This window comes from Caballeronia sp. LZ043 (genome assembly GCF_031451075.1).
GTDB lineage: Bacteria > Pseudomonadota > Gammaproteobacteria > Burkholderiales > Burkholderiaceae > Caballeronia.
On the sequence record NZ_JARUXT010000001.1, the window covers coordinates 2,607,577 to 2,716,489 of the forward strand.

Genomic DNA, 108,913 nt, shown 5'->3' on the forward strand with positions numbered 1-108,913 from the left:
GAAACCGGTCGCTCACTCAACGTACTGACGATGATTAATCCGTCCTAAGACAGATAAACCTTCCTCTGATACTTCGTGTGAGACTCTTGATACTTTTGCTATTACCGATTCAAGGAACCGGCCGCACCCGCATCAAGCGCCCACACTTATCGGCTGTTAGTTTTTAAAGAGCACATCGCAGAACAGAACCACTGCACTTCCGTCTTGCGTCGCTGCATCAGCAGCAGAGAAACGAGATTATGAGGAATCTTTTTCTCCTTGTCAACACTATTTTTTGGCTTTCGCTTCAAAATTTGCCGACTTGGAGGCCGCCCGTTTCGCAGCGGCCCAACGTCTTGCGACGAGGGGCTGAATAGTAGGCCAAGCAAACGCGGATGACAAGGTGATGAAGCAACTTTTTTGCAAACGCTTCATTTCTGCGCCGGTTTGGCAGTGCTCATGACGAATTCAGGCGGGACCGCAGCGGCCATCGCGGCATATCCCGCGTCGCTCGGATGAATGTGATCGCCGCTGTCGTACCGCTTCTGCAACGCCGTCGGGTGCACCGGGTCGCGCAGCGCCTGATCGAAGTCGATCACGCCATCGAACGCGCGGCTCGCCCGGATCGACTGGTTGACTGCCGTGCGGATCGCCTCCCGCTCAGGCGGCAGCGAGGCCGGCGTCAGCGTCGCGCCATAAATCTTGACGCCGCGCTGGTGCGCCTGCGCAATCAGCCGCTGGTAGCCGCGGACCAGCGCATCGGCGTTGACTTCCGTATGGGGCGCGTCGCAATCCAGGCCGGCATGCGCTGGCATCGCCATGAAATTGATGTCATTGATGCCGATCAGCAGGATCACCGCGCGCACGCCCGGCTGACGCAAGGCATCACGCTCGAAACGGCTCACCACGGCTTCCCCGTAGCAGGGCGAGTTGCTCAGCAGCCGATTCCCGCTGATGCCCGCGTTCACGACCGCCGTCTGCGAGCCATCCTTCCGCGCGATCTGCCTCGCGAGCGCATCGGTCCAGCGGCGATTGGCATTGAGCGACGAGCGCATGCCGTCGGTGATCGAATCGCCGATCGCCACCACCGCGTGCGCCGACGCGTTCTCCACCGCCACATTCGTCAGCCACGCGTACTGCGTGAACCGCGTGCGGAACGCGCCGGCGGAACTGTCGTCGGCATGGTTGCCAGGCGTCGAAACGTAATTCACCTGGCTCGCGATCCGATGCCACGCGACCAGTTTCTGGTCCTTCCCCACAAACATGCTCACGGCTAGCGGCTGCTGCGCATCGACGGCGAAATCAACCGGATCGCTCGTGATCTGGGCGCCCGGCGCCACGGTCACGCTCTTTTGCCCGCCGAACAGCACCGGCCGCGCGCTGCCCGGACGAAGCGCCGCGCCGCTGCCGCCCGCCGATCGCGCGACACTCATCGCGTCGACCACCAGCGGCTCCGTCCCGAAGGTATTGCTGATACGCAGGCGCACCCGCTTGCCGTCGGCCTGGGGATAGACGACCTGCCGAACGGTCCGTCCGCCAACCTCCGGCGCGCGGTACAGCGGCGGCAAGTTCGCCAGTTGCGGAATGGCCTGCAGCGCCGTGCCCCACGCGCTGACCCAGTGCTCGCCGGCGGACGGCTCGGCGGTGTCGGCGGCGAAGGCGTGCGGAACGAAGAGGGATTGCGCGAGCAGCGCAGCCGCGCAGATCGCGGTGAGAACAGGGCGTTTCATTCGGCGAAGGCGTGCGGAAAAGGATCGATTGTGCCTGAAGCGCCGGATCCGCCACGGCGCGATTCGTGCGAAACCTTCGCCTGCGGGAACGGAACGTCCGGTTTGGCCTCACAATGCAGCCAGTTCATTTTTCGCCGTCCGCTCCGGACGGCTCGCAGGCTCATCGATATGCAATCAAAAACCACTGTTCCTCAGCGACTCGACTGGGAAGAGGACGGCGAAAGCCGCTCGGCCCACTGGCGATCGGAAAGCGGCAACTCGCCGCCAAAACGCGTGGTCATCGGACATGACCAGATGACCGCCGATAACGCCTACCGGCTCGCCTGCGAAGGCACGGCAATCATCTGGCGCGGCGACTTCCAGAACGCCCGGCAGCTTCTGCAGGCGATGGCGCGCCGCATCGACAACAAGCCGCGCAAGGCCAGGAAAGCCGCGCCGGAAACCTCGCCGGTCGATACCTTCAATCTGCACCGCCTCGCCCAGTCGCAACGCGCCCGCACCCTGGCGATGCTCGTGCTGCCGCTCGACGAGCACTACGCCATTCCGTTGCGCCGCGCGCCCGACGTGCGCGAGGCCTGCGAGGAAGCGTACGGTCCGGCATCCGGCGAGGGGTCGGTGGTGTCCTTGCGGGAAGTGCTCGGGCTGGTCGGGGCGCACGAGTGGCGCAAGAAGGGCGTCGAGATCGCGGCGCTCGGCGCGCGCATCCATCCGTGGTACGGCGTGTTCTCGCCGGTGCGTGGCGAGTACGTCGAGCTGGTCGCGAACCAGCCGTTGCCGTCGCGGGAACTGGCCTTCGATATCGGCACTGGCACGGGTGTGCTGGCCGCGCTGCTCGCCCGACGCGGCGTCGAGCGCGTGGTGGCGACGGAACTCGATGCCCGCGCCCTCGCCTGCGCCCGGGAGAACGTTTCGCGGCTCGGACTTGGCCGTCAGGTCGAAGTCACGGAAGCCAATTTATTTCCCGCCGGCCGCGCGCCGCTGATCGTCTGCAATCCGCCCTGGCTGCCCGCGCGCCCGAGCGCCGCGATCGAGCACGCGATCTACGATCCCGACAGCCGCATGCTGCGTGGTTTCCTCGACGGCCTCGCCGCGCATCTCACACCTGGCGGCGAAGGCTGGCTGATCCTGTCCGACTTCGCCGAGCATCTCGGACTGCGCACGCGCGCGCAGTTGCAGGGATGGATCGATGCCGCCGGCCTGAAGGTGGACGGACGCATCGACGTGAAGCCGCATCATCCGCGCGCCGCCGACAAGACGGATCCGCTGCACGCCGCGCGTGCCGCGGAAGTGACGTCGCTCTGGCGTCTTGTGGCCGCCTAGTCTCATCTCCTGGCGGCTTCGGCGCTCAGCCGCGCCCGGCCAGCCAAGCGAGCGCGCCCTCGCCGGCGACGAGACCGCTCGCGAAACACGCCGTCAGCAGATAGCCGCCCGTCGGCGCTTCCCAATCGAGCATCTCGCCCGCGCAGAACACGCCGGGCAACGCGGTGAGCATCGAGCGCGCGTCGAGCGACTCGAACGCCACGCCGCCCGCGCTGCTGATCACTTCGGCGATCGGCCGCGGGCGCAGCAGGTGCAGCGGCAGCGCCTTGATGCGCTCGGCGAGGATGTCGTGATCGGCGAATTCGTCTTTGGTCAGGCACTCGCGCAGCAGCCCCGCTTTGACTCCGGTCAGGTGCAGCCGGCTGTGCAAATGGCTCGACATCGACCGCGCGCCGCGCGGATGCAGCACTTCGTCCCGCACCCGTTCGGCGGAAAGCTGCGGCACGAGATCCAGCAGCACCGTCGCGCCCTCGCCTGCGCTGGCGGCAATCCGCTCGCGGATCGGCGCCGACAGCGCGTAGATCAGACTGCCCTCGATGCCCTGCGCCGTGACCAGGCACTCGCCGACGCGCCACGCGGTTTCACCATCCGTGCCCGGCAGACCGAACGCGACCGACTTGAGCGGCTCGCCCGCGAAACGGCTGCTGAAGTGCTCGCTCCAGCCGACATCGAACCCGCAGTTCGACGGCAGAAACGGCCGCACCTCCACCCCGCGCGCCGCGAGCAGCGGCAAAGCGCCGCCGTCCGAACCCAGTTGCGGCCAGCTCGCGCCGCCGAGCGCGAGGATCAGCGCATCGTGACGAACCTGTTTCTCGCCGGTGGGCGTGGCAAACCGCGACGCCGACACGCCGTCTTCCGCCCAGCCGAGCCAGCGATGACGCATATGGAACGTCACACCCGCGCCGCGCAGCCGATGCAGCCAGGCGCGCAGCATCGGCGCGGCTTTCATGTCGGTGGGGAAAACGCGCCCGGAACTGCCGACGAAAGTCTCGACACCCAGTCCGTGCACCCACGTCCTCAGCGCGGCGGCGTCGAAACGCGCGAGCAATGGCGCGATATCCGGCCGACGGGCGCCGTAGCGCGAGAGAAACGCCTCGGCGGGTTCGGAATGCGTGAGGTTCATGCCGCCCTTGCCCGCCATCAGGAACTTGCGGCCGACGGAAGGCATGGCGTCGTACACATCGACACGCGCGCCGCCCGCCGCGAGCGCCTCGGCAGCCATGAGCCCGGCCGGGCCGCCGCCCACGACCGCGACCGCGACCGCGACGCCGCTCGATTCGATGTTGTCGGCTGAAGACATGCTGGATGGTCAAGAACGAATAGGAGCGACATTGTCGCACCCGGGCATCGGGACGCTTCGCGCTGCCCCCCGGCCGCCCCGCTTGCCGCTCGTAAGTCATTAAATAACAAAAAAGAATTTGGGCGCTCCCGCCCGGCCCAGTACGATCCCGCGATTCGTTGCATCAACAATCTTTTTCAAAATCAGACCGACCATGTCCGTATCCCTCGCGCCCGAGCCCGCCTCGACCAGCGCCTCAGCCCGCGCCGCCGATCCGCGCCCCGTCATCGAAAGCGCCGCCGATGTCTCCCGCCTCGTCAACCACGGCGCCGCCGTCGGCAGCGATGCACGCGTGGTCGTCGCGATCGCGCTCGGCGGCATCTTTCTCGATGCGTACGATCTGGGCGCGCTCGCCTTCGGCATGAAGGACATCGCGCGGGAATTCTCGCTGACCCCGACCGGCGCCGGCTTCGTCGCGTCCGCGATCACCTTCGGCGCGATCATCGGCGCGTTCCTCGGCGGCTATCTCACTGACAAGATCGGCCGCTATCGGGTCTTCATGGCCGACATGTTCTTCTTCGTCGTCGCGGCCATCGCCTGCGCGCTCGCGCCCAATGCCTGGACGCTCGGCGGCGCGCGCTTCGTGATGGGGCTGGGCGTGGGCATCGATTTGCCGGTCGCCATGGCCTTCCTCGCCGAGTTCTCGCGGCTGCAGGGCCGCGGCAACAAGGCCGCCCGCGTCGCGATGTGGTGCCCGGTCGGGGACGCGGCGATCAGCATCTCGTATCTGCTCGTGCTCGGCCTGTATGCCGTCCTGCCTGCACACAACGCCGGCTGGCTCTGGCGCCTGATCCTCGGCTTCGGCGCGGTGCCGGCGATCGCGATCATCGTGATCCGCAGCCGCTACATGAGCGAATCGCCGGTCTGGGCGGCGAACCAGGGCGATCTCAAGGGCGCGGCGGCCATCCTCAAGCGTTCGTACGGCATCGATGCCCGCGTCGCCGACACGCCCGTCGCCCCGCCCAAGGCGCGCCGCGCGACGTGGAGCAACTACGGCGCGCTGCTGCGCGGCGTCTATCTACGCCGCACCGTGCTCGCGACCGTCATCGCGATCGCTTCCTCGTTCGCGTACAACGCCGTCGCGTTCGGCCTGCCGGTGATCATCTCGAGCTTCCTCGCCCAGTCGATGCTCACGACCATTCTTGCCTCGCTCGCGCTCAATCTCTGCTTCGCGTTCGCCGGCGGCCTGTTCTCGGTGCGCACCGTGCCGAAATACGGCGCCTGGAAGCTGTCGGTGGTCGGCTACGCGTTTCAGCTGGCCGCGCTCGTCGGGCTCGCGATCGTCGGCAAGCCTTCGAGCGGCGCCGAAGTCGTGCTCGCCATCGGCTTCCTGGCCGCGTTCCTGCTTGGACAAGGCGTCGGACCGGGCTCGCACAGCATGACTTTCGCGTCGCTGAGCTATCCGACTTCGCTGCGCGGCGTCGGCGTCGGGTTCAATCAGACCCTGATGCGCGCCAGTTCGACCGTCTCGCTGTTCCTGTTCCCCGTGCTGTCCGCGGCGCTCGGCACGAAGGTGTTCTGGATCATCGCGGTGGCGCCGCTCGCCGGACTCGTCGCGCTGTTCGCGGTGCGCTGGGAACCGTCGGGCTATGACGTCGACGCCGAAGACTTCGCCGCGCAACAGGCGCGCTGAGTCGGCAGCCTCTTCTTCTGCTTTCCGAGCGGCGGCAATCGCCGCCGCTCATTCGTCTCCGCTTTTCTCTCCTTCCGCCGTCCCCCCTTTGCGTCCGCACCGGCGCATCCGCCTCATCCCTCCCCACGCATGCGGATTTACCCCAGCCCGTTCGGAAAAATCATTCACCGACCGTCCGGTCGGTTTATAATCTCCCCACTGCGATTTCCTTGAGCGCGAGTGCCGCCATGTACACCCAATCCCTCGATATCCCCAGTCCCGCGCCGGATGCCTCGTCCGGCAAGCCGCCCGCCTCGTCCGATCAAAGGGCGGACCAGACCCGCTTCGACGCCGTGATGCAGGCCGACGGCAAGATCGAGGCGCAGGACTGGATGCCCGAGGCGTATCGCAAGACGCTGGTGCGGCAGATTTCCCAGCATGCGCATTCGGAGATCATCGGGATGCAGCCCGAGGGCAACTGGATCAGCCGCGCGCCGAGCCTGAAACGCAAGGCGATCCTGCTGGCCAAGGTCCAGGACGAGGCCGGCCACGGCCTCTATCTCTACAGCGCCGCTGAAACGCTGGGCGTCTCGCGCGATCAGCTGGTCGACGCGCTGCACGCCGGACGCGCCAAGTATTCGAGCATCTTCAATTACCCGACGCCCACCTGGGCCGATGTCGGCGTGATCGGCTGGCTGGTCGACGGCGCCGCGATCATGAATCAGATCCCGCTCTGCCGCTGCACGTACGGGCCCTACGCCCGCGCGATGATCCGCATCTGCAAGGAGGAGTCGTTCCATCAGCGCCAGGGCTTCGACGCGCTGCTCGCCATGATGAAAGGCACGCAGGCGCAGAAGGATCTGGTGCAGCAGGCGGTCAACCGCTGGTGGTGGCCGGTGCTGATGATGTTCGGCCCGAGCGACAAGGATTCGATCCACAGCGGGCAGTCGTTCGCGTGGGGCATCAAGCGCATCTCGAACGATGATCTGCGCCAGAAGTTCGTCGATGCCACCGTCGAGCAGGCGCGCATCCTGGGCGTCACGCTGCCCGACCCGGACTTGAGATGGGACGAGGCGCGCGGTGCGCACGACTACGGCGCGATCGACTGGGACGAGTTCTGGCGCGTCGTCAACGGCGACGGTCCGTGCAACAAGGAACGGCTCGCCACGCGCGTGAAGGCGCACAACGAGGGCGCGTGGGTGCGCGAAGCCGCGCTGGCCCACGCCGAGAAGCAGCGGGCGCGAACTCAAAAGCAAGCGGCCTGAGCCGGACGACGAGAAACAGGAGATGGAACGATGAACAAGGAATGGCCGATCTGGGAAGTGTTCGTGCGCAGCAAGCAGGGACTGGATCACAAACATTGCGGCAGCCTGCACGCGCCGGACGCGGGCGCGGCGCTGCGCATGGCGCGCGATGTGTACACGCGCCGCCAGGAAGGCGTGAGCATCTGGGTGGTGCCGTCGGCGGCGATCACGGCGTCGGATCCGGCGGACAAGGGCGAACTGTTCGAGCCGGCGGGCGACAAGATCTACCGTCATCCGACATTCTTCGTGCTGCCCGAAGAAATCAACCACATGTAAGGGCGCGGGACATGACTCAGGAACATCTCGCCTACGTGCTGCGCCTCGCCGACAACGCGCTGATCCTCGGCCAGCGCAACGCCGAATGGTGCAGTCACGGCCCGGCGCTGGAGGAAGACATCGCGCTGGCGAACATCAGCCTCGATCTGATCGGCCAGGCGCGTCTGCTCTATTCGCACGCGGCGACGCTCGACGCCGCGCTCAACGGCGCCCGCAAGACCGAAGACGACTACGCCTACTTCCGCACGGAACGCGAGTTCGCCAATTACACGCTGGCGGAGCTGCCGCACTTCGGCCCGCTCGCCGGCACCGCGCGCGCCGAACGCGACTACGCAGTGACGATCGTGCGCAACTTCCTGTACTCGGCGCTGATGGCCGAGGTCTGGACGGCGTTGCAAACCTCGGGCGATACCCAGCTCGCGGCGATCGCGGCGAAGTCGCTGAAGGAAACGCGCTATCACCTGCACCACGCGCGCGACTGGCTCGTGCGCCTGGGCGACGGCACCGACGAATCGCATCGGCGCACGCAGGCGGCGCTCGACTACCTGATGCCGTACACGCGCGAGTTCTTCGCCACCGATGCCATCGAACAGGCCGTGGCCGATGCGGGCATCGCGCCGCTGGCCAGCGCTTTCGAAGCGTCGTGGCGCGCGCAGCTTGCCTCGGCGCTGGAAGAAGCAACGCTCGTAGCGCCCGCGGAAGTGCGTCATGTCTCCACCGGCAAGCAAGGCACGCACTCGGAACACATGGGTTATCTGCTGGCGGAAATGCAGAGCCTGGCGCGGCAGCATCCCGGAGCAAGCTGGTAATGAACGCCGCCAGCGTCCCCGCCCGCGCCGACATGAACGCGACGATCCAGCATGCGTGGTCGGTGCTGGAAGCGGTGCCCGATCCGGAGATCCCGGTGGTGTCGATCCGCGAACTGGGCATCCTGCGCGACGTGCGTCAAGGCGGCGACGGCGTGCTCGAAGTGGTGATCACGCCGACCTACTCCGGCTGTCCCGCGATGGGGCAGATCGCGGAAGACATCGCGCTGGCGATCGGCAATGCCGGGCTGGGCGCGCATCGCATCGAGACGGTGCTGGCGCCGGCCTGGACGACCGACTGGATCACCGAGGAAGCACGCGACAAGCTGCGGCGCTATGGCATCGCGCCGCCATCGGGGAGCTGCGCCGTCATGGAGAAGCCGATCCGTTTCGTGCCGCGCGCCATGCCGCGCACGAAGGAGACGGTCGCCTGTCCGCGCTGCGGCTCCACGCACACGGAGCAGCTGTCGCAATTCGGCTCGACGGCCTGCAAGGCGCTGTATCGCTGTGTGGATTGCCGCGAACCGTTCGACTACTTCAAGCCGTACTGAACCGCGGCCCTGATTCAATCTGATTTCATTGAAAGCGAGCCGATAACGATGGCGACTCCGCAATTCCACCCGCTGCGCATCCGCGACGTGCGCCCCGAAACCGCCGATGCGTTCACCGTTTCGTTCGACGTCCCGCCGGCCTTGCGCGACGCGTTCCGCTTCACGCAAGGGCAGTTCGTGACGCTGAAGACGCATATCGACGGCGAGGAGACGCGCCGCTCCTACTCGATCTGCGTCGGCGTGACCGACTATGACCGCGACGGCGAACTGCGCATCGGCATCAAGCGGGTACGCGGCGGACGTTTCTCGAACTTCGCGTTCGAGACGCTCAAGCCCGGCCATGAGATCGACGTGATGACGCCCGACGGGCGCTTCTTCACGCACCTGAACGCCGATCACGCCAAACAGTACGTGGCGTTCTCGGGCGGCTCGGGCATCACGCCGGTGCTGGCGATCATCAAGACGACGCTCGATACGGAGCCGACCAGCCGCTTCACGCTCGTCTACGGCAACCGCAGCGTCGACGCCATCATGTTCGCCGAGGAACTCGAAGACCTGAAGAATCGCTACATGGAGCGGTTCGCGCTGTATCACGTGCTGTCGGACGACCTGCAGGACGTGGAGCTGTTCAACGGCGTGCTGGATCAGGCGAAGTGCCAAGCCTTCCTGGAGACCTTGCTCTCGCCTCAGGACATCGACGAGGCCTTCATCTGCGGCCCCGGCCCGATGATGGACGCGGCCGAAGCCGCGTTGAACGACGCCGGTGTGCCGCCGAAGCAGATTCACGTCGAACGGTTCGGCACGCCGCTGCCGCAGGCGGGCGTGCCGCCGGTCGAGATCACGGAGAACACGCCGGCGGCGGACCTGGAACTGATCATCGACGGCAAGAAACGCAAGCTGCGCCTGCCGTACGAAGGCGTGAGCGTGCTGGACGTCGGCCTGAAGGCGGGACTGGCGCTGCCGTACGCGTGCAAGGGCGGCGTGTGCTGCACGTGCCGCGCGAAAGTGCTGGAAGGCGAAGTGAAAATGGACAAGAACTACACGCTCGAACAGCACGAGATCGATGACGGTTTCGTGTTGACCTGTCAGTGTCATCCGCTGAGCGAGCGCGTGGTCGTGAGTTTCGACGAACGCTGATCCGGGTTGAGTGCAGGCATGAGCGGTCTGTCGCGCATCGGGGCGGACATGCGGCCGCCGGACGGGAGTCGATTCGCGTAAACTAGGATCGCTCTCTTCGAGCGTTCCCTCAGTTTTCCGGCATTCCGACACCCATGAACACGATTCACGTCGTCAATGGCGACAGCGCGGCGCAGTCCCTCACCGAAGCCCTGCTCCGCGCGGAACGCGCAGACCGCGTCGTGACGCTGCGCGACGATCTGGCGGTCGGCCCCATCCGCGACGTGGACGATTCCGCGCTCACGCGCGCCGCGTTCTGGCGCCAGGTCCTGAACAGCGCGATGGATTTCGAGGAGCAGCTCGAGGAACAGCTCGGCGTGCTCGATCGCCTCACTCGCGGCGATGCGCAGGTCGTCGTATGGCATGGCCAGAGCGCCGCCGATCAACTGACGCTGCGGCGCACCGCTTTCTATTTGCGCAACGTGCCCCAGCGCCTCAACGAGGCGAAGCTGTCGCACGACGATCTGCAGACCGGCGCGGAAGACGGCTCTTCCGGCTCTTCCGGATTTGTTGGACGCCCGGACCGCGCGACCGCTGTCGGCATGTTTTCGCCGAAGCAGTTGCTCGCGAAGCTGCCGACCGCCGCGCCGATTTCCGTGCTGCGCATCAGCCGCCTTGCGCTCGAATGGCAGGAAGCGAAATATGCCAGCGCCGAAACGCGCCGGCTGCGCGACAACATGCTGGTATCGGGCACCTGGCTGGACGTCGACGAAGCGCTGCTCGATCTCGCCAGCCCCGAATGGCAACCGTCACGGCGGATCGCGGGTGCAGCGATGGGCCAGCGTTTCGACTTCCTGCTCTCCGATTCCGTCGCGTTCTGGCGCCTGCGCGAACTCGTCGTCGCAGGGCGGCTGAAGATTCGGGGCACGCCGTCCGACATCGCCCAGGCCGAATTGCGCCGCTAAAGCGCATCTGCAATCTGCATCGAAGCGGCATAAAAGCGGCATCGAATCCATAAGAACGCACCATCACGACACATGGCCCGTACCAAAGCAGCCGATCACGAATCCCAACGCGAACAGATTCTCGAACTCGCCGCCGCGAAATTCGCCCAGACGAGTTACCCCAGCACGTCGATGGCCGATCTGGCCGCGGCAAGCGGCACGTCCAAGGCCCGTCTCTACCACTATTACGAGAGCAAGGAAGCCATCCTGTTCGATCTGCTCGACCGCTACACCAAGCGGCTGATGCTGATCATCGCGGAAGTGGAAGGCGCGAGCCAGCGGCGCGGTCTCGGCGAGCGCGAAGCCTTCGCCGATCTGGTGCGGGCGTTCCTCGCCGAATACGAGACCTCGCATAGCCGCCACGTCGCGCTCCTCAACGACGTGAAATATCTGGAAGAAGCACAGCGCCAGATCGTCCTGGATCGTCAGCGCGATATCGTTGCCGCGTTCGCGCGCCAGCTGGCGCGGGCGTATCCGAAGCGCGCATCGCGAGACAACCAGACCGCGCTCACGATGATGGTCTTCGGCATGATCAACTGGACCTTCACCTGGCTTAAACCAGGCGGCAAGCTCGGCTACCGCGAGTTCGCCGATCAGGTCGTGGACATGATCGAGCATGGCCTGGGCGGTCAGCCAAACGTTTGATTGCTGCGAAGCAGCATTTCGACAGCAAGCATCGTGGTGTTCCGCCAACGTCATGTAAATCATTGATTTTTAAAGACTAAATCGAATTTTAGCATCCGTTTAGAACGGCTCACCTAGTCCGATTTAGGGGTTTTCCCGTACTCGCTTCCGCGGAATCCGTTAAAATTTGTCTTGCTTTGCAGCATGCTGCATGACGAATGAAGGAGAAACGCCGTGGAACTGACCCTCAACCGCACCGCCGAGCAGATCGTGCCGAACGATCCGCCGCTGACTGACGCGCGTCCGCCGGTTCTCGTCCGCGAGCTTTCTTCCGCCGATCGTGAGCGCCTGCTCAGCCACTTCCTCGCCCTAGAAGAAGATGACCGTCTCCTGCGCTTCGGTCAGGTGGTCCCCGATCACGTGATCGAGAACTACGTGCGCAATATCAATTTTTCGAACGACAAGGTATTCGGCGTGTTCGGCGATGCGCTGGAACTGATCGGCGTCGGCCATCTGGCCTATCTGCCTGCCGAAGGCGACAAGCGCACCGCGGAATTCGGGGTGTCGGTGCTGGAAAGCGCGCGTGGGCGCGGTGTCGGTTCGAAGCTGTTCGAGCGTGCCGCCATGCGCAGCCGCAACACGCACGTTTCGGTGCTTTACATGCACTGCCTGTCGCGCAATTCGACGATGATGCACATCGCCCGCAAGTCGGGCATGAAGATCGAATATGCGTATGGTGAAGCGGACGCCTATCTGTCGCTCGCGCCGGCCGACCAGAACAGCATCATGACCGAGATGCTGCAGGAGCAAGCCGCCGTATTCGACTACGCCATCAAGCGCCAGGCGCATCGTGCGTCGCAGATGTTCCAGGCGTTCATGCCGACGGCGGACGCGGCCTGATTCCAGACCGCATCGCTTATCGCACGCAAGGGCGGCTCCGGCCGCCCTTGTGCTTTTCGGCACGGGTCAACGCAGTGGCAATGCGGTCGTTTCCTTGATTCGCTCGAGCGAAAAGCTCGACCTGACATCGATGACCGACGGATGGTGCAGCAACTGCTCCTGCACGAAGCGGGAAAAGTCCTCCATGTCGCGCACCTGCACCCGCAGCAGAAAGTCCATCTCGCCCGTCATCGCGTCGCAGGCAACGACTTCCGGCCAGGAGCGCACTGCTTCGCGGAACAGGTCGCCGTGCGTCGGCGTCTTCGGGATACCCGCCGCGGCCTGCGTGCCGCCGCGCTTCTCGAGCCGCACGTTGATGTAGGCCAGCAGGCCGAGGCCAAGCTTCTTCGCATCGAGCAGCGCCACATAGCCGCGAATCACGCCGCTTTCCTCCAGCCGCCGGATGCGCCGCAAGCACGGGCTCGGCGAAAGATTGACGCGCTCCGCAATCTCCTGATTGGACAGCCGGCCGTTTTCCTGGAGGATCGCCAGAATGCGCCGGTCTATCGTGTCGAGTTCGGAGTCCGATTCTGCTTCGGCCATTTTCTGGCTCCTGTCTGTGTTTTCCCGGCATGAACTAGCGCAAGTCTATGAATTGGCGATTTGTTTCGCAAGTTTTTGCCGCATCGCCATGACTAAACTGTCTCCACGTCGCGCATTCGCGCAGAACGAATTTCCGGAGACACCGCATGATCGCAACGACCTGGGAGAATCCCGTCGGCACCGACGGCTTCGAATTCATCGAGTACACCGCGCCGGACCCGGTCGCGCTCGGCAAGCTGTTCGAGCAGATGGGCTTCACGGCCATCGCGAAGCACCGCCACAAGGACGTCACGCTGTATCGCCAGGGCGACATCAACTTCATCGTGAACGCCGAGCCCGACTCGTTCGCGCAACGCTTCGCCCGCCTGCACGGCCCGTCCATCTGCGCGATCGCCTTCCGCGTCGCCGATGCCGCCAAGGCCTACCAGCGCGCGCTCGAACTCGGCGCCTGGGGTTTCGACAACAAGACCGGTCCGATGGAGTTGAACATCCCGGCCATCAAGGGCATCGGCGATTCGCTGATCTATTTCGTGGACCGCTGGCGCGGCAAGAACGGCGCGCAGCCGGGCAGCATCGGCAACATCAGCATCTATGACGTCGATTTCGAGCCGATTCCCGGCGCCGAGCAGAATCCGGCCGGCCATGGCCTGACCTATATCGATCACCTGACGCACAACGTCCATCGCGGCCGCATGGTCGAATGGGCCGAGTTCTACGAGCGGCTGTTCAACTTCCGCGAGGTGCGTTACTTCGACATCGAGGGCAAGGTGACGGCGGTGAAGTCCAAGGCGATGACCTCGCCGTGCGGCAAGATCCGCATTCCGATCAACGAGGAAGGCTCGGAGAACGCCGGACAGATTCAGGAATATCTGGACGCCTATCGCGGAGAAGGCATTCAGCACATCGCGCTCGGCACCGATGACATCTACACGACCGTCGACGGCCTGCGCAGCGCGCGCATTGCGCTGCTCGACACCATCGACACGTATTACGAGCTGGTCGACCGGCGCGTGCCGGGGCATGTGGAGTCGGTTTCCGAGTTGAAGAAACGCAAGATCCTGATCGACGGAACCAAGGACGAAATCCTGCTGCAGATCTTCACCGAGAACCAGATCGGACCGATCTTCTTCGAGATCATCCAGCGCAAGGGCAACCAAGGCTTCGGCGAGGGCAACTTCAAGGCGCTGTTCGAATCCATCGAACTGGATCAGATGCGCCGCGGCGTGCTGAAGGACACGACAGGCGGCTAAGCTGCCGCGCAATCGAGCCACTGGCAACGTCAAGTAAAAGGGGCATGAACCTGAGTGGTTCATGCCCCTTCGTCATTTTCAGCGATCCGTCCCGGCGGACGAATCCCGCGAGCGGATCAGCCCGCCGTCTCGTCGTCGCTGCTTTCCGATGCGCGGCGCTTCTCAGCGCCTGCCTGAACGGACTGAACGCGCGCCTGCGCGACCTGTGCAACCGACGACGCCCCGAATGGCGACGCACTTTGCGCCCGCGCGCCGACCGGCGCGCTGATCGCGAAAAAGGCGGTCGAGACCATCAAGAAATTCTGAATGTGGCGTTGTTTCATCGTTATCTCCTTCTAACCGCATATGTACTGCTTGCTTCCGGGTGAAAATGCGCGCACAAGGAACGGCGCGAAAATACCGGAAGCGCCATTTTAGACATGATTGAACAGCAGGGTTCCAAAGCAAGGTCGGTTTTACATGCTGTAACAAAACCTTCCCGTTTGCCGCCAAATCGTCAAGGATTTGACGCAAAGCGCTGCTAGTTGAGTAATTTCAAACGGGTTTGCCCCAGTGCCGGAAAAACCGTCGCATCGGCACACTGGAAGTCGCGGCCGAGCGTTCACAAGACGCGGACGGCCCGAAACATGCTTTGGTGATCCCAAACCTCGGGTGGAGGAAGACACATAATGAACGCCCCGCTAGACGCAGAACAAAGAGCTTCGCTAGAAGCCGCGCTGAAATCCGTCACGCTAGACGACAAATACACGCTCGAACGCGGCCGCGCGTACATGAGCGGCATCCAGGCGCTGGTGCGCCTGCCCATGCTCCAACAGGAACGCGACAAGGCCGCCGGCCTCAACACGGCCGGATTCATTTCCGGCTATCGCGGTTCTCCCCTTGGCGGTCTCGACCAGTCCCTCTGGAAGGCGAAAAAGCATCTCGCCGGCCATCAGGTCGTATTCCAGCCGGGCGTGAACGAAGACCTCGCCGCCACCGCCGTATGGGGCTCGCAGCAGGTCAATCTTTACCCGAGCGCCAAGTACGACGGCGTGTTCTCGATGTGGTACGGCAAGGGCCCCGGCGTCGATCGTTCAGGCGATGTCTTCAAGCACGGCAATTCCGCGGGATCGGCGCGGCACGGCGGCGTTCTGGTGCTCGCCGGCGATGACCACGCCGCGAAGTCGTCGACCCTGGCGCATCAGTCCGAGCACATCTTCAAGGCGTGCGGCCTGCCGGTGCTGTTTCCGTCGAACGTGCAGGAATATCTCGACTTCGGCCTGCACGGCTGGGCCATGAGCCGCTACTCCGGCCTCTGGGTCGCAATGAAATGCGTGACCGACGTGGTGGAATCGTCTGCTTCCGTCGATATCGATCCGCATCGCACGCAAATCGTGCTTCCCACCGATTTCGCGATGCCCGAAGGCGGTCTCAATATCCGCTGGCCGGACCCGCCGCTCGTGCAGGAAGCGCGTCTGCTCGACTACAAGTGGTACGCCGCGCTGGCCTATGTGCGGGCAAACAAGCTGGACCGGGTGGAGATCGATTCGCCGCATGCGCGCTTCGGCATCATGACCGGCGGCAAGGCCTATCTCGACGTGCGCCAGGCCCTCACCGATCTCGGTCTCGATGACGCCACCTGCGCGCAGATCGGCATCCGGCTGTACAAGGTCGGCTGCGTCTGGCCGCTCGAAGCGCAAGGCGCGCATGAATTCGCGCGCGGTCTCGAGGAAATTCTGGTCGTCGAGGAAAAGCGCCAGATTCTCGAATACGCGATCAAGGAAGAGCTCTACAACTGGCCGGACGCCCAGCGCCCGCGTGTCTACGGCAAGTTCGACGAAAAAGACGGCGCGGGCGGCGAATGGTCCGTGCCGATGGGCAACTGGCTGCTGCCCGCGCACTACGAACTGTCGCCGGCGATCATTGCGAAGGCCATCTCCACGCGTCTCGAGAAATTCGATCTGCCCGCCGACGTGCGCGCCCGCATCGCGACGCGGCTCGCGGTGATCGACGCGAAGGAAAAGGCGCTGGCACGGCCGCGCGTAGAAGCTGAGCGCAAGCCGTGGTTCTGCTCCGGCTGTCCGCACAACACTTCGACGAACGTGCCGGAAGGCTCGCGCGCGATGGCCGGCATCGGCTGCCACTACATGACGGTCTGGATGGACCGCAATACGAGCACCTTCAGCCAGATGGGCGGCGAAGGCGTCGCGTGGGTCGGACAGGCGCCGTTCTCGAACGACAAGCACGTGTTCACCAATCTCGGCGACGGCACCTACTTCCATTCGGGCCTGCTCGCGATTCGCGCGGCGATCGCGGCGAAGGTGAACATCACCTACAAGATCCTCTACAACGATGCGGTCGCAATGACGGGCGGCCAGCCCGTCGACGGCGTCCTGACCGTGCCGCAGATCACGCATCAATTGGCGGCGGAAGGCGCGGCGAAGATCGTCATCGTCACGGATCAGCCGGAGAAATACACCGCGACGACCGGTCTCGCACCGGGCATCGACGTGCATCACCGCGACGTGCTCGACGACATCCAGCGCCAGTTGCGCGAAGTGCAAGGCACATCGATCCTGATCTACGACCAGACCTGTGCGACCGAGAAGCGCCGCCGCAGGAAGCGCGGCGCGTTCCCCGATCCGGCGAAGCGCGTCGTCATCAACGAGGCGGTGTGCGAAGGCTGCGGCGATTGTTCCGTGAAGTCGAACTGCCTCTCGGTCGAACCGCTGGAAACCGAATTCGGCACGAAGCGGCAGATCAACCAGTCGACCTGCAACAAGGACTATTCGTGTGTGAACGGCTTCTGTCCGAGCTTCGTCACCATCGAGGGCGGGCAGTTGAAGAAGCCGAAGGCGACGAGCGTCGGTGCCGATGCGATGCCCCCGGTGCCGACACCCGAACTGCCCGAGATCGCGCGGCCATACGGCGTGCTGGTGACGGGCGTGGGCGGCACGGGCGTCGTGACGATCGGCGCGCTGCTCGGCATGGCGGCGCATCTGGAGCAAAAGGGCGTCACGGTGCTCGACGTCACCGGTCTCGCGCAGAAGGGTGGCGCGGTGATGAGCCATGTGCAGATCGCCAACCGTCCGGCCGACATTCATGCAACCCGCATCGCGATGGGCGAGGCGGATCTGGTGATCGGCTGCGACGCGATCGTGACGGCGAGCAACGAATGCGGCTCGCGGATGCAGCCTGACCATACGCGCGTCGTCGTGAACAGCGCGCAGACGCCGACCGCCGACTTCATCAAGAACCCGAACTGGAGTTTTCCGGGCGCGAGCGCGGAAGCGGATATTCGCGCGGCGGCGGGCCAGCATGTGGCGCTCGTCGATGCGAACCGTTTTGCCGTCGCGCTGATGGGCGACGCGATCTACACCAATCCGTTCGTGCTCGGCTACGCGTGGCAAAAGGGCTGGGTGCCGTTGCGGCATGAATCGCTGATGCGCGCAATCGAGCTGAACGCCGTGCAGGTCGAGAAGAATCTCGCCGCGTTCGAATGGGGACGCCGCGCGGCGCACGATATCGACGCTGTGCAGCGGCTCACGCAGGGACAGCGCGGTATGGACAGCGCAGCGGGCAAGGTGGTCGCGCTGCACACGCCGAAGGCGCTGGACAGCCTGATCGAAAAGCGTCTCGACTATCTCGTGAAGTACCAGAACAGCGCGTATGCATCGCGTTATGGGCGGATCGTCGCGGAAGTGCGCACGGCCGAAGCGAGCCTGGGCATGGGCGACGGGCAGTATGCGCTGACGGAAGCCGTCGCGAAGAACCTGCACAAGCTGATGGCCTACAAGGACGAATACGAAGTCGCGCGGCTGTATGCGGACCCGGCGTTCATCGAGAAAGTGAAGAGCAGCTTCGAAGGCGACTGGAAGATCAAGATGCATCTCGCGCCGCCGAGCACGTCGAAGAAGGACGCGCACGGGCATCTGGTCAAGAAACAATACGGCCCGTGGATGATGTCCGCGATGCGCGTGCTCGCCCGGCTCAAGTTCCTGCGCGGCACGGGGCTTGATCCGTTTGGTCGTACCGAAGAGCGGAAGATGGAGCGAGCGTTGATCGGGGAGTACGAGGCGCTGGTGCGGGAAATCATCGACGGGCTCACGGTCGAGAAGTTGCCGCTGGCGATCGAACTGGCGAGCCTGCCCGACGCGATGCGCGGTTACGGCCACATCAAGGAAAACAACGTGAAGGCCGCGAAGGTGAAGTGGGAGAAGTTGCTGGCGCGGTGGCGCAGTGGGGAAGGCGGTGAGACGCGGCAGGTGGCGTGAGGGGATGGAAGGTCGGCTGACCTTCCTTCTCTGACCTGACTCCCGTGCTGCTTGGCAAGTCATATCGAATTTAGAGCGTCTCAAGAAGGGACGCGCCGCGAAAAGCATCATGCTGGCGGGTCTGCGCGGGGTTGGCAAAACCGTCTTGCTGGACCAGATGATGAGGGACGCCATTGGCGAAGGCGGCCTTCTGGCGATAAGAATCGAGGCTCCCGAGGGACGCTCTCTACCCGCCCTGCTCGCGCCCAAGCTTCGGCTGGCTCTGCTCAAACTCAGCCAGATCGAGGCGGCGAAAGACTACGCCGTGCGCGGCTTGCGCGCTCTCGCGGGTTTTGCCAGCAAGCTTAAAGTGACTTACGGCGATATCGAAGTCGGCCTCGACTACGATATCGAGCCAGGTCCCGCCGACAATGGCGATCTGGAAGGCGATCTCACGGCCCTCCTGGAACAAGTTGGAATCGCCGGGAAAGCAGCAGATTCCCTCGTCGCGATCTTCATCGACGAGTTGCAGTACGTCGAGGAACAGCAATTGGCTGCGCTGATTTCCGCGCTGCATCGATGCGCGCAGTCGCAGCTTCCCGTCACGGTCATCGGTGCCGGACTTCCTCAGCTACGCGGCCGCATGGGCGAGGCAAAGACCTATGCCGAGCGTCTCTTCGATTTTCCTTCCATCGGACCGCTGGGTGATATCGACGCACGGGACGCCATCGAGAAACCGATTCACGACGAGGGCGCGGAGATTACCGAAGACGCGGTGCAGCAGATCATCGCGTTCACGCACGGCTTTCCGTACTTCCTGCAGGAGTGGGGAAAACATGCGTGGGATGTGGCGCAGAAGAGCCCGATTACCAAGGACGACGTCGAGAACGCCTCGGCCACCGCAGTGGCGGATCTGGACGAAAGCTTCTTCCAAGTCCGTTTCGACCGTCTCACACCGGCCGAGAAGAAGTACCTGAGAGCCATGGCCGAGCTGGGGCCAGGACCGCATCGATCGGGGGAAATTGCCTCGGTGCTGGGCCGTGACAGCACATCGCTTGCGCCCACTCGGAGCAACCTGATCGTGAAGGGAATGATCTGAAGCCCCACTCACGGCGATACGGCCTTTACCGTTCCGCTCTTCGACGAGTTCATGACCCGCATCATGCCGGGTCACGAATGGAAGGGCGACGCGTGACTCCTCGCGCGTTCCTTCCCACCAAACAAAACGGCGATCCGGTCACCCGGATCGCCGTTTTTCACCTCACCTCACCAAAACCCAACCGCCTTACTTCGCCTTCGCGACGCTCGCATTCGCGCTCGCCACCGCGGTCATGTTGATGATCCGCCGCACGGTCGCGGCCGGTGTCAGGATATGCACCGGCTTGGCGGCGCCCAGCAGGAACGGTCCCACCGTCACACCCTCACCGCTCACCATCTTGAGCAGGTTGTAGGTGATGTTCGCCGCTTCGACGTTCGGCATGATCAGCAGGTTGGCTTCGCCCGTCAACGTCGTGCCCGGGAACGACGCCTTGCGCACCGCCTCGGACAACGCGGCATCGCCGTGCATTTCACCGTCTACTTCCAGCGTCGGCGCGCGCTCGGCAATCAGCTTGCGCGCCTCGGCCATGCGCTTGCTCGACGCGCTCGGCACGCTGCCGAAGTTCGAGTTCGACAGCAACGCCACCTTCGGCTGCACACCAAAGCGCTCGATTTCGCGCGCGGCGAGAATCGTCATGTCGGCGAGCTGCTCGGCGGTCGGCGATTCGTTGACGTAGGTGTCGCTGATGAAGAGATTGCGTCCTTGCAGCATCAGCAGGTTCATCGCCGCGAAGTTGTTCGCGCCTTCCGCCTTGCCCAGCACCTGATCCACGAACTTCAGATGGTCCTGATACGTATCGATCAGGCCGCAGATCATGCCGTCCGCGTCGCCCGTATGGATCAGGATCGCGCCGATCAGCGTGTTGAACTTGCGCAGCGCGGCCTTCGCGCCTTCAGGCGTCACGCCATCGCGCGCGGCGATCTCGTGATACGCCTGCCAGCTCTTCTGATAGCGCGGATCGTCCTCCGGATTCACGATCTCGAAATCGATGCCCGGCTTCAGCTTCGAGCCCATCTTCTGCAGACGCATTTCCACCACCGCCGGCCGGCCGACGATGATCGGCTTCGCAATCTTCTCCAGCAAGACGAACTGCGCGGCGCGCAGCACGCGCTCGTCCTCGCCTTCCGCGAACACGATGCGAGCCGGCGCGGCCTTCGCCGCCACGAACACCGGACGCATCACCATGCCCGTGCGATACACGGTCGCGCCGAGCGTCTCGCGATAGGCGTCCATGTCCTTGATCGGACGCGTCGCGACGCCCGAGTCCATCGCGGCCTGCGCGACAGCCGGCGCGATCTTGATGATCAGGCGCGGATCGAACGGCTTCGGAATCAGATACTCCGGACCGAATTCGAGCGAGTGACCTTCATAGGCCTTCGCGACTTCATCGCCCTGATCGGTTTCTTCCGCGAGTTCGGCGATCGCATGCACGCACGCGAGCTTCATCTCTTCCGTGATGGTGGTCGCGCCGACATCCAGCGCGCCGCGGAAGATGAACGGGAAGCACAGCACGTTGTTGACCTGGTTCGGATAGTCCGAACGGCCCGTCGCGACGATACAGTCCGGACGCACTTTCTTCGCCTCTTCCGGACGGATTTCCGGTTCCGGATTGGCTAGCGCGAGGATCAGCGGCTTGTCCGCCATCGTCACGACCATCTCCGGCTTCAGCACGCCGGCGCTCGAACAGCCGAGGAAGACGTCGCAGCCGTGCATGGCATCGCCGAGCGTGCGCGCGTCGGTGCTCGCCTGATACCGCTCCTTCGATGCGTCCAGATTGCCGCGGCCTTCATAGATCACGCCCTTCGAGTCGATCACCAGCGTGTTCGACTTCTTCAGGCCGAGGTGCACCAGCAAGTCCAGGCACGCAATGGCCGCCGCACCCGCGCCCGAGCACACGAGCTTCACTTCGTCCAGCTTCTTGCCGACCACTTTCAGGCCGTTGAGAATCGCCGCCGACGCAATGATCGCCGTGCCGTGCTGATCGTCATGGAAGACGGGAATCTTCATGCGCTCGCGCAGCTTCTTCTCGATATAGAAGCATTCCGGCGCCTTGATGTCCTCGAGGTTGATGCCGCCGAGCGTCGGCTCGAGCATCGCGATGGCGTCGACGAGCTTGTCCGGATCGGTCTCCGCCAGCTCGATGTCGAATACGTCGATGCCCGCGAACTTCTTGAACAGACAACCTTTGCCTTCCATCACCGGCTTGGCCGCGAGCGGGCCGATATTGCCGAGACCGAGCACCGCCGTGCCATTCGTCACGACGCCGACGAGATTGGCGCGCGAGGTGTACTTCTGCGCGTCGAGCGGTTCGTCGTAGATGGCCATGCACGCGGCCGCGACGCCCGGCGAATACGCGAGCGAGAGATCGAGCTGGTTGGACAGGGGTTTGGTCGGCGTGACCGAGATCTTGCCCGGACGCGGATTCTGGTGATACGCGAGGGCGCTTTGCTTCAGTTGTTCGTCCATGATTGACCTGAGACGTTGGAAATTATTTGAACAGGGTTCACACTGCCGTCGACCGCTACCGTGAATGCGGGAATGTGAATCGATGGACCAGGTTCACAGGCCCGACGCGCCGGATAGGCGCAACATGCTGCTGGCCGGATGGGACGAGCAGACGGAGCCTTCGGAATTTTTTGGACGTTCAGTGTACACCCCGCTTTTGAAATGACGCGATGCAACCTTTCAGCGGGTGTTCCGGCGCCTGCCGTGTCCGTTTCGTCGGATTTGAGCGGCCAGGCGCGCCTTCTGGCGGAGTCATCCGGGAGGCCGTCCGTTCGGCCAGGGTCCTCGCCCCGGCACGCCGCCTCGGGTAAAATCTCGGGCTGGCTCCGCAAGGTTCGGGACTCGGGCGTCACAGCGCTTCGTCCCGCCGGTGCGCGCGGCACACGTCAACAGCCCGTCGTCGAGCGGTCCTGTTGCACCGAACCCGCACCGAACCCGCGCCGAACCCGCGCCGAAGGCCCTCACGGCCGCCTCCACGCTCAGCAAGCGTCATATCAAGTCCAAGGATTCGCCCATGACAGGCTTCGATCGCCAGACGATCTCCGACACCACCGCCAAGATGCTCCTCGAAGTCCAGGCGGTGCACTTCAACGCGGAAAAACCGTACATCTTCACGTCCGGCTGGGCGAGCCCGGTGTATATCGATTGCCGCAAGCTGATCTCCTACCCGCGCGTGCGCCGCGGCCTGATGGAAATGGCCGAGTCGACCATCCTGCGCGACGTCGGCTACGAGCAGATCGACGCGGTCGCGGGCGGCGAAACGGCCGGCATTCCGTTCGCCGCGTGGATCGCCGACCGCCTGATGGTGCCGATGCAATACGTCCGCAAGAAGCCGAAGGGCTTCGGACGCAATGCGCAGATCGAAGGTTTGCTGACGGAAGGCCAGCGTGTGCTGCTGGTCGAAGACCTGACGACCGACAGCCGCAGCAAGATCAACTTCATCAACGCGCTGCGCACCGCCGGCGCGACCGTGAATCACTGCTTCGTGCTGTTCCACTACAACATCTTCAAGGAAAGCGTGTCGGTCTTGAAGGACATCGACGTCGACCTGCACGCGCTCGCCACGTGGTGGGACGTCCTGCGTGTCGCCAAGGAGCAGGGTTACTTCGAAACCAAGACGCTGGACGAAGTCGAGAAATTCCTGCATTCGCCCGCCGAATGGTCGGCTGCTCACGGCGGCGCGACCGCTGCTCCGCAATAAGCGTTTCTATTTGAAGGCTGCATAAAAGCAAAAGCCAGGCAAAAGCTGCTGGCAGAAAAACGCCGAAAAAAAGCCGCTGACTGACTCAGCGGCTTTTTTATTTATTTCGCGATACCGCGCTTACAGCGTGTGCGAGCTTGAAATCGGAGTATCGTCGATACTGCCGTCGCCGGAATAGGCCGAGAGATTCATTAATCCGTTGCTCTGTGCATATTGAAACAATTCGGAATCGCGTTCGATGCCGAGTTTTCGCATGGCCGTATTCTTTTGCGTGCTGATGGTCTTGATACTGCGCCGTAACTGCGCGGCGATTTCCGTAATGGTCATGCCCGAGACAAACAGGCGCACGACCTCCAGTTCGCGTTTCGACAGAATCACGCCGCGCTGCTGTCCGTTCGTGGCGAGGCCCATGCTGTCGAGCGCTGCCTTGACGGACGGACCGAGATATTCCTGGGCTCGCATCACGTGCTGGATGGCCCAGCCGATGTGGTTCATGTCGTCGGCCTTGTTGATGATGGACATGACGCCCACCTCGCGCAGACGCTTGAGCAGCGCCGGATTCTCGAGCATGGTCAGCACCACGAGCTTCACGCGCGGAAACTGCCGCCCGATATAGCCGAGCAGCGGCATGCCGTCGCCGTACGAGCCGCCGGGCATGGCGAGATCGGTCACGAGGACGTCGCAGGGCGTCTTCTGCAGGAGCTGGATGAGTTCGGTCGACTGGCGCGCCTGGCCCACAACATCGATTTCGGGAAACTTGCTGAGCGCCTGCGTGGCGCCAAACAAAATCACTGGATGATCGTCTGCAATGATGACGGTTATTCGCTGGCTCATTCAAATCTCCCGTAAATGGATGGTTTGCGTGCCGCGCGAATTTGCATCGAATTATTCATTTTTTCATTCAAAATGTTCGGAAAAGACCGGCCTCGCCATCCCGCTCGCTTTCCGCCCAAAAGCAAACAAACCCAGGCCACTGGCTAAGTCTCAAGCGATAAAGGCTTTAAACCTTTGTTGCAATGTTAAACTGCAACCTGTCAAGAAGCGCATCCATGAGACAAAAAACGTCGTTTCGGTCAGCGAATCGCAGATTAACCGCAACGATTTTGAAAGGAGTCCGGCCCATGCGCCTTACTGGTCGAAGCGGGGAATCGAGTGGCCTGGTCGCATCTGTCCTTTTCATCCTCGGCGCTGCTGCGGCGCTGCCTTTTTCACGCGCAGCGGCGGCCGACGCCGGCTTTACCGTGACCAGCACGGATCTCGCGCCGGGCAAGCCGATCGGGCGCGATCTTCTGTTCGACCAGGCCGGCTGCACGGGCGGCAACCGCTCGCCGCAGATTTCCTGGCGCGGCGCGCCGGCGAACACGCGCAGCTTCGCGGTGACCATCTTCGATCCGGACGCGCCCGGGCGCGGCTGGTGGCACTGGGCGGTCGCGGGCATTCCCGGCGGCACCGAGCGCCTGCCGAACAACGCGAGCGCATCGGGCGTGCTGCGCAAGATGGGCGCGATCGAAGCCCGCAACGACTGGGACACCGACGGCTACGGCGGCCCGTGCCCGCCGCCCGGCAAGGCGCACCGCTACGTGGTGACGGTGTACGCGCTCGACAGCGACGACCTGCGGCTGCGCCAGGGCACCCCGGCGCTGATGTTCGAGCATGAGATCCGCACGATGGCCATTGCCACTGCGCAGCTGACTTTCAGTTACGGCCGCTGACCATAGCGTTCGCGAACCGTGCGGTCGCCCCGGTAAGCCTTCGGCCGACTTTGCTAGACTGGCCGGAACCCTTCCCCACCGATCTCCACCGTCCGGCGGCGTCACATTCCGGCAAGGCGCGCTGGCGCCCTCCCATGCATGCTGACCGCCGGCTGGCCGACGTGGACAGACACAAGGCCATCATGCCGACTATTGCCATCGTCTATCACAGCGGCTACGGCCACACGAAAAAGGTTGCCGAAGCCGTGCTCGCCGGCGCGACCGAAGCGGGCGCGAGCGTCAAGCTGATCGCCGTCGCGGATCTCGACGACGCCGCGTGGAACGACCTCGACGCCGCCGATGCCATCGTCTTCGGCGCGCCCACGTACATGGGCGGACCGTCCGCCGACTTCAAGAAATTCGCCGACGCCAGCTCCAAACCCTGGTTCGCGCAGAAGTGGAAGGACAAGATCGCGGCGGGCTTCACCAATTCCGCGCACATGAACGGCGACAAGTTCCTGACCATCTCCTACTTCGTCACCCTGGCGATGCAGCACGGCATGATCTGGGCCGGCACCGGCATGATGCCGTCGAACACGAAGGCGGCCACCCGCAACGACCTGAACTTCATCGGCGGCTTCACGGGCTTGCTGACGCAATCGCCCGCGGACGCGTCGCCTGATGAAGCGCCGCCGCCCGGCGACCTCGAAACCGCGAAGGCATTCGGCGCGCGCATCGCGGCCGTGACCGCTCGCTGGACCGGCAATGCGTCCGCCTCGGAAAGCGGCGGAAGCGGCGGAAGCGGCGGACATGAGGCAGCCTCGGAATCGCCTTAAAATAGCGGTTTTGCGGCGAGCGGCCGCACGAACCAGCGAGATCGAGATGACCACGAAAGTATTTGTCGACGGACAGGAAGGCACCACCGGCCTGAAGATTTTCGAATATCTGTCGCAACGCCGTGACATCGAGGTGTTGCGCATCGAGGATGCGAAGCGCAAGGACGTCGAGGAGCGCCGCCGCCTCATCAATGCCTCCGATGTGACGTTCCTGTGTCTGCCTGATGTCGCGTCGCGCGAATCGGTTTCACTCGTCGATTCCGGCAACACGCGCACCGTGATGATCGACGCGAGCACCGCGTTCCGTACCCAGGACGACTGGGCCTACGGCCTGCCGGAACTGGCGCGCGCGCAGCGCGAACGCCTGCGCACGGCGAAACGGATCGCCGTGCCGGGCTGCCATGCTTCAGCATTCGTGCTGTCGGTGCAGCCGCTGGTCGCGAGCGGACTCGTCTCCGCCGATTTCGATGCCCACGCCTACTCCATCACCGGCTACAGCGGCGGCGGCAAGAAAATGATCGCGGAGTATGAAGCGGGCGGCAATGAACTGCTGATGAGTCCGCGCGCCTACGCGCTCGGCCTGACGCACAAGCATTTGCCGGAGATGTCGGTGCGCACGGGACTGAAGCGCGCGCCGGTCTTCACGCCGATCGTCGGTCCGTTCCTCAAGGGCTTGGCCGTCACGACGTACTTTTCGCCCGACCAGCTCACGCGTCCCGCCAGGCCGCAGGACGTGCGCGACGTGCTCGCCGAGTACTACAACAACGAGCCGTTCGTCCGCGTGATGCCGTTCGACGCCGACAGCAACCTCGACGCCGGTTTCTTCGACGTGCAGGCCTGCAACGACACGAATCGCGTCGATATCTTCGTGTTCGGCAACGATGAGCGCTTCGTCACCGTGGCGCGGCTCGATAATCTGGGCAAGGGCGCGTCGGGCGCGGCGATCCAGTGCATGAACCTGGCTATCGGCGCTGACGAAGAAGCGGGTCTCGCGCGCTGATTGCCGCTGCGGGATGAGACAAGGCCGGTCCACTTCAATGTGGACGGGCCTTTTAGTTGTCTGGTGCGTAGCAGCATCAAAGGCCGCAGATAAAAAAAGCCCGCCGAGTTGGCGGGCTGAATCCATATCAGTGGAGACATGGAGGAGACAGGAGCGACTATACCGGCGCTTATGATGCAACGCAACATACGCTGTTGCGCCGGTTCCACAGTCCTGCCTTCACGGCTGTGTCATCGACAGGATGAATTGCAGCTGATCCGCAGCAATCGGCTTGACGAGATGCACGTCGAAACCGGCGTCGAGCGTCATCTCGCGATGCTGCGGTTGCCCCCAGCCGGTCAGCGCCACCAGCATGATCGCGTGGCCGTGCGGCAAAAGCCGCAGCTCGCGCGCCGCCGCCAGACCGTCGACCATCGGCATGCCCAGATCCAGGATCACCACATCCGGCGCGAACTGCGCGGCCACTTCCACCGCCTGCGCCCCGTTTCCCGCCAGCGCCACTTCGTGACCCATCGCGGTCAGCAGGTTCGCGAGGCCAGCGAGCGCATCGTCGTCGTCATCGGCTATGAGGATGCGCTTGCTCACGATGGCCTCAGCGTGTTCCGGAAATTTCGAGTTTCAGCCGGTTCGACCCGGCTTGCGCCGCCGTAATGCTGGTGCGCGCACCGCGTGCGCCGAGGTAGAAATGCTGGCGGGCGGGCGAATTCTGATCGTGCGTCGCGTCCGGAAGACAGGCCGCAATGTCCGCCGCAACGCCCTGCAATGCATCGGCGCTCGCGCCGCCATGCGGCGTCCAGGTGCAGCGATAGTTCGACTGCGACGCGGCGCACTGCGCGTCGTCGCCGTAGGGCAATGCGATGGGACGGCCATCGAGCGCCGACAGCGACGCGAAATTGGGCGCGGCGGCCACGATGCGCTTCAGCGCGCTACAGGGACTGGGCGAGTCGTCCGCCCGGGCGGTCGAAGCCAGCGCAAGCGCGGCGCCGGCAAGCGCGAGCAGCGTTACGCGTCGGACAGTGGAATGCATCAGGCGTCTCCTTTTTATCTGTTCTTGTTGGGTTCGCCGCCTACCGGTGGACGAGCGCCACTATCCGCCCGGCGAAAGCGAATGTCTGTTCGAAGCCGAATGAAGCATGCCTGTTGGAGCAAATCGTGCACCCGTTCGAGCAGACGATTGGTCCAGCAACACTCAGTGGCGCACCAGCGCCATCATCGCGCCGAAGCCGACGAACACCCCGCCCGTCAGACGGTTGAAGGCCTGCGCGACGCTCGCGCTCCTGAGCCGGTCGCCAATGCGCGCACCCAAGCCCGCATAGACCGCGTACCAGCTCACCTCGATGACCGCGAAAGTCGAAACAAGCACCGCGAATTGCGGCAGAACGGGATGGCTTGCATCGATGAACTGCGGCAGCAGCGCCGCCGCGAAAAGGATCGCCTTCGGATTGCTGCCGGCTATGAAGAAGCCATTGCGAAAGAGCCCGAACCGACGCGGCGAATGGACGGTCTGCCCGGCGCTGTCAGTTTCGTCGCGGATCTCGACCACGCCGGTTTTCGCGCGCCAGCTTTTCACCCCGAGCCAGACGAGATAAGCCGCGCCGAGCATGCGCAAGGTATCGAAGAGACGTGGCCAGGCTTCGAGGAACACCCCCAGCCCCGCCGCCGATACCGACAGCATGGCGATCAGCGCGGCGAGACAGCCGGCCATCGTCGCGGTCGAGCGTCTGAGGCCGTGACGCGCGCCATGCGTCATCACGAGCAGCATGTTGGGGCCGGGAATCGCGGAGACGACGAATACAGTGGCGACGAACAGCCACCAGACATGCAGGTTCATTGCGGCGCAGCGGAAGAGGGAAAGGGATCCGCATTATGCCGTCCGCGAGAAGCGGCGCAAGCAAATCCCGAAGACGCGCTGTCCGAGTGAAAAAGCCAGCCTTCAGCGTCCCGCCCGACGCGCCGCCACCTGACCGAGCACGGCGAAATCCTTCTCGCCGTCGCCGTGCGCAAGGGCATCGACGAGGTTGTCGCGCACGACGCTTGCCACGGGCAGCGGCACATTGACAGCCTCGCCGGCGGCGATGGCCAGGCGTACATCCTTCAAGCCGAGCCGTGCCTTGAAGAGCGCCGGCTCATAGCGCTGCTCGGCGATCATCTTGCCGTAGCCCGCGTACACCGGTCCCGGAAACAGTGAATTCGTGATGACATCGAGCAGGGTCCGGGACGCCACGCCGTGGCCGGTCACCAGCGCGGCCGCTTCGCCGAACGACTCGATCGCCGAGGCCAGCATGAAATTCGCCGCGAGCTTGAGCACGTTGGCTTGCTGCGGTTCATCGCCGACGCGCCAGGTCTTCTGGCCGAGCACGTCGAGCACCGGCTGCACGCGATCGATCGCGTCAGCCGCGCCCGCCGCAAGGATGTTGAGCTTGCCTGCCGCCGCGACGTCGGGCCGCCCGAGCACGGGCGCGGCAACGTACGCAATGCCGTGCTGCGCGTGCAGCTCCGTCAGTTCGACGGCGAGCGCCGCTGAAATGGTGGCCATGTTCACGTGCACGAGCCCCTTCGGCGCGCGCCGCAACAAGGCGCCGTCGACGAGCACGGAACGCAGCGCGTGATCGTCGGCCAGCATGGAGAACGCGGCGTCGCCGGCGAAGGCCTGTTCAGGCGTATCCACCACCGATGCACCCTGGTCCGCGAGCGCACGGGTCTTGTCGCGCGAACGGTTCCACACGCGCACCGTGTGCCCGGCCTTCAGCGCGTTGCTCGCCATCGCGCCGCCCATCTCGCCCAGTCCGATAAATCCGATATCCATGTTCCATGACTCCTTCGTGGCCCGTTTCGGTTCGAGCCTCAGTTAAGCACATCGACCGGCAGCGCGCCGGAGCGCCCGATGCGATACTGCCCGCATGGTCGAGGCGCGCTTTCACTTTCACGGCGAATTGAACGACTTCCTCGCGCGGCCGCAGCGCGGGCGCACGTTCGCGTGCCAGTTCGCGCCGACGTCCTCGGCCAAGCATGTGATCGAGGCGCTTGGCGTGCCACACACGGAAGTGGGAGCGATCCTGAGGAACGGCGGGCCGGTGGGCTTCGACGCGCAGATCGAACCGGACGATCTCTTCGAGATCCATCCGGCGAGGCGCGCGGCAACGGACATGGCCAGTGGCGGACTGCTGTTGCGCCCGCCGCTGCGTGCCGCCGATCTGCGCTTCATCGCCGATGCGCATCTCGGTGGTCTCGCGCAATTGCTGCGGCTCGCCGGTTTCGATACGCGCTACGACAACAACTTCCCCGACGAGGAAATCGAGCGGCTTGCACAGGCGGAGAGCCGCATCGTGCTGACGCGCGACCGCGAATTGCTCAAGCGTCGCACGGTGCTGTACGGCTGCTATGTGCGCGCGTTACAGGCCGACGATCAATGGCACGAGCTGGCGGACAGGCTGGCCCTGGCGCCGCACGCGCGGCCGTTCCGGCTGTGCCTGATGTGCAATGCGCCGTTGCGTCCGGCCGGCCCGGGCGAGATCGACGGCCGTGTGCCCGATGGCGTGCGGGAGCGGCATACGCGCTTTGTCACCTGCGACGTATGCCGCCGCGTGTTCTGGGAAGGCTCACACTGGCGCCGCATGCGGGCGCGCATCGACGCACTGGCCGACGCGGACCGTTAACGGTCACGACGCTTTTCGCGGGTTGCCACTGCGTGTTCCGTACAATACGAGACTTTGGCAACAAACCGCCCCGGAGCATCGCGTGAACAAATTCCAGCTGGAACAAACCAAGGCATTCAAGCTTGCCAACGACCTCAAACAGGGCGGAAAGAACCGCATCGGTGCCGCTGACGAAGCAAAGCTGGATCGCCGCGAACAGCGCAAGCTCGATCAGGCCAAGGGTCTCGTGCCGTTCGCCTGCAAGCTGGACGAGAAGCTCGTCAAGCAGTTGAAGGAGCGCGCGGAGGCCCACGAAGGCGACATGACCGACATGCTGGCGGAATTGCTGGTGAAGGCGGGGCTCGAACGATAAGGTCCGGCGCGGTTGCGGACGCTAACTGTCTTCGTCTTCACAGCGCCCGCGACAGCTGTAAATCAGAAGCTGCGCGTCCGTGACGTGATAGACGAAGCGATGCTTCCCGTCGATGCGACGCACCCACGCCTTCCTGTAGCGCAACGGTTCCGGCTTGCCCTGTCCTGCGAACGGGCTGCGGCAGCACTCGTTGATCAGCCCGGTCACTTTTTCGAAGATCTTCGCGTCCGACACGCGCCAGGCATGGTAGTGATGCCAGCTTGGCTTCGAGAACTGAATGCTGCGCGCCATCATCCGGCCTGCCCGGAGCGTCTGGCGAACAGCGTTCCGAGAAAGCCGGCGAACGCGGTCTTCAGTCCTTTCGCCTGGCCTGCGCTTCGCGGCGCGTCAGATTCCACCGTAGCGCGTGACCTCGTGGTCGAACCATCGCCCTGCAAATCTTCCGGAGAGAGCAATATCTCCTCCGTATAGCCAAGCGACTCGAACCACGCAAACGACTCCTCGATCAAGCGCTTGTCCAGCTCCCGCTCCGCTTCTTCCACGCGCCATGCGATGCGCGCCAGCGCCTGCACCGACATCACGACGAGTTCTTCCGATTCGAGCAGCGGCAGGGTTCCCCATTCGCCCAGCCGATCAGCCGCACGCGCCGCTTCGTACTCGCGCTCGATCAACTCAACCGTCCTGACCATGTCCTGCCCTCGCACGTGAATCGCACATCGACGGGCACAGTATCACCGGCGGCCGCCTCAGCGCGCCACCTGTCCGAACGGCCAGCGCTTTTTCAGACGCTTCCCTCTTTTTCGATCACCAGAATGCGCGCCTCGCCGACCGGTTCGGCGCAGTGTTCGTCGCCGGCCTGCGCGTGGAAGATATCTCCGGCGCGCAACGTGAGCACGCGTTCGCCCTCGGGACCGCGCACATGCATGCGCACTTCGCCCTGCATCACGGCGAACACTTCCTCGCCGTCGTTGACGTGCCACTTGTAGGGCGTGTCGGTCCAGTGCAGCCGGCACGAGGTGCCGTTCATCACGCAGATGTCGAGCGCGCCCCACGCGCGCTCCGCCTTGAACTTGCCGCTTTCGATCACTTTCATTCGATACCGCCTAGCGATTGAGATCGCGCGCTTCGTCGACATCCGCGTGGCGCGTCGCGGGAATGCACGCCACCGCGATCAACGAGAGCGCGAGTCCGCCCATCACATAGAAGGTGGGCGCGAGTTGAGAGTCCGTGACGCGGATCAGCCAGGTCACGATGAACTGTCCGAAGCCGCCGAAGATCATCACCGCGATGTTGTACGCGAGCGAGAGTCCGGTCGAGCGGATGTGCGCGGGAAACAGCTCGGCGATGAGCGCGCCGAACGGTCCATAGTAGCCCGAGAGCGCGATCGACAGCAGCGCCTGAACGATCACGAGCCGCAGCACGCTGGGCTCGGCCGCGAGCCACGCGAACAGCGGATAGATCACGACGAACGTGATGCCGAGCGACCACAGCGACAAACCCTTGCGCCCGATGCGGTCCGACCACGCGCCCGCGATCGGCGACAACACCGTCAGCAGCAGATTGCCGACGATCAGCGCCGTGAACGACTGGCCGAGCGGCAGCTTCAGTTGCTTGACGGCGAAGGTCGGCAGATAGGCGATCAGCACATACACCGTCACCGTCAGCGCGACCACGGCGCCGAGCCCGCACAGCACTTCGCGGCCATGGCTGCCGAAGACCTCGCCGAGCGTCGCGCGCCGCGCGGTCTTGCGCGCGTGCAGGAAGGCTTCGGTGTCGGACATGCTGCGGCGAATGTACAGGCCGATCGGACCGATGATCAGCCCGAAGATGAACGGCACCCGCCAGCCCCAGGCATCGAGCGCCTGCGGAGACAGCCCGCGCGTGATCGCCGCGCCGACGAGCGCACCGAGCAGCAGCGACGCTGCCTGGCTCGCCATCTGGAAACTGCCATAGAGACCGCGCTTCGAGAAAGGCGCTGCCTCGATCAGCAACGCGGTCGAGCTGCCGAACTCGCCGCCCGCCGAGAACCCTTGCAGCAGCCGCGCGAACACGATGACGAGCGGCGCGCCGATGCCGATTGCCGAGTACGGCGGCGCGATGGCCAGCAGGAAGATGCCCAGCGTCATCAGGCCGATGACCAGCGTCAGCGCCGCCTTGCGGCCGGCGCGATCCGCATAGAGGCCCAGCACGATGCCGCCCACCGGCCGCATGACGAACGCGACGCCGAACGTCGCGGTGGTCAGGAGAATCGAGGAATAGTCGCTCGCGCTCGGGAAGAACAGCCGCGCGATGACGACCGTCATGAAGCCGAAGACCGTGAAGTCGTACCACTCCAGTGCGTTGCCGATGACAGCCGCCGTCACGGCGCGCGCGTTCAGTGGTCTGGCGGGCATGCGTTCCCCTGAGGTCGATGGTTGCGATGATTGCCATGGATGCGGGCGTCATGCGTCGGGCTGCGGCTGCGGTTGCGGCTTCGAAACATGGCCCCGCTGGTCTCGTGCCGTCCGCGTTTTGTTGCACCGATTCGCACGCGCGGCTGATTTTTCCTCGCGAGTGTAAAGACGCCTTAATCCGCGATCAAGCGAATCGCGCACACGAAAAAGCGCGCCCGGACTTGCGGCCGGGCGCGCTTCGGTTCGCAGCACGGGATGTCGCGAGGCGTATTACGCCTTCTTCACATAGGCGCTGCACCAGCCCTTCGACGCAACCTGCTTGTTGCTGAACATCGGGCACGGCGCGTAGGCGTCGGTCGGCTTGCCCTGATAGAACTGGCAGTTGCCGCAGTCCTGCCCGGCGGCATATTTCGCGTACTTGGCCTTGTCCACCTTGCTGGCGTCTTCCTTGTAGCCGAGCGCCTGTGCGGTGGGATCGCTCTCCGTAACCTTCGCCGCATCCGCGGCGAACGCGGTGCGGGCGCCGAGCGCGAGCGTCGAGGCGACGCCCACGCTGGTCAGAATGAACGTGCGACGTGATGTCTTCATGGTGACTCACTCCATGGTGTATTGGGGGTTGCGCCGTTCTTGGCGACGGCGACAACCGAGCATAACAACCTGGAAGCGGGTCGAGGACCTCAAATGCCGGAGATAAGAATCGACGGAAAGGCGTCCGTAATCTAGCGCGTCATGTCGGCCACGCGCTCGCCGATCGCAAGCGATGCCGTCAGTCCCGGCGACTCGATGCCGTACAGGTTCACGAGCCCCGGCACGCCATGCGCGGACTTGCCCTGGATCATGAAATCGGCGGCCGCCTGGCCCGGTCCCGAGAGCTTCGGCCGGATGCCGGCGTAGGCGGGTTGCAGCGCATCGTCGGGCAAGCCCGGCCAGTACGCGCGGATGGCGGCATAGAACGAGTCGGCGCGGCGCGGATCGACGTCGTAGTTGAGCGTCGGCACCCATTCGACGTCCGGGCCGAATTTCGCCTGGCCGCCGAGATCGATCGTCAGATGAACGCCCAGGCCAGCTTCGTTGGGCATCGGGTAGATGAGCCGCTCGAAGGGCGTGCGGGCGCTCACGCTGAAGTAGTTGCCCTTCGCGAAGTAAAGTGGCGGCACGTGACGGTCATCCAGGCCGCGGATCGAACTTGCGATTTCGTTCGCGTGCAGGCCGGCGCTGTTGATCAGATAAGACGCCCGGAAACGCGCCGGCGACGCGCCGCCCGTCTCGACGATGAAGCAGCCCTCGCGCGCATCGATGCTGGTGACCGGCGTATGGAACACGACGTTCGCGCCGTGCTGCTCGGCCTCGCCTTGCAGCGCGAGCATGTATTGATGACTGTCGACGATGCCGGTGAGCGGCGAGAAGACCGCCTCGACGCACTCCAGCTGCGGCTCCATTTCCTTCGCCTGGGCGGCGCTGATGCGCACCAGACCCTTCACGCGGTTTTCGGTGCCCTTGTGCTCCAGCGCCGCGAGTTGCGGCACCTGGTTACGCGCCGTGGCCACCAGCAGCTTGCCGCATTGCCGGTGCGGCACGCCATGCGCGCGGCAGAACTCATACAGCATGTCGCGGCCGCGCACGCAGAGTTCGGCCTTCAGCGAGCCGCGCGGGTAATAGATGCCTGCATGGATGACTTCGCTGTTGCGCGAACTCGTGCCGATGCCGATCCCCTCCCCCGCCTCCAGCACGATGACCTCACGCCCGCGCAAGGCCAGCGCGCGGGCGATGGCCAGTCCCACTGCGCCCGCGCCGATGACCACACACTCGATCCGATCCATGTCTTGTCCGTCGCACATTCCGTCCTGGCTATTCTACGTTCGGGACTATTGCGCAATACACAACAAACCCACACGACTAGGATCGTTTTCCGGTGCAATTCGGAAAAAGGCAAGAATCTGGCCGCCAAATGTCGAAATTGCCAAGTTTTTGGAGCGTTTTTGGCAATTTCGCCATTTTCGACTTTTCAGAAACCCATGGCTTTCTTGTGCGAATGACGGTCGAGCTGGATGTCGCGCGCCTCGACGTGATGCCGGCCATCGATACGTGCATTGCCGAATGCATTCAGCATCGCCCGCCGCATGCCGCGCGGCGACGCCCGCGTGAGCGCGTCGAGCGGCGCATCCCCGAGGGTTTCCGGGAAGCGCGCGCCCCATGCGTGTGCCTCGCGGATCTCGGCGTAGATCGCCTGAGCGATGCGACGCGCACCGTCCCGGTCGGGCGGCGGAATCTCGTACACGTTCATGCGGTTCAGCAGCGGCTCGGGAATCGCGCGCGCGTCGTTCGCGGTGGCGATCCACACCACGTTGCCCGCGTTCACCGGCACTTCGGCGAATTCGTCGATGAAGCTCTGCGCCGTGTCGTGCTCCAGCAGCGCGTACAGCGCGCCGAGCGGATCGTATTGCGCGTCGCCGGTGGCCTTGTCGATTTCATCGACGGTCAGCACGGGGTTTGCATAGCTGCCGTTCACGAGGGCATCGAAAACCTTGCCGGGCTTCGCATTGCGCCATTGCGACGAGGCCCCCGACAGGATCCAGCCGGCCGTCAGCGAACTCATCGCTACATAGTGAGACGTCGTGCCGAGCAGCCGCGCCAGTTGTTTCGCGAAATGCGTCTTGCCGATGCCCGGTTCGCCGAGCAGCAGCATGGGCATGAGTTCGAGCCGGTCATCGGTTTCGAGACACAGCGCGATCTGCTTGCGGATGTCGTCGAGCGGCTCCTCGAAATTCGGCAGGCTGGCCGCGAGGTCGTCGATGGACGGCATGCGGTTCGGCTTCACGCAGAAGCGCAGATTGCCTACCTTGAGCATTTTTTCGTAGGTGGCGCGCAAGGCTTCGCTTGCGCCCTCGGACAACTCGTTGAGCGCGGTCTCCACGTCGTCGAGACTGTAGACCTTGCTGAACGATGCCACCGCGAGTTCCTGTTTCACCACGGCCGTCGTCATGTCGCACCCCGTCTTTGTTCTGGTCGGTGAGTCCAGTGTAGCGACGCCAAAAGGCCGCGCAAGCGAGCAGTCTCGCGCGTGTGCTGCCAATCCAAAGCACAGGGCTTCACCGACAGAGCCGCGTTTTGCGTGGGCTAGTATCATCGTCGGGATCGCGCGGCGGGCGGGTTCGAAACATGCTCTTTCAGGTGCCGGGGTTGAGCGATGTACAGGTCAGCCCCACGTGCGTGTTTCAGCGGCGCGCTGAACCGGCGCCGTGCCGCCGTGTCAGAGGAAGTTGCCGAGGAACGCCGATCCAGCGGCCGCCCGCCGGGCGCGCCGCCATCCGAACAGTCCGCGCGCAGGAGCCGCTTTCAATGCCTACAACGATACGAACCGCCTTTGTACAACTCGCGCTTGCGACAGGAGCCGGCCTCGCCGCCTTCAGCGCCTGCGCGCAGAGCACGGCGCCGCAGCCGGTGCAGTGGGAACTGCAGGTCGTGCGCGACGGGCAGCAGATCGACAGCTTCTCCGGCACGACGAACGTCGGACAGGCCCGCACGGAAACGCATCACAACAAGGTGCAGAACCGCGTGGGCTGCGCGGATCAACCCGCGGGCGAGATCGATCTGCAACGCACGCTCACCGTCTCCCCGACCCACGCCAGCGCCGATGACATCACGCTCGCCATCGACGCCCAGGAAACCCTGCAGGACGACAGCACGCGCGCCTCGCCATCCGGCTGCAAGCTGCCGCCGGTGCCGCGTCAGGTGAGCGGCGCGCATCCGGGGCTCGTGCTCAAGCCGGGCGAATGGGGACAATGGCAGATCATCGACAGCAATCCGTCGCTCGCCTACCGGGTGCGCGCGACGCTCCCCGCTTCCACGGCGGCGCAATGACAACCGCGGCGACATGGCTTCCGGCGCGCCGCACGAGATACAGAACGCATGCGAAACCCAGAACATCTTCCGCCCGGCCCGTCCGCTGATCCGGCCACTCCGGATTTCACGGCGGTCAGCTGGAACCTCCACAAGGGCCGCTCGCCGCTCGGCTTGCGCGCGTGGAACGCGATGCAGCGGTGGGTGCAGACCACCAACGCAGACGTCTATTTTCTTCAGGAAGCGATGGCGCGGCGCATGCCGCAGCCGATGCTCGCCACCGGCTTCGGCAATCCGCTGAACGCGCCGCTCGACGATGTCTGGCATTGCCAGGCCACCGAAATCGCCACCGCGCTCGAGTTGCAGATCGCTCTGGGGCCGAACGTGTTCAAGCCGTCGTGGCGGCACGGCAATGCGATCCTGTCGCCGCATCCGCTCGATCTGTCGGGGCGCTGGGATATCTCCGCGCATCGCTTCGAACGGCGCGGTTTGCTGGTCGCGCGCGCGACCTTCGCCGGCCGCGCCATCACGCTGCTGTGCGCGCATCTCGCGCTGACAAGACAGGCGCGCTTGCGGCAGATGAACTGGATCGCGCACTGGATCGCGAAGGAAGCGCCCGAAGGACCGCTCGTGCTGGCGGGCGACTTCAATGACTGGCGCAACGACTCCACGCCGCTGTTCGCCGAACTGGGCATGCAGGAAGTGGCGAACATGCTGGGGGAATCGGGCCGTACGTTTCCGGCGTTCTCGCCGGCGCTCGCGCTCGACAAGATGTTCGTGCGCGGACTCAAACCAGTCGAATGGCTCGTGCCGACGCAGGATACCGCGTGGCTCTCCGATCACCTGCCCTACATGGCGCGGCTGCGCGTGGACTGAGCGCGGCGCCTCGATCCGAGGTTACTTCCGCTTGCCGGCGAGCGCGGCTTCGATCTCCGCAATGCCGACAGGCTTGGTCAGATGATGATCGAAGCCGGCGGCCAGCGCTTCCTGACGGTCGGCCTCGCCACCCCAGCCCGTCAAGGCGAGCATCAGCACGTGCTTGGTCACATCGCGCTTCCTCATCTCCCGCGCCACCTCGAGTCCGCTCATGCCAGGCAAGCCGATATCGAGCACGACCACATCCGGCGTGAAGTCGTCGATGGCGGCAAGCGCGCGCGGGCCGTCGTGCTCGGTGCGCACTTCGTGTCCGAGTGCTTCGAGCAGCATCGAGAGCGCGAGCGCCGCGTCGAGGCTGTCGTCGACGAGCAGGATGCGGCGGCCTTGCATCGCGCCGCCGTCCGCTTCGGCGATGGTGTTCATGCGAATTCCCGTGATTCGTCGTCGCGCGAGGCACACGCTTCAGCGCTCGCGCAACTATATTGAGATAGTGCGGGGACTGTAGCACAGCGCTTTCGCGCCACAGAATGGCGGAGCAATCCGGCGTGCGCGGGCTCTGCTATCGTGATTGCTTCACGAGCCGCCGTCCTTGCGCATCCTGTCATGTTCGATCTCTTCGACGACATCCCCAAGCCCGATATCGCGTGGCATCCGGACTGGATCGAGGCCGACGCCGCCTCCGACCTGATGGGCGCCCTGCTCGACGAAGTCCGCTGGCAACAGGACACGATGACCACGCCCGGCGGGCGCGTGCCGCTGCCGCGCCTGACCGCGTGGCAAGGCGAGCCCGATGCGGTGTATGTGTACTCGGGCATCCGCAACGTGCCGCAGCCATGGACGCCGGCTGTCACGCAATTGCGCGAGCGCGCCGAAGAGGCCTGCGGCGCGCGCTTCAACAGCGTGCTGCTGAACCGTTATCGCGACGGGCTGGACAGCATGGGCTGGCACGCCGACAAGGAACGCGAACTCGGTCCTGAACCGGTGATCGCGTCGGTGAGCCTGGGCGCGACACGCACCTTCGAATTCCGTCACGCGCGCACCCATGCCACGCATGCGCTCGTGCTGTCGCACGGCAGCCTGCTGGTGATGCGCGGACGCACCCAGCTCGAATGGGTGCATCGCGTGCCGAAGGAACCGGGCGCGCGCGGCGAGCGCATCAATCTCACCTTCCGCTGGGTCGATGCGTCGAAGCGCAAACCCAGCCGCGCTTAGGGCCGCTTCGCGACGAAATCGATCTCCACGAGCGCGTCCCGCGCAAGCCCCGTCACGCCGATGCAAGTACGCGCCGGCAGCGGCTTCGGCAGGAAGTAGGCGCGGTACACGGCGTTCATCGCGTCGTAGTCGCGCTTGAACTCGGTCAGGAAGATGCGCACGCTCACGACGTTGTCGAGCGTCAGGCCAAGGCCGCCGAGCACGAGAATCAGGTTGTCCATCACGCGCCGCGTCTGGGCCGCGACGCCTTCGGGCAGCGGCGCGGCGTCGTCGTCGGGGTCGGTCGGCATCTGGCCGGTCAGGAACACCCAGCCATCCGCCTCCGCGGCATGCGAGAAAGGACCGACCGGCGTCGGCGCGGCATCGACCATCGTGAACTTGGGCAGTTGCGTCACTTCTTCTCCTGAACGTCTGTTGGGTTGCGTCGGGTGGCGGAGCCTCGAACCTTAGCGCGCCAAAATTGGGCATGAACGCTCCTGCCTTACCGCCGCGTCAGCTTTGATGCGAAGATGACCGGAACCCCGTGCCTCCATCGAACGCTCCATGCTTCCTTATCCCATCCTCGCCGACGCGCTGATGCGCATGCTGACCGCGATGTTGATCGGCTGCATCATCGGCATCGACCGCGATCTGCACGGCAAGCCGACCGGCATGAAGACGCTCGGGCTCGTGTCGCTCGGCGCGTGCCTCGCGACCATGTGCGCACAGGGCTTTTCCATGACGCTCTCCGACGACGCCGACGTCTCCCGCGCGGTGCAGGGCATCGTGACGGGCGTCGGCTTTCTCGGCGCCGGCGTGATCCTGCAGAATCCGCGCGAGAACCGCGTGCGCGGCCTCACGACGGCGGCATCGATCTGGGTGACCGCGGCGGTCGGCATCGTGTGCGGACTCGGCGTGTGGAGCGTCGCGTTTCTCGCGATGCTGCTGATGATCCTGCTGATGGTGTTGGGACGCGTCGTCGAGAAGCGTCTGTTGCGGCGCTGGATGAACAAGCCGGAACACGAACGCAGAAACTACGACGACGTCGGGGAAATCTGAGCCGCGCGCGGCAGGTCTTTCCCTACCCGTCGCAGGCCTTGCCGCTTACCAGCCGTGACGTTCGTGCCAGCGATCTTCACGGCGCATCTCATGACGCCAGTGACGTTCGCGCCATTCGTGACGACGCCATTCGCGTTCGCGCCAGCGCTCGTGCTCCCGATAGCCGGGACCATAACCGTAGTAGCCCACCGGTTCGGCGGGCTGCGCGTACACGGGCACGCCGACGCCAACCGCTACATCCACATGCGCATTCGCCGCCGCCGACATCGCGAGCGCCGCAAGCCCCGCCAGTCCGATTGCCGTACCCAGAAGTTTCTTTTTCATATCGCGTTCTCCTTGCACCTCGTGCCGGGTGAGTCAGGAGCAGTCTAAGAAGCGCTTCGCGATACAAGTGCTACGGGTCTGCCAGAAAGGTAACGTCAGGTAACGGTCAACCGCTGGTCAGGTGACGCGATGGGTTTCAGCGTGACCTAGCGCACGCGCTTGCCGGACGCATCGATGACGACTTCGCCGTCCTCTTTCGTGAACGGCCCCTTCTGCGGCTCGGGCAGGATATCGAGCACGAGCTCGGACGGACGGCAGAGCCGCGCGCCTTTGGGGGCATCGACGAAAGGACGGTTGATGAGGATCGGATGAGCGAGCATCGCGTCGATGAGCTGGTCGTCGGTGAGACTGGCATCGTCGAGACCGAGCTCCGCGTACGGCGTGCCTTTTTCGCGCAGCGCCTCGCGCACCGACAAGCCCGCACGCGCGATCAACGCGACCAGCGTCTCGCGCGCGGGCGGATGGGTCAGATACTCGATCACGGTCGGTTCGATGCCCGCGTTGCGGATCAACGCCAGCGTGTTGCGCGACGTGCCGCACTTCGGGTTGTGATAGATGGTGACGGTCATGATCGAGAAATCCTTGCGTTCGTGAGAAGGGGTGACGCCTCGCATTCTAGAGCCCTCGCGCGCGGATGACATGCGCGCCACGTCAGCGACAGGCCCCCGACTCCCTTCCTGCGGCATGATCAATTGTCCTGTTCATTCGCCGTTGCGCGGCCTATAACAAATTGTGCAACGACGAAGCACGCCGCCTTGACCGGCGAGCATCGGCGCTCCGTCTGCATCGCACCCGCGACATGCCGCGCGCGAGGTGGATCGCATTCGAACCGCGCCAGACATCATCGCGGCGCCACGCGCAGCCCGACCAGAACCGGCGCCGGGGCCTTCAGCAGCACGGGCGAAGCATGGCAGATCAGGACACGTGGCACGTTCTGTGCGGAGCATCGAACCGCAACAGTGAACAGCGCCGAGCAGCCAGCCTGCATCCCGCCGACAGGCGACAGGCCGGCGACAAGCGAGCGCGCCTTTTCCTCAAGGAGTCGACATGAAATCACGTATTGCCATGGCGGCGCTGGCCGTCTCGTTATTCGCCACTGCGGGCCTGGCGTCTGCCCAGCAGTCCTATTACCGTACGGCTCAAGTGCCGGGTCAGGCCACCGCCGATACCTGGAGCGATCCGAATGCGCCTCAGCAGAGCGCCATGCAAGGTCAGTCCGACGACATGTCGTATGGCGGCGCGCCGATGACACGTGGCGCAGCCGGCGCGACGACGATGGGCACGATGGACAGCTCTGCATCGAAGCCCTGCACACGCGGACCGCAGTGCAATATCTTCTTTGGAAACTGAGCCGGCACGAACGTCCGGCAACTGCGTTAGCATCAGGTGCATGAACACTCGCCCGGCCTGAGCGGCCGGGCGTGTCCCTTACTCTTCCAAGGGTCGCCCACATGCACCGCGAAGAATTTCTCGCGCAACTCTCGAGCGCCGGCTATGACGAAGTCGTCACGGTCACGCGCGATCCGGACCGCGCACTGGCTCTGCACACGCATCCATTCGAGGCACGCGCCCTGATTCTGTCGGGCGAGGTCACGATCCGCATCGGCGACGACGCCCACACCTATCGCGCCGGCGACATCTTCCATCTCGCGGCACACACTGAGCATTCGGAGACATACGGGCCCGAGGGCGTCAGCTATCTGGTCGGACGCAGGTAAGCGGAGCGGAACATATCGATGGCGACACGCAAGCAGACCTCGAAATCTAAAGGCGGGCGCATACGCGTCGGCATCGGCGGATGGACATTCGAGCCATGGCGCGGCACGTTTTATCCCGCCGATCTCGTGCAGAAACGCGAACTCGAATATGCAAGCCGTGCGCTGACCAGCATCGAGGTGAACGGCACGTTCTATGGCTCGCAAAAGCCCGCGAGTTTCATCAAGTGGCGTGACGAGACACCCGACGATTTCGTCTTTTCGCTGAAAGCGCCCCGCTACGCGACCAATCGACGCGTTCTGGCCGAAGCCGGCGACACCATCGAGCGATTCTTCGGCAGCGGCGTGCTCGAACTGGGCGACAAGCTGGGCCCGATCAACTGGCAATTCGCGGCGACCAAGCAATTCGACCCTGAAGATTTCGAGCGCTTTCTCGAACTGCTGCCCGCGAAGCTGGACGGACGCACGATCCGACATGCGGTCGAAGTCCGGCACGAGAGCTTCTGCGATCCGGCCTTCGTCGCGCTGGCGCGCAAGTATCGCGTTGCTGTAGTGGTGGCCGGCGATTCGAAGTATCCGCAGATCGCGGACGTCACGGCGCCTTTCGTCTATGCACGCATCATGGGCACCACGGAGAAGCAGGCGAAAGGCTACGCGAAAGCAGCGCTCGACCGCTGGACCGCGCGTGCGCAGTCGTGGGCGGCGGGTGCGGCCCCGGACGACTTGCAGACCTTCGGCAAGCCGCCGCCCAAGGCCGCCGCGCGCGACGTGTTTCTCTACGTCATCAGCGGCCACAAGGTGCACAACCCGGCGGCCGCCATGGCGCTGATCGAACGCCTGAACAAATAGGCTCAGCGCACGAGCGACGGCTTCTTGTTGTCGAAGGTCCAGTTCGGGATCAGATACTGCATCGCGACGCCGTCGTCGCGTGCGCCGAGGCCGTGCTCCCGGTACAGCGCGTGGGCCTTCTCGACTTCGTCCATGTCCAGTTCGACGCCCAGCCCCGGCGCCTGCGGCACCTTCACCTTGCCGCCGACGATCTGCAGCGGATCGCGCGTCAGGCGCTGGCCGTCCTGCCAGATCCAGTGCGTGTCGATGGCCGTGATCTTGCCCGGCGCCGCTGCGGCGACGTGCGTGAACATCGCGAGCGACACGTCGAAGTGATTGTTCGAATGCGAACCCCACGTCAGGCCCCAGTCGTTGCACATCTGCGCGACGCGCACCGAACCCTGCATCGTCCAGAAGTGCGGATCGGCCAGCGGAATGTCCACGGATTGAAGCTGGATCGCGTGGCCCATCTGGCGCCAGTCGGTGGCGATCATGTTGGTGGCCGTCGGCAGGCCGGTCGCGCGGCGGAACTCCGCCATGACCTCGCGGCCTGAGTAGCCATTTTCCGCACCGCACGGGTCTTCGGCATAGGCAAGCACGTCATGCTGGTCGCGGCACAACCGGATGGCTTCCGCCAGTGACCACGCGCCGTTGGGATCGAGCGTCACGCGTGCTTCCGGGAAGCGTTCGGCCAGCGCCGTCACCGCTTCGATTTCCGCATCGCCGGCCAGCACGCCGCCCTTCAGCTTGAAATCGTTGAAGCCGTAGCGTGCCTGGGCCGCTTCGGCAAGACGCACGACCGCCTCCGGCGTCAACGCCACTTCGGTACGCAAGCGCTCCCAGTCGTCCTGACCATCCGCGCCCGATGCATACGGCAGATCCGTCTTGTTGCGATCGCCGATATAGAACAGATAGCCGAGCATTTCCACTTCGTCGCGTTGCTGGCCCTCGCCGAGCAGCGCGGCCACCGGCACGCCGAGATGCTTGCCGAGCAGGTCGAGCAGCGCGGCCTCGAGCGCGGTGACTGCGTGAATCGTCGTGCGCAGGTCGAAGGTTTGCAGGCCGCGTCCGCCCGCGTCGCGATCCGCGAACGCCGTGCGCACCGCGTTCAGCACCGCCTGCATGTTGCCGATCGACTGCCCGACCACGTGCGCGCGCGCATCGTCGATGGTCTTGCGGATGTTCTCGCCGCCCGGCACTTCGCCGACGCCCGTATTGCCCGCGCTGTCCTTCAGGATCACAAGATTGCGCGTGAAGAACGGGCCGTGCGCGCCCGAGAGATTCATGAGCATGCTGTCGCGGCCCGCGACCGGGATGACGCGCAATTCGGTGACGGTCGGTGTGGCGTTGGGCTTGACTGCTTGAGTGGACATGATCGTGATCCTGAGAAAAGAAGGGTTGCGCGTTCGGCGGGTAGATTCAGTGCGCGGCGCGCTGCGTTGCATGTGCGCCGGGCGGATGATCCGCGCGGCGGTTGCGGGTGAAGAAGGCCGCCGCGGCCGCGATCAGCGACGCGACGCCGAGCGCATACAGACCGCCCGATACCGAGCCCGTGTGTTGCTGGAGATAACCGAAGGTCGCCGGCGCGAAGAAACCGCCGAGATTGCCGACCGAATTGATCAGCGCGATCACGCCCGCCGCAACGCGCGCATCGAGGTAGCCCTGCGGGATCGGCCAGAACAGCGACGAAGCGGCCTTGAAGCCGATCGCCGAGAAACAGATGGCGACGAACGACAGCACCGCGTTGCCGGTCGTCGACGCGAACAGGCCGCAGGCCGCGATCACGAGCGCCGTCGCGAGCCACGCCTGCTGGAAGCGCCAGCGCGCGGACAGCAGCGCGAAGCAGTACATCGCGATCATCGCGATGAGCCACGGAATCGCGTTGAACAGTCCCACCTGGAAGTCGCTCAGGCCGCCCATCTTGCGGATGATCGTCGGCAGCCAGAAGGTCGCGGCGTAGATCGTCAGCTGGATCGCGAAGTAGAGGATGCAGAACAGCAGGATCTGCGGATCCTTCAGCAGCTTGATGGCGGGCACGTGCGCGCCGGTCACGGCCTCACGCGCGGCCTGCTCGGCGGTGAGGGTCCGTTGCAGCGCGCGCTGCTCGTCGGCGCTGAGCCAGTGCGCGTCGCTGATGCGCGATTTCAGCAGCATCCAGCTCACGCCGCACAGGAAGATGGAGAACGCGCCTTCGATCAGGAACATCCACTGCCAGCCGTGCAGGCCGAGACCGCGAATCGACAGCAGTCCGCCCGTCACCGGTCCCGACAGGATCGAAGCGAATGCCGAGCCGCCCTGGAAGATGGCGATGGCCTTGCCGCGTTCCTTCTGCGGCAGCCACTGCGTGAAGTAGTACACGACGCCCGGGAAGAAGCCGGCTTCCGCGATGCCCAGCAGGAAGCGCAGCACGTGGAACGAGGTGTCGTTCCAGACGAAGGCCATCGCGCCCGCGACGATTCCCCACGTGCCCATGATGCGGGTGAGCCACGCGCGCGCGCCGTACTTCTGCATCAGGACGTTGGACGGCACCTCGAACAGCGCATAGCCGATGAAGAACAGGCCGCTGCCGAGGCCGTAGGCGGCCGCGCCGATGCCCAGGTCGGTCTGCAGGTGCGAACTGACGAAGCCGACGTTCACGCGGTCGATGTAGTTCGCGATGAACATGATGAGGAACAGGGGCAAGACGTGGCGCTTGACCTTGGAACTGGCCGATTCGAGGGCCGCGTCGGGACTGGCGAAGTCGGTGTTCAACGGAATGTCTCCTGATCGCACCGCGTGGTACGTTGTCTGATGACATTTTAGGATCGATGCCCTCGCGACGCTAGCGCGCGTTTACCCGCTACCCCACAAACTACTGTTTATAAGGGTTTTAAGCCTTCTTGCGCGCTCATTATCGGTGGATTTGATTGCACAAGCTAAGACGTCCGATGACCTCATGACCGCATCGAGGGAGCCGTCAGAAACGACACTGCCGGCCCAAGGCCGGCAGTGTCGATGATGCGAAGGAAGAGACGACGCTTACTTCTCGCCCTGCCCGATCTCATGATTTGCCATGATTTCCAGCGCGCGCACCATGCCCGAGTGATCCCATGCCTTGCCGCCATGCGCCGCGCACGCGTTGAACAGCTGCAGGCACGTCGACGTGTTCGGCAGCGCGACGCCGAGCGACTGCGCAGTGGAAAGCGCCAGGTTCAAATCCTTCTGATGCAGTTCGATCCGGAAGCCCGGATTGAACGTGCGCTTGGTCATGCGTTCGCCGTGGACTTCGAGAATGCGCGACGACGCGAAGCCGCCCATCAGCGCGGTGCGAACCTTCTCGGCATCGACGCCGGCCTTCGACGCCAGCAGCAGCGCCTCGCCCACCGCCTCGATGGTCGCCGCGACGATCACCTGGTTCGCGACCTTGCAGACCTGCCCGGCACCGACCTCGCCGATCAGCGAGACGTTCTTGCCCATCATGTCGAACAGCGGCTTGACCTTGTCGAACGTGCCCTGCGCGCCGCCGACCATGATCGTCAGCGACGCCGCCTTGGCGCCGACTTCGCCGCCGGAGACGGGCGCATCGAGATAATCGGCGCCCTTCTCGCGCACCTTCGCCGCGAATTCGCGCGTGGCGATGGGCGAGATCGAGCTCATGTCGACGACGATCTGCCCGGCCTTCAGTTTCCCTGCGACGCCGTTCTCGCCGAACAGCACTTTTTCGACGTCAGGCGTATCCGGCACCATGATGAAGATGACATCGGCCTGCGCGGCCACTGCGGCGGGCGAATCGCACGCGCTGGCGCCCGCCTGGGTCAGGTCGGCGGGCACGCCGCTGCGCGTGTAGGCCGCGAGCGCCACGCCGTTCTTGAGAAGGTTGGCCGCCATGGGATTGCCCATGATGCCCAGTCCGATAAAGCCTGCCTTTTGCATGTATCGCTCCTTGATGTCGATGCTTCGATGCCGGTTCGCCGAACCTGCTGCTCACTCGGCTAACTCAGCTCATTCGGGAATGAAGTGTTTGCGCACGCCCTGCGCGGCGTTCCTGAGCAGACCCAGATCGGCGCACACGGCGACGAGCGTGCTGCCCATCGCGAGGTAGCGCTCGGCCTCTTCGCGGACGGGCGTCAGGATGCCGCTCGGCTTGCCCGCGGCGCGCGCGCGTTCGAATACGTGTGCGATGGCCGCCTGCACGTCGGGATGATTCGGGTTGCCGAGATGACCGTAGGACGCCGCGAGATCCGACGGGCCGACGAACAGCGCATCCACGCCCTCGACCGCGGCGATCTCGTCGATTGCCGCCACCGCCGTGCGGCTCTCGATCTGCACCGCGACGCACATGTTGTCGTTCGCCTGCTCGAAGTAGTCCGGCACCGTGCCGTAGCGGTTGCCCCGATGCCCGACCGATACGCCGCGCACCCCTTGCGGAGGATAACGCGTTGCGGCCACGGCGCGCTGCGCGTCGGCGGCGCTGTCGACGAAGGGGATCAGGAAATTGACCACGCCGATGTCCAGCAGCTTCTTGATGGCGATGGCATCGTTGGCCTGCGGCCGCACCACGGGCGCACTGATGCTGTCCTTCAGCGCCATGAGCTGCGGGATCAGCGTGAGCGGGTCGTTGGGGGTGTGTTCGGCGTCGAGCAGCATCCAGTCGAAGCCCACCACGCCGATGAGTTCCGTGGCAATGGGACTGGCCAGCGACATCCAGCAGCCGATCAGCCGCTTGCGCTCGCGCACGGAAGTCCGGAAGGCGTTGGGCAGGGCCTGGTAGGGCGAGGATGACGACATTGATGCCTCCTGTGACGGCAGCGACACGATAGGAAACCGGTACGTCTGAATGGCAATGTCATCAGACGTCTTAACACAGAGTACCGTTTAAACTTGCCCCTGTGACAGGCATGTAAACCCTAACCACCTATGTCCATAAGGCTTAATGGCGTAACCATGTGATCTTTCAATTGTACGATGTCTAATAACATTCAAGCTCAAGGCTGTCTGCCACCGCTGGTTTGACCAACCTGCTGTCACGCGGGATGATGCGTTGTCGGACATCTCTGGATGCCTGCTCCCGTGCGGCTCGTCGTCGATGAGCGTCGTCTTGCCGCCAGCCGCTTGCGGATGTCCGACCACGCATCCACTCCCTGTTTCCAACCGCGAATCGCCATGCCCAGCCTCACCGATAAAGTCGTCTCCACCCTGTTCGAGGATATCGAGCGCGGCGTCCTGCGCCCTGGCGACAAGATTCCCACTGAAGTCGCGCTGATGAAACAGCTGTCGGTGAGCCGCTCGGTCGTTCGGGAAGCGGTGTCGCGCTTGCAGGCGGCGAATGTCGTCGAGACGCGCCATGGCATCGGCACCTTCATCCGAGCACCTGAGGAACGCGAGGCGATGCGCCTGAAGGACGCGGACCTGTCGAGCCTGCTCGACATCATGGCGATCATCGAATTCCGCATCGATCTGGAAGGCGCGGCGGCAGCGCTCGCCGCAGGCCGGCGCACCGAAACTCATCTGAAGCAGATTTCAGCCGCGCTCGGGCAATTCGAGGCGCAACTGGCGAGCGGCAGCACCGATGTCCTTCAGCACGACGTCGAGTTTCACTTGCAGATTGCACGGGCGAGCGGCAACCGCTACTTCCACGACGTGCTGAGCCAGATGGGACGCGGCGTGAGTCCGCGCACGCGTCTGGGAAAGGCGGAGATTGCGGAACTGGATCAGATCGAACATTTGCGTCATGTGCTTGCCGAGCACAAGGCGATCTACCAGGCGATCGTGCGACAAGACGCCGAGGATGCGCGCGCCGCGATGCGCATGCATCTGAGCAACAGCCGTGAACGCCTGAGACAGGTGCATGGTGCGGCGTGAAGGCCGCGCCTGTTTTGAGCAGCGCCCTCTGCTTCTCTAAGTAAACAGAAGAACGTGTATGTATACGTGGTAGTAGTTAACAAGCCCCGCGCATTTCAGTGGACAACTCTCGCCGGCCGTTTCGCGTCAGTGACTTAGCAAGTAAACAAGTTCGGTATATCGCGGCCGGTTGCGGCGTGAACCCGGAACAACTTTCGGCTCGCCCGCGTTTACGCCGAGTTGTTCAGAATCCGCAAACAGTCAGTGCCATGACGTTTCAACAAGTTTGTCCACAGATGCGGCATCCGGCGACCGGCGGCGCCAGATGCCCGATAAAGCCATCGATGCCGTCGATCAGTCGACGGATGCGTCGCAGGTCTGTTTGAACGACGCCGCTTTTGCGGGCCGCTCGAGCGAGGCGAGCCGTTGCAGGATGACGAGGCCCAGCACGGCAAGCCCGAGTCCCAGCGTGAAGTCGGCCTGCACGCCGGCGCGATCGACGAGCGCGCCGCCCACCGCCGAGCCCGCGGCGATAGCCACCTGAATGATGCTCACGAACATCGCCGAGCCGGCTTCGGGCAGGTCCGCGGTGCCGCGCTGGATCCAGACGCTGAAACACAACGGCAGCGCGCCGAAGGCGACGCCCCACAAAAGCATCCCCGCCGTCTCGCCGATGAGCGAGTGTTCGAGCAGCAGCATCGACGACATGGCGCCGAGCAGCAGCAGGACCATCACGGCGACCGACTTCTTGAGGTGATTCGAGACCGCCATCGACATTAGCGCATTCGAGAAGAAGCCGATCAGCCCGAAGCCGAACAGCAGCAGCGTGATCGCGCTGAGCGAGAAGTCCTGTTCGAGCAGCGGTGCGATGTAGGTATAGGTCGAGAAGTGCGCGCCGAATACGAGCGCGACCATCAGCATGCTCAGACGCGTATGCGGGCGTGAGAGCAGCGTCCTGAAGTCGGCGACGCGCAGCGCCGATGCCGACGGCAGCGCAGGCACCAGCAGCGCCTGCGCGAGCAGCGCCACCGCGACCAGGCCGGCGGTGGCTGCGAACGACATGCGCCACGAGGCAAACGACGCGATGAAGGTTCCGAGCGGCACGCCGATGACCGTCGCGCAGGTCACGCCGGTCAGGATGATGGCCGTGGCCCTGGCTGCGTCCCGGCCTTGCACGAGTCGTGGCGCGGCCGCCGTCGCGAGTGTCCAGAAGCCGCCCAGCGCGGCGCCAAGCAGCGCGCGCCCGGCGAGCATCAGCGCGAAGTTCGTGGCCATCGCGCACACGATGTTGGACAGCAGCAGCACCGCGGTGAGCAGCAGGAACACGTAGCGGCGGTCCATGCGGCCGGCGCTGACGATGAGCGTCGGCGCGAAGATCGCGGCCATTACGCCGGGTGTCGTGATCATCAGGCCCGCGACGCCGGGCGACACGCCGAGATCCTGTGCGATCTGCGGCAGCAGGCCCACCGGCAGGAATTCGCCGGTGACGAAGGCGAACGCGCTGACCGCCACGGCCAGCACGGCGAGCCATTGACGCAGCGTCGTCGAGCCTCCTTCGGAAGAGTTTGAAACAGCGGGTGGTTCGATTTGCATGAGGACACCAATGCCAGATTGAAGTCGGACACTTTAGGCGCGGTACGGCGCGGGAAAAAGCATCGAAGCTTGAACAGAGATACCGGCGCGGCTGAACAATGCCGGCGCGAAGGGAAGAAAACAGAATGCGGGCGTGCGAGCCGCGGCATCGGCGGCTCGCACGTTCCGTCAGTGCGGCGAGGTCAGGTCAGTCAGGTCAGGACTGCACGAAGGCGAGCAGATCGGCGTTGAGGACGTCGGCGTTCACGGTCAGCATGCCGTGCGGATAACCGGGATACGTCTTCAGCGTGCCGTTTTTCAGCAGCTTGATGGACTTGAGCGCCGCATCGGCGTAGGGCACGATCTGGTCGTCTTCGCCGTGCAGCACCAACGTGGGCACGCTGATCGACTTGAGGTCTTCCGTCTGGTCCGTCTCCGAGAAGGCCTTGATGCCCTCGTAGTGGGCCTTGGCGCTGCCCGTCATGCCCTGGCGCCACCAGTTCTGGATGACACCTTGATGAACCGTCGCATTCGGGCGGTTGAAACCGTAGAACGGGCCGGCCGGCACATCGAGGAAGAATTGCGCGCGGTTGTCGGCGAGCGCCTTGCGGAAGCCGTCGAATACGTCGAGGGGCAGGCCTTCCGGATTGGCTTCGGTCTTCAGCATCAGCGGCGGCACGGCGCTGACGAGCACTGCCTTCGCGACGCGTCCCGCCGGTTCGCCATGCTTCGCGACATAGCGCGCCACTTCGCCGCCGCCGGTCGAGTGCCCGATATGCACTGCGTTCTTCAGGTCGAGCGCTTCGACGACCGCGAAGGCATCGGCGGCGTAGTGGTCCATGTCGTGACCTTCGGAAACTTGCGACGAACGTCCGTGCCCGCGCCGGTCGTGCGCGATCACTCGATAGCCCTTTTGCACGAAGAACAGCAGCTGCGCATCCCAGTCGTCCGAAGACAGGGGCCAGCCGTGATGGAAGACGATGGGTTGAGCGTCCTTCGGGCCCCAGTCCTTGTAGAAGATCTCGACGTTATCCTTGGTCGTGACGAACGGCATGATGAACCTCGCTGGTTGGAAGAAGGTGGAACACGACGTTGTGCCGATGCGCGACGGCGGCACAGGTCCGACGAGCATGCGAATGGATCAGAGGAGACAACCGGCGTTCAGCCGGACTTCACGGATTGAGCGCCGGCGATGAACCGCCGGGGAATTGCATGAGGCGGGTATCGGCCGCGAAACGTCAAGCTATGCGTCCGGTTTCGTCGCCCGAGTAGAACAGTACACGTTTGCTGTGTCGACTGGATGGATCGCCCGTCGGTGAATGGGGTTGTCGACGCGCGTCTGACGCATCACGCCGGTCTCCCCGTCACGACGACCGTGTTGGCGATGCGGTCATGCAAAGCCTGTTTGCGTGGATTGAACCAGATCCAAAAAAAGCCCGCACCGAACATGGCAAAGGTCAGCAGATAGCCGACGGTGCGCAGGATGGACTGGCGCGGCGTCATCGGCTCGCCGCTGTCCGCATCGACGATCCGCAGTTTCAGCACGTGCTTTCCCGGCGAGGTTCCCCAGACGGTCCACAGCACGCCGGTAATCAGTATCGGAACGCATTGCGCGAGCATCAGCCAGAGAAACATGTCGGCGGCGAGTGCATCGGGTGACAGCGGCATCGTGTCGAGCGAGGGTCCGAGGGGGACGAACAGCGCAATGAGCGTCCACCACAGCGAATCGATGAACAACGCGCGGCCACGCTCGGACACCGTGGCGAGGCGCATGGGGAAGGAATCGGGTTGGTCGGGCAACGGGCGTCCTGGGATAAAGTCACGCAATCATCCGATTTGAGCACACTCACGTGAAACGGAACCTGAAAGCGGGCATCAGGCGCGCGATGGCTGCGGCGTTCATCGCGCTGGCTGGAAGCCAGGCGGCGGCGTCGGACTGGAGGCTGATCGCGTCGAATCCGTCGTTCGATCTGTTCGCCGATGCATCGAGCTTCGTCGGCGGGCCGGTCAGCCGGGCGTGGGTGCGCTTCGAAGGCAAGCCGCCTTATAAGGAATTGAATGGCCGCGTGCAGGTGAAAGGGATGGAACGATGGTCGATCGATTGCGCGGGCAGGCGGATCGCGACGAGCGACTACACGGGGTACGGCGCCGACGGCGAGCCGGTGGTGAGCGAGCCGGGGTCGGCCGATGATTTCCGTGACATCCCGCCGGATTCGGTCTGGGATGTGGCGGCGGAGAAGATCTGCGGAGCCGAAGGAATGGAGTGAAGTAACGACGCCTCCGCAAACCTGAAGCGCATAAAGGAACGGCCGCACGGTTCATGGCTCAGGACCAGCCGCCGCCAAGGGCCTGAATCAGGCCTACGGAGGCTGTCAGCCGTCGGGTGCGCAGGTCCAGCGACGAGATTTGCGCATGGAGTTCGGTGGTCTGCGCCGTCACAACATTCAGATGACTCACTGCCCCATCCCGGTAACGCGACATCGCGAGCGCCAACGTCGATTGCGCCGAAGCGAGGGCCTCGTCCTCGTTTCTGGACGCGTCCCCGAGGTGGTGCAGCAAAGCCAGTTCGTCTTCGACTTGCTGGAATGCGGCAAGCACCGTTTCGCGATAATTGGCGCCGTTCTCCGCGAGCTTCGCGCGTGCAACGGCCACCGCCGCACGTCGTCTGCCGCCGTCGAACAGCGTGAACATGAGCTGCGGTCCGATGGACCAGATCTCGTCGGGTGCGGCGAGCCACGGCGAGAAGGTATCGCTCTGATAACCGCCGTCGAGTTCTAGCGTGACATCAGGGAAGAATGCTGCCTTTGCCACGCCAATGTTCGCGTTGGCGGCGGCAACGCGTCGCGTGATGCCCGGATTGATGTCCGCCTGGCCGCCATCCGGGGCCGATCCTGCCGGTTGCGTTGCTGCAACCATGGTGTCTTGCGCTTGCGGCGTCACGGCCTGGGCGAATGCGGGAATGACAGCGGATGCCATGGCGGCGGCGATGACTTGCACGAGCTTTTTCATGAATCTCTCCAGGGAGGGGTTACCCGTCCAGACAAGCGGATTGCCTGCTGTCGGTATGGAGAGACTACGGATTCGCCACTGTGCGAATTGCCCGAAAACCATGAAGAGTTTTTTATCTTTCGCGTCACGCACCGGTTTCTTTCCGCTGCATCGAATCCAATTCGCCACGCATCACCGTTTTACGAAGATCAGTCTTCCCGGAATTCGGAACATTGATGTTGAAGGTTCCTTGATCTGCCACCGCGCCTGGCAGACTGGTTCGTACGCGATTTCCGCGTGCCACACGCCGCCCACGAAACCAATCTCTTGCTCGGGGTGCAGAAGGATGAAGAAAACGATGGTGGCCGCCACACTGCCCGCTTTGATGATGATGTGCGGTGTGGTCCATGCGCAGAGCAGCGTTACGCTGTACGGCCTGATTGACGAAGGTCTGGATTTCACGAGCAACGCCAACGGCCATCATGCTTACCAGATGGTGAGCGGCGACACGATGGGCAGCCGCTAGATATGAATTACGCATGCTCATCATTTCACTGGAGTGGAGTGACGGGCTGGGGTCGCTGGATGAGCCGCAGTCGAGAGGACGACTGAGACAGCTTGAGTCTCATAGGTGACTGTGAGGAAGCTGCGATTGGTGTTCACCTGGCTTTGCCCCACAGGCTCGGAACGACTTTTGTTAGCTTCTCCGAGTAGTTGAATCAACTGGTCTTTTTCGCTCTTCGAACAGTCCACACAAACTCGAGCGCCCTCCTTGTCGCTCCCATCCTTTAGCCCAGATAGGAAAAACGCACGCATTAGTTCGGCGGCTATCGAGTCGAGCATAGCCATAGGGCTCCTTTCGCACGTTTGTTTCTGCGTGGTTGCTGGACATCGGTTGCGCAAGAAATTGATTCCGGCTAACTCAGGGTTAGCAGATGGAAGCAAGCGCATTGGCGCGCAAATAAGAAATCGAAATGCCTGCAACGATGCTACGAAACAGAGACGGCGAGATTGCGCCTGATACAAACGTTTGCTAATGTTTCTGGATGAAAAGCCTTTATTCAGCCTATTTGCTGAACGCTTTATAGGAAAGATTGACCAGCTGCAGTAGTTGAATCATGTAGGTCTGACTCTTGTACGTAGATTGACTTGGATGAACATCTCGTCATCCAACACCTCATACAGGGCGCCAAATGTTCACGCTGGTCAGGAAGCTCGCTCGACGACGTCCGGCCAAAACGCGCAAGCTACTATCTCGACGCGTTCGAGCCACGATTTTTTCTTTCCTTTTCATCTTAGCCGGGCAGTGGTCTTCGCCGGCAACGGCGACCGAAGGTGCGCTTGGTCGACCGGTCGCTGGCACGAGCGTCTTGTCAGGCATCGGCCTCGTTCCTCCCGAAAACATAACGATTGTCAGCCTGCAGCAGCTCTACATCGACGGGTCAATCAGTGGCAGTCGGCAGGTACCTATCGCCGGCAAGGCCTCCTTAGGCATTGACGGCGAAGTCGCGCTGACGCTTGCATCGCTCGTTCATGGGTGGGGCGGATCAGGGGGATGGAATTTTGCATCCGGCATCACGCTCCCGTACATATGGACGAAAGTTACGGGCAGCTTTGCAGCCGGACGATTCGCCAGTTCGACCAGCGACCGGGCGTCGAACCTCTACGACATGTATTTCACGCCGATTGAGGCGGGCTACAATCTCTCTGAAACGGACCATATCTCACTGAGTTTCAACTTCTGGGCGCCAACGGGCAAATATGATTCGAACGCGCTGGCAAACCCTGGATTGAACAACTGGACCTTTATCCCGCAACTCGCTTACACCAAAAGTTTCCCTGAATACGGCCTTGAGTTTGATGCAGTTGCAGCGGTTCAGTTTTACACGCGCAATCACGACACCGACTACCAAAACGCTCCGCTTTTTACGCTGGACGTGATGGGCCTGAAGAAGTTTTCCAATGGAGTCGGCCTCGGGCTCGTCATGGGCACGGTTCAACAACTTGGGAATGATTCTGGTCCGACTGCTGACCGTCTAAACGGCTTCGTGGGACATGACTTTGCGCTCGGCCCCATCGTTACCTACGACACAAAGCTGGGTGGAAAGGCGCCGTTCTCGGCGAGTCTTCGGTGGGTACCCACTATCACCAGCACCAACCGGTTGAAGAGCACAAGAAGCTTCATGGCAACGGCGACACTCATCTTCTGAGCTGCAGCCGTTCTCTATACGCAAGGTTTTGAGGATTCCCTGATGGACTTCAAAGGCTTCGTCGGCTTTTCGTCACTCGTTGTTGTAATCGTCTTCGCCGGCTGCGCGTCCCCAGCTGGCTCCTCGCCGTCAGTCAGCGACACGCCCGCGGTTGCCGCAAGCGCGCCGCAAGCAGCATCCGCAACGCCTGCGACGCAAGAAGACACGACGACCAACGTAGCACCTTACGACCAACAGGCAGTTGGTGCTCTCTCACAGATGGGGGACTACCTACGGTCCCTGTCGCAATTCGAGGTCCGTGCTGATTCATCCACCGACCTCGTGCTCGACAATGGCCAGAACGCAAGCTATCTGCATCACACAGTCATCAAAGTCAGAAGACCGAATCGACTGCGCGCCGACATATCTGGAAGTCGTAGAGACAGAGGCATCGTCTATGACGGACGAGACTTCGTCATCTTCAACACGGGCGACAAGTATTTTTCTCGAAATCCAGCTCCACCTACGATTGATGGCCTCGTCCAGGAGCTTGCCACGACCTACAACATCGAAACACCGCTTGCCGACCTTTTTTACTGGGGCAATGGCAAGGTGGACGACCTTGCATTGACCTCAGCCCAGAATTTAGGGCTTGAGCGCGTTGAGGGTCATTGGTGCACGCACTATGCATATCGACAGTCCGGCATCGACTGGGAGCTGTGGATTGAGAAAGGCAGCCGCCCGTTACCTTGCCGCATGGTCATCACAGATGTGAGTCAAGCGTCTCGCCCTCGTCACGAGGTCACCTATCAATGGAATACCCACGTTTCCTTTGGCCCCGGCACCTTCATGTGGCGACCGCTCGCCGGTTCCCATCAGATTGAATTGAAGCCAGCCACCGGCTCGCCTCTGCAGGAGGCGCAATGAAACGTACCTTCCGTCTGACGGCACTCTCCCTGATCGTGGTTCTGCCGTTGTCGTCAACGACTGCTCTCGCATTCCGTGGGATGGCACGTACCAGCGTTCACCCCATGCCGCACGGCAATTTCGAAGGTGGGCATGCACCTCACGGGGCGCCGCCGAGTGGGCAACTTCATGGAGCGCCGCCGCCAGGACCGGCCCCGCATCCTCCGGGGCCAAGCCCCCAGCCTGGCCCGAGCCCGCAGCCGAACCCTCATCCTCCGGGACCGCCGCCGGGGCCACACCCGCCTGGACCGCCGCCGCCGGGGCCAGGACCGCATCCGCCAGGACCTCCGCCCCCGCCGCCGTCCCATTATTGGGGGGGCTGGTACGCGGACCCCGTCGCTGTTGGCGTAGCGGTTGGTGTCACCACGGCACTTGTCGTTGGTACTGCCGTAGCGACGCTGCCTACGAGCTGCTCGGCCGTCGTCGTCAATGGCATCACTTATCAGCATTGCGGACCGAACTGGTATCAGCCGCAATACGCAGGGGCGACTGTGCAATACATCGTGGTTAGTCCACCGCGATAAACCGGACCAGTGAACATAAAAAGCAGTCAACTTCCGAGGGCAACACGTGGCTTATTCAAAGGTGCGGTGGTGGGGGGTGTTCACGCTGGCGCTCGTCGGCGTGAGCGCGCGAGACGCTGGCGATAAAAGGTTCAGGAAATTGCTGGTGTTCTGCAGCGAGCCGCCGAACACCGACGGCTCGTCACCTATCAACGCTTGCACTCACTCTTCAAACCAGGCGATTCACTTACAGAGCGATATCGCTTGCTGCACGATGCGGCCGATTCCCTTTGCGATTGCGCGCGCCCCGATTACGGCTGTTTGATGGCGCTGGTTAACGGCTTGCCGGGCGAGGACTTCTTCCAGCGCTTCAAGCACAACAGGCCGCACGAGTTCGAAGCAGTGATGGTTATGCGGCACCGGGGCGCTCAACGGTAAAGCGCCGTCTTGTTGCGGAGGCTGAACGAAGACGAGTCTTTCAACATGCGGCCACAACTAAGTTGCGAACGAATTCTTTCCAATCATCACCCGGCAGAGTTTGACGAAGGCGGGGGAGGCGAAATGACGAAACATGAACGGCTTGTCCTCCTCAGTAACAGAGTTCTGGGCGAAACCCTTTGGTTGCCAGATGATGTCGCGCAGGGGCTGACTGAAGAAGCGATAGCGGAGGCGCAGAGTGAAACCACCAACGTGCGCTTCGTCATAGACGCTGAAGCGGAAGTGGGCGGACGGAACCGTTTTGTCTCAGTTGTCTCACCCGATATTGAACTGCCTGCTAGCGACTCAGACCACAATGACCAATGACCGGAGATGGAAAAGCATGATGCTCAAGCGTGTCGCCGTCGCCTTGCTGACAATGAACCTTCCATTCGCTGCTCTCGCACAAAGCGCGGCCGAGGACGCCAACAAGAGCAACAACCCGCTGAATCTTGCCGCGTCGTTCAACATCCAGAACTTTTACACACCAAGTCTCTTCGGCGTAAGCGGTCACACGAACGATTTTTTGCTGCGTCCGACTATCCCCGTCGGTCCTAACAGTCTTATTCCGGTGCCCGAGATTTTCCGATTGACTGTACCTGTGAGTACAAGACCTGACCCATCTGGCGGATACAACACGGGCTTGGGCGACATCAATTTGTTCGATATCTTTCTCCTTCACGGAGGAGAGACACAAATCGGCGTCGGACCACTTGTGACGCTGCCCACCGCAACGGACCGAACACTCGGCACAGGCAAATGGCAGGCCGGTCTCGCTGCAGTCGTGGTGAACGCAAACAAGCAACGACTTCTGGGTGCCTTGGTTCAATGGCAACACTCGTTCGCCGGCCAAAGTGACCGGCCGACCGTGCAATCCTTGACCACGCAGCCGTTCATCATCTGGAACTTCCCAGAAGGCTGGTACCTCCGCTCAACCGGGACGTGGACGTTCGACCTCCAACACGGCAGCTACTACATTCCGGTAGGCCTCGGCGGAGGCAAAGCCTGGAAGGGCGGCACAACCATCTATAACTTATTCGTCGAACCGCAGTATTCCGTAGCGCACTCGGGCAACGTCCCGAAATGGCAGATTTTCGCTGGCCTGAACATGACCTTTGGAAAATGACATGAATCGCGCACTCAAGAAGATTGCTTTCGCCACATTCGCCACCGCCGCTACGCATATCGCCGTTGCTCAGACGGGCCCTGCCCAACCATCGCAATCGGCTGCGGCGACTACACCGGGCCCTGTGCCCGGTTATGTGATGTCGGAGGCATATGCCCGGTCTATCGCGCGCACACTTTACGTTTGGGCGTGGCCCATGACCAACGTTTACAACCGCTTGCTGGCTGCGCGACAAGTCAAGGAGCCTGGCTTGAACGAAGGAATTGTGCCGCTCGGGCCGCCCAATCAACTCTCGATGCTACACGACTACATGGAGCCAGCGGAGCGCTTTGTCGCCTGTCCTAATCAGGACGTCGTGTATGGGTCGGCGACCTTGGACCTCGACGCATCGCCTGTTGTTGTGCAGGTGCCCAACTTCGGAAGCCGTTTCTGGGTGTTCCAGGTTGTCGATACACGAACCGACAGCTTCGCCAATCTTGGCAAGATGTATGGGACGAAGCCGGGCTTTTATCTACTCGTTGGTCCGAACTGGAAAGGCTCGGTGCCGAAGGGCATCAGCAAAGTGTTCCGCTCGCCCACGTCGACGGGCCTCGTGATTCCGCGCGTGTTCATGGACGACACGCAAGAAGACCGCCAGGCAATTCAACAAGTCATCAACGGCATTGGCGTCTATCCCGCAAGCGAGTATACCGGCAAGCCAAAAGCCACCGATTGGTCGAAGTTGCCTACCATCAATCAAAACGCCGGCAGTGGTGAAGGCGAGATTCGCTTTGTCGATCCGGAGAAATTCTGGGATGAACTTCCGTTGGTCCTGAAGGCAGCGCCACCCATGCCTGGAGAAGCCTCGCTTTACTCGCAGGCGAAGGGCCTCCTGATGGCCGCGCAACAGGACCCTGCAATCAAGGCCGCGATTATTGACGAGAGCAAGAAGGCAGAGACGGAAATCATTTCACCGCTGCTCAACTTCAACAGCTTCGGTAAGCCGCTTGCTAATCACTGGAACACCATCAGCAATGGCGCTGCGTTCGGCACCGACTACTTCACGCGTACGGCGGTTGCCAGGTCGAACATTCTCGTGAACAAGAGTAACGAGACCAAGTATTTCTACCTGGATAACGATGCTGGGGGGCAACGGCTGAATGGCTCACACGCCTACACCGTCACGTTTGCGAAGGGCTCGACGCCGCCCGTCAAAGGCTTCTGGTCGCTGACGCTTTACAACGCTCATCACTTCTTCGCGCCGAACGACATCAAGCGCTATTCGGTCGGGACAAAGAACAAGGACCTCAAGCTCAATCCGGACGGGACGCTGACCGTCTACATCCAAAGCACGCCACCGGAGGGCGACAAGCGAGCGAACTGGCTACCTTCTCCCGCGAATGAAGACTTCTCATTGTATGTGCGGGCGTACTGGCCGGAAACAGCGACCTTGGATGGGACGTGGAACCCGCCTGCGGTCCAACCTGCACAGTGAACTTAGGAGAGACTGCGAATGAACACTCGACTTCGTATTGCTGCTTGCGTTGCATCGCTCCTCGCGAGCGGTGTTTCGAGCGCGCAATCCACGCACTATAGTGAGCTTGCCAACCTTCCGTTTCCCGGCGGGTATCCCGCGCCCAAATCGGTTCAGCCGTTGCAGGACGAATGGCTGTTCCAGCGCGCAGTCCAGGTCTATCTATGGGCCTTGCCGGCTCTCAACGTCTACGCGATGAAAGAAGGCTCAGAGCAGAAGTTTGGTGCTGGTTACAACGTGCTGCCTATCTTCAAAAAGCGGCTCGACGCGAAGACCCTTATCACGACGCCGAACTCGGACGTCATCTACGCGCTGGGATATCTCGACCTCGCGAAGGACGGCCCGCTCGTCATCGAGGTGCCACCCGGTTTGCAAGGCATTCTCGACGACTTCTTCCAACGGCCTATCTGCGGTCCGCAAATCGAGGCACATACTTGGTGCGGTGATGTGGGTCTTCCTGGACCGGATAAAGGCAAAGGAGGCAAGTATCTGCTCGTGCCTCCCACATATAAAGGCGATATACCGGACGGCTACTTTGTCTACCGGCCGCGAACGAATGGAGTCTTCGTGTTCTGGCGAGGCTTCTTCAAAGACCCGAAGGACCTGGAGGGTCCGGTCAAAGTTCTGGAGCAGACGAAGATTTATCCGCTAGGCCAGGAAGCTACCGCCAAGCCGATGCAATTTCCTGACGCGTCGGGTGTTCCCGTGAACATGCTCTATCCGACTGACGGCACCGCATTTGACATGCTCAAGCGGTTCATCGACAGCGAGTATCCTGACCCTTCTGACAGCGAGATGCGCGGCATGGTCGCCAGCCTTGGCATCGTCAAGGGCCAGCCCTTTAACCCTGATGCCAGGTCAAGGAAGCTTCTGGACGAAGCGGCCAAGACTGCCGCCAAGATGGCGCGCGTAGTTGCTGTTGCGCCCCCAGCGAATGGCGCTGCTCCGAAATACTATCCGGACCGACAGTATCTGAATGTCTTCCCCGGCAATGCCGAGTTTACGTCGCCGACATTCACTTACATCGACCAGCGCACCGGTTTCTTCACATTCGCGTACTCGACAAGCCCAGGCATGGCCGTCAACATGGTCAACGTCGGGGCAAAATATCCCGTGACGTTCCGGGACGCCGAAGGCAAATTGCTGATGGGCGAACACAGCTACAAATTGCATTTGCCGCCAGACATTCCTGCCGCCATTTTCTGGTCGGTAACAGCGTACGATGCCTGGAGCGGCTCGGGTTTGCAGAACGGCCAGCCATTCCCGTCAATCAACACAATGGACCAACCGGCGAAGAACGCTGATGGCTCGGTTGACATCTATTTCGGGCCGAGCCGGCCTGCGGATGCAAAGAACTTTATCCGCACGGTTCCCAAGAAGGGCTTCTTCGTTATCGTCCGGTTGTACGGCCCGACGCAACCTTTCTTCGACAAGATCTGGAAACCCGATGACATCCAGAGGGTCGGCGTCGATTAGGCGAAGAAGGTTGCTGTGAGTAGCGGGCACGCTGACATAGATCGAGGACTTGAATCCATCGAGTCGCTGCTGACCTTTGTCTAGGCTCGCTGTCGTTACGCGCGCTCCGTATCCAGGCACGCTGTCGTTACGCCCGCTCCGTATCTTGTTCGTGGTATGGAAACGGTCGGTTCAGCAGCGTTTCAACGAAGCTGGCAAAAGCCCGAGCTTTTGCCGTGGCCATCCTGCCGGTTGGAAACACGGCGTACGCATCAAGGGCTGGCAGGCTCCACTCGGTTAGCACCGAGATAACTGCGCCTCTGGCCAGCTCTGGGGTGAACATCCAATTGGATGCGACAGTTAGCCCGAGGTTCGAAAGAACAGCCTCCCGTATACCTTCGGCTGCGCTCAGCCTCGTTCGTCCTCGCATACTCACGGATTCTTCCGCGGCGTCACGCGTTAAGGTCCAGGTCGTCGGTAATTGGCTATAGATGATTGCCTCATGCTTCTCAAGGTCAGCAGGCGCGCGCGGTACCCCCGCGCGCTCAAAGTAGGCCGGCGTGCCCAGCACAAGGAGGTGGCCGCTTGCAAGCTTGCGAGCAACCACAGACGAGTCGGGCAACGACGTCATGATCCGAAGCGAAACATCGATACCTTCGGCGACGAGGTCAATGACTCTGTCGTCCATCACGAGGTCGATTGAGAGGTCTGGATGCTGCTCGAGAAATGTCGGCAGATGTGGAACAACGTGGATTCTCGAGAAAGTAGTCGTTGCTGACACACGAAGCACGCCCGAGAGGCCCACCCCCGCGCCACGCGCGGTAAGTTCGGCTTCGTCCGCTTCGGCTAACGCCGCGCGCGCGCGCTCGTAATAGCGCTGGCCAGCCTCAGTAGGAGTGAGCCCGTGAGTCGAGCGACTTAGCAGACTTACTTTTAGCCAGTCTTCGAGTTGCGCCACCACTTTCGAGACGGCCGGCTGACCCACGCCCAGTTGGCGGGCAGCCGATGAAAATGAGCCGGTGTCCACAACCCGAATGAAGGTCTCCATTGCGCGAAATCTATCCATGTCATTCCTCGATGGAATAGCCGTTATTGTATTCGCGCTTCTACCATTCCAAATCTTTGGGGCCTATCTTTCTCCTGCGCCTCGATACGAGGTATTGCCTTCAGGAGAAATCAGATGAGTCTGCAAGCCAAACTAGCCGCGTTCAAGAAAAACTTCGAAGCCGGCGGCCCGCCCTATAACGCGCCGGAATGGATTCACGAGCCTATGCGCCGCGCGACGAACGAGCTAGTCGCTGCAGGCATCGCGAAGAATGCGAAAAAAGTCGGCGACGTCGCGCCAACCTTCCGGTTGCGAGACGCGGAAGGAAACGAGGTGTCCTCGCTCGAAATGCTGACGCAGGGGCCGCTGGTCATTAGCTTCTATCGTGGCGTATGGTGCCCTTACTGCAATATGGAACTGCAAGCATTGCAGGAAGCGCTTCCGCACTTCCGTGAACTCGGCGCCAACCTGGTCGCAATTTCCCCGCAGACGGCACCAAACAGCCGTCGCTCAGCGCGCGAAAACAAGCTCGAGTTTCCGATTCTCTCCGACCCAGGCAATGAGGTTGCTGCGGCGTTCGGACTGCGCTTTGCACTGCCAGACTACCTTATCGACCTCTACAAGAACGTGTTCAAGAATGATTTGGGAATCGTCAACGGCAACCCAAGCTGGACGCTGCCGATGCCAGCCCGTTACGTCATCGGGCAAGACGGCATCATCGTCTACGCGGAGGTGAATCCTGACTACACGACGCGGCCGGACCCCGAAGAGCTCTTGCCTGCTCTGAGTAAGCTCACTGACGCTGGCGAGTAAGCGCGGCGAATCGCTACAGTGACTATCTGATTCACCTTTATGTTGCGAATCAGATGGCGACAGATAATCGCAGGCGCTACACCTGCGATGAACACTTCTTCCTCTCCCGTAGTTGTCACACACGCGTCTGACAACCAGCCGCCGATTTCCGCGGCCTCCCTGGCTACGACTCTCCTCTGTGTTGCGTTTGGCGACATCGAATTCGTCGCACGCGAACCGGCGCTCTCACCGGCGATGGTGGCGTGCATGCGGCGGGCTGGAGCCGGCCTGCAATGTGTGAGCGAGGTTCTCGAGACAGGGGCGAAAGTGGAGTCAGACAGTCGTTTTTGTGACCAGACGCGAGGGGAAGCATGGTCGTAAGTCGTCGAGCTAGTGCGGGGTTATTTGGAAACATGGCCGGATGACCACATGAAGGTGCTCTTGGAGCAGCTCACCGAAATAGCACTGACGGTCGGCGCGGGGAGCACCGAAAGTTAATTGGCAGGGATGTTTGGTGCGAGGTAGTTTGCGGGTCAGGTGTGCTGGCCGCGAAAAGTTGGGAATCAGGTCGTGATTCGTCTCAATCCCGCAATAACGTACACATCGATACGCGGTCGCTCAGCCGTCGAACCAAGGCCTTCGCAGGGGATGTCCCAGTCTTTCACTTCGCCGACGAAAAATTACGCACTGTCGCGACAACTGTGCGCGGACTCTTTTGCGTTGTTACAGGTATTTGGTTCAAGCGTGCGACGCCTTTGGTGACAAGGGTTCCGGGCGTGGAACCCCTATTGCCAACAAGAGTGGGTCCGCGGCCCGCGCGGACCTCCTTCGAAGTCGCTACCCCACCCATCCAAACCGCCCCCCTCACTCCACCGTAACCGACTTCGCCAGATTCCTGGGCTTGTCGACATCCGTCCCTCGAGCACAAGCCGTGTGATAGGCCAGCAGTTGCAGCGGCACGACGTGAAGAATCGGCGACAGCGCCCCATAATGCTCCGGCATGCGGATCACATGAATCCCGTCCTGACTGACAATCCGCGTATCCGCATCCGCGAATACATACAGCTCTCCCCCACGCGCCCGCACTTCCTGCATGTTCGACTTGAGCTTCTCCAGCAGCGCATCATTCGGCGCCACGGTCACCACCGGCATCGCTTCGGTCACCAGCGCGAGCGGTCCATGCTTGAGCTCACCCGCCGGATACGCCTCGGCGTGGATATACGAAATCTCCTTGAGCTTCAACGCACCTTCGAGCGCAATCGGATAATGCAGTCCGCGCCCGAGGAACAACGCATTCTCCTTGCGCGCAAAGTCCTCCGACCACGCGATGATCTGCGGCTCCAGCGCCAACACGCTGTTCAGCGCCGCCGGCAAATGGCGCAGCTGCGCAAAATACGCCGCTTCCTGCTTCGCATCGACACGACCGCGCATCTTCGCCAGCGTCACCGCCAGCACGAACAGCGCGACGAGCTGCGTCGTGAACGCCTTCGTCGATGCCACGCCGATCTCCGTGCCCGCATGCGTCAGGAACGCAAGCTCGGTCTGGCGCACCATCGCGCTCGTCGCCACGTTGCACACGGCGAGCGTGTGCTTGTGACCGAGCGACTGCGCATGCTTGAGCGCCGCGAGCGTATCGGCGGTTTCGCCCGACTGCGAAATCACCACGACCAGCGCCTTCGGATTCGGCACCGACTCGCGATAGCGATACTCACTGGCAATCTCGACCTGCGTCGGAATCCTGGCGATCGATTCGAGCCAGTACTTCGCCGTCAGGCCCGCGTAACTGCTCGTGCCGCACGCAAGAATGAGAATGCTGTCGATGCCCGCGAACACTTCTTGCGCGCCTTCGCCGAACAGCGCCGGATCGAAGTGATCGGCTTGCGGAATCGTGTCGGTGATCGCGCGCGGCTGCTCGAAGATTTCCTTCTGCATGAAATGCCGGTACGGCCCGAGTTCCACCGCGCCGCCATACGCCGTCACCGTGCGGACTTCACGCGCCGCCGGCAGGCCTTCGCGATCGACGATCTTCACGCCATCCAGTCCGATCTCGACCACATCGCCCTCTTCGAGGAACGCGAAGCGGTCCGTGCTGCCCGCGAGCGCCAGCGCATCGGAAGCAAGAAAGTTCTCGCCCTGCCCCACGCCGACCACGAGCGGCGAGCCCTGGCGCGCGCCCACGACCGTATGCGGCTGATCCTTGTGAATCACGGCGATCGCATACGCGCCGTGCAGCATCTTCACCGCCTCGCGCACGGTCTGGAACAGGTCGCCGTGATACATGCTGTGGATCAGATGCGCGATGACTTCGGTGTCGGTCTGCGAGACGAACTCGTAGCCCTTGCCCTTGAGCATCTCGCGCAGCGTCTCGTAGTTCTCGATGATGCCGTTGTGCACCAGCGCGACCGTATCGCGCGAAAAGATCGGATGGGCGTTGTCCGTGATGGGCGCGCCATGCGTGGCCCAGCGCGTGTGCGCGATGCCGGTCATGCCGGCGAGATTCGAGTCGCGCACCTGGGCATCGAGGTCGGACACGCGCGCGACGCTGCGGGCGCGGCGCGGTTCGCCATGGCTCAGCACGGCCACGCCGCACGAGTCGTAGCCGCGATATTCGAGGCGGCGCAGCCCTTCGACCAGCACCGGGACGATGTTACGTTGCGCTACCGCGCCGACAATTCCGCACATGGGCGTTCATCCTTTGAAACCAGTATCTGAAAGCGCGGCCCACCGGGCCGCGCGCGTCTGACTGCGTCAAACCAACAGCCTTACGACTTGTTCTTGTTCTTGACCGGACGCACGTAGCCCGTCTTGCTCACTTGCGTTTTCTCGTTGAGCACGAGTTCGTTCTCGCCGATGTCCTTCCACACCGTCGTGCCCGCCGCGATCGTCACGCCGTTGCCCACGCGCACCGGCGCGACCAACTGGGTATCGGAGCCGACGAACACGTCGTCGCCGATCACAGTGCGATGCTTGTTCGCGCCGTCGTAGTTGCAGGTGATCGTGCCCGCGCCGATGTTCACGCGCGCGCCGATGTCGGCATCGCCGATATAGGTCAGGTGGTTCGCCTTCGAGCCGCGCCCGAGCACCGCGTTCTTCACTTCGACGAAGTTGCCGACGTGCGCTTCATCCGCCAGCTGTGCGCCCGGACGCAGCCGTGCATACGGCCCGAGTACCACGTTCGCGCCGGCCGTCGCGCCTTCGATATGCGTAAAAGCATCCACCCGCGTCCCGGCGCCGATATCGGCATCGCGGAGCACGCAGTTCGGGCCGATCGTCACGTTGTCGCCGAGCGTCACGCGCCCTTCGAACACGCAATTCACGTCGATGGACACATCCGCGCCGCATTCGAGCGTGCCGCGCACGTCGATGCGCGCCGGGTCGAGCAGCGTCACGCCCGCATCGAGCAGCGCGTGCGCGACGTTGCGCTGATGAATCCGTTCGAGTTCGGCCAGCTGGACCTTGCTGTTCACGCCGAGCGTTTCCCATTCGGCGTCGGGCTGGGCGGTGACGACTTCCACGCCAGATTCGATCGCGCGTTCGACGACATCGGTCAGATAGAACTCGCCTTGCGCGTTGTCGTTCCTGAGCGATGCGAGCCAGCCTTCGAGCGCGCGCGTCGGCGTCACGACGATGCCCGTGTTGATTTCCGCGATACGGCGTTCTTCTTCGGACGCATCCTTCTGCTCGACGATCTTGCGGACCGAGCCGGCCACATTGCGCACGATGCGTCCATAGCCGGTCGGATCGCCGACGTCCACGGTCAACACGCCATATCGGTTCTCGTCTGCCGCATCGATCAGGCGTTCGAGCGTGCTGGCGCGCGTGAGCGGCACATCGCCGTAGAGCACGAGCGTGGCCACCGAGGGATCGAGCAGCGGAAGCGCTTGCTGCACGGCGTGTCCGGTGCCGAGCTGCCGTTCCTGCAGCGCGAACTGCACGTCCGGCGCGCCGACAGCCTCACGAACCTGGTCCGCGCCATGTCCGACGACGACCACGAGGCGCGTCGGCGAAAGCGTGCGCGCCGTGTCGATGACATGGGAGAGCAGCGGCTTGCCCGCCAGTGAATGAAGTACCTTCGGCAGGGCGGAGCGCATGCGCTTGCCCATGCCGGCAGCCAGAATCACGATGTTCATGCCGGGAAGCCTTGCTGGGTGTGACGAGCCGCCAATATAGCATCCGGCTCCTTGATGCAATGCGGCGAAAGCCACGCCGCATCCTGCTCCGACAACGGTTACAGGTCGTCGAACTGCACAATTGAAATGGTGCCCGCCGGCGTTGACGGTTCGCTTGCGCACGGTTCTTCGTCGAACGCGATATCGCCCTGCGGATCCGCTTCGCCCGTCGCGCGCAATCCGGCGAACGGAAACAGCGCGCCGTCCATCAGATGCGACGGCACGACATTCGACAGCGCGTTGAACATGTTCTCGACCCGCCCCGGGAAACGCTTGTCCCATTCACGGATCAGCGCTTTCATCTCGGCGCGCTTCAGGTTCGGCTGGCTTCCGCACAGGTTGCACGGAATGATCGGAAATTCGCGCAACTCCGCGTATTCCTCCAGATCGGTTTCCTTCACGTAAGCAAGCGGACGGATCACGATGTTCTTGCCGTCGTCCGATTGCAGCTTGGGCGGCATGCCCTTCAGCTTGCCGCCGTAGAACATGTTGAGCAGCAGCGTCTGCAGAATGTCGTCGCGATGATGGCCGAGCGCGATCTTGGTCGCGCCGAGTTCGCCCGCCACGCGGTACAGGATGCCGCGCCGCAGCCGCGAGCACAGCGAGCACGTGGTCTTGCCCTCGGGCACCAGGCGCTTGACGATACTGTACGTATCCTGATTCTCGATGTGGAACGGAATGTCCAGCTTCGCCAGGTATTCGGGCAGCACGTGTTCCGGAAAGCCGGGCTGCTTCTGGTCGAGATTGACGGCGACGAGGTCGAAGTTGATCGGCGCGCGCTCGCGCAGGCGCATCAGGACGTCGAGCATCGCGTAACTGTCCTTGCCGCCGGACAGGCAGACCATGACCTTGTCGCCTTCCTCGATCATGTTGAAGTCGCCGATCGCCTCGCCAACCTGCCGCACGATGCGCTTGTACAGCTTGTTGTTCTCGTACGCTTCCTTTTGCTGGCGCTTCGTCAGCGCCTCGCGGACCGGTTTGACCTCGTCCGGGGTGTCGAGCGTGTCGCGCGCGTTCATGCCTGTTCCTCCTTGATGCGGAAGACTTCGACGCCGACCGCGTCGCAATCGGGATAGACGTCGGGCTTTTCCGTCGATACGGCCACCGCGCGCACGTCCGGATGCGCCAGCAAGGCGGCGGCGACGTCGTCGCACAGCGTTTCCTGCAGATGGATATGGCCGCGCTTCACGCGTTCCGCGATGGTCGAGCGCATGAAGTCGTAATCGACGACTTCGGCCAGCTTGTCCGCGACGGGCGTCGACAGCGCGAGCGGCACGTACAGCTCGACATTGATCACGACGCGTTGCTCACCGCGCTTCTCGAAGTCATGCACACCGATGTTGATGCGCACTTCGTAGTTGCGCAGAAAAAGCCGCCGGCAATCGGTCAGCCGGGGGTGCGAAAGTGCGGCAAGCATGGTCTCATCCAAAAGTTGGGCGCGTCAGTGATTCTGCGCGCCGATCATGTACATCACGTCGCGCGGGCTCGGCACGAGGTGCTGGCCGCCATCGACGACCAGCGTCGTGCCGGTCACGCCGTGCGCATTCGCGAGATAGCACGCGGCCTGCGCGACATCCTCCACCGTCGACGCGCGATTCAGCGGCGTCACGCGATGCGCCGCCGCGAACGTCGCAGGCGTCTGCCCGGCGGAGATCATCGTCAAACCCGGTGCCAGGCCCACCACGCGCAGCTTCGGCCCGAGCGCCTGGGCCAGCGCCACCGTGGCGTTGTCGAGCGCGGCCTTCGTCAGCGTGTACGACAGGTAATCCGGGTTCATGTTGTAAAGCTTCTGGTCGAGCACGTTGATGACCACGCCGCGCAGTTCGTCGCGATCAGACGCGGCGTCCGGCAGGATCTCGTGCAGCATGCGCGCGAGCAGCAGTGGCGCGGCGACGTTGATCGCGGTCATCTCCAGCAGCTTCGCGTAGTGGAAATCGCCGGCGGTGTCCTCGTCGAAACGCGATGCGCAGTTCACCACGCACTGCAGGCCGCCTAACGCCTCGACGCACGCCGGCACCAGCCGCGCGACTTCGGCTTCGACGCCGAGATCCGCTTTCAGCGCCACCGCGCGCCGCCCGAGCGCCTCGATGAGCGCCACGGTTTCGCGCGCTTCGTGCTCCGAGCCGCCGTAATGCACCGCCACGTCCCAGCCCTGCCGCGCGAACTCCAGTGCGATGCCGCGTCCTACCCGTTTCGCCGCGCCGGTCACGAGCACGGCGCGGGAACGTTGGGCGGCGCCGGAAGACGGCGCGTTAGCGGAAGAAAACGGCGTGGAGGCGCTCATTTACAATGCGGGGATGAACTCGAATGCTCGACAATCCGATAGTTTACCTGCTCCGGGCGCCGACGCGCTCGCGCAATCCGAAGCGCTGACCGGGCTGATCCGCGAACGCATCGCCGCTGCGGGCGGCTGGCTGCCGTTCGACCGCTATATGGATCTGGTCTTGTACGCTCCCGGCCTGGGCTATTACAGCGGCGGCGCCATGAAATTCGGCCGCCGCGGGGAAGACGGCAGCGACTTCGTCACCGCGCCCGAGTTGTCCCCGCTGTTCGCGACGACGCTCGCCCGTCCCGTGGCGCAGGCGTTGCAGCAGAGCGGCACGCGGCAGCTGATGGAGTTCGGCGCCGGCACCGGCAAGCTCGCCGCCGGCCTGATGAGCGCCCTCGCCCAACTCGACGTGCCCTTCGACAGCTACGCGATCGTCGATCTTTCCGGCGAACTGCGCGCGCGCCAGCGTGAAACCATCGAACGGGACGCGCCCGCGCTCGCCGCGAAGGTGCAATGGCTCGATTCGCTGCCGGACAGCTTCGAAGGTGTGGTAATCGGCAACGAGGTGCTGGACGCGATGCCCGTGCGCCTCGTCGCGCGCAAGCTCGGCGCGTGGCACGAGCGCGGCGTGGTGCTGCTGGACGACCGCCTGGCCTTCGACGACCGGCCGATCACGCCCGACGCGCAAGTCGAACTGATCGATGCCGCCATCGACGACGCCAACGACGAACCCTTCGCCGAATACGTGACGGAAACGCACGAAGCGGCGCTGGGCTTCACGAAGACCGTCTGCACGATGCTCGTGCGCGGCGCGGCGTTTTTCATCGACTATGGATTTCCGCGCCGCGAGTTCTATCACGCGCAGCGCGCGGGCGGCACGCTGATGTGTCACTACCGGCATCGCGCGCATCCGGATCCGTTTCTCTATCCGGGCTTGCAGGACATCACCGCGCACGTGGAATTCACGGGCATCGCGGAAGCCGGGGTCGAGACCGGCGCGGATCTGCTCGGCTTCACCTCGCAGGCCCGCTTCCTGTTGAACGCGGGCGTCACCGACGTGCTCGGCGAACTGGATCCGTCCGATGTGCGGCGTTTCCTGCCGGCCGCCAATGCCGTGCAGAAACTGCTCTCCGAGGCCGAGATGGGCGAGCTGTTCAAGGTGATCGCGTTTTCGCGCGGCATCTCCGGCACGCTCGACGCCTTCGCCACCGGCGACCGAACTCACACCCTGTGATTTTTATCCATCATGATCCGCTGGCTGCTGACCACCTTCATCGCGCTCGCGATCCTCTCCGGCTCGATGCCCTGGCTCAGGAAGTTCGGCATCGGGCGGCTGCCGGGTGATTTCACGCTGCGGCTGTTCGGCCGGGAATACTCGTTTCCCTTCATGTCGACGCTGCTGCTTTCCCTTTTGCTCTCACTGATCGCGCGCGCACTCTGAGGTCGGACGATCAGACGCCCAGCGCGTCCTTCACGGCGGCGACCCGTGCGTCGTGTACCGCATCCTTGATCTTCGACGGCTGGGCCGCGTGCTGTTGCGCGACGGCGCCGGCATCGACGGAACGCGCCGCGACGAGCGCCTCGCGCAGCCGCTCCGCCTGCGGATACGGTTGCCGGTCGAGTCCCAGCCGGCCGCGCGCGTCGGCCACGCACGCCTGCAAGGCCTCGGCGAAACGCGCCGGCTTGCGCAGCGCATCGGCGCGTTCGAACAGCCGCACCAGCGCGGCCGCGCCCATCTCCATCACGCGATGGATGTTGCCGTGCTCACGCGCGACCAGCACCGCCAGGTCGCGGCATTCGTTGGGCACGCGCAGGCGTTCGCACAAGGGACGCAGCAGATCCACGCTGCGTCCCTCGTGACCGAGATGGCGCGGCAGGATGTCTTCCGGCGTGGTCGCCTTGCCGAGATCGTGCGTCAGCGCCGCGAAACGCACCGGCAGCGCGAAGCCTTGCGACGCGGCGTAGTCGAGCACCATCATCACGTGCACGCCGGTGTCCACTTCCGGGTGATAGTCGGCGCGCTGCGGCACGCCCCAGAGCGCATCGACCTCGGGCAGGATGCGCGCCAGCGCGCCGCAGCCGCGCAGCACCTCGAACATGCGTGACGGCTTTTTCTCCATCAGCCCGCGCGACACTTCCTGCCACACGCGCTCGGGCACGAGCGCATCGACTTCGCCGGCCGCGACCATCTTTTGCATCAGCGCGGCGGTCTCGGGCGCGATGTTGAAATCGGCAAAGCGCGCGGCGAAACGCCCGATGCGCAGAATCCGCACCGGATCCTCGATGAACGCCTCGCCCACGTGCCGGAACAGCTTGCTCGCGAGATCGGCCCGGCCGTCGAAGGGATCGATGACGGGACCCGTCAGCTCGCCCGCCGGCGTGACTTCGCGGGCCATGGTGTTGATCGTGAGATCGCGCCGCGCGAGATCTTCCTCGAGCGTCACGTCCGGCGAATAGTAGAACTGGAAGCCGTGATAGCCTGCGGCCGTCTTGCGTTCGGTCCGCGCGAGCGCGTATTCCTCGTGCGTCTCGGGATGCAGGAACACCGGAAAATCCCGCCCGACCGGCCGATACCCCTGCGCGACCATCTGTTCGGGCGTCGCGCCCACCACGACGTAATCGCGATCCACCACCGGCACGCCGAGCAGTTCATCGCGGATCGCGCCGCCGACCGCATAGATGTTCATCGCGCCGCCTCGCGCGCGCCGTCGATCCACGCGGCCACTGCCGGCAACGCCGTGACGCGCCGCGCGTAGTCCAGCGAGATCTGGCTCAGCTTGGGCGCATAGGAGTTGAAGCGCATGACGACGGGCGCGTACATCGCGTCCGCAATGCCGAACTCGCCGAACAGGAACGGCCCGCCCGACGCCGCGAGGCACTCGGCCCAGATGGCTTCGATGCGCGCGATGTTCGCGAGCGCACCCGGCGTCGCGCCCGTGCCCGGCGCGTGGACCGAGAGGTCCATCGGCATGTTCTGGCGCAGGTCCGCGAAACCCGCGTGCATCTCGGCGCTGATGCTTCGCGCGCGTGCCCGGGCGGCGGCATCGCGCGGCCACATCGCGTGCTGCGGGTGCAGTTCGGCAATCGTCTCGGCAATCGCCAGCGATTCCCACACGGCAGCGCCCGTATCGGTGATGAGGCATGGCACCTGGCCATTCGGCGAAAGCGCCAGAATCTGCGCCTTCGTGTCGGGCTGGTTCAGGCGGATCAGCGTCTCCTCGAACGGGACGCCGAAATGCGTGAGCAGCACCCACGGACGCATCGACCAGGAAGAATTGAGCTTGTCACCGATAACGAGTTTCATGCGATCAGAGTAAGGGGTTCAGCGGTGCGCGGTGGCGCGGAAGGCGTCGAAGCGCGAGCGCGATGCATTGCCGGTCAGGTACAGCGGCGCGATGGCCTCGATGCTCGCCGGTTCGTCGATGCCGAGTTCAGGCGCAAGCGGCCCGCTCGCGATGTTCGGCGTTTTCATCGAGTCGAGATTGTCGCGCGAAATGAGCGGCTCGCCGGGCGCCATTTCCATGGTCATCGCCTGCAGACGGCCAAGGCTCTCCGGCAGCTTGATGATGCGCGCATGCTTGCCGATGGTCGCGCCCGCGAAGCGCACCAGTTCCGCCAGCGTATAGACGCCGGGACCCGCGAGTTCATAGACCTGATGGCCGGAGGCGTCGAGATCGAGCACGTTGACCATGGCCTTCGCCACGTCGCCAACGAAGACCGGCTGGAACTGCGCGTCGGCGCATGCGAGCGGAATCACCGGAAACATGCGTTCGAGGAACGCGAACTGATTGAGCAGATTGTCTTCAGGGCCGAATACGACCGAACTGCGGAACACGGTCCAGTCGAGTCCGGACTCGCGCACGATCTTTTCGCCCTCGCCCTTCGAGCGCAGATACATGCTCGGGCCGTCGACATCGGCGCCGAGCGCGCTCATGTGCAGCAGCCGCCTCACGCCCTTCGCCGCGCACGCCGCCGCGATCTTGCGCGGCAACTCGACATGCGCCTTCGCGAACTCCGGCCCATACGGATCGCCGCGCCGGCCCTGCAGCACGCCGACGAGATTGATCACCGCATCGCACTGGTCGATGAAGGCGGCCAGCTGCACGGGATCGTGGACATCGGTTTCGATCACGTCGATGGGCAGCAGCGTCAGATGTGCGGCACTGGCGCGACGGCGCGTGGCCACGCGCACGTTCTTGCCGAGATCGACGAGTGCATTGACGAGATGGCTGCCGATGAATCCCGATCCGCCGATCAACGCTATGTGTTGGTGTCGCATGGCTCGCCTCTTGGGTCGTGGCTGGACGGACGTGTCTTGAAAACCGTCTTGAAAATCTGAAGCAGGAAAGACAACGCCCGCGAATCCTTTCCAGGACACGCGGGCGTGAGTTTCGCTTGGGGACGCCGTCAGGGAGCGATGTAGCCCAGACGCGCCTTCAAGGACTGCGGACGGCCTTCGAACAGCGCGGCATAGTAGACGGTGTTCGAAAGCACGTTCTTCACGTAATCGCGAGTCTCGGTGAACGGGATGGTTTCAGCAAAAACCGCGCCCTCCACGGGCGCCCGCAAGTCCTGCCGCCACTGCCGCGGCCTGCCCGGCCCGGCGTTGTAGCCGGCGGTGGCGAGCACAGGCGAGTTGTCGAATTGATTGTAGATCATCGACAGGTAATTCGTGCCGAGCAGGATGTTGGTGTTGATCTCGTTCATCTGCGCGCGCGAGACCGGACCCATGCCGATCTTCTTCGCGACGAGCTGCGCCGTGCCCGGCATCAGCTGCATCAGGCCGCCCGCGCCCACTTCCGAACGCGCGTTGATGATGAAGCGCGATTCCTGGCGGATCAGCCCGTACGCCCACTCGACGTCCAGGCCGGTGTTCTGCGCGTCACGCTCGACGATATCCCGGTACGGCGACAGGAAGCGCAGCGAGAAGTCGTGCTCGGCCTTGGTCTTGTCGGCGGTGTTGACGGTGCGGTCGAGCAGTTCGATGCGCTTCGCATACTGCGCGGCGGCGAGCAACTGGCGGTCCGTCATCGTGCGCAGCGGCCAGTTCCATTCGCGATTGCCTTCGAGCCGCATGTTCAGCGCATAGAACCGTTGCGCCAGCGCGAAGCCCGGCACCGACTGCATCTGCGCGATTTCCTCGTCCGTCACGGTGGTGCGCGGCGGCACGGTGATCTTCTGTCCCAGTTCTTCCAGCGCGAGCTGGCCATAGAAGTTGAACTGGTCCGCGATGCTCTGGAATTCCTGATTCGCCGTGGCCGTGTCGCCGGCCTGCTTGACGGCGCGTGCATGCCAGTAAACCCACGACGGCTGGCTGCGCAAGCCGGGCGGCATCTGCTCGATGGACCAGCGCACCATGTTCCAGTCGCCGGCGAGCAAGGCGCTGCGAGTACGCCACTCATACGCCGGGTTCGACAACTGCGCATTGGCCGAGAGCCGGTACCAGTCCGCTGCCGACGGCATGCGCTTGACCGCCGCCTGATAGCCGATCGTGCCCCAGCCGATGGCGCGCTCGGTCGGCGTCAGGCTCGGCGCGACGGAACTGAACGTGGCCGCGGCCATGGCCGGATCGTTGCGGGCCATGCGCGTGATGGCGAGCAACGTGAGCTGATGCGCCGGGGTGTTGGGCATCACGCCACGCGCGAGATAAATGGGCGGCTTGCTGACGGCGTCGTCGAGCAGCGAGTCCTTGGGCTTTTCCTGACCCAGCGTCTCGACGATGTTGCCGCCGGTGTTGGTGTAGTTCTGCTCGTAGGCGAGACGGATCTGCTGCCAGATGTCATCGCTCGTGAACTGGCCCGACTCGGCCAGCGCGCCGATCAGGTCGACACAGCCGTCGCCGTACCATTTCGGATCGACAAGCAACGCGCGCGCGGCATCCGCGACGTTTTCACCGCGCGACAGGCGCGCCTCCAGCGCGTAGCACTTGACCTGCGTGTCGTCGTTGAGCACGAAGCGCGCGTATTGCTGCTCGAAGTTCTTCCAGTCGTGACGGCTGCCGAGCACCACCAGGTAGTCGTTGCGCATGCGGTCTGCAATGGCCTGGCCGTCATAGCGCTGCAGGAACGACAGCACGGGCGCGTCCGGCGCGTCGATGCGCGCGTGGCCCTGCGAATCGAACAATTGCGGCTTGAGCGTGAAGTATTCGAGATAGCTCGGCGCCGGATAGGACGGAATCTGCGCGGCGAGCGCAGCAGCTTTGCCGGCGTCGTTTGCGCGGGCGGCGTCGCGCAGCTGCAGGAAGATGCGGTCGTCGGAACCGGGGGTGAAATCGGCGTCGGGAGGGACAGCGGAGGCCGTGCCGCAGGCAACGAGGGAAAGCGCGGCAAGGGCGGCGCAGACCGCGGGATATACTCGGTTGAGGCGTTTTGACATCTTTATTTCTGGAGCGCGAATGGTCTTGAAGCGAGTCCTGAGGTCGGAAGAAAGCATATCACGCAACGTTTGCGCGACATCGGAACACGCGCCTGAGAAATTGCTTAAGAGTGAACCCAAGAGTGCACTGCGCGCGACCCTGCTCGAACGTCGCGAAGCGCTGGCTGAACAGCCGGGTTACGCCGACCTGCACGCCGCCCTCGCCGCGCGCCTGCGCGAGGCCCTCGAACGCCACGCGGCGCAGTGCGTCGGCTTCTACTGGCCGGTGGCGGGCGAGTTCGACGCGCGCGATGTCATCACGCGCTGGCTCGCCGAAGACGCGTCACGTGAAGCGGCGCTGCCAGTCGTCGTCGAGCCGCGCGCGCCGATGGTCTTTCACGCATGGCGCGCCGATATGCCCATGAAGGAAGGCCGCTACCGGATTCCGGTGCCTGCCGAAGAACGCGTCGTGGTGCCGGATCTGCTGCTGATTCCGTGTGTCGGTTTCGACGCGGATGGTTATCGGCTGGGATATGGCGGCGGCTATTACGACCGCACGCTGGCCGCGTGGCCGGGTGCGCGGCGGCCGGTCACGCTGGGCGTCGCGTTCGAGGCATGCCGCTGCGGCGCGCTGCCGCGCGAAATCCACGACCTGCCGCTCGACGCGATCGTCACGGAAGCCTGAGCCGGGCGCTACCTTGATTTATAGCGATGCCGCCGCGCGTGCGGCGGTGTCATACAGACCGGAAGCATTGCGCATCAGCTGCGCCGCTTCGCCGATCTGCTCATTGGTGAGGCCGCTCTCGCGCAGCGTCTCGATCAGGCAAGCCTCGCGCACCTCGCGATACCGCCCGCACAATTCGCGCCCTGCCGGCGTCGCGGAGAAGAACACTTCCTTGCCGGTTTTCTCGCTCTGCACATAGCCGCGCCCGACCAGCTTCTTGAGCGCATACGTGGCGACGTGCGTGTCCTCGATATTCAGCACGAAGCAGATGTCGGCGAGCTTCTTCTTGCGGTCGCGATGGCTCACGTGGTGCAGCAGCGACACCTCCACTGCGGTCATGTCCTTGGCTCCCGCTGCCGACATGCAGCGCACCATCCAGCGATTGAACGCGTTTCCCGCCATGATGAGCCCGTACTCGAACTCCGACAGTTCCGCGCTGGTTTCGGACACGAGATGTTCGGAGGAGACGATCTTGGTGGGATGGCGCGGCATGGCATTCGCCCGTTATTAGTGTGCGTTGGAGTGTAGCGCAGGGCGTTTTTACCAGCGTACCGCGCGCCTCGGCGAAAACCTGTATTGATAATTTCTTGATAATTTATTGACAATGTACCATTCTGCGACGATGCGATGAGCGCCCGACCGGCACTTTTTCTTGTCGCGAAACAGCGAACTCAAGGCATGACCCAACCCAGTATTCATCCGCTCGGCGATTCCGCGCTGGTGCTCGACACCGCGCCGCCCGCCACGCTCGACTGCCAACGCCGCGTCTGGGCGCTGGCGGAACACGCCCGCCTGATGCCGCACGTCGTCGAAGTCGTGCCGGGCATGAACAACCTGACCCTCGTGTTCGACCCATTGAAAGTGGACTACGAAACGCTCGCGGCGCAGCTGCAGAGCGGCTGGGACGCCGTCCAGGCCACTGAAACCGAGGCGGCTGAGATCGAGATTCCGGTGCGCTACGGCGGCGCGGACGGCCCGGATCTCGTCGAACTGGCGCGGCATGTGGGCCTGTCCGTCGATGAAGTCGTGAAGCGGCACACGCAAGCCGAATACATCGTGTTCTTCCTGGGCTTCCAGCCGGGCTTCGCCTACCTGGGCGGGCTCGACCCCGCGCTGCACATGCCGCGCCGCGCCGAGCCGCGCCTCGAAGTGCCGGCGGGATCGGTGGGGATCGGCGGGGCGCAGACGGGCATTTATCCGGCGGTGTCGCCGGGCGGCTGGCAACTGCTTGGCCGCACCGAACTCAAGCTGTTCGATCCGGCCAGAAACCCGCCGACGCTGATGCAGCCCGGCGACCGCGTGCGCTTCACGGCGCTGGAGGTCCGCGCATGATCGACGTGATTCGCGCGGGCGTGCTCAGCTCGGTACAGGATCTTGGCCGCCCCGGCTATCGCCATCTGGGCGTGAGCTCGGGCGGCGCGCTCGATGCGCTGTCGCTCGAAGTGGGCAACCGCATCGTCGGCAACCGGCCGGATGCGGCGGGCATCGAGGTCACCTTCGGGCCGACCGTGCTGCGCTTCAAGCATGCGACACGCATTGCCATCGCTGGAACCGATTTCGGCGCCACGCTCGACGACAAGCCGGTCTATTCCTGGTGGAGCCTGCCGGTGCGCGCGGGCCAGGAACTGACGCTGCGCGCGGCCAAGCGCGGCATGCGTTGTTATGTGTGCATCGCGGGCGGCATCGACGTGCTGCCGATGCTCGGTTCGCGTTCCACCGATCTCGGCGCCTGCTTCGGCGGTCTCGGCGGCCGCGCGCTGCGCGACGGCGACCGTTTGCCCGTCGGCGTGCCGCAGCCGCACAAGGGCATTGCGTTCTCACCGGAAGAGCCCGCGTTCGGCGTGAAGGCGCCGGCGTGGTGCAAGTTCGTGCTGGTCGACGAACCGGTGCGGCGCGGCCGTCACGCGCCGGGCCTGGCGTGGGCGGTCCCGGTGCGCGTGCTGCGCGGTCCGGAATACGACAGCTTCGGCGATGCCGCCCAGCAGGCCTTCTGGAACGAGGAGTGGACCATCACGCCGAACAGCAACCGCATGGGCTTCCGCCTCGCGGGCACGGCGCTCGAACGGACCCGCAAGGTGGAACTGCTGTCGCACGCGGTGTTGCCCGGCACGATCCAGGTGCCGCCGAACGGCCAGCCCATCATCCTGATGGGCGATGCCCAGACCACGGGCGGCTATCCGAAGATCGGCGCGGTCATCCGCGCGGACGTGTGGAAGCTCGCGCAGGTGCGGCTGAACGGCGGCGTGCGCTTCATCGAGACATCGGTGGAAGAGGCGCGCCATGCGCTCGCGGAAGAACGCCAGTATGTGAGCCAGGTGGAAACGGCCATCGCCATGCACGAGGAACGCATCGCGCGCGCAGGCGCATGAGGGCCGCGCCGGACGCCGCGCGTCGCGCGCAACATTCAACGTAAGGACTTGTACGAAACATCATGGAAATCGATCTCAATGCCGATCTCGGCGAAGGCTGCGGCACCGACGAAGCGCTGCTCGACCTCGTCAGCTCCGCCAACATCGCGTGTGGCTGGCACGCCGGCGGCGCCACCGCGATGCGCGACTGCGTGCGCTGGGCCGTCGAGAAAGGCGTGGCCATCGGCGCGCATCCAAGCTTCAACGACCCGGAGAACTTCGGCCGCAAGGAAATGGACCTGCCGCCCGAAGAGATCTACGCGGGCGTGCTGTATCAGCTGGGCGCGCTGTCGGCGATCGCGCAGGCGGAGGGCGGGCGCATCGCGCACGTGAAGCCGCACGGCGCGCTCTACAACCAGGCGGCGAGAAGCACGGACATCGCCGATGCGATCGTCTCCGCGGTGCGCGACTTCGACCCGTCGCTGCTCGTGTTCGGACTCGCCAACAGCGGGCTGGTGGAGGCCGCGCGGCGCGCCGGACTCATCGCGATCGAGGAAGTGTTCGCGGACCGCGGCTACCGCGCGGACGGCTCGCTCGTGCCGCGCAAGGAACCGGGCGCGCTGCTCGACGATGAAAACCTCGTGCTCGACCGCACGCTCGCGATGGTCCGCGAACAGCGCGTGCAGGCCGTGTCGGGCGAATGGGTGCCGCTCAACGCGCAGACCATCTGCCTGCACGGCGACGGCGCGCACGCGCTGGCGTTCGCGCGCCGGATCCGCGGCGCGCTCGCCGATGCGGGCATCGAGGTTCGCGCGGCGCACGCCGAATGACGCCTTCTCACTGAGTCAAAGCGCATCCCGCGCAACCGGGGCGCGTCAGCAAGCGGCCGGCAGAGCCGCGCAGTCGCAAGCAGCAAACCACAAGCAATAAAACCACGCGCCCGGTTCGAGGCGTGACGCTTGATCCGTTTGGAGAACTCATGGCAACCGCAGTCAACACCGCAGTCAACCTATGGCCGCTCATTGGCGTGGCCGTCATCATCGTGGGCTTTGTCCTGCGCTTCAATCCGATGCTGATCGTCGCCGCCGCCGCGATCATCACCGGGCTGGCGGCGCACTTCCCGGTCGAGAAAATCCTGACCGCGATCGGCAGCGGCTTTCTCAAGACCCGCAACATTCCGCTCATCATCTTGTTGCCGCTCGCGGTGATCGGACTGCTGGAGCGTCACGGCCTGCGCGAACGCGCGCAGATGTGGATTTCCAGCATCAAGGCGGCGACGGCCGGGCGCCTGCTGATCGTCTATCTGTTCGTGCGCGAGATCACGGCGGCGGTGGGCCTGACCGGGCTCGGCGGTCATCCGCAGATGGTGCGCCCGCTGCTCGCGCCGATGGCCGAAGGCGCCACCGAAGCCCGCTACGGCAAGCTGTCCGATACGGTGCGCCACAAGCTGCGCGCCTACTCGGCGGCGACTGACAACGTCGGCCTGTTCTTCGGCGAGGACATCTTCGTGGCGTTCGGCGCGATCGTGCTGATGACCACCTTCCTGAAGGAGGCGGGCATCGTGGTCGAACCGATGCATGTCGCCGTGTGGGGCATTCCCACGGCGATCTGCGCCTTCCTGATCCATGGCTTCCGCCTGTGGCTGCTCGACCGCAGACTCGCGCGCGAACTTGGCGCCCTGACGCGCAACGTCGCCGGAGAGAAGGCATGACGCTCACGATCAACTATCTGTTCTATCTCGTCGGCATCGTGCTCGTGGTCGTCGCGGGCATGATCCTCACGGACAAGTCGCATCCGCGCAGGCTCACCGCGGGCGGCTTCTGGCTGATCTACGCGCTGATCTTCCTGATCGGCGACTGGATTCCGGTGCCGGTCGTCGGCGTGCTGGTAGTCGCGATGGCGCTGATCGCCGGGTTCGGCGGCGTCACCGGCGCGAAGCCGAAGATGCTCTCAGAAGAAACCCGTCGCCAGAGCGCCGTGCGTCTCGGCAACAAGCTCTTCATTCCGGCGCTGACCATTCCGGTCGTGACCGTCGTCCTCACGCTCGGCGCGAAGTATCTGGTGTTCGGCGGCACGCCGCTGATCGAACTGAAGAACGTGACGCTGATCGGCTTCGGCGTCGGCTGCGTGATCGCGCTGGCGATTGCCTGCGTGATGACGCGCGATACCGTCGGCCAGTCGATGCGCGAAACGCGCCGCCTGATCGACGCGCTGTCGTGGGCCGCCGTGCTGCCGCAGATGCTCGGCATGCTCGGGCTGGTGTTCTCGGATGCGGGCGTGGGCAAGGCCGTCGCGCACGTGACGACCGCCTACGTCAACATGGACTACCGCTTCGTCGCGGTGGCGGTGTACGTGATCGGCATGGCGTTGTTCACGATGGTCATGGGCAACGGCTTCGCGGCGTTCCCGGTGATGACGGGCGGCGTCGGCGTGCCGATCCTGGTCGGCGTGTTCCACGGCAATCCCGCGACGATGGCCGCCATCGGCATGTTCTCGGGCTACTGCGGCACGCTGATGACGCCGATGGCCGCGAACTTCAACATCGTGCCTTCAGCGCTGCTCGAACTGCCCGACAAGAACGCGGTCATCAAGGTGCAGGTGCCGACCGCGCTGACGCTGTTGATCGCCAACATCTTCCTGCTGAACTGGCTGATGTTCATCTGAGCATCGGCGTGAGAGCACGCAGCTTCCGCGTGCTCTCGTGAAACTTCCCTCCTCGCAGTCCCCTTCCTTTCTTCCGCTTGTTTCCGCTTGTCAACCGCGCGCCGGCGTCGATAGCCGCGGCGGTTCGTCTCGTCCCCTTCCCTCGCGGCATCAGAACTTCGACGCAGGTCCGTCCGGATTTTTTGATGCTCGTTATCAGCATTGCAACCCGTGAGCATTGCGCTCAGGCATTCGAATGCGCGCGTGTGATCGCGATATTGGGCGCGGGAGTCAGAACCCTCTGACGACTGTCATTTGCAGGAATCGGACACCGCCCAGATTCAGAGCGCGCCTATGGTTGCATCCCGCGTCGATCAAGGAGACTGCGCACGTTTGGTTCGGCGCTCGCTCGACAAGTGAGGATGCAGAGTTGCTCCGCAAGTAACTCGTTGGCGTACTGCGTGCGATGCCGATCGCGTGTTTCCTGAATGAACCGAGGCGTGGCTTTTTCCGCCTTTCGCACATCGCGACTTTCGGGGAACTGATCTTTCGTCATCGATCCTGTCATGCGTTTGCCGACTTACAGCCATTTTCTGAATTTCCCGGCGGCCCCCGATTTGCTGTTTCGTTTGCTCGAGACGCTGCTCGTCATGGTCTGCTCGCTGGTCGCCGAAAGCCGCTTCGGTCACGCGGCCAACGCGGGTTACGACAGCGCCGTCACGGCCTTCGCGATCGTATTCGCATTGAGTCTGTCGTCCGGTCTCCGTCTCAAGCGTCCGGCCCGGCGGGCATTGGCGCGGCACGTCCTGCTGCCGGCGCTGGGCTGGATCGTGTGCGAAGCGCTCGCGGTCGGGGTGGTCAACCGGATGCATCGCGGCTACGCGCCTTCGATGGACTGGTTCGTCTGCCTGAGCGGCCTGACGGCGGGCAGCGTGATCCTCTGCCGCCTTGGCGAACGCATGGCGGGCGCGCGACGCTTTTCAGTGGCGGTGGTCGGTCGCGGCGAGCGCTGCGCGGCATTCGTGCGGCGCGTGATGGCGATGCCCGACGCGGGTTGCGGGATCGGCGCCGTATTCGACCTGGATCCTGAATCGGATGCGCGTTACCCGGGCGCGCTGCGCTTGCGCGACATCGAGACATTCGCCGCGCACGTGCGCGCGCATCGCATCAACGAAGTGTGGCTCGTGCTGCCGCTCACCGACGAAGCGACGCTGCAGCGCTTTCTCGAGACATTCCGTAACGATTTCGTCAACATCCGGTTCATTCCGGACGTCCGCGGCGTCGCGCGCTTTCGCAGCGAGAGCGCCGATCTCGATACCACGCTCGCCATCAACCTTGTCGCGGCGCCCCTCACCGGCGATGCGGTCGCCGCCAAGACGCTGTTCGACCTGGTCTTCGCCACCTGCGCGATCGTGGCGTGCGCGCCGCTGCTGATTGCGATCGCGCTGGCCATCAAGGTGTCGTCGCGCGGCCCGGTGCTGTTCCAGCAGCGGCGTCACGGTGCGAACGGCCAACCCTTCCAGATCTACAAGTTCCGCACGATGCGCGCGCATCAGCGCGAAGACGGCGTGGTGGTGCAAGCCACCCGGAACGATCGGCGCATCACGGGCGTCGGCGCCTTCCTGCGCCGCACCAGCCTCGACGAGTTGCCGCAGTTCTTCAATGTGCTGCGCGGCGACATGTCCGTGGTCGGCCCCCGGCCGCATGCGATCGAGCACGACGCGCTGTATCAGAACATCGTCGACGACTACATCCACCGCTATCGCATCAAGCCCGGCATCACCGGCTGGGCCCAGGTCAACGGCCTGCGCGGCGAGACGAGCTCCGTGGAGATGATGCGGCAGCGCGTCGAACACGATCTCTTCTATCTCAGCAACTGGTCGTTCGCGTTCGACTTGCGCATCGTCGCGGCGACCGTCGTGCGCGGCCTCGTGCATCGCAACGCGTACTGAAGTGCAGGAACCCGACATGAAGCACTCGATACCGTCCCACATCGTCGCCGCGCTCGCGCTGACGGGGCTGCTGGGCGCCTGCGCGTCGGCGCCGGGCTTTCACATGCCGGTCGGCCCGAACGTGGCGGCGGGTCAGGAGGACAGCCGCTACACGGAGCCTTCGGCAGCCGCGCCCGCGCTGCCGGTCACGGAACTCGACCTGAGTCTCGTCCAGCGCTTCGCCGCCGAGCGCAAGGGACGGCAGGACCAGCAGGCAAAGCGTCTGTTCGCTGCGCCGGAGACCTATACGGTCGGCGCAGGCGACGTGCTGCAGATCGTCGTCTGGGACCACCCGGAGTTCGCCGCGGCGCTCGGACCGGCGCAGGGCCAGGGATCGGCGAAGGCGAGCGATCCGGCGGCAGGCTTCGTCGTGGACCAGGACGGCACGCTCCAGTTTCCGTACGCGGGCACGCTCAAGGTCGCGGGCCTGCGCACGGAGCAGATCCAGCAGCGCCTGCGCGCCGCGCTCGCGGCCTATCTGATCAAGCCGCAGGTCACCGTACGCATGGCGTCGTACCGCTCGCGCCAGGTCTATGTCGACGGTGAAGTGCGCAGCCCGGGCGCCCTGTCGTTGACCGACGTGCCGCTCAGTTTCTACGACGCCGTCGCCCGCGCGGGCGGCTTCAGCGAGAACGCGGATCAAAGCGATGTTGTCCTGGTGCGCGAGGGCGTCTCGCAGCGCATCGACGTGCCGCAGCTGCTTGCGCAGGATCTCAGCCCGTCACGGCTCTACCTGAGGGCCGGCGACATGTTGCGGGTCGCATCGCGCGATGAAAACGCGGTCTATGTGCTGGGCGAAGTCAACAAGCCGGGTTCCGCGCGGCCGCGCCGCGACGGCCGCCTGTCGCTCGCGGACGCGCTCGCTCAGGCGGGCAGCATCAATGCGAACACGGCCGACACGGCGCAGATGTTCGTGATCCGTTCACTCGACGGCACGCCGCAAGTCTTCCATCTCGACAGCCGTTCGCCGGTGTCGATGCTCGTCGCGAAGGACTTCGAGCTGCAGCTGAACGACGTCGTCTATGTCGACGGCAACGGCCTCGTGCGGTTCAACCGCGTGCTGACCTTGCTGATGCCGCTGATCAGCTCGGGACTCACGGCGGGAGTGATCGCGAAATGATCCGCTCCGTGCTGATGGTCTGTGAGGGAAACATCTGCCGTAGCCCGTTGGCGGCGGCGCTGCTCGCTCAGGCGATGCCGGGGATCGAGGTGGGATCCGCCGGCACGCATGCGCTGACCGGCCAGCCGGCGGACCCGCAGGCTGTCGAACTGATGCGGGCGCGCGGCATCGACCTGTCGGGTCACGTGGCGCGCCCGGCGAGTTCCGTATTGCTGCGTCGTCACGATCTCATCCTCGTCATGGCGCTCGGCCAGCGCGAGACGCTGCTCGCGCGCCACCCCTTCGCGCGCGGCCGTGTCTACCGGCTGATGCACGCCGCCCAGCGCGATGTCGGCGATCCATACCGGCAGGGCCGCGCGGCCTTCGAAGCTGCGCTCACGCACATCGAATCCGGCCTGCGCGAATGGCTCGGCCGTCTGCGCCCTGCCTCGCATGCCACGCCCTGAACCCGACCAGCGCAATCGCACCGTCCGACCGGCCGCTGCCCCGGTGCGCCGCGCTCCACTTTCCAGATAGATCCATTCATGCCCTACCCCGATCGACACGGCCTGGCCGCCAGCGCCGAACTCGATGTCATTACGCTCCTCGACACGCTTCTCACGAACGCGCGGCGCATCGTCCTGATCGTGTCCGTGGTCGGGCTGGCCGGCATCGGCTGGAGTTTTCTGTGGCCGCCGAAGTATCAGGCGGACATCCTGATCCAGGTCGAGGACGGCGCCGCCGCAGGCTTGGCCGGCAATCTTCCCAGCCAGATGTCGACGTTTTTCGACGTCAAGTCCTCCGCCGCGGCGGAGGCTCAGATCATCACGTCGCGCCTCGTGGTCTCGCGCGCCGTCGAGAGGCAGTATCTGCACATCGAGGCGGCGCCGGTGCGTTTCCCGTTGATCGGCGATTTCGTTTCGCGCTTTCAGGATGGTCCGCTCGCTCCCGGCGTGTTCGGCTTTGGCGGCTACGCATGGGGCCGCGAGCGCGCCGACGTGAGCCGCTTCGACGTGCCGGCGCCATGGCAGGACGAGCCCTTCATGCTAAAGGTGGAGGCCGGAGGCCGATACACGCTCGCCGGCGCCTTGCTCGACGTCCCGCTGCACGGGCGCGTCGGCGCCGAGAGCCGCGTGAACACGCCGTCCGGGCCGCTGATCATCACCGTGGCGAGCCTCGACGCGCGTCCGGGCACCGCCTTTTCCGTGATCCGGCACGGCTTCGACGACACCGTCGTCAAGCTCCAGCAACGCCTCGACGTCCAGGAAAAGGTCAGGCAGTCGGGCGTGATCGTCGCGACCTTGCTGGGACGCGACGCAGAGCGCACCAGCCGCACGCTGCGCGAGATTGGCGAGCAGTACGTCCGCCAGAACGTGGAGCGCAAATATGCCGATGCGGCTCAATCGCTCGGCTTCCTGATGGCGCAACTGCCTGAGCTGAAACGGCAGCTTGATGACGCGCAGGCGCGCTACACCCGCATGCGCGACGAGCGCGGCGTCATCGATGTGCCGACGCAGATCGCGACCGGAATGCAGCAGCAGGCGGAAGCGCGTGCCCAGTTGATCACCCTGCAGCAGAAGCGCGCGGAACTCGCGACCCGCTACACGCCGCAGCACCCGGGCGTGGTTGCGGCGGACCGGCAGATCGCGCTGCTGCGTGCGCAGATCGCCGCCTTCGACTCCGCGCTGGCCCGCCTGCCCGATATCGAACAGACGGCCGCCCGGCTCACGCTGGACGTGAAGGTCAGCACCGACCTCTATACCTCGACGCTCGCCAACGCGCAGCAGTTGCAACTCGTCAAGGCCGGCAGGGTCGGCAGCGTCCGGATGATCGACGCGCCGATCGTCGCGCAAGATCCCGCGTGGCCGAAACGGCCGCTCGTGGCGGCCGCTTCGCTGCTGGGCGGCCTGCTCGCCGGCCTTGCCTATGCATTCGTGCGGGAGTTCCTGGCCGGCGCGGTCCACTCGGCCGATGAAATCGAGCGCGGCACAGGCTTGCCGGTGCTGGCGACGGTGCCCTTTTCAGCCGCGCAGCGTTTGCTTCGAACTGCGCTCGCGAGCCCGGAAGCCACGCGTGCCGCGCTGCTCGCCGTCGAGGCGCCGCACGATCGAGCCATCGAAAGCCTGCGCAGCCTGCGCACCGCGTTGCGCATGACCGGGCCGGATACGCCGGGCAAGGTGGTCGTAATCACGGGCGCGGCACCGAATGCCGGCAAGTCGTTCATCGCGCTCAATCTCGCCGCGGTGCTGGCCGCGACGGGCCTGCGTGTGCTGCTCATCGATGGCGATCTGCGCAGACCCTCCCTCAATGTCTGTCTGGGCGTGACGCGTGGCCCCGGCTGGTCGGACCTGATTGCGGGAAGCGTGAGCCCGGAGCGCGTCATTCACCGGATCGAAGCGCCTCGTCTGGATTTCGTCGCGGCGGGCTCACCGTCCGACCGCCCCGCCGAATTGCTGCTGTCCGCGCGCGCCGGCGAGCTGATCGACGCCCTGCGCGGCGCGTACGACTTCGTACTCGTCGACACGCCGCCGGTTCTCGCGGTGGAGGACGCGGCGTCGTTCACGTCGCAGGCCAGCGCGGTGTTGCTGGTGGCGAGAGCCGGCGAGACCCGGCTCGGCGAACTGAACGAGACGGTCAAGCGCCTCGGACATGGCGGCACGAAGCCCGCAGGCCTGATCCTCAACGGGCTGTCGATGCGCTCCGTCCGCGCGTCGCTGGGCAGAACGGGCTACCGCAGTTATGGCTACGGCGAGCCCCCCAGGGCGCAATGGCGAACCGCCCTTTCGTTGCTGCGCAGCCGGATGAAACGCACATGAAGCCGCCCATTTCCATCAAGGGCAGCATGAGGCCTGCCCGCGGGCGGCAGGCGCGCGCGGCCGACGTCGCAGCACAGCGCCGCCTGCGCGTCGCCATCGTGGTGGAAGCCGCGGCCGGCGGCATCGCCACCCATCTCGCCGATCTGCTTCCCGGTCTCGCGAAGCGCGGCGTCGAGGTGCATCTGATCGCGCGCCCCGATGGGGATCGCTTCGATTCTCACTGGCTGACCGCCGACTGCCTTGCCTCATGCTCGACGGTCACGCGCCTGCCCATGCAGCGCGCCATCGGCGCACGCGATCTCGTGTCCTTCGCGCGGCTCTACAGGACGCTCGCCGCGCTGCGACCGGACCTCGTGCACTCGCACAGCTCCAAGGCCGGCGTGCTTGCGCGCGCATGCCGCGGGCCCTGGCGTCACGTCTACACGCCGCACGCGGTCTTCACGCTGAATCCCACGCTCGGCGCCGTCGCGCGGCGGGCGATCGGCGCTGTCGAGGGCGGTTTCGGGCGCAGGCTGACCGATCGCATCATCGCTGTTTCGGATGACGAAGCGCGTCACCTGCACGAGGACCTGCACATCGGCCGCCCGCGTATCGCGACCATTCATAACGGCGTGCCCGAGTTCGAGCGCGTGAGCCGTGAAGCGGCGCGGCGCCGCCTGGGCCTGCGCGATGACGCCTTCGTCGTCGGCCTGGTGGGGCGCTTCGCGTTCCAGAAGGGTATCGATCGCTTCGTGTCGATCGCACGTCAGGTCGAGGAGCGGCTCGGCCGGCGCGTGCAGTTCGTCTGCATCGGCAGCGGCGACTTCTGCGCCGCGGCCGGCGTGGCGCTCGACGCGCTGCCGGCCAATCTGCACGTCGTCGGCGCCGTGCCCAACGCCCGGCGCTACTTCGGCGCATTCGATCTCTGCGCGCTGCCGAGTCGCTACGAGGGCTTCCCCTACGTCTATGTCGAATCGGTCGCCGCCGGCGTGCCGATCGTGTCCACGCGCGTCGCGGGCGCGGACGCGCTGGTCGCCGCACGCGACACCGGCGTCGTCGTGCCGAATCACGACGACCCGACGCCCTTCGCCGAAGCGGTGATCGCGCTCGCGACCGATGCGCAACGGCTCGCGCGGCTCAGATCCAACTGCGCGAGCGCTGCCGCCCATTTCACCTCCGAGCGGATGGTGGACGAAACCCTCGCCGTCTATCGGCATTGCATCCACGCCTGAACCATGAAAACGATCGAAAACATCGTGCTGTTGCACGCCTATAGCCGTCGCAATTCCGGTGACGGGTTGCTGGTCGATCTGTCCGCCGCCCTGTTGCGCGAGGCCTTCGGCGCACGCATTCGACTGGCTGTCGTTGCCGCCGACCCGTCGTCGTTCCCGGAATACGACGACGTGCTGCCCGCGCCGGTCATCGCGTCGAGCGGTCTTGCGCGGGTCGCCGCCGCGGCGGGCACCGCCTGCCGCGTCGTCACGCCCGCGGCGGCGCGATTGCGCGAGCGTCTGTCGCAGTGCGATCTGATCGTCGGGGTCGGCGGCGGCTACTTGCGTGCGCGCAATGGCGTCGAGGCGGCCAAGCTGGCGCTCGGGCATCTCGTGCAGGCGGACGCCGCACGCGCCGCGCGCAAGCCAACGGTGTATCTGCCGCAAAGCATCGGGCCGGCGATGAGCTGTTCGTCCGCCCTGTCGGATCGGGCCGCCGGCCGGCTGCGCGAAGCACTGGCGGGGTGCGCTACGGTGTGCGTGCGCGACGACCGCTCCGAGGCCTTTCTTGCCGGCAACGCGAACGTCATGCGCATGCCGGATCTGGCCGTGCTCGAATTCGCCCGGTCGCGCGACGCCGCGCTGGCGCAGGCCGCAGCACGTCCGCACGGCGTGCGGCACGTCGCCCTGGTGCTGCGCGACGCGCCGAGCTGGAGCCGCCCGCAACGCGAACGCTACGCGCAGTCGACGCGCGAACTGATCGCCTTGCTGCGCAACGAGTGCCGGCTCAGTTTCGCGGTGCAGAGCACGGGGCGCGGCAACGACGACGCCGCCTACTACCGGCGGCTGGGCATCGGCGAAACGCTGCCGGGTCTGCGCCATCTGCTGGAGCACGACACGCCGGATGTGGTCGTGTCGGTGCGCCTGCACGGCGCACTCGAGTCCCTGTTGCATGGCGTGCCCGCGTTCCATCTCAGCTACGAGCGCAAGGGCTTCGGCGCGTACGGCGACCTCGCCATCCCGCGCTGGGTGGCGAATGCCGCGGATTTCGACGCCTCGTCGGTCGTGCAGCGCCTGTTCGCGCCGCACGCGCTGCCGGCGTTCTGGGACGCGACGGAGCGCGCGCTGACGCGTATCGCCGGGCAGCGGGCCGCGCTCATCGAGATACTGCGCCACGCCGCGGGCACGAAGACGATGCTCGGCCATCCGCGCCGCGACGCGCAGCGTCCGGTCGAAGCCTGAGGAACCGCGACGATGGTCTGGCGCCTCCTGTCGCGTGCGCTGTCCCTTGCGGCCAAGTTCGGACTGACGATCGTCCTCGCACGCACCTTGGGCCTGGGCGCGGTCGCCGACTACGGCTTGGCCGTCGCCGCTTCGGTCATCGCGTCGAAATTGTGCGGACTTGGTTTCGGCGCCGAACTGAACCGGCGCTTGAGCGAAGCGGATCCGCGTGCCGCGATCGCCACGGCGCGTGCGCTGCGGCGCGTCTATGGGATGCTCCATGCGAGCGCCCTGTGCGGCGCCATGACGGCTTCGCTGTGCGGCTGGCTCCCGGGCGCCGCATCCGACCCGCGAACGCTGGGTCTGCTGCTGTTGGTCGCGGCCAGCGAACACTATGCGATGGAGGTCAACGCCTATGTGTTTTCGGTGCACCGCGCGCGCGCCGGCTCCTCGATGTTGTTCGTGCGTACCGGCGGCTGGTCCGTCTTCGCCATAGCCGGTCTGCTGACGGGCGCGCTTGACGACGTGCGGGCCGTCTTCGTGCTGTGGACGGTGACGAATCTCGCGGTCATCCTGTGGGGCTGGGCGCTGCTTTCACGGCTGGCATCGGACGGCCGCATGCAGCATGGCGCGGCGCGTCCGGCAGCGGCGCTGCGCCCGATCTGGCGCGCAGGCGTGCCGTTCCATGTCGGCGGCGTGCTGCTCGCCGGTTTGCAGTACGCGGAACGCCTTATCGCGTCGGCCTTGCTCCCGGCCGGGGAAGTCGGGCGCTACGTCTTCCTGTGGTCGGTCGCGAATGCGGTACAGACGATCGCGTTCGCGAGCGTCGGGGTGATCGCGGGGCCGCGTCTGGCGCGGGCGGCGGGTGGCTTGCAAGAGACCTGGCGCGTCACGCTGCGTGCGTCCCTGCGCAGTAACGCCGCCGTGAGCGTGGCGGTGGCGCTGGGCATCGGCTGTGCCGCTCCGCTCATCTTCTGGATGGCGAAGGAGCGCGCCACGGGGTTTGCCTGCCTGACCCTCGCCGTTCTGCTGGTTTCGTTCCTGCTGCGCTCCACGGGCGATGTGCTCTGGGCCGCCTGCATCGCGCGTAGCAGGGGGCGTCGGATCGTCGTTGCCCTGTGCTGCGCGGCGCTCGCTTCGCTGCCCCTTTCTTTCTGGCTCATTGCCGGTGACGGCGCGGGTCCGGGTACCGTCCGGATCGCGCTGGCTCATCTGCTCGCCAGCACCACGGCGCTGATCGCGCTCGGATGGGCCCAGCGCGGCCAACCGGCGGGAGCGCGCGCCGATGCTTGAGCGGATCATGCTCACGGGTCCCCGTCTCAGCCGCGGCGTGACGGCCTGGCTGGCGGGACTGGCTTCGTGCGCGTACCTTCTGCTGTTCGTGGCGGGCAGGTCGCTGCTGCCCGACTTTCTGTTTCGGGACGCCGACAAGATCCAGGCGCAGATGGACGGCGCGAGCACCTACGAGGGTTCGTCCTTCGATGCGGTGGGCCAGTTCTTTGCGCTCTTCGGTCCGACGCTGCTCGATGTCCTCGTGGTCGCGATCGGCATCGGGTTCATCCAGTGCATGCTGGCCCGCGCCAGACATGCCGGGGCGCTGGGGGTGGCGCTTCTGCTCGGCGCGCCCTGTGTCTTCTTCAACTTGTTCGTTGCATCGAAAGATACGCTGGTGGTGGCGATCTCACTGCTGATCGTGTGGTCGCTCGCGCGATGGCGCGTGGCGTTCACGGTGGCGGTCGGCGTGGGCGCCTATGTCGTCTACGCGCTGCTGGTGCGCCGCTATTTCCTGCTGATCGGCGCGGCTGCCGCGGCCGTGCTGCTGTTCCGGCGTGCCGGCCGGCGCGGACGGATCGTGCTGGCGGGCCTGCTCGTGCTCGCCCTGCTGCTGTTGCCGTCGGGCGTGTACATCGCGCTCCTGCTGCCGCGCGACATGGCGGTCGACTATCTCATGGTCCAGTCGCCCTTCGGCGCGCGCACGAGCTTTCACAATCTGATGCCGCCGGATTCCTTCGCGGCGTTCTGTATCGACTATCTCCATGCCGTGGTGAGGCTGCATCTGCCGCTGCTGTTTTCGCCCGATCCGCGCGGCCTCGCCATGCAGGTGTTCGTCATCGTCGCCTGGCGATCCGCGCGGCCCTTCCGGCACATCGCCGACGCGAACCCCGTCATGGACGTGCTCGCGTGTCTGGTCATGGGGCATATCGCCGTTTCAATGCTGTTCGAGCCCGATCTCGGCAGCTACGTGCGGCATCTGTCGAGCGTGTCGCTCTTCTGCATGACCCTGCTCGCTGCCCGGGCCGATGCCGCCCGGTCCCTGCATGCCGGGCATCAGCGGCCGCCGGACGCCTTGCCGACATAGTCGAGCACCGGTGCGAGCGCGGGCTTGGGCGCGCCGTCGGCGTCGACGAGACCGAAACTGCGTTCCCGCTCATTGCCCGCCCGCGCGGTGTCCTTCCACTCGTAAAGGGAGACGAGGGAGGCGCTCAGTGTGTCGAGCGCGGCAACGAACGCATCGACGCGGCTTGCCTGCCCTGCCGGGCTGCTCGTGACTGCGCCCCGGGACGGCGCGCCCCATTCGGTGATGGCGGCAGGCAGCCCGTAGCGGTCGCGCAGACGTCGGGCGGTGGCGTTGATCTGGGCGGAGGTCATTCCGTATGCGTGATACGACACGGTATCGATGCAGCCCGGCGACGCAGCGAGCACGGCGTCCAGCAGCGCTCCGGCCGTATTGTCGCGGCGCGGCGCGTGCGCAAAGCCGAAGCCCGCCACTGGAACGGGAAGCGGCGCGCGCCGGAGTTCGTCGCAGACGCCGTGCATGAACGGCGCAAAGGTCTCGCGGACGTTTCCCGTGGGCCAGTAGCGGTCCAGATCCGGCTCGTTCCACAACTCGATGCCGATCAGTTCGGGCGCATAGGTGCGCGCCACGGCGCGCACCTGCATGCCGAAACGCTTGCCGGCGAGGTTCAGAAGCCGGCCGCCCGTCTCGCCCGACGCCAGCAGCGGACGGGTCGAGCGAAGGGTCAGCAGGACGGGCAGCCTGGCGCGCGTCGCGAGGTCGAAAGCCGACGCGACACGCTGCATGTAGGCGGTATCGTCCATGTGGTCCGTCCATAAGCCAAGGCGAATGAAACGGAAGCCGGCGCGCGTGATCGCTCCGGCGTCCTGCTCAGTGAAGGTCTCGATCTTGACCTGCACGCCGACGGGCGGAGGACCCGCGCTTGCGAAGATCGGCGCGGCATCGCCGGAACGGGCTCGGGCCGGCGCCAACGAGAAGATGAATGAGAGGATGAATGAGAGGATGAGCGCGATAGCCCATGACATCGCGATGAAGCAGCGGATCAGCAATGGCGTGCGCACGGGTGGAGACAGGTGTGCGCGGTCGGCGCAGCGGATAGGAAGCAAAGACGCAGTGTAGAGTCTTTCTTTCACCGCGCATGTGAAGAAGTGTCGTCACGCGGGGAAGCATCGTCAATCGATGTGGATCGGCCTTATGCCGGCTCGACCACGAAGCCTCGCTTCCTGAGCAGCTCCAGCACGCCGCGCGGCCCGCCCAGATGCAATGCCCCGATGGCCACGAACACGGGTTTATCCGGCGCCGCCATCTGCACCATGCGCTGCACGAAGCGCCGGTTGCGTTCATACACCACGCGATTGTCGACCTGGGCGGCCAGCGACCGGTTCCTGGCCAGCTTGCTCGACTTCGCATCGTCCCAGGCCTTGAGCGCGTCCGCATCGCCGATGCGCCACAGCCGGTGCAGTTCCTTTACATCCGCGATGTTCTCGGCCGGCGTCTGCACGAGATCCTGTCCGAGCATCTCGCGCTGCTGCGCCGACGTCAGCCGCGTGAAGGTGGAAATCTGTTCGTTCAACGACTCCAGCCCGACAATCTTTCCGCGCGCCCGCAGATAGACGTTCTGCAACTGCGCCTCGGTGCCGTACTCGCTTTCGAAACCGGCCTTGAGCGTGTCGTAGGTTTCGATCAGCATCGACGCCAGCCACGGCCGCGTGTGCCGCAACTGCTTCAGCGCCTCCGGATGCGAGCGCATGCGCGTCTCGACCTGCTGCCACATCGGATCGGGCAGATAGTCGAGCAGGCACTCGCTGCGGCACATGCCGTAGCGGTTCACGTCTTCCTGGGACAGCAGGAGGTCGTCGGGGGAAATCTCGAGCGCGAGCGTAGGCGACGCTTCGAGCGCGGCGAGTATGCGTGCGCGAAACGGTTGCTCGGGCGGATAGTCGTTCGGGAAACCGACGTGCAGCGTGCCGAGCACGTAAATGGTTGTGGCGCCCTTGGTCGCGACGTAGAACGGCATGCGCGGCGGCTGCGCGCGGACCGGGCCGCTTGCCGTGGTGCCGTTCGAGCGGTCGGTGCGCGGCGGAGGTACTTGCCGGGAAGGCGCGGCGGCCGGTCCGGCGTCGCCGGCGGCCTGCGGGGTGCGCGAACCGCCGACGGCAAAACTGTCGGAAGCGACGCAAAGTCCGGCCGTAAACAGCACGAGCGACAGCGCAAGGGCTGTCGCATGGGCGAACGCCGCGCGGAAGAAGCGCGGCTTGACGTGTGAATCCGGCACGACCGACATCTTAAAACATTCGTGTGTCGGCCCGTCCATTCGTCTGCATGAATCAACGCGAAGTCGCGCAGGGCCGACCGGGAAATCAGCCCTCGTCTTCGCCGACCTCCTCCGCGCGATGACACGACACCTGCCGTCCGTCCACCACGCGCAGCTTCGGCTCCTCGGCGCGGCAGCGTTCGATCGCATACGGGCAGCGCTGATGGAACGTGCAGCCCGAAGGCGGATTGAGCGGCGACGGCATTTCGCCCTGCAGCTTGATCTTGATGCGCCGGTCTTCCTCGAACAGCGCGGGCGTGGCGGACATCAGCGCGCGCGTGTACGGATGGCGCGGCCGGGCGTAGATGGTCTCCTTGTCGCCGAGTTCGGCGATGCCGCCAAAGTACATCACCATCACATCGTCGGCAATGTGCTCGACCACCGAGAGATTGTGCGAGATGAACACATAGCTCGTGCCGAACTGCTCCTGCAGGTCCATGAACAGATTGAGGATCTGCGCCTGGATGGAGACATCGAGCGCGGAGACCGGCTCGTCCGCGACGACGATCTGCGGATCGAGGATCATCGCGCGCGCGATCGCCACGCGCTGGCGCTGTCCGCCGGAGAACATGTGCGGATAGCGCGACGCATGCTCCGGACGCAGCCCGACCGTGCGCATCATGTGGGCGATGCGCTCGGCGCGTTCGGTGGCGCTGAGCTTGGTGTTGATTGCAAGCGGTTCGCCGAGCGTCTGCTCGACGGTCTTGCGCGGGTTCAGCGAAGCGAACGGGTTCTGGAACACCATCTGGATGCGTTGCCTTAACTCGGCGACCTTCGCCTTGCTCGCGCCGGCGACATCATCGCCTTCGATCAGCAGGCGGCCCGACGTCGGCGTTTCGATCATCGTCAACTGACGGGCGAGCGTTGACTTGCCGCAGCCCGATTCGCCGACGACCGCGAGCGTATGCCCGCGCTTCAGTTCGAACGACACGCCGTTCAGCGCCTTCACCGTGCCGTGCTGGAACGCGCTGCGCTTCACGTCGTAATGTTTCGCGAGCTGGTCCGCCGCCAGCACGATGTCCTGATTGAGCTGCTTGGGTACGGCGTTCATCGCGCGCCTCCTTCCACCACTACGTCGATGTTCAACGGCTTGATGCAGCGCGCGCGCACCGCCGGATCGTTGCTGTCCAGCGGGAACAGGTCCGGCCGGCCCTTCCAGCAGGCCTCGACGACATACTTGCAGCGCGGCGCAAACAGACAGCCGCTCGGGCGATCGTCCTTGCCCGGCACCATGCCCGGCAGCGCCGCCAGCCGTGCGGCGCCGCGGCTATGCTCGGGAATCGCGGCGAGCAGCGCTTCGGTATAGGGATGATGCGGCTCACTGAAGATCGTCGGCACGTGATTCGTTTCGATGATCTCGCCCGCGTACATCACCGCCACGCGCTGCGCCACTTCGGAGACCACGGCAAGATCGTGCGAGATCAGCACCAGCGCCATGCCGCGTTCCTTCTGCAGGCGCACGAGCAGTTCCATGATCTGCGCCTGGATGGTCACGTCGAGCGCGGTGGTGGGCTCGTCGGCGATCAGCAGCTTGGGGTTGCACGCCACCGCCATCGCGATCATCACGCGCTGGTTCATGCCGCCCGACATCTGGTGCGGGAACGACTCGATGCGGCTCTTTGCATCCGGAATGCCGACCTGGTCGAGCAGTTCGACCGCGCGCTTGTGCAGCGCGTCGCCGCGCAGGCCCTCGTGCAGCTTCAGCACTTCCTTGATCTGATAGCCGACGGTGTAGCTCGGGTTCAGGCTCGTCAGCGCGTCCTGGAACACCATCGCGATGTCCTTGCCGATGATCCTGCGACGCTCACGCGCCGAGGCCTTCAGCAAGTCCTTGCCGTCGAAGGTGACCTGGTCGGCGCTGACCTTGCCGGGCGCGTCGATGAGGCCCATCAGCGCCATCATCGTGACGCTTTTTCCCGAGCCGGATTCGCCGACCACGCCCACCACTTCGCCGGGCTTCACGGACAGGTCGATGCGATCGACGGCCTGCGTGCCACCGAACGTCACCTGCAGATTGCGGATAGTCAAAAGGTCATTCATGTCGTCAGCCCATCCGCTTCAGTTTCGGATCGAGCGCGTCGCGCAGCCCGTCGCCCAGGAGATTGATGACGAGCACCGAGATCAAAATCGAGAGGCCCGGCATGGTGACGATCCACCAGGCGCTTTCGATATAGTCGCGCGCCGAGGCCAGCATCGCGCCCCACTCCGCCGCCGGCGGCTGCACGCCGAGGCCGAGGAAGCCGAGCGCGGCGGCATCGAGAATGGCGGACGAGAAACCGAGCGTGGCCTGCACGATCAGCGGCGCCGCGCAGTTGGGCAGCACTTGCGAGAACATCAGGCGCACGGTGCCCGCGCCGGCCACCCGCGAAGCCGTCACGTATTCCTTCTGCAACTCGCCGAGCGCGGAGGCGCGCGTGAGCCGCACATAGCCCGGCAGCGCGACGATGGCGATGGCGAGCATCGTGTTGACGAGTCCCGGCCCGATGATCGCCACGACCGCGACCGCCAGCAGCAGCGAGGGCAGCGCGAGCAGCACGTCCATGACGCGCATGATCGGCGTGTCGAGCCAGTGGAAGAACGCGGCCATGAGACCGAGCACGATGCCCGGAATCAGCGCCAGCACCACGGACACGAAGCCGATCCAGAACGACAGCCGAGCGCCGTACATGAGACGCGAGAGGATGTCGCGGCCGGCTTCGTCGGTGCCAAGCAGGAACATGCCGTTGCCTCCATCGAGCCACGCGGGCGGGATCTTCACGTAGTCGCGATATTGCTCGATCGGGCTATGCGGTGCGATCAGCGGCGCGAACAGCGCGACCAGGATCAGCAGCAGCACGATCAAACCTGCCACCACGGCGCCGCGATTGCGTGAGAAGTTGGCCCAGAATTCGCGGGCGGCCACCATGCGGCCGGAAGGCGGCGGCGTGATCGCTTGCGGGGGGAGATTGTTTTGGATGTCAGCCATGATCGTGTCGTGATTACCTCGTATGGCGAATGCGCGGATTCAGCACGCCGTAGAGCAGATCCACGACCAGATTCACGACGATCACGAGCGTCGCGATCATCAGAATGCCGCCCTGCACGACGGGATAGTCGCGCCGCGAGATGGCGTCGATGAGCCACTTGCCGACGCCCGGCCACGAGAACAGCGTCTCGGTCAGCACCGCGCCCGCGAGCAGCGTGCCGACCTGCAGGCCGATCACCGTGACGACGGGAATCAGCGCATTGCGCAGCGCATGCACGATGACCACGCGCAACGGCGAGAGCCCCTTGGCGCGCGCGGTACGGATGTAGTCCTCGCGCAGCACTTCGAGCATCGAGGAGCGCGTCATGCGCGCGACCACTGCCAGCGGAATCGTGCCGAGCACGATGGTCGGCAGGATCAGATGGCTCACGGCCGAGGTGAAAGCGCCTTCGTCGGATGAGAACAGCGCGTCGATCAGCATGAAGCCGGTCACGTGCGGAATGTCGTATTCCACCGCGATGCGGCCCGACACCGGCGTCCAGCCGAGCTTCGCCGAGAAGAACATGATGAGGATCAAGCCCCACCAGAAGATCGGCATCGAATAGCCGGTGAGCGCGGTGCCCATCACGCCGTGATCGACGACCGTGCCGCGTTTCAGCGCCGCCGCGACACCCGCCGGCAAGCCGACGACGAGCGCGAAGATCATCGCGCAGATCGACAGTTCGACCGTGGCCGGAAAGCGTGCGAGGAACTCGCCCATCACGCTGGTGTTGGTGATGATCGAGGTGCCGAGATCGCCCTTGAGCGCATGCCCGACATAGGTGAGGTATTGGAGCGGAAGCGGCTGGTCGAGGCCGAGGCGCTTCATGGCTGCGGCGTGCATGGCCGGGTCCACGCCGCGCTCGCCCATCATCACTTCGATGGGATCGCCCGGAATCAGGTGGATCAGCGCGAACGCGAGAATCGTGATGCCGATGAACGTCGGTATCACCATGCCTATGCGTCGCAAAACGAATCGGAACATGATCGCCCTTTTCGGTCTTGGGGGGACAAAAACGTATCCGGCGGCTTGGATCTCGTGGACCCGCGCCGCCGGACCTTGTACTTGTTATTTAGTGCAAAAAGCGTTCTGCTGCAAAGACTTGCCGCAAAGCTTATTGCATGCCGACGCCATCGAAGCGCACGTAGCCAAGCGGCTCGATCTTCATGTTCGTCACCTTCTTGCTGACCGGCTGATAGACCGTCGAGTGCGCAATCGGCGAGAAGGGCAGCTGCTGCGCGAAGATCTGCTGGGCGTCGGTGTAGGCCTTGGTGCGCGCGGCGACGTCGGTGGTCGAGCGGCCCTTCACGACGAGATCGTCGAACGGCTTGTAGCACCACTTCGAGAAGTTGCTGCCCTTGACCGCATCGCAGCCGAGCAGCGTGCCGAGCCAGTTGTCGGGATCGCCGTTGTCGCCGGTCCAGCCGATCAGCAGCGCATCATGCTCTCCCGCGTGCGCGCGCTTCAGATACTCGCCCCACTCGTACGACACGATGTTCGCCTTCACGCCGATCTTGGCCCAGTCGGCCTGGATCATCTCCGCCATCAGGCGCGCGTTCGGGTTGTAGGCGCGCTGCACGGGCATCGCCCACAGCGTGATCTCCATGCCGTTCGGGAAGCCTGCCTTCGCGAGCAGCGCCTTTGCCTTCGCGGTGTCGTACGCCTGGCCCTTCAGGTTCTTGTCATAGGACCATTGCGTGGGCGGCATCGGTGCGGTGGCCGGCTGGCCTGCGCCCTGATACACGGAATCGATGATCGCCTTCTTGTTGATCGCCATGTCGAGCGCGCGGCGCACGTCGGTGTTGTCGAGGCCCTTCTTGGTCACGTTGTACGCCACATAACCTTCGTTGAAACCCGCCTGCGACGGCGTATCGACGTTCGATGCCGACTTCAGCGCCGCGATGTCGCCCGGACGCGGATAGCTCATCACCTGGCACTCGTTGCTCTTCAGCTTCTGCACGCGCACGGCGGCGTCCGGCGTGATCGAGAAGATCAGCTTCGAGATCTGCACCGCGTTCGGCTTCCAGTAGTCCGGGTTGCCGTCGAAGCGGATGGTCGCGTCCTTCGTATAGCTGCGGAAGATGAACGGGCCCGTGCCGACCGGCTGCTGGTTGATGTCGGCGGCCTTGCCGTCCTTCAGCAGCTTGTCCGCGTACTCGGCGGACAGGATCGATGCGTATTCCATCGCCATGTTCTGGATGAACGGCGCGCTGACTTCCTTCAGCGTGAACTTCACGGTGTACGGATCCACCTTCTCGATCTTCGAGATCAGCTTGTCCATGCCGAGGTCGGTGAAGTACGGGAACTGGACGTTGTATGCCTTGCGGAACGGATTGTTCGGGTCGAGCATGCGGTTGAACGTGAAGATTACGTCGTCCGCGTTGAATTCGCGCGTGGGCTTGAAGAACGACGTCGTCTGGAACTTCACGCCATGACGCAGGTGGAACGTGTAGGTCAGGCCATCCGGCGACACATCCCATTTCTCGGCGAGACCCGGCTCGACCTTCGTGCCGCCGCGCTCGAATTCAACCAGGCGGTTGTACACGGTGAACGTGTTCGCGGTGAAGTCGGTGCCGGTGGTGTACTGGGCGGGATCGAAGCCGGCGGGGCTGCCTTCCGAGCAGTACACCAGCGTCTTGTTGGGGATCGCGGCGTGCGCGACGGTGGCCGCGAACAGCGTCGCCGTAGCGATGGCGCCCGCGAGCGCAGGTCCGCGGACCGCTCGCAACAGGCTGTTTTTGTTCATGTTTTCCTCCAGGTCGATGCCGGCTTTCATTCCGGCGTAGCGCGAGTGTATAGGATCGCGTCGGATGCTTTTTCAAGCGTTTGCGCGAATGCGGGCGCTACCGTAGCACGAACAAAAGTGGCTTGCGTAGTTGGTTTTCCCCACTAGAGTTTGTCGCCGATGGCGGGTCGATAAGAGCAGGTTATCGACCATACGCGCAAGTAATAGACCTTGGCGCGTCCATGCGCAAAGAGGAGATTCGTAAGGGAAGGGAAAGAACCGCGCGACGGACGCCGCGCGGTCAAGGCAGAAAGTGAAACTCAGGCAGACACTCAGGCGCTCTTGAAGCCGAGCCGCTCGCACACGGTCTTCGCGGCCCACGCGCCGTTCAGCGTGTAGAAATGCAGGCCGGGCGCACCGCCGTCGATGAGACGCTGGCACAACCCCGTCACCACATCCACGCCGAAGGCGCGGATCGACTCGCGGTCGTCGCCGAAGCTTTCGAGCCGGCGGGCGACCCACTTCGGCACTTCGGCGCCGCACATGTCGGAGAAGCGCATCAGTTGCGAGAAGTTGGTGATCGGCATGATGCCCGGCACCACGGGTACGTCCACACCGAGCTTGCGCGCTTCCTCGACGAACCTGAAATACGAGTCCGCGTTGAAGAAGTACTGCGTGATCGCGGAATTCGCGCCCGCCTTCACCTTGCGGGCGAAGTTCTCGAGATCGGCGCGCGGCGACTTCGATTGCGGATGAAACTCCGGATACGCGGCCACTTCGATGTTGAACCAGTCGCCGTGCTCCTGGCGGATGAACGCCACGAGTTCCGACGCATAGCGCAACTCGCCGACTTCGCCCATGCCCGAAGGCAGGTCGCCGCGCAGCGCGACGATATGGCGGATGCCGTGCCCGCGATAGTTCGAGAGGATCGCGCGCAGATTCTCCTTCGAGGAGCCGATGCACGACAGATGCGGCGCGGCTTCGAAGCCTTCCGCGGCCATCTCGAGCACGGTATCGAGCGTGCCTTGCTGCGTGGAGCCGCCCGCACCGAAGGTCACGGAGACGAACTTGGGCGAGAGCGTCTTCAGTTCGGCGCGGGTGGCGCGCAGCTTGTCCACGCCCTCTTGCGTTTTCGGCGGGAAAAACTCGAATGAAAGTTCGATCGGTTTCATGATGAGCAGGGATCGAGCGGCGGCGACGCAGGGGCGATCTGACTCAGCCGAAGTTGCGGTTGCCGAAAATCAGCGCCGACAACAGCCAGGACACGATGCTGTACAGGATCGAGCCGAAGAACGCGGACCAGAACCCCGAAACCTCGAACCCCTTCAGCAGTGACGAGCACAACCAGAAACACAGCGCGTTCACCACGAGGATGAAGAGGCCGAGCGTCAGGATCGTGACCGGCAGCGTAAGGAGGATGAGGACCGGGCGCAGGATGGCGTTGATGAGCCCCAGCACCACAGCGATGATGAGCGCCGTGCCGAAACTGCGAATATGAATCGACGGCACGAGATAGGTGATGATCAACAGCGCGAGCGCGTTGATCAGCCATGTCAGCAGCACGGTCATCGATGATTCTCCGGTTGATGCGTCAGGTCGCCGGCGCCGCACGGATGCGCGGGCATCCGTGCGGACGCGGGTCGCCGCCCGCGGTTAATAGCGGTAGTGGTTCGGCTTGAACGGACCGTTCTTGCCGACGCCGATATAGCCGGCCTGCTCGTCGGACAGCACGGTCAGTTCCGCGCCGATGCGGCCCAGATGCAGGCGCGCGACCTTCTCGTCGAGATGCTTCGGCAGCACGTAGACCTTGTTCTCGTACTTGTCGCCCTGGCAGAACAGTTCGATCTGCGCGAGCGTCTGGTTCGTGAACGAGTTCGACATCACGAAGGACGGATGGCCCGTTGCGCAGCCGAGGTTCACGAGGCGGCCTTCAGCCAGGATGATGATCTTCTTGCCGTCCGGGAAGATGATGTGATCGACCTGCGGCTTGATGTTGTCCCAGGTGTACTGGCGCGTCGAGGCGATGTCGATTTCGGAGTCGAAGTGGCCGATGTTGCAGACGATCGCGTTGTTGCGCATGGCCTTCATGTGATCGTGGTTGATCACGTGATAGTTGCCGGTGGCGGTCACGAAGATGTCGGCCTTGTCGGCGGCGTATTCCATCGTCACGACGCGGTAGCCTTCCATCGCGGCCTGCAGCGCGCAGATCGGATCGATTTCCGTGACCCACACGGTGGCGCCCAGACCGCGCAGCGACTGCGCGCAGCCCTTGCCCACGTCGCCGTAACCCGCAACCACCGCGACCTTGCCGGCGATCATCACATCGGTGGCGCGCTTGATGCCGTCCACGAGCGATTCACGGCAGCCATACAGGTTGTCGAACTTCGACTTCGTGACCGAATCGTTGACGTTGATGGCGGGGAACGGCAGGCGGCCTTCCTTTTCCATCTGATACAGGCGGTGCACGCCCGTGGTGGTTTCTTCCGTCACGCCCTGGATGTGCGACAGGCGCGTGGAATACCACGTCGGATCGGCATCCAGATGCTTGCCGATGGACTTGTACAGCGCGACTTCTTCTTCGTTGGTCGGCTTGCTGATGACCGAGCGGTCCTTTTCAGCCTTCGCGCCGAGGATCAGCAGCAACGTGGCGTCGCCGCCGTCGTCCAGGATCATGTTGGCGAATTCGCCGTTCGGCCATTCGAAGATGCGGTGCGAAAATTCCCAGTACTCGTCGAGCGATTCGCCCTTGAACGCGAACACCGGCGTGCCGCCTGCGGCGATCGCGGCGGCGGCGTGATCCTGCGTCGAGAAGATGTTGCACGATGCCCAGCGCACGTCCGCGCCCAGCGCCGTGAGCGTTTCGATCAGCACGCCCGTCTGGATGGTCATGTGCAGCGAACCGGCGACGCGCGCGCCCTTCAGCGGCTGCTGCGCCTTGTACTCTTCGCGCGTCTGGATGAGACCCGGCATTTCCGTTTCGGCAATGTCGAGTTCTTTCCGGCCCCATGCGGCCAGCGACATGTCGGCGACGACGTAATCCTTGGAATCCTTGGAATCGAGAACTGCGGCGTTCATCACGCCCTCCTTTTCTAAAAAGACTAGAAATGTTGACGTGAGCGCCGTTCGAATGCGGGGGCTCTGGGGGGCATTGCACATGCCTTCGAACCGTCCGGATTGAATGCTCCGAGCCTGGCGGGCGTTTTGAAAGCCCGTCGCAACGCTCCTCGGAAGCGAACGCCGATTGTAGCAAAGACTCGTCGGACGAAGGCGCAACGGCCGCGCGCCGAAGCGGGTTTTTGGCGGGCCGGTGCGAGACTGCCGGGCCGCGTTTCGGGATCAGAAAGGAAGGATGGACAAGAGCGGCGCGAGCAGGACCATGGCGACGCCCGCGATCATCATGGTCAGGCTCGCGACGACGCCTTCCTCGCTGCCGAGCTCACGCGCCTTCGCCGTGCCGACGCCATGCGCCGCCGCGCCGAACAGCGCGCCGCGCGCGAGCCGCGTGCGCAGCGGCAGGAGCGCCAGCACGATTTCGCCGAACAGCATGCCGCACACGCCGGTGGCGATCACGAACAGCGCGGTGAGGTCCTTGGGCGCATGGATCTTGTCCGACACGGCCAATGCGAACGGCGTGGAGACGGAGCGCGTTGCGAGGCTGCGCTGCAGTTCCGGCGACAGATGCAGCAGCTTGGCCAGCGCCAGCGAGCCGCCCACCGCCACCAGAATGCCGACCGTCACGCCGACGGTCAGCGAGATCCAGTGCCGCTTGATGAGCGTGCGGTATTCGTAGATCGGCACGGCGAAGGCCACGGTGGCAGGGCCGAGCAGCCACATGAGCCAGCGCGTGTCGGCGAAGTAGACCTGGTACGGAATGCGGGCCATCACGACGATGATCCCGAGCACCACTGGCACCGCCAGCAGCGGCGTGAGCCACGGACGCCGGAAGCGTGCGTAGAGCTGCTTGGCCGCGAAGTACAGCGCCACGGTCAGAACCAGGCAGCCCGCCGCGATCAGACGGGCGGAATCGTCGGCGAACAGGGATTCGTAGAAGTGGTTCATGGCGGCGCTCGGGGTGTTCAGACGCGGGCGGCGTGCCGCGTGACGAGCGCGCGGCGCAATGCGAGACGCCGCTCGAGACGCGCGGCACGATCGACGGCGAAGGCCACCGCGACCATCACCATCAGCGTTCCGCCGACCACCACCAGCGCGAGCCGCCAGCCGTCTTCCAGAAACAGGCCGCCGTACTGGACCGCCGCGACGGCGGCCGGGATGAAGAACAGCAGCATGTCCGCCAGCAGCCAGTCGGCGCCGGCCTTGACCCAGCGCGGCGCGATGCCGCCGCAGAACAACAGCGCCAGCAGCGCGACCAGCCCCACGACGCCGCCCGGAACCGGCAGCGACAACTTGCGCGCGACAAAATCCGCGGCAGCCCAGATCGCGGCCAGCACTGTCGATTGCAGTGCGACGCGCACGAAGCGGCCAAACGCGCCACGGGCGTTGCGGGTTTGGACGGGACTGGCGAGGGCGGCGGACATGGCGGTCTTCTCGGGGTCTTGGGCGTTGAACTAGGGTTAACCTGTAGACCGAGTATATGGGCGCCCCAAGCATAATAAAAATGACTTAACCTTATTCAAATCATTCCAATCCGGAATCCGGGAGCCGACGATGGAACTACGCGCTTTGCGGTACTTCATCGAAGTGGTGAAGCAAAAGAGCTTTACCGCCGCCGCCGAACACATGTTCGTGACCCAGCCGACCATCAGCAAGATGGTGAAGGCGCTGGAGGACGAGGTCGGCTCGCCGCTGCTGCTGCGCGAAGGCCGTCAGATGGTGCTCACCGATGTCGGGCAGATTGTCTGGCAACGCGGCGCCGAAGTGCTGGCCGCGCACGCGCGTCTGGAAGCCGAACTGAACGATCTCGGCACCTTCGGTCGCGGCACGCTGACCATCGGCATTCCGCCGATGGGCGGATCGCTGTTCACGCCGGCCATCGCCGCGTTCCGGCAACGGTATCCGAAGGTCGAACTGAAGCTGTTCGAGCGCGGCTCGAAGGCGATCGAGGCGGCGCTGCTCGACGGCGAACTGGAACTGGGCGGCGTGCTGCAACCCGTCGATGCCGACCTGTTCGACGTGCTTCCCGTCAGCCGCCAGCTGCTGTGGCTGGTGGCGCAGAAGGGCTCGCGCTGGGACGACGCGCAGGAAGTCGCGCTCGCCGATCTCGCCGCCGAACCCTTCGTGTTCTACGGCGAAAGCCTCGCGCTCAACGATGTCGTGCTCGCCGCGTGCCGCGACGCGGGTTTCGCGCCGACCATCGTCGGGCGCAGCGGGCATTGGGACTTCATCTCGGCGCTGGTGCAGGCCGGCATCGGCATTGCGTTGCTGCCGGCGCCGTATTGCCGGCGGCTGGACGCCGAAGCGTTTACGTGCCGGCCGGTGGTCAAGCCGGAGATCCACTGGGACATGGCGCTCGGCTGGCGGCGCAACGGCTATCTGTCGCATGCGGCGCGCGCGTGGATCGAGGTGGCGCGCGAGATGCTGCCCGCCAATCTCGGCCAGGACTTCATGGCCGACGGCTTTTCTCGCGGGCGCCGTGGCAAGCCGGCCGAATAGCAGCGCGCGGTGAACCTGCACAGCCTATGATTTGTTGAGTATCCGTCGAGCGGGACCGCGCCTGCCCGCCGACAACCGGCGCGGCCCGTCCGGTGCGCGCCGCGCCCAGGAGACCGAAGATGTCCGCGACTTCGCCCGCCTCATCCGACACCGCTGCTCTGCCGTTCCAACAAACCCACGAAGTCACCAATCAGGTCGAGCCGCTTGTCGGCTATGACGCATTCGCCTTCGATCACGCGCTCGTCGCGGCGCTCCGCCGCGAGGGCGCGCAATGGCACGCGGAGGCGCTCTCGAACGATGGCATGGCGCTGACGCAGCCGGATGTCGTCGCGCTCGCGGAGCTGGCCAACCGGCACGAACCGGCGCTTTCGACCCACAGCCCGCGTGGTCAACGCATCGACGCGCTGGAGTTTCATCCGGCCTGGCACGAACTGCTGCGGCGTCTGCGCCGGGCAGGCGCGCACGCGATGCCGTTCGAGCCGTCCGCGCAGCCGGGATCGATGGCCGCGCGCTGCGCCGCGTATTTCCTGCACGGGCAGCTGGAATCGGGTTCGCTTTGCCCGATCACGATGACCTTCGCCAGCATTCCGGTCTTGCGCAACGAGCCCGACCTGTACGCGCGGCTTGCGCGGCCGCTGCTGTCGCGCGAGCACGATCCGCGCGACATTCCCCTGGAAGCCGGCAAGCATTCGATGATGATCGGCATGGGCATGACCGAGAAACAAGGCGGTTCGGACGTGCGCAGCAACCGCACGCGCGCGCATGCGCTGGGCGCGCCGGGACGCGGCGGCGCCTATCGGCTGATCGGGCACAAATGGTTTTTCTCCGCGCCGCAATGCGACGCCCATCTCGTGCTCGCGCGCACCGAAGAACAAGGCGGGCTGTCGTGTTTCTACGTGCCGCGCTTCCAGCCGGATGGCCGCAAGAACGCGGTCGAGGTCCAGCGGCTGAAGGACAAGCTCGGCAACCGCTCGAACGCGAGCAGCGAAGTGGAGTTCCGCGATGCCTACGGCGTGATGATCGGCGAGGAAGGACGCGGCGTGCCGACCATCATCGAGATGGCGAACTTCACGCGGCTCGATTGCGTGATCGGCAGCGCGGCGCTGATGCGCGCGGCGCTCGTGCAGGCGATCCACCACGCGCGGCACCGCAGCGCGTTCGGCGCGCCGCTCGTCGATCAGCCGCTGATGCGCAACGTGCTCGCCGACCTTGCGCTCGAATCCGAAGCGGCCACGGTGTTGTTCATGCGTCTCGCGGGCGCGTTCGAGGACAGCGCGGCGCCGGGCGGATCGGCGCAAGCGCGCGCGTGGCGGCGCATCGTGACGCCGGCCGCGAAGTTCTGGGTGTGCAAGCGCGCGCTCGAATTCACCGGCGAGGCGATGGAAGTCTGGGGCGGCAACGGTTATGTCGAAACCGGGCCGATGGCGCGCTTCTACCGCGAGGCGCCGGTGAACTCGATCTGGGAAGGCTCGGGCAATGTGATGTGCCTCGACGTGCTGCGCGCGTTCGAGCGCGAACAGGACGCCGCGCACGCGCTGCTCGCCGACTGGAACGCGACGGCCAGCGCGCATCCGGCGCTGGCGGGCGCACTGGCGTCGCTGATGAAGCTATTGACCGGCGATCCGGCGGCGCGCGAGGCATCGGCGCGGCGCATCGCGCAGCAGCTGGCGCTGTGCGCGCAGGGTGTCTTGCTGGCGCGGCATGCGCCGCAGGAAGTGGCGGATGCGTTCATCGAGACGCGCCTCGGCGACGCGCGGGGCGACACGGGGCGGGTCTACGGCACGCTGCCGGCGCGCTTCGATCACGCCGCGCTCGTGAACCGCGCCTTCGCGGCGTGAAAGCGTCGGCGGTGAAGGATCAACGCAGCGCGCGCCCCGCTTCGCGCAACGGCTCCTCGTTTTCCAGCCGATACACCCACGACAGCAGTTCCGCGACCGCGTGATAGAGCGCAGGCGGAATGTGCGCGTCGAGATCGACCTGCATCAGCAGCGACACCATTTCCGGCGACTCGTGCACATACAGCCCCGCCTCCTTCGCGCGCTGCACGATCATCTCCGCGACCATGCCGTAGCCCTTCGCGACCACGCGCGGCGTCGCATCGCGATTGCCCGCCTCGTAGGCGAGCGCCGTGGCCTGCATGCGGGTGTACGGCGGCGGCCCCGACTGGTTCTGGTTCATGCCGCGCCTCCCTCGCCCGCTGCCGGACGCAACAGATGCTCGAGCGGCGACCTGACCGGCTTCCTGTCATTCGGTTCGCCGGAGATGGCGAGATCGGTGGAGCCGTCCATCGAACGGACCGACAGCGACGCCAGCGCCAATCCCGCCGCTTCCAACTGGCGCGCGAAGGCGGGGCCGTCGGTGGCGAGACGGCGCGCGCCCGCGTCGCCCGCCTTGATGCGCGCGACCAGCTTGTCGCCGGTCAGCACCAGCTCGGCGTCCACGGTGCCGAGCGCCGGCAGCGAAAGCGTGATGCGCGTGCGCCAGGCGCGCTCGACGGCGGCG

General features: G+C 64.4%; 106 protein-coding genes, 3 pseudogenes and 1 riboswitch. Of the genes and pseudogenes, 54 read left to right on the forward strand and 55 right to left on the reverse strand.

The annotated features are described in order from the left end of the window. Positions 1-410 precede the first annotated feature (410 nt). The gene (locus QCE64_RS11900) at positions 411-1,709 is read right to left on the reverse strand and encodes an SGNH/GDSL hydrolase family protein (protein WP_310003875.1); all 1,299 of its coding nucleotides are present in this window, start codon (positions 1,707-1,709) and stop codon (positions 411-413) included. Beyond that, positions 1,706-1,837, reverse strand: coding sequence for a hypothetical protein (locus tag QCE64_RS11905; protein WP_310003878.1), 132 nt, complete (start codon positions 1,835-1,837; stop codon positions 1,706-1,708). Before QCE64_RS11905 ends, QCE64_RS11900 begins: the two co-directional genes overlap by 4 nt. A 40-nt stretch (positions 1,838-1,877) precedes the next feature. Here QCE64_RS11905 and QCE64_RS11910 point away from each other — a divergent pair, with 40 nt between their 5' ends. After that, positions 1,878-3,029 carry a class I SAM-dependent methyltransferase gene (locus QCE64_RS11910; RefSeq protein WP_310003880.1) on the forward strand — a complete coding sequence of 384 codons (1,152 nt, stop codon included), beginning with the start codon at positions 1,878-1,880 and terminating at the stop codon, positions 3,027-3,029. Positions 3,030-3,054: 25 nt separating this feature from the next. Here QCE64_RS11910 and QCE64_RS11915 read toward each other — a convergent pair whose 3' ends face one another. Then, positions 3,055-4,329, reverse strand: coding sequence for a TIGR03862 family flavoprotein (locus QCE64_RS11915; RefSeq protein WP_310003884.1), 1,275 nt, complete (start codon positions 4,327-4,329; stop codon positions 3,055-3,057). Positions 4,330-4,522: 193 nt separating this feature from the next. Between QCE64_RS11915 and QCE64_RS11920 the strand changes: the two genes are divergently transcribed. The 9 genes and pseudogenes from QCE64_RS11920 (at position 4,523) to QCE64_RS11960 (ending at position 12,561) form a co-directional block, all read left to right on the forward strand. Continuing rightward, positions 4,523-6,001, forward strand: a complete 1,479-nt coding sequence (locus QCE64_RS11920) for an MFS transporter (protein ID WP_310003886.1) — start codon at positions 4,523-4,525, stop codon at positions 5,999-6,001. A 227-nt stretch (positions 6,002-6,228) separates the two neighbouring features. Then, positions 6,229-7,245 (forward strand): 1,2-phenylacetyl-CoA epoxidase subunit PaaA, encoded by a 1,017-nt coding sequence (paaA, locus tag QCE64_RS11925; protein ID WP_310003888.1) that lies wholly within the window; start codon positions 6,229-6,231, stop codon positions 7,243-7,245. Between the two features lie 30 nt (positions 7,246-7,275). Further along, entirely contained in the window at positions 7,276-7,560 is a 285-nt protein-coding gene (gene paaB / locus QCE64_RS11930) for a 1,2-phenylacetyl-CoA epoxidase subunit PaaB (RefSeq protein ID WP_309810429.1), read from the forward strand. Between the two features lie 11 nt (positions 7,561-7,571). After that, positions 7,572-8,369: a 1,2-phenylacetyl-CoA epoxidase subunit PaaC gene (gene paaC, locus QCE64_RS11935; RefSeq protein ID WP_309918880.1), complete on the forward strand. Its 798-nt coding sequence runs from the start codon at positions 7,572-7,574 to the stop codon at positions 8,367-8,369. A gap of 53 nt (positions 8,370-8,422) precedes the next feature. Next, positions 8,423-8,917 (forward strand): annotated as a pseudogene (gene paaD, locus QCE64_RS11940) (1,2-phenylacetyl-CoA epoxidase subunit PaaD); the annotation flags it as partial. A gap of 48 nt (positions 8,918-8,965) precedes the next feature. Further along, positions 8,966-10,054 carry a 1,2-phenylacetyl-CoA epoxidase subunit PaaE gene (gene paaE / locus QCE64_RS11945; protein WP_309931176.1) on the forward strand — a complete coding sequence of 363 codons (1,089 nt, stop codon included), beginning with the start codon at positions 8,966-8,968 and terminating at the stop codon, positions 10,052-10,054. A gap of 134 nt (positions 10,055-10,188) precedes the next feature. Beyond that, a complete protein-coding gene (locus QCE64_RS11950; RefSeq protein ID WP_309918889.1) occupies positions 10,189-10,998 on the forward strand; it encodes a DUF1835 domain-containing protein in 810 nt (269 codons plus the stop codon). A gap of 72 nt (positions 10,999-11,070) precedes the next feature. Next, positions 11,071-11,682, forward strand: coding sequence for a TetR/AcrR family transcriptional regulator (locus tag QCE64_RS11955; RefSeq protein ID WP_309918892.1), 612 nt, complete (start codon positions 11,071-11,073; stop codon positions 11,680-11,682). 213 nt (positions 11,683-11,895) lie between these two features. Beyond that, a complete protein-coding gene (locus tag QCE64_RS11960; protein WP_404987326.1) occupies positions 11,896-12,561 on the forward strand; it encodes a GNAT family N-acetyltransferase in 666 nt (221 codons plus the stop codon). A gap of 66 nt (positions 12,562-12,627) precedes the next feature. Here the strand turns inward: QCE64_RS11960 and QCE64_RS11965 are convergent, their stop codons facing one another. Further along, positions 12,628-13,143, reverse strand: coding sequence for an Lrp/AsnC family transcriptional regulator (locus QCE64_RS11965; RefSeq protein WP_309918895.1), 516 nt, complete (start codon positions 13,141-13,143; stop codon positions 12,628-12,630). Positions 13,144-13,289: 146 nt separating this feature from the next. Between QCE64_RS11965 and hppD the strand changes: the two genes are divergently transcribed. Next, positions 13,290-14,393, forward strand: coding sequence for a 4-hydroxyphenylpyruvate dioxygenase (gene hppD / locus QCE64_RS11970; protein WP_310003890.1), 1,104 nt, complete (start codon positions 13,290-13,292; stop codon positions 14,391-14,393). Positions 14,394-14,509: 116 nt separating this feature from the next. Here hppD and QCE64_RS11975 read toward each other — a convergent pair whose 3' ends face one another. Beyond that, positions 14,510-14,716, reverse strand: coding sequence for a hypothetical protein (locus QCE64_RS11975; protein ID WP_310003892.1), 207 nt, complete (start codon positions 14,714-14,716; stop codon positions 14,510-14,512). Between the two features lie 345 nt (positions 14,717-15,061). On the opposite strand from QCE64_RS11975, the gene QCE64_RS11980 reads away from it, so the two are divergent. Both QCE64_RS11980 and QCE64_RS11985 read left to right on the forward strand, forming a co-directional pair. Beyond that, entirely contained in the window at positions 15,062-18,646 is a 3,585-nt protein-coding gene (locus tag QCE64_RS11980) for an indolepyruvate ferredoxin oxidoreductase family protein (protein ID WP_310003895.1), read from the forward strand. A 61-nt stretch (positions 18,647-18,707) separates the two neighbouring features. Further along, positions 18,708-19,724 (forward strand): ATP-binding protein, encoded by a 1,017-nt coding sequence (locus QCE64_RS11985; protein WP_310004207.1) that lies wholly within the window; start codon positions 18,708-18,710, stop codon positions 19,722-19,724. 186 nt (positions 19,725-19,910) lie between these two features. Here QCE64_RS11985 and QCE64_RS11990 read toward each other — a convergent pair whose 3' ends face one another. Next, the gene (locus QCE64_RS11990) at positions 19,911-22,190 is read right to left on the reverse strand and encodes an NADP-dependent malic enzyme (RefSeq protein WP_309918911.1); all 2,280 of its coding nucleotides are present in this window, start codon (positions 22,188-22,190) and stop codon (positions 19,911-19,913) included. 553 nt (positions 22,191-22,743) lie between these two features. Between QCE64_RS11990 and QCE64_RS11995 the strand changes: the two genes are divergently transcribed. After that, positions 22,744-23,430: an orotate phosphoribosyltransferase gene (locus QCE64_RS11995; protein WP_309810461.1), complete on the forward strand. Its 687-nt coding sequence runs from the start codon at positions 22,744-22,746 to the stop codon at positions 23,428-23,430. Between the two features lie 120 nt (positions 23,431-23,550). On the opposite strand, the gene QCE64_RS12000 is transcribed toward QCE64_RS11995, so the two are convergent. Continuing rightward, positions 23,551-24,264 (reverse strand): response regulator, encoded by a 714-nt coding sequence (locus tag QCE64_RS12000; RefSeq protein ID WP_310003897.1) that lies wholly within the window; start codon positions 24,262-24,264, stop codon positions 23,551-23,553. Positions 24,265-24,551: 287 nt separating this feature from the next. Between QCE64_RS12000 and QCE64_RS12005 the strand changes: the two genes are divergently transcribed. From QCE64_RS12005 to argC, 3 genes are all read left to right on the forward strand, one after another. Further along, positions 24,552-25,142 (forward strand): YbhB/YbcL family Raf kinase inhibitor-like protein, encoded by a 591-nt coding sequence (locus QCE64_RS12005; protein ID WP_309918915.1) that lies wholly within the window; start codon positions 24,552-24,554, stop codon positions 25,140-25,142. A 182-nt stretch (positions 25,143-25,324) separates the two neighbouring features. After that, positions 25,325-25,957: a flavodoxin family protein gene (locus tag QCE64_RS12010; RefSeq protein WP_309931651.1), complete on the forward strand. Its 633-nt coding sequence runs from the start codon at positions 25,325-25,327 to the stop codon at positions 25,955-25,957. Between the two features lie 46 nt (positions 25,958-26,003). Next, entirely contained in the window at positions 26,004-26,957 is a 954-nt protein-coding gene (gene argC / locus QCE64_RS12015) for an N-acetyl-gamma-glutamyl-phosphate reductase (protein ID WP_309931184.1), read from the forward strand. A 219-nt stretch (positions 26,958-27,176) separates the two neighbouring features. Here argC and QCE64_RS12020 read toward each other — a convergent pair whose 3' ends face one another. From QCE64_RS12020 to QCE64_RS12035, 4 genes are all read right to left on the reverse strand, one after another. Further along, on the reverse strand, positions 27,177-27,542 hold the full coding sequence (locus QCE64_RS12020) for a response regulator (RefSeq protein ID WP_309918921.1): 366 nt from the start codon (positions 27,540-27,542) through the stop codon (positions 27,177-27,179). A gap of 7 nt (positions 27,543-27,549) precedes the next feature. Next, complete coding sequence (locus tag QCE64_RS12025) at positions 27,550-27,984, reverse strand: hypothetical protein (protein ID WP_309918928.1); 435 nt, start codon at positions 27,982-27,984, stop codon at positions 27,550-27,552. Positions 27,985-28,146: 162 nt separating this feature from the next. Beyond that, positions 28,147-28,788 carry a LysE family translocator gene (locus QCE64_RS12030; RefSeq protein WP_310003899.1) on the reverse strand — a complete coding sequence of 214 codons (642 nt, stop codon included), beginning with the start codon at positions 28,786-28,788 and terminating at the stop codon, positions 28,147-28,149. Positions 28,789-28,890: 102 nt separating this feature from the next. Then, complete coding sequence (locus tag QCE64_RS12035) at positions 28,891-29,805, reverse strand: NAD(P)-dependent oxidoreductase (protein ID WP_310004209.1); 915 nt, start codon at positions 29,803-29,805, stop codon at positions 28,891-28,893. Positions 29,806-29,857: 52 nt separating this feature from the next. Here QCE64_RS12035 and QCE64_RS12040 point away from each other — a divergent pair, with 52 nt between their 5' ends. Next, a complete protein-coding gene (locus QCE64_RS12040) occupies positions 29,858-30,613 on the forward strand; it encodes a Mut7-C RNAse domain-containing protein (protein WP_310003901.1) in 756 nt (251 codons plus the stop codon). Between the two features lie 82 nt (positions 30,614-30,695). Continuing rightward, positions 30,696-30,965, forward strand: a complete 270-nt coding sequence (locus QCE64_RS12045) for a hypothetical protein (protein ID WP_310003904.1) — start codon at positions 30,696-30,698, stop codon at positions 30,963-30,965. A 21-nt stretch (positions 30,966-30,986) separates the two neighbouring features. Here the strand turns inward: QCE64_RS12045 and QCE64_RS12050 are convergent, their stop codons facing one another. The 7 genes from QCE64_RS12050 to QCE64_RS12080 form a co-directional block, all read right to left on the reverse strand. Further along, entirely contained in the window at positions 30,987-31,256 is a 270-nt protein-coding gene (locus QCE64_RS12050) for a Txe/YoeB family addiction module toxin (protein ID WP_309931188.1), read from the reverse strand. Next, positions 31,256-31,654 carry a hypothetical protein gene (locus tag QCE64_RS12055; RefSeq protein ID WP_310003906.1) on the reverse strand — a complete coding sequence of 133 codons (399 nt, stop codon included), beginning with the start codon at positions 31,652-31,654 and terminating at the stop codon, positions 31,256-31,258. The genes QCE64_RS12050 and QCE64_RS12055 overlap by 1 nt, the downstream gene beginning before the upstream one ends. A gap of 92 nt (positions 31,655-31,746) precedes the next feature. Then, positions 31,747-32,058: a cupin domain-containing protein gene (locus QCE64_RS12060; protein ID WP_309810496.1), complete on the reverse strand. Its 312-nt coding sequence runs from the start codon at positions 32,056-32,058 to the stop codon at positions 31,747-31,749. Positions 32,059-32,068: 10 nt separating this feature from the next. Beyond that, positions 32,069-33,358 carry an MFS transporter gene (locus tag QCE64_RS12065; protein ID WP_309810500.1) on the reverse strand — a complete coding sequence of 430 codons (1,290 nt, stop codon included), beginning with the start codon at positions 33,356-33,358 and terminating at the stop codon, positions 32,069-32,071. Between the two features lie 270 nt (positions 33,359-33,628). After that, positions 33,629-33,946, reverse strand: coding sequence for a high-potential iron-sulfur protein (locus QCE64_RS12070; RefSeq protein ID WP_309810502.1), 318 nt, complete (start codon positions 33,944-33,946; stop codon positions 33,629-33,631). 131 nt (positions 33,947-34,077) lie between these two features. After that, complete coding sequence (locus QCE64_RS12075; RefSeq protein WP_310003908.1) at positions 34,078-35,178, reverse strand: NAD(P)/FAD-dependent oxidoreductase; 1,101 nt, start codon at positions 35,176-35,178, stop codon at positions 34,078-34,080. Positions 35,179-35,363: 185 nt separating this feature from the next. Beyond that, positions 35,364-36,341, reverse strand: coding sequence for an AAA family ATPase (locus QCE64_RS12080; protein WP_310003910.1), 978 nt, complete (start codon positions 36,339-36,341; stop codon positions 35,364-35,366). A 356-nt stretch (positions 36,342-36,697) separates the two neighbouring features. On the opposite strand from QCE64_RS12080, the gene QCE64_RS12085 reads away from it, so the two are divergent. Both QCE64_RS12085 and QCE64_RS12090 read left to right on the forward strand, forming a co-directional pair. Beyond that, positions 36,698-37,219 carry a hypothetical protein gene (locus QCE64_RS12085; protein WP_309918948.1) on the forward strand — a complete coding sequence of 174 codons (522 nt, stop codon included), beginning with the start codon at positions 36,698-36,700 and terminating at the stop codon, positions 37,217-37,219. 48 nt (positions 37,220-37,267) lie between these two features. Then, positions 37,268-38,074, forward strand: coding sequence for an endonuclease/exonuclease/phosphatase family protein (locus QCE64_RS12090; protein WP_309810512.1), 807 nt, complete (start codon positions 37,268-37,270; stop codon positions 38,072-38,074). A 21-nt stretch (positions 38,075-38,095) separates the two neighbouring features. Here QCE64_RS12090 and QCE64_RS12095 read toward each other — a convergent pair whose 3' ends face one another. Beyond that, the gene (locus QCE64_RS12095) at positions 38,096-38,497 is read right to left on the reverse strand and encodes a response regulator (protein ID WP_309918952.1); all 402 of its coding nucleotides are present in this window, start codon (positions 38,495-38,497) and stop codon (positions 38,096-38,098) included. 180 nt (positions 38,498-38,677) lie between these two features. Here QCE64_RS12095 and QCE64_RS12100 point away from each other — a divergent pair, with 180 nt between their 5' ends. After that, on the forward strand, positions 38,678-39,286 hold the full coding sequence (locus QCE64_RS12100) for an alpha-ketoglutarate-dependent dioxygenase AlkB (protein WP_310003912.1): 609 nt from the start codon (positions 38,678-38,680) through the stop codon (positions 39,284-39,286). Here QCE64_RS12100 and QCE64_RS12105 read toward each other — a convergent pair. Then, positions 39,283-39,657: a RidA family protein gene (locus tag QCE64_RS12105; protein WP_404984773.1), complete on the reverse strand. Its 375-nt coding sequence runs from the start codon at positions 39,655-39,657 to the stop codon at positions 39,283-39,285. The two genes, QCE64_RS12100 and QCE64_RS12105, sit on opposite strands and share 4 nt — an antisense overlap. A gap of 172 nt (positions 39,658-39,829) precedes the next feature. Between QCE64_RS12105 and QCE64_RS12110 the strand changes: the two genes are divergently transcribed. Then, a complete protein-coding gene (locus tag QCE64_RS12110; protein WP_310003914.1) occupies positions 39,830-40,324 on the forward strand; it encodes an MgtC/SapB family protein in 495 nt (164 codons plus the stop codon). Between the two features lie 45 nt (positions 40,325-40,369). Here the strand turns inward: QCE64_RS12110 and QCE64_RS12115 are convergent, their stop codons facing one another. Together QCE64_RS12115 and arsC are read right to left on the reverse strand one after the other, a co-directional pair. Then, entirely contained in the window at positions 40,370-40,648 is a 279-nt protein-coding gene (locus QCE64_RS12115) for a hypothetical protein (protein WP_309810525.1), read from the reverse strand. A 146-nt stretch (positions 40,649-40,794) separates the two neighbouring features. Further along, positions 40,795-41,217, reverse strand: a complete 423-nt coding sequence (gene arsC, locus QCE64_RS12120; RefSeq protein ID WP_309918963.1) for an arsenate reductase (glutaredoxin) — start codon at positions 41,215-41,217, stop codon at positions 40,795-40,797. 478 nt (positions 41,218-41,695) lie between these two features. Here arsC and QCE64_RS12125 point away from each other — a divergent pair, with 478 nt between their 5' ends. The 3 genes from QCE64_RS12125 to QCE64_RS12135 all read left to right on the forward strand — a co-directional run bounded on the left by QCE64_RS12125 (position 41,696) and on the right by QCE64_RS12135 (position 43,212). Further along, a complete protein-coding gene (locus QCE64_RS12125) occupies positions 41,696-41,998 on the forward strand; it encodes a hypothetical protein (protein ID WP_309931200.1) in 303 nt (100 codons plus the stop codon). A gap of 101 nt (positions 41,999-42,099) precedes the next feature. Further along, positions 42,100-42,366, forward strand: a complete 267-nt coding sequence (locus QCE64_RS12130; RefSeq protein ID WP_310003916.1) for a cupin domain-containing protein — start codon at positions 42,100-42,102, stop codon at positions 42,364-42,366. Between the two features lie 18 nt (positions 42,367-42,384). After that, positions 42,385-43,212 carry a DUF72 domain-containing protein gene (locus QCE64_RS12135; RefSeq protein ID WP_309918971.1) on the forward strand — a complete coding sequence of 276 codons (828 nt, stop codon included), beginning with the start codon at positions 42,385-42,387 and terminating at the stop codon, positions 43,210-43,212. 2 nt (positions 43,213-43,214) lie between these two features. Here the strand turns inward: QCE64_RS12135 and gudD are convergent, their stop codons facing one another. The 4 genes from gudD to garL form a co-directional block, all read right to left on the reverse strand. Then, entirely contained in the window at positions 43,215-44,564 is a 1,350-nt protein-coding gene (gene gudD / locus QCE64_RS12140) for a glucarate dehydratase (protein WP_309918975.1), read from the reverse strand. Positions 44,565-44,610: 46 nt separating this feature from the next. Then, on the reverse strand, positions 44,611-45,855 hold the full coding sequence (locus tag QCE64_RS12145; protein WP_310004211.1) for an MFS transporter: 1,245 nt from the start codon (positions 45,853-45,855) through the stop codon (positions 44,611-44,613). Between the two features lie 354 nt (positions 45,856-46,209). Beyond that, positions 46,210-47,124, reverse strand: coding sequence for a 2-hydroxy-3-oxopropionate reductase (locus QCE64_RS12150; RefSeq protein WP_309919864.1), 915 nt, complete (start codon positions 47,122-47,124; stop codon positions 46,210-46,212). Positions 47,125-47,172: 48 nt separating this feature from the next. Then, positions 47,173-47,958, reverse strand: a complete 786-nt coding sequence (garL, locus tag QCE64_RS12155; protein ID WP_309918978.1) for a 2-dehydro-3-deoxyglucarate aldolase — start codon at positions 47,956-47,958, stop codon at positions 47,173-47,175. A gap of 375 nt (positions 47,959-48,333) precedes the next feature. On the opposite strand from garL, the gene QCE64_RS12160 reads away from it, so the two are divergent. Beyond that, positions 48,334-49,032, forward strand: coding sequence for a FadR/GntR family transcriptional regulator (locus tag QCE64_RS12160; protein ID WP_309931205.1), 699 nt, complete (start codon positions 48,334-48,336; stop codon positions 49,030-49,032). Between the two features lie 333 nt (positions 49,033-49,365). On the opposite strand, the gene QCE64_RS12165 is transcribed toward QCE64_RS12160, so the two are convergent. The 3 genes from QCE64_RS12165 to QCE64_RS12175 form a co-directional block, all read right to left on the reverse strand. After that, positions 49,366-50,604 (reverse strand): MFS transporter, encoded by a 1,239-nt coding sequence (locus QCE64_RS12165; protein ID WP_309931207.1) that lies wholly within the window; start codon positions 50,602-50,604, stop codon positions 49,366-49,368. Between the two features lie 196 nt (positions 50,605-50,800). Beyond that, positions 50,801-51,637, reverse strand: coding sequence for an alpha/beta hydrolase (locus QCE64_RS12170; RefSeq protein WP_309811730.1), 837 nt, complete (start codon positions 51,635-51,637; stop codon positions 50,801-50,803). Positions 51,638-51,930: 293 nt separating this feature from the next. Further along, positions 51,931-52,383 (reverse strand): RDD family protein, encoded by a 453-nt coding sequence (locus QCE64_RS12175; protein WP_309931209.1) that lies wholly within the window; start codon positions 52,381-52,383, stop codon positions 51,931-51,933. A 50-nt stretch (positions 52,384-52,433) separates the two neighbouring features. On the opposite strand from QCE64_RS12175, the gene QCE64_RS12180 reads away from it, so the two are divergent. Continuing rightward, complete coding sequence (locus QCE64_RS12180; RefSeq protein WP_310003918.1) at positions 52,434-52,850, forward strand: surface-adhesin E family protein; 417 nt, start codon at positions 52,434-52,436, stop codon at positions 52,848-52,850. Between the two features lie 58 nt (positions 52,851-52,908). On the opposite strand, the pseudogene QCE64_RS12185 reads toward QCE64_RS12180, so the two are convergent. Then, a pseudogene (locus QCE64_RS12185) lies at positions 52,909-53,427 on the reverse strand (TolC family protein); the annotation flags it as partial. 490 nt (positions 53,428-53,917) lie between these two features. On the opposite strand from QCE64_RS12185, the pseudogene QCE64_RS12190 reads away from it, so the two are divergent. The 7 genes and pseudogenes from QCE64_RS12190 to QCE64_RS12220 all read left to right on the forward strand — a co-directional run. Beyond that, positions 53,918-54,094, forward strand: a pseudogene (locus QCE64_RS12190) (porin); the annotation flags it as partial. 670 nt (positions 54,095-54,764) lie between these two features. Then, positions 54,765-55,781 (forward strand): transporter, encoded by a 1,017-nt coding sequence (locus QCE64_RS12195; RefSeq protein ID WP_309931211.1) that lies wholly within the window; start codon positions 54,765-54,767, stop codon positions 55,779-55,781. Between the two features lie 42 nt (positions 55,782-55,823). After that, positions 55,824-56,687: a DUF2092 domain-containing protein gene (locus QCE64_RS12200; RefSeq protein ID WP_309918990.1), complete on the forward strand. Its 864-nt coding sequence runs from the start codon at positions 55,824-55,826 to the stop codon at positions 56,685-56,687. 1,025 nt (positions 56,688-57,712) lie between these two features. After that, positions 57,713-58,033, forward strand: a complete 321-nt coding sequence (locus QCE64_RS12205; protein WP_310003921.1) for a hypothetical protein — start codon at positions 57,713-57,715, stop codon at positions 58,031-58,033. A 16-nt stretch (positions 58,034-58,049) separates the two neighbouring features. Further along, positions 58,050-58,832, forward strand: a complete 783-nt coding sequence (locus QCE64_RS12210; RefSeq protein ID WP_310003923.1) for a hypothetical protein — start codon at positions 58,050-58,052, stop codon at positions 58,830-58,832. Position 58,833: 1 nt separating this feature from the next. After that, positions 58,834-60,306 (forward strand): DUF1254 domain-containing protein, encoded by a 1,473-nt coding sequence (locus tag QCE64_RS12215; RefSeq protein ID WP_309919000.1) that lies wholly within the window; start codon positions 58,834-58,836, stop codon positions 60,304-60,306. An 18-nt stretch (positions 60,307-60,324) separates the two neighbouring features. Beyond that, positions 60,325-61,821: a DUF1254 domain-containing protein gene (locus QCE64_RS12220; RefSeq protein ID WP_309919002.1), complete on the forward strand. Its 1,497-nt coding sequence runs from the start codon at positions 60,325-60,327 to the stop codon at positions 61,819-61,821. Between the two features lie 127 nt (positions 61,822-61,948). Here the strand turns inward: QCE64_RS12220 and QCE64_RS12225 are convergent, their stop codons facing one another. Further along, the gene (locus QCE64_RS12225) at positions 61,949-62,866 is read right to left on the reverse strand and encodes a LysR family transcriptional regulator (protein ID WP_310003925.1); all 918 of its coding nucleotides are present in this window, start codon (positions 62,864-62,866) and stop codon (positions 61,949-61,951) included. A gap of 114 nt (positions 62,867-62,980) precedes the next feature. Here QCE64_RS12225 and QCE64_RS12230 point away from each other — a divergent pair, with 114 nt between their 5' ends. Continuing rightward, positions 62,981-63,658, forward strand: coding sequence for a peroxiredoxin-like family protein (locus QCE64_RS12230; protein ID WP_310003927.1), 678 nt, complete (start codon positions 62,981-62,983; stop codon positions 63,656-63,658). Between the two features lie 843 nt (positions 63,659-64,501). On the opposite strand, the gene glmS is transcribed toward QCE64_RS12230, so the two are convergent. The 5 genes from glmS to QCE64_RS12255 form a co-directional block, all read right to left on the reverse strand. Next, positions 64,502-66,319, reverse strand: coding sequence for a glutamine--fructose-6-phosphate transaminase (isomerizing) (glmS, locus tag QCE64_RS12235; RefSeq protein ID WP_309931254.1), 1,818 nt, complete (start codon positions 66,317-66,319; stop codon positions 64,502-64,504). A gap of 80 nt (positions 66,320-66,399) precedes the next feature. Continuing rightward, complete coding sequence (gene glmU / locus QCE64_RS12240; RefSeq protein ID WP_310003928.1) at positions 66,400-67,767, reverse strand: bifunctional UDP-N-acetylglucosamine diphosphorylase/glucosamine-1-phosphate N-acetyltransferase GlmU; 1,368 nt, start codon at positions 67,765-67,767, stop codon at positions 66,400-66,402. A gap of 98 nt (positions 67,768-67,865) precedes the next feature. Then, complete coding sequence (ttcA, locus tag QCE64_RS12245; RefSeq protein ID WP_310003930.1) at positions 67,866-68,825, reverse strand: tRNA 2-thiocytidine(32) synthetase TtcA; 960 nt, start codon at positions 68,823-68,825, stop codon at positions 67,866-67,868. Next, entirely contained in the window at positions 68,822-69,223 is a 402-nt protein-coding gene (locus tag QCE64_RS12250; RefSeq protein WP_309810591.1) for a dihydroneopterin aldolase, read from the reverse strand. The genes ttcA and QCE64_RS12250 overlap by 4 nt, the downstream gene beginning before the upstream one ends. 24 nt (positions 69,224-69,247) lie before the next feature. Continuing rightward, positions 69,248-70,090: an SDR family oxidoreductase gene (locus QCE64_RS12255; RefSeq protein ID WP_309931261.1), complete on the reverse strand. Its 843-nt coding sequence runs from the start codon at positions 70,088-70,090 to the stop codon at positions 69,248-69,250. A 13-nt stretch (positions 70,091-70,103) separates the two neighbouring features. On the opposite strand from QCE64_RS12255, the gene QCE64_RS12260 reads away from it, so the two are divergent. Both QCE64_RS12260 and QCE64_RS12265 read left to right on the forward strand, forming a co-directional pair. Then, the gene (locus QCE64_RS12260; RefSeq protein ID WP_309931263.1) at positions 70,104-71,309 is read left to right on the forward strand and encodes a class I SAM-dependent methyltransferase; all 1,206 of its coding nucleotides are present in this window, start codon (positions 70,104-70,106) and stop codon (positions 71,307-71,309) included. Positions 71,310-71,321: 12 nt separating this feature from the next. After that, on the forward strand, positions 71,322-71,516 hold the full coding sequence (locus QCE64_RS12265) for a DUF2905 domain-containing protein (protein WP_309810593.1): 195 nt from the start codon (positions 71,322-71,324) through the stop codon (positions 71,514-71,516). Between the two features lie 10 nt (positions 71,517-71,526). Here QCE64_RS12265 and QCE64_RS12270 read toward each other — a convergent pair whose 3' ends face one another. From QCE64_RS12270 to QCE64_RS12285, 4 genes are all read right to left on the reverse strand, one after another. Next, the gene (locus tag QCE64_RS12270) at positions 71,527-72,762 is read right to left on the reverse strand and encodes a multifunctional CCA addition/repair protein (protein ID WP_310003932.1); all 1,236 of its coding nucleotides are present in this window, start codon (positions 72,760-72,762) and stop codon (positions 71,527-71,529) included. Beyond that, positions 72,759-73,379, reverse strand: a complete 621-nt coding sequence (locus QCE64_RS12275) for a glutathione S-transferase family protein (protein WP_310003934.1) — start codon at positions 73,377-73,379, stop codon at positions 72,759-72,761. Before QCE64_RS12275 ends, QCE64_RS12270 begins: the two co-directional genes overlap by 4 nt. An 18-nt stretch (positions 73,380-73,397) precedes the next feature. Further along, positions 73,398-74,354: a complex I NDUFA9 subunit family protein gene (locus tag QCE64_RS12280; protein WP_310003936.1), complete on the reverse strand. Its 957-nt coding sequence runs from the start codon at positions 74,352-74,354 to the stop codon at positions 73,398-73,400. 128 nt (positions 74,355-74,482) lie between these two features. Beyond that, positions 74,483-76,450 (reverse strand): transglycosylase SLT domain-containing protein, encoded by a 1,968-nt coding sequence (locus QCE64_RS12285; RefSeq protein WP_309931267.1) that lies wholly within the window; start codon positions 76,448-76,450, stop codon positions 74,483-74,485. A gap of 19 nt (positions 76,451-76,469) precedes the next feature. On the opposite strand from QCE64_RS12285, the gene QCE64_RS12290 reads away from it, so the two are divergent. Then, positions 76,470-77,114, forward strand: coding sequence for a 5-formyltetrahydrofolate cyclo-ligase (locus tag QCE64_RS12290; protein ID WP_310003940.1), 645 nt, complete (start codon positions 76,470-76,472; stop codon positions 77,112-77,114). An 18-nt stretch (positions 77,115-77,132) separates the two neighbouring features. Here QCE64_RS12290 and QCE64_RS12295 read toward each other — a convergent pair whose 3' ends face one another. Then, positions 77,133-77,645, reverse strand: a complete 513-nt coding sequence (locus QCE64_RS12295; RefSeq protein ID WP_309810607.1) for a winged helix DNA-binding protein — start codon at positions 77,643-77,645, stop codon at positions 77,133-77,135. 186 nt (positions 77,646-77,831) lie between these two features. On the opposite strand from QCE64_RS12295, the gene pxpB reads away from it, so the two are divergent. The 13 genes from pxpB to QCE64_RS12360 all read left to right on the forward strand — a co-directional run bounded on the left by pxpB (position 77,832) and on the right by QCE64_RS12360 (position 92,820). Next, entirely contained in the window at positions 77,832-78,485 is a 654-nt protein-coding gene (gene pxpB, locus QCE64_RS12300) for a 5-oxoprolinase subunit PxpB (RefSeq protein WP_310003942.1), read from the forward strand. After that, positions 78,482-79,522, forward strand: coding sequence for a biotin-dependent carboxyltransferase family protein (locus tag QCE64_RS12305; protein WP_309810612.1), 1,041 nt, complete (start codon positions 78,482-78,484; stop codon positions 79,520-79,522). Before pxpB ends, QCE64_RS12305 begins: the two co-directional genes overlap by 4 nt. Positions 79,523-79,584: 62 nt before the next feature. Continuing rightward, positions 79,585-80,331 (forward strand): 5-oxoprolinase subunit PxpA, encoded by a 747-nt coding sequence (pxpA, locus tag QCE64_RS12310; RefSeq protein ID WP_309810614.1) that lies wholly within the window; start codon positions 79,585-79,587, stop codon positions 80,329-80,331. Positions 80,332-80,480: 149 nt separating this feature from the next. After that, entirely contained in the window at positions 80,481-81,212 is a 732-nt protein-coding gene (locus QCE64_RS12315) for a DUF969 domain-containing protein (RefSeq protein WP_309919044.1), read from the forward strand. Continuing rightward, positions 81,209-82,165: a DUF979 domain-containing protein gene (locus tag QCE64_RS12320; RefSeq protein WP_309919047.1), complete on the forward strand. Its 957-nt coding sequence runs from the start codon at positions 81,209-81,211 to the stop codon at positions 82,163-82,165. The genes QCE64_RS12315 and QCE64_RS12320 overlap by 4 nt, the downstream gene beginning before the upstream one ends. A 545-nt stretch (positions 82,166-82,710) precedes the next feature. After that, positions 82,711-84,096 (forward strand): undecaprenyl-phosphate glucose phosphotransferase, encoded by a 1,386-nt coding sequence (locus QCE64_RS12325; protein WP_310003945.1) that lies wholly within the window; start codon positions 82,711-82,713, stop codon positions 84,094-84,096. A gap of 16 nt (positions 84,097-84,112) precedes the next feature. Next, positions 84,113-85,255, forward strand: coding sequence for a polysaccharide biosynthesis/export family protein (locus QCE64_RS12330; protein WP_310003947.1), 1,143 nt, complete (start codon positions 84,113-84,115; stop codon positions 85,253-85,255). Continuing rightward, a complete protein-coding gene (locus QCE64_RS12335) occupies positions 85,252-85,701 on the forward strand; it encodes a low molecular weight protein-tyrosine-phosphatase (protein WP_309919054.1) in 450 nt (149 codons plus the stop codon). Before QCE64_RS12330 ends, QCE64_RS12335 begins: the two co-directional genes overlap by 4 nt. 78 nt (positions 85,702-85,779) lie before the next feature. Further along, complete coding sequence (locus QCE64_RS12340; RefSeq protein ID WP_310003949.1) at positions 85,780-88,050, forward strand: polysaccharide biosynthesis tyrosine autokinase; 2,271 nt, start codon at positions 85,780-85,782, stop codon at positions 88,048-88,050. Continuing rightward, complete coding sequence (locus QCE64_RS12345; protein WP_310003950.1) at positions 88,047-89,261, forward strand: glycosyltransferase family 4 protein; 1,215 nt, start codon at positions 88,047-88,049, stop codon at positions 89,259-89,261. Before QCE64_RS12340 ends, QCE64_RS12345 begins: the two co-directional genes overlap by 4 nt. Positions 89,262-89,264: 3 nt before the next feature. Continuing rightward, positions 89,265-90,482: a polysaccharide pyruvyl transferase family protein gene (locus QCE64_RS12350; protein WP_309919062.1), complete on the forward strand. Its 1,218-nt coding sequence runs from the start codon at positions 89,265-89,267 to the stop codon at positions 90,480-90,482. 12 nt (positions 90,483-90,494) lie between these two features. Further along, positions 90,495-91,754 carry a polysaccharide biosynthesis protein gene (locus tag QCE64_RS12355; protein ID WP_310003952.1) on the forward strand — a complete coding sequence of 420 codons (1,260 nt, stop codon included), beginning with the start codon at positions 90,495-90,497 and terminating at the stop codon, positions 91,752-91,754. Positions 91,755-91,761: 7 nt separating this feature from the next. Continuing rightward, positions 91,762-92,820, forward strand: a complete 1,059-nt coding sequence (locus QCE64_RS12360; RefSeq protein ID WP_310003954.1) for a hypothetical protein — start codon at positions 91,762-91,764, stop codon at positions 92,818-92,820. Here QCE64_RS12360 and QCE64_RS12365 read toward each other — a convergent pair. From QCE64_RS12365 to QCE64_RS12420, 12 genes are all read right to left on the reverse strand, one after another. Next, positions 92,790-93,560 carry a hypothetical protein gene (locus tag QCE64_RS12365; protein ID WP_310003956.1) on the reverse strand — a complete coding sequence of 257 codons (771 nt, stop codon included), beginning with the start codon at positions 93,558-93,560 and terminating at the stop codon, positions 92,790-92,792. The two genes, QCE64_RS12360 and QCE64_RS12365, sit on opposite strands and share 31 nt — an antisense overlap. Positions 93,561-93,949: 389 nt before the next feature. Continuing rightward, the gene (locus tag QCE64_RS12370; RefSeq protein ID WP_309919074.1) at positions 93,950-95,041 is read right to left on the reverse strand and encodes a TraB/GumN family protein; all 1,092 of its coding nucleotides are present in this window, start codon (positions 95,039-95,041) and stop codon (positions 93,950-93,952) included. A gap of 76 nt (positions 95,042-95,117) precedes the next feature. After that, positions 95,118-96,122, reverse strand: coding sequence for a peptide ABC transporter ATP-binding protein (locus QCE64_RS12375; protein ID WP_309919076.1), 1,005 nt, complete (start codon positions 96,120-96,122; stop codon positions 95,118-95,120). Beyond that, positions 96,119-97,111, reverse strand: coding sequence for an ABC transporter ATP-binding protein (locus QCE64_RS12380; protein WP_309810649.1), 993 nt, complete (start codon positions 97,109-97,111; stop codon positions 96,119-96,121). Before QCE64_RS12380 ends, QCE64_RS12375 begins: the two co-directional genes overlap by 4 nt. Positions 97,112-97,115: 4 nt before the next feature. Then, positions 97,116-98,036, reverse strand: a complete 921-nt coding sequence (locus QCE64_RS12385; RefSeq protein ID WP_310003958.1) for an ABC transporter permease subunit — start codon at positions 98,034-98,036, stop codon at positions 97,116-97,118. 13 nt (positions 98,037-98,049) lie between these two features. Then, the gene (locus tag QCE64_RS12390; protein WP_309919084.1) at positions 98,050-99,060 is read right to left on the reverse strand and encodes an ABC transporter permease subunit; all 1,011 of its coding nucleotides are present in this window, start codon (positions 99,058-99,060) and stop codon (positions 98,050-98,052) included. Between the two features lie 130 nt (positions 99,061-99,190). Further along, positions 99,191-100,822, reverse strand: coding sequence for an ABC transporter substrate-binding protein (locus QCE64_RS12395; RefSeq protein WP_309919087.1), 1,632 nt, complete (start codon positions 100,820-100,822; stop codon positions 99,191-99,193). Between the two features lie 311 nt (positions 100,823-101,133). Continuing rightward, the gene (metF, locus tag QCE64_RS12400) at positions 101,134-101,973 is read right to left on the reverse strand and encodes a methylenetetrahydrofolate reductase [NAD(P)H] (protein ID WP_309931285.1); all 840 of its coding nucleotides are present in this window, start codon (positions 101,971-101,973) and stop codon (positions 101,134-101,136) included. Between the two features lie 43 nt (positions 101,974-102,016). Continuing rightward, positions 102,017-102,370 (reverse strand): phage holin family protein, encoded by a 354-nt coding sequence (locus QCE64_RS12405; protein WP_309810664.1) that lies wholly within the window; start codon positions 102,368-102,370, stop codon positions 102,017-102,019. Positions 102,371-102,454: 84 nt separating this feature from the next. Further along, entirely contained in the window at positions 102,455-103,876 is a 1,422-nt protein-coding gene (ahcY, locus tag QCE64_RS12410; protein ID WP_309810667.1) for an adenosylhomocysteinase, read from the reverse strand. A 32-nt stretch (positions 103,877-103,908) separates the two neighbouring features. After that, a riboswitch (S-adenosyl-L-homocysteine riboswitch) is annotated at positions 103,909-104,034 on the reverse strand. Between the two features lie 103 nt (positions 104,035-104,137). Further along, positions 104,138-104,860, reverse strand: coding sequence for an LrgB family protein (locus tag QCE64_RS12415; RefSeq protein WP_309919095.1), 723 nt, complete (start codon positions 104,858-104,860; stop codon positions 104,138-104,140). 17 nt (positions 104,861-104,877) lie between these two features. Then, positions 104,878-105,336, reverse strand: coding sequence for a CidA/LrgA family protein (locus tag QCE64_RS12420; RefSeq protein ID WP_310003960.1), 459 nt, complete (start codon positions 105,334-105,336; stop codon positions 104,878-104,880). 130 nt (positions 105,337-105,466) lie between these two features. Between QCE64_RS12420 and QCE64_RS12425 the strand changes: the two genes are divergently transcribed. Beyond that, positions 105,467-106,411: a LysR substrate-binding domain-containing protein gene (locus tag QCE64_RS12425; protein ID WP_310003962.1), complete on the forward strand. Its 945-nt coding sequence runs from the start codon at positions 105,467-105,469 to the stop codon at positions 106,409-106,411. A 119-nt stretch (positions 106,412-106,530) separates the two neighbouring features. Continuing rightward, complete coding sequence (locus QCE64_RS12430) at positions 106,531-108,249, forward strand: isovaleryl-CoA dehydrogenase (RefSeq protein WP_310003964.1); 1,719 nt, start codon at positions 106,531-106,533, stop codon at positions 108,247-108,249. Between the two features lie 19 nt (positions 108,250-108,268). On the opposite strand, the gene QCE64_RS12435 is transcribed toward QCE64_RS12430, so the two are convergent. Both QCE64_RS12435 and QCE64_RS12440 read right to left on the reverse strand, forming a co-directional pair. Beyond that, complete coding sequence (locus QCE64_RS12435; protein ID WP_309931289.1) at positions 108,269-108,589, reverse strand: EscU/YscU/HrcU family type III secretion system export apparatus switch protein; 321 nt, start codon at positions 108,587-108,589, stop codon at positions 108,269-108,271. Continuing rightward, positions 108,586-108,913 (reverse strand): flagellar hook-length control protein FliK (locus QCE64_RS12440; RefSeq protein WP_310003966.1); only part of this gene is annotated, 328 nt, incomplete at its 5' end. The genes QCE64_RS12440 and QCE64_RS12435, both read right to left, overlap by 4 nt.

Bases quoted from the DNA above. Each gene is read 5' to 3' on its own strand.
- QCE64_RS11980 (WP_310003895.1), top strand. From the start codon at position 15,062: ATGAACGCCCCGCTAGACGCAGAACAAAGAGCTTCGCTAGAAGCCGCG.
- QCE64_RS11955 (WP_309918892.1), top strand. From the start codon at position 11,071: ATGGCCCGTACCAAAGCAGCCGATCACGAATCCCAACGCGAACAGATT.
- QCE64_RS12425 (WP_310003962.1), top strand. From the start codon at position 105,467: ATGGAACTACGCGCTTTGCGGTACTTCATCGAAGTGGTGAAGCAAAAG.
- QCE64_RS12060 (WP_309810496.1), bottom strand. From the start codon at position 32,058: ATGAAAGTGATCGAAAGCGGCAAGTTCAAGGCGGAGCGCGCGTGGGGC.
- QCE64_RS11995 (WP_309810461.1), top strand. From the start codon at position 22,744: ATGACAGGCTTCGATCGCCAGACGATCTCCGACACCACCGCCAAGATG.
- QCE64_RS11920 (WP_310003886.1), top strand. From the start codon at position 4,523: ATGTCCGTATCCCTCGCGCCCGAGCCCGCCTCGACCAGCGCCTCAGCC.
- QCE64_RS12000 (WP_310003897.1), bottom strand. From the start codon at position 24,264: ATGAGCCAGCGAATAACCGTCATCATTGCAGACGATCATCCAGTGATT.
- ttcA (WP_310003930.1), bottom strand. From the start codon at position 68,825: ATGAACGCGCGCGACACGCTCGACACCCCGGACGAGGTCAAACCGGTC.
- QCE64_RS12165 (WP_309931207.1), bottom strand. From the start codon at position 50,604: ATGCAAATCGAACCACCCGCTGTTTCAAACTCTTCCGAAGGAGGCTCG.
- QCE64_RS12225 (WP_310003925.1), bottom strand. From the start codon at position 62,866: ATGGATAGATTTCGCGCAATGGAGACCTTCATTCGGGTTGTGGACACC.
- QCE64_RS11950 (WP_309918889.1), top strand. From the start codon at position 10,189: ATGAACACGATTCACGTCGTCAATGGCGACAGCGCGGCGCAGTCCCTC.
- QCE64_RS12430 (WP_310003964.1), top strand. From the start codon at position 106,531: ATGTCCGCGACTTCGCCCGCCTCATCCGACACCGCTGCTCTGCCGTTC.
- QCE64_RS12280 (WP_310003936.1), bottom strand. From the start codon at position 74,354: ATGCGACACCAACACATAGCGTTGATCGGCGGATCGGGATTCATCGGC.
- QCE64_RS11905 (WP_310003878.1), bottom strand. From the start codon at position 1,837: ATGAACTGGCTGCATTGTGAGGCCAAACCGGACGTTCCGTTCCCGCAG.
- QCE64_RS11990 (WP_309918911.1), bottom strand. From the start codon at position 22,190: ATGGACGAACAACTGAAGCAAAGCGCCCTCGCGTATCACCAGAATCCG.
- QCE64_RS12075 (WP_310003908.1), bottom strand. From the start codon at position 35,178: ATGGATCGGATCGAGTGTGTGGTCATCGGCGCGGGCGCAGTGGGACTG.
- QCE64_RS12380 (WP_309810649.1), bottom strand. From the start codon at position 97,111: ATGAATGACCTTTTGACTATCCGCAATCTGCAGGTGACGTTCGGTGGC.
- QCE64_RS11975 (WP_310003892.1), bottom strand. From the start codon at position 14,716: ATGAAACAACGCCACATTCAGAATTTCTTGATGGTCTCGACCGCCTTT.
- QCE64_RS12040 (WP_310003901.1), top strand. From the start codon at position 29,858: ATGGTCGAGGCGCGCTTTCACTTTCACGGCGAATTGAACGACTTCCTC.
- pxpB (WP_310003942.1), top strand. From the start codon at position 77,832: ATGACCCAACCCAGTATTCATCCGCTCGGCGATTCCGCGCTGGTGCTC.
- QCE64_RS12395 (WP_309919087.1), bottom strand. From the start codon at position 100,822: ATGAACAAAAACAGCCTGTTGCGAGCGGTCCGCGGACCTGCGCTCGCG.
- argC (WP_309931184.1), top strand. From the start codon at position 26,004: ATGACCACGAAAGTATTTGTCGACGGACAGGAAGGCACCACCGGCCTG.
- QCE64_RS12230 (WP_310003927.1), top strand. From the start codon at position 62,981: ATGAGTCTGCAAGCCAAACTAGCCGCGTTCAAGAAAAACTTCGAAGCC.
- paaB (WP_309810429.1), top strand. From the start codon at position 7,276: ATGAACAAGGAATGGCCGATCTGGGAAGTGTTCGTGCGCAGCAAGCAG.
- QCE64_RS12125 (WP_309931200.1), top strand. From the start codon at position 41,696: ATGAAATCACGTATTGCCATGGCGGCGCTGGCCGTCTCGTTATTCGCC.
- QCE64_RS12285 (WP_309931267.1), bottom strand. From the start codon at position 76,450: ATGTCAAAACGCCTCAACCGAGTATATCCCGCGGTCTGCGCCGCCCTT.
- QCE64_RS12415 (WP_309919095.1), bottom strand. From the start codon at position 104,860: ATGAACCACTTCTACGAATCCCTGTTCGCCGACGATTCCGCCCGTCTG.
- metF (WP_309931285.1), bottom strand. From the start codon at position 101,973: ATGAAACCGATCGAACTTTCATTCGAGTTTTTCCCGCCGAAAACGCAA.
- QCE64_RS12290 (WP_310003940.1), top strand. From the start codon at position 76,470: ATGGTCTTGAAGCGAGTCCTGAGGTCGGAAGAAAGCATATCACGCAAC.
- QCE64_RS12110 (WP_310003914.1), top strand. From the start codon at position 39,830: ATGCTTCCTTATCCCATCCTCGCCGACGCGCTGATGCGCATGCTGACC.
- QCE64_RS12210 (WP_310003923.1), top strand. From the start codon at position 58,050: ATGATGCTCAAGCGTGTCGCCGTCGCCTTGCTGACAATGAACCTTCCA.
- QCE64_RS12325 (WP_310003945.1), top strand. From the start codon at position 82,711: ATGCGTTTGCCGACTTACAGCCATTTTCTGAATTTCCCGGCGGCCCCC.
- QCE64_RS11910 (WP_310003880.1), top strand. From the start codon at position 1,878: ATGCAATCAAAAACCACTGTTCCTCAGCGACTCGACTGGGAAGAGGAC.
- QCE64_RS12365 (WP_310003956.1), bottom strand. From the start codon at position 93,560: ATGGACGATACCGCCTACATGCAGCGTGTCGCGTCGGCTTTCGACCTC.
- QCE64_RS12435 (WP_309931289.1), bottom strand. From the start codon at position 108,589: ATGAACCAGAACCAGTCGGGGCCGCCGCCGTACACCCGCATGCAGGCC.
- QCE64_RS12085 (WP_309918948.1), top strand. From the start codon at position 36,698: ATGCCTACAACGATACGAACCGCCTTTGTACAACTCGCGCTTGCGACA.
- QCE64_RS12100 (WP_310003912.1), top strand. From the start codon at position 38,678: ATGTTCGATCTCTTCGACGACATCCCCAAGCCCGATATCGCGTGGCAT.
- QCE64_RS12360 (WP_310003954.1), top strand. From the start codon at position 91,762: ATGCTCACGGGTCCCCGTCTCAGCCGCGGCGTGACGGCCTGGCTGGCG.
- QCE64_RS12215 (WP_309919000.1), top strand. From the start codon at position 58,834: ATGAATCGCGCACTCAAGAAGATTGCTTTCGCCACATTCGCCACCGCC.
- QCE64_RS12270 (WP_310003932.1), bottom strand. From the start codon at position 72,762: ATGAACATCTATGCGGTCGGCGGCGCGATCCGCGATGAACTGCTCGGC.
- QCE64_RS12200 (WP_309918990.1), top strand. From the start codon at position 55,824: ATGGACTTCAAAGGCTTCGTCGGCTTTTCGTCACTCGTTGTTGTAATC.
- QCE64_RS12275 (WP_310003934.1), bottom strand. From the start codon at position 73,379: ATGAAACTCGTTATCGGTGACAAGCTCAATTCTTCCTGGTCGATGCGT.
- QCE64_RS12160 (WP_309931205.1), top strand. From the start codon at position 48,334: ATGCCCAGCCTCACCGATAAAGTCGTCTCCACCCTGTTCGAGGATATC.
- QCE64_RS12105 (WP_404984773.1), bottom strand. From the start codon at position 39,657: ATGGTCGATGCCGCGCCGACGCCGGTCGGTCCTTTCTCGCATGCCGCG.
- QCE64_RS12345 (WP_310003950.1), top strand. From the start codon at position 88,047: ATGAAGCCGCCCATTTCCATCAAGGGCAGCATGAGGCCTGCCCGCGGG.
- hppD (WP_310003890.1), top strand. From the start codon at position 13,290: ATGATCGCAACGACCTGGGAGAATCCCGTCGGCACCGACGGCTTCGAA.
- ahcY (WP_309810667.1), bottom strand. From the start codon at position 103,876: ATGAACGCCGCAGTTCTCGATTCCAAGGATTCCAAGGATTACGTCGTC.
- glmS (WP_309931254.1), bottom strand. From the start codon at position 66,319: ATGTGCGGAATTGTCGGCGCGGTAGCGCAACGTAACATCGTCCCGGTG.
- QCE64_RS11965 (WP_309918895.1), bottom strand. From the start codon at position 13,143: ATGGCCGAAGCAGAATCGGACTCCGAACTCGACACGATAGACCGGCGC.
- paaA (WP_310003888.1), top strand. From the start codon at position 6,229: ATGTACACCCAATCCCTCGATATCCCCAGTCCCGCGCCGGATGCCTCG.
- QCE64_RS12295 (WP_309810607.1), bottom strand. From the start codon at position 77,645: ATGCCGCGCCATCCCACCAAGATCGTCTCCTCCGAACATCTCGTGTCC.
- QCE64_RS12050 (WP_309931188.1), bottom strand. From the start codon at position 31,256: ATGGCGCGCAGCATTCAGTTCTCGAAGCCAAGCTGGCATCACTACCAT.
- QCE64_RS12195 (WP_309931211.1), top strand. From the start codon at position 54,765: ATGTTCACGCTGGTCAGGAAGCTCGCTCGACGACGTCCGGCCAAAACG.
- QCE64_RS12145 (WP_310004211.1), bottom strand. From the start codon at position 45,855: ATGTTCATCGCGAACTACATCGACCGCGTGAACGTCGGCTTCGTCAGT.
- QCE64_RS12265 (WP_309810593.1), top strand. From the start codon at position 71,322: ATGATCCGCTGGCTGCTGACCACCTTCATCGCGCTCGCGATCCTCTCC.
- QCE64_RS12255 (WP_309931261.1), bottom strand. From the start codon at position 70,090: ATGAGCGCCTCCACGCCGTTTTCTTCCGCTAACGCGCCGTCTTCCGGC.
- QCE64_RS12095 (WP_309918952.1), bottom strand. From the start codon at position 38,497: ATGAACACCATCGCCGAAGCGGACGGCGGCGCGATGCAAGGCCGCCGC.
- pxpA (WP_309810614.1), top strand. From the start codon at position 79,585: ATGGAAATCGATCTCAATGCCGATCTCGGCGAAGGCTGCGGCACCGAC.
- QCE64_RS12335 (WP_309919054.1), top strand. From the start codon at position 85,252: ATGATCCGCTCCGTGCTGATGGTCTGTGAGGGAAACATCTGCCGTAGC.
- QCE64_RS12170 (WP_309811730.1), bottom strand. From the start codon at position 51,637: ATGCCGTTCGTCACGACCAAGGATAACGTCGAGATCTTCTACAAGGAC.
- QCE64_RS12420 (WP_310003960.1), bottom strand. From the start codon at position 105,336: ATGTCCGCCGCCCTCGCCAGTCCCGTCCAAACCCGCAACGCCCGTGGC.
- QCE64_RS12340 (WP_310003949.1), top strand. From the start codon at position 85,780: ATGCCCTACCCCGATCGACACGGCCTGGCCGCCAGCGCCGAACTCGAT.
- paaC (WP_309918880.1), top strand. From the start codon at position 7,572: ATGACTCAGGAACATCTCGCCTACGTGCTGCGCCTCGCCGACAACGCG.
- gudD (WP_309918975.1), bottom strand. From the start codon at position 44,564: ATGTCCACTCAAGCAGTCAAGCCCAACGCCACACCGACCGTCACCGAA.
- arsC (WP_309918963.1), bottom strand. From the start codon at position 41,217: ATGACCGTCACCATCTATCACAACCCGAAGTGCGGCACGTCGCGCAAC.
- QCE64_RS12260 (WP_309931263.1), top strand. From the start codon at position 70,104: ATGAACTCGAATGCTCGACAATCCGATAGTTTACCTGCTCCGGGCGCC.
- QCE64_RS12305 (WP_309810612.1), top strand. From the start codon at position 78,482: ATGATCGACGTGATTCGCGCGGGCGTGCTCAGCTCGGTACAGGATCTT.
- QCE64_RS12055 (WP_310003906.1), bottom strand. From the start codon at position 31,654: ATGGTCAGGACGGTTGAGTTGATCGAGCGCGAGTACGAAGCGGCGCGT.
- QCE64_RS12115 (WP_309810525.1), bottom strand. From the start codon at position 40,648: ATGAAAAAGAAACTTCTGGGTACGGCAATCGGACTGGCGGGGCTTGCG.
- QCE64_RS12375 (WP_309919076.1), bottom strand. From the start codon at position 96,122: ATGAACGCCGTACCCAAGCAGCTCAATCAGGACATCGTGCTGGCGGCG.
- glmU (WP_310003928.1), bottom strand. From the start codon at position 67,767: ATGAACATCGTGATTCTGGCTGCCGGCATGGGCAAGCGCATGCGCTCC.
- QCE64_RS12130 (WP_310003916.1), top strand. From the start codon at position 42,100: ATGCACCGCGAAGAATTTCTCGCGCAACTCTCGAGCGCCGGCTATGAC.
- QCE64_RS12080 (WP_310003910.1), bottom strand. From the start codon at position 36,341: ATGACGACGGCCGTGGTGAAACAGGAACTCGCGGTGGCATCGTTCAGC.
- QCE64_RS12370 (WP_309919074.1), bottom strand. From the start codon at position 95,041: ATGTCGGTCGTGCCGGATTCACACGTCAAGCCGCGCTTCTTCCGCGCG.
- QCE64_RS12385 (WP_310003958.1), bottom strand. From the start codon at position 98,036: ATGGCTGACATCCAAAACAATCTCCCCCCGCAAGCGATCACGCCGCCG.
- QCE64_RS11900 (WP_310003875.1), bottom strand. From the start codon at position 1,709: ATGAAACGCCCTGTTCTCACCGCGATCTGCGCGGCTGCGCTGCTCGCG.
- garL (WP_309918978.1), bottom strand. From the start codon at position 47,958: ATGTCGTCATCCTCGCCCTACCAGGCCCTGCCCAACGCCTTCCGGACT.
- QCE64_RS12355 (WP_310003952.1), top strand. From the start codon at position 90,495: ATGGTCTGGCGCCTCCTGTCGCGTGCGCTGTCCCTTGCGGCCAAGTTC.
- QCE64_RS12135 (WP_309918971.1), top strand. From the start codon at position 42,385: ATGGCGACACGCAAGCAGACCTCGAAATCTAAAGGCGGGCGCATACGC.
- QCE64_RS12315 (WP_309919044.1), top strand. From the start codon at position 80,481: ATGGCAACCGCAGTCAACACCGCAGTCAACCTATGGCCGCTCATTGGC.
- QCE64_RS12330 (WP_310003947.1), top strand. From the start codon at position 84,113: ATGAAGCACTCGATACCGTCCCACATCGTCGCCGCGCTCGCGCTGACG.
- QCE64_RS12250 (WP_309810591.1), bottom strand. From the start codon at position 69,223: ATGCTTGCCGCACTTTCGCACCCCCGGCTGACCGATTGCCGGCGGCTT.
- QCE64_RS12090 (WP_309810512.1), top strand. From the start codon at position 37,268: ATGCGAAACCCAGAACATCTTCCGCCCGGCCCGTCCGCTGATCCGGCC.
- QCE64_RS12205 (WP_310003921.1), top strand. From the start codon at position 57,713: ATGCGGCCACAACTAAGTTGCGAACGAATTCTTTCCAATCATCACCCG.
- QCE64_RS12350 (WP_309919062.1), top strand. From the start codon at position 89,265: ATGAAAACGATCGAAAACATCGTGCTGTTGCACGCCTATAGCCGTCGC.
- QCE64_RS12220 (WP_309919002.1), top strand. From the start codon at position 60,325: ATGAACACTCGACTTCGTATTGCTGCTTGCGTTGCATCGCTCCTCGCG.
- QCE64_RS12070 (WP_309810502.1), bottom strand. From the start codon at position 33,946: ATGAAGACATCACGTCGCACGTTCATTCTGACCAGCGTGGGCGTCGCC.
- QCE64_RS12320 (WP_309919047.1), top strand. From the start codon at position 81,209: ATGACGCTCACGATCAACTATCTGTTCTATCTCGTCGGCATCGTGCTC.
- QCE64_RS12065 (WP_309810500.1), bottom strand. From the start codon at position 33,358: ATGCCCGCCAGACCACTGAACGCGCGCGCCGTGACGGCGGCTGTCATC.
- QCE64_RS12390 (WP_309919084.1), bottom strand. From the start codon at position 99,060: ATGTTCCGATTCGTTTTGCGACGCATAGGCATGGTGATACCGACGTTC.
- QCE64_RS12405 (WP_309810664.1), bottom strand. From the start codon at position 102,370: ATGACCGTGCTGCTGACATGGCTGATCAACGCGCTCGCGCTGTTGATC.
- paaE (WP_309931176.1), top strand. From the start codon at position 8,966: ATGGCGACTCCGCAATTCCACCCGCTGCGCATCCGCGACGTGCGCCCC.
- QCE64_RS12005 (WP_309918915.1), top strand. From the start codon at position 24,552: ATGCGCCTTACTGGTCGAAGCGGGGAATCGAGTGGCCTGGTCGCATCT.
- QCE64_RS11915 (WP_310003884.1), bottom strand. From the start codon at position 4,329: ATGTCTTCAGCCGACAACATCGAATCGAGCGGCGTCGCGGTCGCGGTC.
- QCE64_RS12025 (WP_309918928.1), bottom strand. From the start codon at position 27,984: ATGCATTCCACTGTCCGACGCGTAACGCTGCTCGCGCTTGCCGGCGCC.
- QCE64_RS12030 (WP_310003899.1), bottom strand. From the start codon at position 28,788: ATGAACCTGCATGTCTGGTGGCTGTTCGTCGCCACTGTATTCGTCGTC.
- QCE64_RS12010 (WP_309931651.1), top strand. From the start codon at position 25,325: ATGCCGACTATTGCCATCGTCTATCACAGCGGCTACGGCCACACGAAA.